We start from the raw sequence: 115,343 nt of genomic DNA, 5'->3' as shown, positions 1-115,343 counted from the left end.
GCTATTTCAGCCTGTCTTCTCATTTGTGATAATATGATATCTTCAGAAGAAGGTTCAATTCCTCCAGTATCTATTAATGTATAATACTTATTTAACCATTCTCCTTCAGCATAAATCCTATCTCTAGTAACTCCCGGTTTATCTTCAACAATTGCTATTCTACTTCCAGCTAACCTATTAAATAATGTGGATTTACCAACATTAGGTCTTCCTACTATTGCTACTATTGGTCTACTCATTTCTTCACCTCTCCATATTTACAAATAATTCAACAAAATTTTTCCCTCTATTATCACTTAAATAAACTTTAGTATTTAAAGCATCTTCCACATCCTTAATTGTAATATCATCTAAAAATACATCTTCTCCACTTCGTAACATTGACTTAGTTATTAATAGACCATTACCTATGTTTTTATCTTTTAATTGTTCTATTAAATCAGTACCTGTTATTAAACCTGTCACAGTTATACTTTCTCCAAAATATTTATTCTTTATTTCAATAACTTCAATATTTAAATTTGAAATCTTGTCTATAACTTGTTTTGAAAGACTTTTCATGAAATCATATGCTAAGACACCTGTTGCAATTGTATATTTTTTAGGTATTAAATATTCTAATTCTACTTTTTCTAATTCATTGGTGACTTCTTCCTTTAGTCTTCTCATCAATCCAATACCATTTTCTATTTGTGGAAAGCCCTCATATTCATCATACTCAGGTATTTCTCTACCATCTAATATATAAAATTCATCAGAAGCAAATACAAATCTACTCCCTACTTCTTTTAAAAATTCTTTTTGTTTTTTTTCAATATAATCCAAAAACTCACGAGAAGATTCTTTATCAAAAGTCCCTAAGTCAAATAATCCTTCTCTAAATTTAGTTAATCCAACAGGTACTATAGCAACACTAGATATATTAGGATAAAAATCAAATAAATCATTTATAGTTCTATCTAAACGTTCACCATCATTTATTCCAGGACATAATACTATTTGACAATTCATATCAATATTAGCTTCATTTAATTTTCTCAATCTATCATATATATTACCAGCATTTTTATTATTCAACATTTTTACTCTTAACTCTGGATCAGTAGTATGTACTGATATATTAATCGGACTAATTCTATATTTTACTATTCTATCGATTTCTTCATCACTCATGTTAGTCAATGTTATAAAATTGCCTTGTAAGAATGATAATCTAGAATCATCGTCTTTAAAATACAGTGTCTTCCTCATACCTTTTGGTAGCTGATCTATAAAACAAAATATACACTTATTTCTACAGCTTTTTGCCCTATCTATTAGTGGATTAGTAAATTCTATACCAATATCCTCATCATAATCTTTTTCAATTTCAAGTTCCCATATTTCTTCGTTTTGCTTTAGAATTTCAACAACAATATAATCATCAGAAATATTGAATTTATAGTCTATAATATCTTTTATTTCGTTTCCATTTATAGATAATATTATATCACCTGTTTCAATTCCCATCTCCTCAGCAATACTATCTTTTTTAACGTTCTCTATAACATTTTGTGTATTAAATTCTCTTAATTCCATATTTTATTTTCCTCTTTAATAATTAGATTATATTCATTAGTCTACCATAAACCCTCAAGTTATATTATCATTTAATCATACTAAAATCAAGTTTGTATTGACCATAACTATTGATGTAAATACTATTTTATAATGTTTTTATAATTTTAACAATAAATTTATATCAAACACTATAATTATTTCCTTATTTCTTTAATAGAACGCAAAAAAACATAAAGCTAACTAGCTTCATGTTTTTTCGCGAATATATATCACTAAGCTGGATTTATGCCTGCCTCATCAAAAGTAATCATTTCTTTATTCATATATGTAGCTGCTTCAATTATTCCAAAGGCTAGTGCTGCTCCGCTTCCTTCTCCTAATCGCATATCCATATCTATAACATAGGTTTAAAATCTAAAAGCTCTGATGCAAGTTTAGCACCCTTTTCATTGGATTTATGTGAAGGTATTAAGTAACCTTTTACATTAGGCTCTAAAATACATGCAATTATAAAAAACCCTGAAATTTCAATTTTAATCAATTATAATTACTCTAACGTAAATATATCAACATACACTACTGTACATAAAATTAATACAACCATATTCGGTCATCTTCATAAAAACGAAATTCTGCAAAACCATTATCTCTAGCAGTATAATAATTTATTCTTTTATTTAAAGTAAGTACTATTTTAGTGCTTTTTTCTTCTTCAATTATTTTAATATCTTTTATACAGTAATTTAGTTTCATTAGCTTTTTAATGTTATCTATATCTGATATCTTTGTACTATTTATTTTTATTATAAAATTTTTATTGTCATCATAACTAGTCGTTATAGTAGGTAAATGATCCCAATAAGCATCATTATCAGGTACAAACCCTAATTGTAATCCATCTAATGTGACCCTAAATTCTGTTAAATCATAGTTAACTAAACTTTCCCCAAACCCAATAGACTTTTTTAAAGGGAAAAATGTTTGTCTATTTATACTTTCAAATTCAAATTCACCATCACTATTAATTATTTTTTTACAATGAGTTTGATATGGCGGTGATTTGTAAACACATTCAGTACTTTTTCCTGTCATATTGAATATAATATAATTTTTATTAACAAATTTACATGAATCAACATAACCCAATCCAGTTTGTAATTCATATTTTTCTCCAGTTTTTAAATCGCACAGGACAAAAAGACTATGTGCTAGTTTTTGTTTGATTTCAACTAAAACTATATGATTGTTATATGATTTGTAAATTAATACTTTATCAATTTGTTCACCAAAACAATCTCTGTATTCTTTTTCAACTTGTTTTAATAAATCTTCTTTACTTATTTTAAAATCATCATTATTCTGCATTACTTCTTGATTGTTATTATTCTGGCATCCTGATAATAAGCAGATAATAACTATAGTAAAAATAATTGTTGTAGCTATTTTCTGTAACATAATGTTCTCTCCTTAATTTGATACATTAATTAACAATATGTAACTAGACAAATAAAAACATTAGTTTCTTGTATTATAATGTATTTTTTTAAATTTTAACATTATTAATTAAAACAGTCAATTCCATATGTAATATATAATATTTATATGTAAAGCAATAATTAAAAACCTGATTATTCATATAACTTTGAATAATCAGGCTTAATTATTTCTACTAAATTTATATTGAATTTTAGTTAATATCTCCATCATAAGTCTATAAATACTTAACCAATACCACTAAAACTAGTTCATCACAAATAAAACTCTAAGCTGGATTTATGCCTGCCTCATCAAAAGTAATCATTTCTTTATTCATATATGTAGTTGCTTCTATTATTCCAAAGGCTAGTGCTGCTCCGCTTCCTTCTCCTAATCGCATATCCATATCTAACATAGGTTTGAAATCTAAAAGCTCTGATGCAAGCTTCGCACCCTTTTCATTAGATTTATGAGAAGGTATTAAGTAACCTTTTACATTAGGCTCTAAAGTACATGCAATTATAGCTGCTGCTGTTGAAATAAATCCATCTACAACTACTGGTATACTATTAGCCGCTCCTGCTAGCATTACACCTGCCATGCCACCTATTTCAAAACCGCCAACTTTTGCTAATACATCTATTGCATCCTTAGGATCTGGCTTGTTAACCTCTATAGCAGTTTTTATTACTTCCATTTTATTAGCCAACTTTTCTTTCGGTAAATTTGCTCCAACTCCTGTAACTTCTTCAGGACTATATCCTCCTATAACACATAATATTGCAGTACTAGGTGTGGTATTACCTATTCCCATTTCGCCTGTGCCAAGAATGTTCTTTCCCTTATTAATTTCATTAATAGCCATTTCTATACCTATTTCTAAAGATTTTATTGCTTCATCTCTGCTCATGGCAGGTCCTTTTTTTAAATTACTAGTTCCCTTTCTAATTTTCCTATTAATAACCTTTGGATTATCCATATCCTGTTTAATTCCAATATCAACAACTACTAATTCAGCCTCAGCATATTTACCCAACGCTCCTACTCCCGTTAAACCTTTGGTAAAATTATTTGTTTGCATAACTGTTACACATTGGTCACAGGAAGCTATTCCTTCTTCACAAACTCCATGATCTGCTGACATAATTATAATAGATTTATTGTCAACCTTAGGATGTAATTGACCTGTTATACCAGATAATTGTATTGCAATGTCTTCTAGTTTTCCCATACTTCCTTTTGGCTTTATTAAGTTATCTACTCTTATTCTTGCTTCTTCCATAGCTTTATTATCTAATGGTTTGATTTTTTTTAATGTTTCTTCTAATATTTTCATGATAATTCCTCCTTTTTTCATGTAGGTTTTTTAGGAGAAAAAAAGTTCATGACTCATTTGAACACATCAAATAAACCATGAACTTTGCCATTATTCACAAATATAAAGTTACTATAGGCAGGTCTCCTGACTCGGTTTCACAGCTCTGTAAATCTTCCCAGAATATCCAGTGATATATTTTACATTGCTCCGCCTTACAGTGGTGGGACCGTTGAAGATTTTCACTTCATTCCCTATTCTCCTTATTATTAAGGCACCTACATAACTAATCCCAGATTATTCAAAGTTATGCGAATAATCAGGGATAATTTTTATTTTTATTAATTTTAAGTATACAACAATTATGTCCGCACTGCAACTAATATATAGAATTTCTATTACATATATCTAATACTTGCTTTTCTATTAGTTTAATATCTTTTTTATCCATTAATGTGTCATCTATGATTTGAGCAACTTCTACCATGTCATCTTCTTTAAGTCCTCTAGTAGTGACAGCTGGAGTACCTATTCTAAGACCACTTGTTACAAAAGGACTTTGTGGATCAAAAGGTATAGTATTTTTGTTTGTTGTAACTTTTACAGCTTCTAATTTCTTCTCAGCTTCTTTACCTGTTAAGTTTTTATTTCTTAAGTCTATTAATATTAGATGATTGTCAGTTCCATTAGTAACTAATTTATATCCTCTGTTAATTAATTCTTTACCTAGAACTTCAGCATTTTTTACAACTTGCTTTTGATACTCTACAAAATCAGGTTGTAAAGCTTCTTTGAAGCTTATTGCTTTTGCTGCTATAACATGCATTAACGGTCCACCTTGAATACCAGGGAATATTGCTTTGTTAATTTGTTTTGCATATTTCTCTTTACATAATATTGCTCCACCTCTAGGACCTCTTAATGTTTTGTGAGTTGTAGTTGTAACAAAATCAGCATATGGAACTGGACTTGGATGTAATCCAGCAGCTACTAAACCTGCTATATGAGCCATATCTACCATTAGATATGCTCCTACTTCATCAGCTATCTCTTTAAATTTTTTGAAATCTATTATTCTTGGATACGCACTAGTACCAGCAACTATAAGCTTTGGTCTTTCTTTCTTTGCTAAATCTCTTATTTGATCATAATTTAATCTCTCTGTCTCTTTATCTACTCCATAAGCAACAAAATCAAAAAACGCACCCGACATATTTACAGGACTACCATGTGTTAAATGCCCACCATGACTAAGATTCATACCTAAGACTTTATCTCCAGGCTTTAAGATTGAAAAATATACTCCGAAATTTGCATTTGAACCCGAATGAGGTTGAACATTAGCATGTTCTGCCCCAAATAACTCTTTTAATCTATTAATTGCAATAGTTTCAACTTTATCAACAAATTCACAACCGCCATAATACCTTTTATTTGGATAACCTTCTGCATACTTATTAGTAAAATGACTACCCATAACTTCCATAACAGTTTCTGATACAAGATTTTCAGACGCAATTAATTCCAAACCATTTTTTTGACGATTTATCTCGTCAGTTAAAGCATTCATAATATCTGGGTCATAATTAGCTACTCTCTTAAAATTCATAAGCAGTTCCTCCTTAACATTTGTTTTGTTCTTATTTTTAGTAGTATTCATCCAATATAAATTATAACATTTTATGATTCATTATTATTGAAATTATGCCTTTTGTTAACAAAGTTTAACATATTTAATAATATTCCTAAGTTGTTTTGTATTCAAAGTCCCTGAAGTACGATATATCTCACATCCATTATTGAAAAAAATAACTGTTGGTACAGTAATAATTTCAAAATTCTTTACTAAATCTTTATTTTTAATAAAATCGACTTTATATAAGTCAAAATCTTTCTGTTCATCTACTATCTTTGATAATTCAACAATTGTTTCTAAACTAGGTTTATAATTAGAAGAAAAAAAACATATTACAGCAATTTTGTCTGATTTAAATATGATATCATCAAGTCTTTTTATATCTAAATCATTTACCAAAAACACACCCCCCTAAATTTTTTGCCTTCTATGTCTTCCTACCTATTACTAGCTAATATGTCCAATAATTTCAATCATCTTAAATTCTATTTTATCAGCCGCTTTTTTATCAATATATTTTAATATAAAATAAGAAAGTCCTAAGAATAACAACCCTATTAACATACTATAAGATTCATAATTACTATATCCCGATTTTTTCAAAAAATATGCGCTAACAGCTATTGCCGAGAGCATCAAAATCATTGGTATTAAATATACTATAAAAGCATATTTAAGTATTTTTTTGCTTTCTGTTTTTATTTCTACGTAATCCCCTTGTTTTGCATTAAGAATATTTTTTATTTTCACTCTTATTGCTGGAACATCACAAGAACCTCCACAATCAGCACAATTATGACCACATGCTGATACTCTCCTAACATCTATAATAGCAAAATCATCATTTACATCAAAAACATGGCCTATTTGCTTCATCTTTTACTCACCTAACCTTTTCAATAAATCTATTTATTCTCTATTTTAGCTAAATCTTTTACTACTTCAGATGCAATAATTAGTCCTGCACAAGATGGTACAAAAGAGATACTTGCCGGAACTGGTCTTGAATTATCTTGTGGTATATATTCATCTCGTTTAATAGGTACTTCTTTTGAATACACTACCTTCAAAGATTCTATATTTCTTTTTCTTAATTCTCTTCTCATAACTCTTGCTAATGGACAAATTGACGTATCATAAATATCTCCAACTTCAAGCATTGTTGGATTTATCTTATTCCCTGTTCCCATACTACTTATAATAGGTATATTCATCTTTTTACATAATTCTATTAAATGAATCTTAGATGATACCATATCTATAGCATCAACTACATAATCAAGCTCATTATTCATAATTTTATCAGAACTATCTTTGTTAAATACCTCTGCATATGATTTAACTTGTATATCTGGATTTATATCTTTTATTCTATCTCTAATAACATCAACCTTTAACTTATTTACTGTACTATTTAACGCAATAATTTGTCTATTTATATTTGATATACTAACCGTATCAAAATCTACTAATACAAGTTTACCTATACCACATCTAGCTAATGCTTCTGTCACAAAACCTCCAACACCGCCTATACCAAAAACGGCAACTGTAGAGTTTTTAAGTCTTTCTAATGCCTCTTTACCTATTAACATCTCAGTTCTAATAAAACTTTCTTCCATATTCTCCACCTCGTATAAATACATGACTACTTTTAACATTGAATAATAAGCTAATACATCTATATGAAAAATTTTAGCCTAATAATATAATATACAAAACAAATAAAAATTACAAATATTATATAATTTAATAACAAACAGTTTTATTTTCCCCAACTCATAGATGCAATAGTTTTAAAATTTGATAAGTAATTATAGTATTAAAATCTAATAAATAAAAAGGACAAAACTTATTATATTAAATCGCTAGATCTAGCCTTAGTTTCTGCTAGATCTAGCATAGCTTCATTTTATTCCTTAGAATCTTTTAATTTTATATCTATAGATAATTCTTCTAATTGTTTCTTAGTAACATTAGCTGGTGCTTCTGTCATTAAGCATGTAGCATTTTGAGTTTTTGGAAAAGCTATTACATCTCTTAAATTAGTCATTCCTGTTAATAACATTAAAAATCTTCCCAATCCATATGCTATTCCACCATGTGGTGGTACTCCATATTTAAATGCTTCTAATAAGAATCCAAACTTACTCCAAGCTTCTTCTTCACTAAATCCTAAAGCTTTAAACATTTTTGATTGAAGCTTAGAATTATTAATTCTAATACTTCCTCCGCCAATTTCATCTCCATTGATTACTATATCATATGCTTTTGCTCTCACTTTATGCGGTTCTGTTTCTAACATATCAATATCTTCATCCATTGGATGAGTAAATGGGTGATGTTTAGCTACATATCTGTCTTCTTCTTCACTGTATTCAAGTAGTGGAAACTCTGTTATCCACAACAATTCAAATACATCATTAGGTATATTATCTAGTTTTTTAGCAACTTCTATTCTTAAATGTCCCAATGAATCATAAACTACACTATCTTTGTCACCTACTATGAAAATAATATCACCATTTTTCGCTTCTGTTCTCTCTAATATAGCTTTAATTTCTTCTTCACTTAAAAATTTTGCTATAGGTGAATTTACAGTATCTTCTTCAACCTTTATCCACGCTAAACCTTTAGCTCCATAAGTTTTAGCAAACTTTTCTAATTTAGATATACCTTTTTTACTAAATGCATTTGCACCTTCTTCAACTTTTATAGCTCTTACGCTTCCACCGTCTGCTATAACACTTGCAAATGCTTTAAAGCCTGAATTAGCTAATATATCAGATAAATTCTTCAATTCATAACCAAATCTTAAATCAGGCTTATCACTGCCATATCTATCCATAGCTTCTTTGTATGTCATTCTTCTAATAGGTAATTTTATATCAATACCTTTTATCTCTTTAAATATTTTTTGTATCAATCTTTCATTGATTTCTATTACATCATCAACATCAACAAAAGACATTTCAATATCAACTTGAGTAAACTCAGGCTGTCTATTAGCTCTTAAATCCTCGTCTCTGAAGCACTTTACAATTTGATAATATCTATCCATACCTGATACCATCAATAGCTGTTTCATTAACTGAGGTGATTGTGGTAATGCATAAAATCTACCTGGATTAACTCTACTAGGTACAAGATAATCTCTTGCTCCTTCTGGTGTAGGTTTTGTAAGCATTGGAGTCTCTATCTCATTAAAATTATTTTCATCTAGAAAATCTCTAAATACTTTCATGGTCTTATGTCTAGTCTTTAAATTCTTTTGCATAAATGGTTTTCTAAGATCTAAATATCTATATTTTAGTCTCATGACATCTGATACATCATCATTATCTTTAATATAGATTGGCGGTGTCTCTGCTTCATCTAAAATCTTCAACTCTGATACAAAAACCTCTATATCTCCAGTAGGCATTTCTTTATTAACAGATTCTCTTTTTTTAACAATACCTTTAATTGCTAAAACATACTCACTTCTAATAACTTCAGCTTTTTTAAAAGCTTCATCAGAAACATCAGTATCGAAAACTATTTGAACTAGTCCAGTAGTATCTCTAAGGTCAACAAAAACTAAACCTCCTAAGTTTCTTCTTTTTTGAACCCATCCCATTAGTGTCACTTCTTGATTTACGTTTTCTTCTCTCAAAACTCCGCACATATGAGTTCTTCTCATGTTACCCATGCTTTCTCCCATAATTAAACCTCCTACAATCTTTTATTAATATTTAAAAGGATGACTTTTTATTGCTATTGTTTAGGATATACTATCTTATAATTTTATAATTTCCTATGTATAAAAAAATAATCTCGTCCGCTGTTATTATAAATAACAGGGACGAGAATTGTATTCCCGTGGTGCCACCCTAATTGGATCATGTTTCCCACTCAAACTATTAACGCTAGTAAACGTATAATCCTACTACAAGATTAATATCACTTTGTTCAGATTATCTACTCCTAGGTGTCCTAAATCAAATTTTACACTGGATTCCACCAACACCAGCTCTCTATAGTAAAATACTTTGACTTATCTCCTATTCATAGTATTTGCATGTACAATTAATGTAATTATAGCTTATATATTTATGTATTGTCAAGGGTTTCAACTCACATATCACCATATTCATTGATGTAATCATCTTTCTACCAAGTTCATTCCATAGTACCTGCTAAAGGTTATTCCATTTCACCAACATATATAATTTTATTTTTATCTAAATAGTAGTCTAAAATAAACTTTCTCAATTCCATTGGATACATTATTACTGACTTTATATTTTCAACATCAATCCATTCATATCCTAATTGGTTGTCATCCTTGTTTTTTGCATGTAAGATATCAATACTACTAGTTAATTGACATTCAAATATTAAATCTACCTGATGAAATCCTGGTGTGTGAATTGAAGATTCATGATAATCCGCAATATATTCACAGACAAATATAATATCTTTCACTTCAACTTTAACTCCTAGCTCCTCGAAACATTCACGTTGTAATGCATTACTAAGCTCTTCACTGGAATTCTGTCCACCACCTGGAAGTGTATAATATATATCTCCTTCCCCTTTCCTATGTTTTATAGCTAATATCATATTATTCTTAATTATAAGTGCTCTAGCTGCATTTCTTATCCCATGTTCATACATACTAAGCTCCCTCCCAATACTTCATTTATTAATTGAAAGTTCTATATCAAAAACTTATTTCTATTGAAGCTTAAACCATTTCAATCATTTCCATAACTTCAATTTGATTTATTATACCATATAATCCATTATTTATAATTCTTTTTATTTGATTTCATTGATATGACACTTAAATCAAAAAATTTTCTAGCTAAATAATTTCAAGCTATAACAATATTAATTTTGAAACATCAACTCAAACAAGACCCCAAACTATACTACTATAATAACTATTACAATCACCAAATCTACTAGGCAAATATCTGAGGTTTCTTTGTAGGTGAATTCAACAGGTAGTTTTATCATTGCTTTTACATCATAAATAAAACTGCCTGTTGTCTGAACCAAGCAAAGATTCTCAGATACTTGCCCCTCTCCACTAGGTAGTGAACCTACAATATGTATTGTCACAGCACTCACAACGCTTTACCCTAAAGAAAGCATAACCGTATAACCTAATAGAAGCTACATAACATCTGCCGCAAACGACCTTGAAGCCTGTGTTTCAACCTTGATTTAATCAAGAAACACAGACTTCACCGAGTTAGGCAGATGTTTTGTAATGCTTCAATCCAGAAAATTTCAAGCGAGATTTCTTCAAAGCACTACTATAACAAAAGCTTTAAAGTATTCAAAAACTTCGAAGCTCCAACCCTAACAAGACCCCAAACACTACAATAACTATTACAACCAAAAAACTAACTAGGCAAGTATCTGAGGTTTCTTTGTAGGTGAATTCAACAGGCAGTTTTATCATCGCTTTTACACATAAATAAAACTGCCTGTTGTCTGAACCAAGCAAAGATTCTCAGATATTTGGCCTCTCCACTAGGTAATGAACCTCCAATATGTATTACATCCTCACTCTCAACGCCTTGCCCTAAGAAATTAAACCATAAATCCTTTAGAAGCTACATGACATTTTTTGACCACGACATTGATGCCTATATTTTTTCATCTTTTTACAATCAGAAAAATATAGGCATCTCCGAGTAAAAAAAATGTCTTGTATGGCTTCAATACAAAAAGTTTAAGCTAAATATCTTCGAAGCATTACTATAACAAAATCTTCAAAGCTTAACTATAACAAAACCCCAAATACCTGCTAGAACAACTATTGCAACCAATAAATCAACTAGACAAGTATCTGGGGTTTCTAATTTTATATCAAAATATTCGTGAGAGCCTTCCTTTTTCTCTCAACCATTTCATCAGTTCTCTTTAAATATTCATAGACATCTTTTACATTAGGAACTCTTTCTATTCTATTATTGTTATGATTAACTATTTTAGACACTCCACCAGCACCCAATGCTATAATTGACTGCCTTTCTTCCATAATCATTATATTATATATACATTCCTTTTCAGGTTTACAATAACCAACATTCTCAAAGTTTCCTAGCATTTGTTTTTGTCTATACATGTAATATGGTTTCATATTCATTTCATAAGTCCATTTTTGAGTAATCTCTATCATTTTTTCTATAGTTTTACCATCAGCTAATGGGTATCTATCTAAATAACCCCTTAGCTTTGAAGCTCTTTTGATTGCCAGTGTATGTATAGTCAAATTATCTGGCATTAGTTTACTAACTTCACTCATGGTCTTTTCAACTTGCTTTACACCCTCACCAGGAAGCCCAACAATCAAATCCATATTTATATTATCAAATCCATACTCTCTAGCATTATTAAAAGCTCTAATAATCTCCGCACCAGTATGTTTTCTGCCAATAATAGATAATGTTTCATCACACATTGTCTGAGGATTAATACTAATCCTATCTATGTTGTTGTTTTTTAACATTTTTAGCATTTCATTAGTTATAGTATCTGGTCTACCAGCTTCAACGGTAAACTCTTCTTTGTTTTTTCCAAAATATTTCTTTAGAGTACATATAATTTTATCTAATTGTTTTACGGATAAAGATGTAGGAGTACCTCCACCTAAATATATAGTATCAATCTTTTTTCCCGCTAATATTTCAGAAGTCTTCTCTATTTCATAAATAAGGTTTTCAACATACTTATCCGTATAATTCCTAAATTTATCAATACTATTAGAAGGAAATGAACAATAAACACATCTTGTAGGACAAAATGGAATACTAGTATAAATGCTGTATTTTTCATTTCTATCTTTTGTTAAATATTTTCTTTCTTGTTTACATACATCTAGCAATAAATTTGATTTTTTATTTGAAATCATATAAATATCATCTAAAACATCATAAATTTCTTTATCAGTTAGCTGTCTGTCCATTAAACTATGTACTATCTTTGTTGGTCTAATTCCTGTCAATATTCCCCATGGAGAAATTTGTCCTTCAAAATCTACAATTGCTTTTAGTATAGATTTTTTCACAGCAATTTTTGATTTCTTTTTTATATTGTCTATGTGTGTAAATGTATTCGATAAGTTTGATATTTTATTTTCAGTGATTAAACAACTATCTTTAAAAATTTTCGTAAATACAGCAGGATTAAATTCCTGCTGTATGATACTTTCTATATATAAATCTTCATTAATTACTTTATCTACGAATTGTATATCATTTGTCTTATATAACGATCTAAGTAATTCAAATACTTCATATTTAAAATCATGCCCAATTAATTTAATATATATCATATTAAAGCACTCCTATTATCTTAAAAATGGATTAGTATTTTTTTCAATTTTTATTGTACTAGAAGGACCATGACCCGGCAAAACTTTTATATTGTCATCTAAATCAACTAACTTACCTTTTATTGATGCCATTAACTGATTTGTAGACCCACCGAATAAGTCACTTCTTCCAACAGAACCAGCGAACAACGTATCTCCTGTAAATAATTTATCATCAACTAGAATGCAAATTCCTCCAGGTGTATGACCAGGAGTGTGAATTATTTTGCATTTAAATTTACCAACATTTATTATATCATTATCTTCTAATAAAGTATCTGGTTTAATCTCAACATTTTTCATTGACATTTGAGCAGATAGATTTTTAGAAGCATCTAAAAGAAGCTCTTCATCTTGCTTATGAACTAATATTGATGCATTAGTTTGTTCTTTTAATTGCTTTAATCCACCAATATGGTCTCCATGGGCATGTGTAAGAATAATATACTTACAAGTCAACCCATAATTATTTAACATAACTAAAATACTATCTGCATCTCCACCCGGATCAATTACAATGGCTTCTTTAGTTTTCTCACAACCTACAATGTAACAATTCACAGCATAAATTCCTACTGGAATTCTCTCAGCTATCATTTCTAACCTCCTTATTTACTAAGGAATAATCTAAAAATAAATTCCCTAATCTAGCAAGTTATTTTTTTCATATCCCTAAAACGTCTTTTTACTATCTATCAATATTGTAACTGGACCATCATTAGTTAAACTAACCATCATGTGAGCTCCAAATTTACCCTTTTGTACTTTTAAGCCAAATTCTTTACATTGTGATACAAAATCTTCATACATCTTTTCAGCCTTTTGCGGTTCTGCTGCTTCCATAAAATTTGGTCTTCTTCCTTTGCGACAATTCCCTAATAATGTAAATTGTGATACTACTAACATTTCTCCTTTAGTATCTATTAATGATTTATTCATTTTGCCATTCTCATCTTCAAATATCCTTAAATTCACTATCTTATCTACTAAGTATTTAGTATCTTTATCTTCGTCACCATCTTGAACTCCTAATAATATCATTAAGCCATTTTCTACTTCTCCTACAGCTAAATCATCAACTGTTACTTTTGCACAACTTACTCTTTGGACTACAGCTCTCATTTCTAAACCTCCTATGTTACAACTCTATATACGTCTATGACACCTTGCATACTTTTAATCTTTTTCATTAAATTATTTAATTGCTCTACATTCTTTATTTCTAATACCATATTAATCATCACTAATTTATCTTTGCTGGTACGTGCATTTAATGATGATACGAATAAGTTTATATCCGTAATTAATTGAGTTATTTGAGACAAAAGCCCTGGTCTATCAATAGCTTTAATTTGTATTTCTGCTTGATAAGAAACTTTCTTATCCGTAGCCCATTCTACATCAATAAACCTTGTTTCCTTGCTTAAATCATTAATATTGGGACAATCTTGTCTGTGAACAGACACTCCTCTTCCACGAGTTATATATCCAATAATTTTATCTCCAGGTACAGGATTACAACACTTTGCAAATCTGACCTTAACATTATCTATACCTTTTATTACTATTCCCTGAGTAGGTTCAGGTTTCTTTTTATATTTATTATTTTTTAGTGGTTCATCTTCTTTTTTGTTTTTATAATATTCATTATGATATTCTTTAAGTTTACTCATTATCTGCTTAATAGTAATACTCCCATATCCTAATTCAGCATATAAATCATTGATTTCGTTTAAGCTAAGTTTTTTAGCTATCTTTTTAAGCCAATCATCTTTTAAGATTTCGGTAAGCTTGTAGCCTTGTCTTTTAACTTCTTTTTCTAAACTATCCTTACCATCATTTATATTTTGATCTCTACCTTCTTTTTTAAACCACTGTTTTATTCGACTTTTAGCTTGACTACTCTTAACAATTTTCAGCCAATCTCTACTAGGACCATTACTATTTGCAGATGTTAATATGGATACGATATTTCCTGTTTTTAACTTATAGTCTATTGGCACTATACGTCCATCAACCTTAGCACCAACACATTTGTTACCTACAGCTGTATGCACTCTATAAGCAAAATCTATTGGTGTTGAACCAGCTGGTAAGTTTATAACATCACCTTTTGGAGTAAACACAAAAACTTCATTAGTGAATAAATCAATTTTTAGAGATTCCATATACTCAACTGGATCATTCATCTCTTTTTGCCATTCCAACATTTGTCTTAACCAAGCTAATTTCTTATCAAAATCATCGCTCTTAGTTTTTCCTTCTTTATACTTCCAATGTGCAGCAATACCAAATTCAGCAGTTCTATGCATATCCATTGTTCTTATCTGAATCTCAAATATCTCACCTTTTGGTCCAATTACAGTAGTATGAAGTGACTGGTACATATTAGGCTTTGGCATAGCTATATAATCTTTAAATCTTCTAGGAAGAGGTTTCCAAAGAGTATGGACAATTCCCAATACACCATAACATTCTTTTACTGAATCAACTACAACTCTTACGGCTGTTAAATCAAAAATCTCTTCAAAAGTTTTATTTTGATAAACCATTTTTTTATATATACTATAAAAATGCTTTGGTCTTCCACTTATTTCATGTTCAATATTAGTTTCATTCAGAGCATTTTCTAACTTATTCATAACATATTGAATATACTCTTCTCTTTCTTTCCTTTTTTTCGAAACTTTTTCCACTAGCTCATAATAACCTTGTGGATCTATGAATCTTAATGATAAATCCTCAAGCTCCCATTTAATCTTGAATATACCAAGTCTATTAGCTATAGGAGCATATATCTCTAATGTTTCCAATGCTATTTCTTTTTTCTTTTCCTCAGACTTGTACTCCAGAGTTCTCATATTGTGTAATCTATCAGCAAGTTTAATAATTATTACTCTTATATCTTTAGACATAGCTATAACCATTTTTCTCATGTTTTCAGCTATTCTTTCTTCCTTTGTCCTGTATTTTATTTTTTTAAGCTTAGTTAAACCGTCTACCAATAAAGCAATCTCATCACCAAAAACTTCTACTATTTTCTCATAAGTTACATCAGTATCTTCTATTACATCATGCAATAAACCCGCTACTATTGTATCAATGTCCATATTTATATTTGCAAGTATAATAGCAACTTCACATGGATGAATAAAGAAACGTTCGCCAGAATTCCTAAACTGACCCTCATGAGCAATTTCAGCAAATCGATAAGCTTTTATAACCTTTTCAATATCTCCCTGAGGGTTATATTGTTCAATTTTTGATATTAATTTTTCTAAAATCATATACTCACCATCTTCTAATGAAAAATAATGTAAAAATCTAAATATATCCATATAATAACTAAAAATAAAAGTATTGTTTGTTAAAAATATCATAGTGTAAGTTATAAAAACAAAATTAGCTAGTTTATTCAAATAATACAATATAGTATATCATATTTTTTGTAGTCTACAAGCAAAATTGTCAATATTAAAAAGTTTAGAAATATTTTGAACTTTATTAATTGATTATAACCAATACTTTGATTACTAAAAATAATATTTGATTTTTAAGAAATTATAATTAAATATTATATTATAAAATATAAAAATGCACAACATGTGCATTTTTTATATATGATGTTATCTTACTGAAGAAATGCTGTATAAGCTCAGTATTTCTGTTAATATTTAATAACTGATTTTACATCATAATTTTCTAAAACTTTTCTTCCATTTAAAAATTCTAATTCTATAAGATATACTATGCCTACAACTTCTCCGCCTAATTTATTTATCATTTGAATTATCGAATGTGTTGTTCCTCCAGTAGCCAATAAATCATCTACTATAACAACCTTCTGTCCAGGCTGTATCGCATCCTTGTGCATTTCCAAAATATCAAAACCATATTCAAGCTCATATTCAAAACTTATAGTTTCATATGGTAATTTGTTGGGCTTTCTAACCGGAACAAAACCCTTATTTAATTTATATGATAATGGAGCCCCAACTAAAAATCCTCTGGCTTCTGGGCCAATTATTAAATCAAATTCTTTATCTTCCAATAAATCAGCCATTTTATTTATAGCCTCTCTAAATGCATCCTTATCATTTAATAATGGAGTTATATCTTTAAAAACAACTCCTTCTCTTGGATAATCCTTTATATCTCTTATTTTTTGCTCTAAATTCATATTATATTTATCCTCCTTATGGTTAATAGATTTACAAAAAAAATAATTACTTTTGTTTTAGTTATTACTTAAAGAATCTTTCAAATCCATATATATTCTATACAAATCATTATTTAAAATGTCTATTCCTCTTTTTCCTGTTATAATCTCTGCTATAAAGTTATCATTTATTTTATCTAACATAACTAAATCACAGTCTTTAAAAATATATAGACTTAATTCTAACTTAAATCTATTGATTTTCATATTAAATAACTTTCTGATATCATTAATAACATGATTAATATTATATTCAGTTTTTTTCTTGTATCCAAGAAAATATTTATATATTGTTCTCATTTCATCAATAGTTGGTATAATATTATTAAGTAAAATATTAAAGTCAAACATTTTCTCTTTTGATTTAATAGCAATAACCTCTTTATTATCGATTGCTTTATAAATATTGTTGTATATTATGTCATATAAATCATCATAAATTATTATCCTTGAGTATTTCTCTAAATTAAAATCTTCGAAAACTGAATTTATCATTACAATATTTTGTTTTGTACAATCATGTAAACTACCATATTCTATACTTGTTCTCTTGAAAAAATCTCTACCTTGATACACTAATTCTTTTATTAGGAATCTAGCATAGTAATAATTATTAACAATTACAGCTGTCGGCACATCATCATTTAATAATTCTATTACTTTTTTATCATCCGTATAAGTATTAGGCAAATTTAAGTTTTTTTCTTTATTATATTGAATTTTACTATTAAGTACTAAATTTAATGTATTTAAATAATTATTATTTAGCTCTTCTAAAACATCATGCTTCAACACTATTTTTTTTAAAACAAGTTGAGGTTTTATAATATCATTATATTTATTAATTTCCATAGAATAAATAATATCTACTTTTTCAGTTTTACTCAACTCATCTTTTAAATTACCTTTATTAAAATAAATTGCATCGACATTATTTTCACCTATATTAAAAGTAATTTTCAAATGTTTATTTTCTTTACCTATTGCTTTCAAATATATTATTTTAGCATCTTTACTCATAAAAACAGGACTAGCATTTCCCATGCCGAAAGGTTCTAATAGACTAAGTTGTTCAATAACATCAATATTTATATCTGAAGATGTCAATTTCATATCGACTCTTATTTCAGGTTTTAAATCTTCACTATCTAATACATCCTTCGCAATATCATTAATAGTTGTTCTGAAACTGTCAATATTTTCTTTTCTTATTGATAATCCTGCTGCTTGTTCATGCCCTCCAAATTTTTCAAATAGAGCTTTACACTTATTCAAATTTGAAAACATATCAAAGTTTTTTATGCTTCTAGCTGAACCTCTACCCTCATCACCATCAATAGATATTAAAATAGATGGTCTGTAATACTTCTCAGTAATTCTTGAACTAACAATACCAATTACTCCATGATTCCAGTTTTCTGAAGCTATAACTAACATTCTTTCCTTTTCTAAATCAATGTTTTCTTCTACTATCTTTTCAGCTTGACAAAAAATATCAGCTTCAATCTTCTGTCTCTTTAAATTTTCTTCATTTAACATTTTAGCTATTTGTTTTGCTCTAATATCATCATTACAAGTCAATAATTCAACGCCATATTTTGCTGAATCAAGCCTTCCACAAGCATTGACCCTAGGTGCAAGCATAAAACCAACATGACCGCTAGTTATTTTTTTATCAGCTAACCCACATACCTCTATTAATGCTTTAAGCCCTTTATTTTCAGTATTTCTAAGCATTTCTAAGCCATGCCTTACTATGATTCTATTTTCCCCTCTTAAAGCCACTATATCAGCTACAGTTCCAAAAGCTACAATAGGAAGATATTTTTCATATTCTATTTCTACATTTTTAGCTTTAGATAAAGCTTGTACCAGTTTAAAAGCAACTCCTACTCCTGCAAGTAATTTAAATGGATACTTACAATCGTCTCGCTTTGGATTAATAACTGCAAATGCATCTGGTAATTGTGACTGACATTCGTGATGGTCAGTTATAATTATGTCCATACCTAAACTATTACAATATTCAACTGGCTGTATTGATGTTATTCCACAATCAACACTAACAATTAAATCTGCTTTAGCTTTATAAATGTTTTCAATAGCATTTATATTTATACCATATCCTTCAGTAAACCTGTTTGGAATATAGTAATTAACATTAGCACCGCATTCTTCTAAAAATAGCTTTAATAATGACGTACTTGTAACACCGTCAACATCATAATCTCCATAAATCCATATATTTTCTTTTTTATCAATTGCATTTATTATTCTATCAACAGTCTTATCCATATCTTTCAATAAATATGGATCGTGCATATTTTCTAGCTTAGGATTTAAAAAACTTCTACATTCTTCTATATCAGTCAAACCTCTATTAACTAATACTGTTGAAACAAGTTTTGTTATACCGAGTTTTCTACTAATATCATCTACAACATTTTTATCATATTTCATATTTTTGATATAAAATTTATTCATATTTTCACCTACAAAAATTACTAAATTCCATAATAATTATAACGCATATTAAACATGTATTCAATTAGATTTTAGTTCTTTACATATTATTCAGTATTTTATTTAGTTTATCCAGATAGTCAGATATGAAAATATTTTGTTGTAACATAAAAAGTTCCCTAAAATAAGAGAACTTTTTATGTGGCTAATTTTTATTATCATCATCTTTTTTTTGTAAAATATCAACGATTTCCATATTTTGTTTCATAGAATCATCTGATATATTTCTTTCTTCTTGTTCGGTTATTTCTGGTTCATTCTTAAATTCTAATTGCTTTTTTAACTCTTCTATTTGTTTTTCGTGTTCTTGTTTAATAACACTAAAATCACTTATTTCTTTTTTTAATCCTCTTATTTTCATTGTCATCTTAAACTGTCGAATAAAACCAAAAATTGCTACTATAATAGCTCCAAAACATGCTGATATTAGTATTATTAAAGCTTGAGACATATTAACCTTTGTAAATAAAATATTTACATCAACGCTTGCTGAATTTTGTAATGCAAAAACTGCAATAAATATAGCAAAAATTAATGAAAAAATAAAACCAATCTGCATACAACCACCTCAATTTTAGTCTTCTACCCTGATTATTCCATATAACTTTGAATAATATGCTGTAAGTTTCTGAATTATAAGATTTCAGTGAATTCGAAGGCATACCGAGTTGGTATATCAAGAATTTAATGGATATTTTATAAACAGAAGGATACAGTATAGTATTTAATTTTCTATGAATAATCTGGGTTTAATAAATAATTCTATTTTTTTTGCATCTTCCCTTCTTTTTAATAAAAAAGGAGTGTTCAAAATGAATGAAAGCAATTTCGTCATTTTGAGACACTCTCTTAAGTTTACTAATTATTTTCGTGAAATTAAAAACTAAGCTCTTTTAGTTCTTTTTTTACCACCATTTTTAAATAAATACCAAACTGGACTTGCAATAAATATTGAAGAATAAGTACCTACAACAACTCCAATGATTAATGGTAATGCAAAATCTTTAACAGCTTCAACTCCAAAGATATATAAAGAAGCTATAGCTAATAAGGTAGTAAATGAAGTATTAATAGATCTAATAATTGTTTGAGATATACTTGTATTAATTATGTCTTCATAGCTTTCTTTCTTCATAATTCTCATATTTTCTCTGATTCTATCAAATACTACTATTGTATCATTTATAGAGTAACCTACTATTGTAAGTATAGCAGCTACAAACGAACTATTTACAGGAACTTTAAATACAGCATAGAAAGCTAAAGCTATACAAACATCATGTATTAAAGCTATAACAGCGGATACACCATATAAAAATTCAAATCTTACAGTAATATATAACAACATACCAACAGTAGCTGCAAATATAGATAAAATAGCTTTTCTTTTAATTTCATCTCCAATAGCTGGACCTATCTTTCTAGCTTGTAATAAGTCATCTTCAGTTAACTCATATTTTTCTTGAAACTTACCGAATACTTCTTGTCTCTTTTTATTATCCAAGTCGACTATAGTCTTTATTATTACTTGACTTTTGTTTTCTCCTGCATGGATAATTTCAGCTTTAGCATCAAATTCATCTGTTATCTCTCTTATTTCACTTACTTCTATTGTTTTTCCCATTTCTATTTGTAAAAGTGTTCCTCCAGTAAAATCTATAGCATAATTAAATCCACTTGTTATAAGCACAACTAATCCTATTATAATTAATAAGCATGATATTGCAAAAAACAAGTTTCTTTTCTTAATTATATTCACTATTCTCCCTCCTATGCTCCATATAACTTGTTATTTTTAGTAATATTTAAACTAATAATTAACTTAAGCAGATATTTTGTAACAAAGACAGCAGTTATCAGCGAAGCAATTATACCTATTACTAATGTTACTGCAAAACCTTTTATTGGACCAGTTCCAAAATAGAATAAAACAATACCTGCAATTAAAGTTGTAATATTAGCATCCATAACAGTTTTTATTGCCCTTTTAAAACCTGCATCCACTGCAGAACGAATTGTCTTGCCCGCTCTTAATTCTTCTTTAATTCTTTCAAATATTACTACATTTGCATCAACAGCCATACCAATTGATAATATTAAACCTGCTATACCAGGTAAAGTCAATGATGCTTTCATTAGTATCATTGAACCTAATACTAATAATATAAATATAGTTAAGGCAATATCAGCTATGAAGCCTGGGATTCTGTACATGATAATCATGAATAAGAATATTCCTATTAGACCAATTCCTGCAGCATAAACACTTTTATCTAACGATTCTAAACCTAAAGTAGGTCCAATAACTGATGATTCCATTTCTTTCATTTCTAATGGTAATGCACCTGCTCTTATTAATGTTGCTAAATTTGATGCTTCGTCCACTGTGAATTTACCAGTTATTTGAGCTTTACCATCTGATATTATCAAACCTCGTTGTAATACTGGAACAGAAATTGGTTTTCCGTCAAGTATAATAGGAATAACTCTCTCCTCATCAGTAGATTTGGTACTTAGTATCTTAGTTAGCTCAGCAAATTTTTTAGCACCATCTTTATCAAATTGTAAATCTACAGCTGGTTTTTTATATTGGTCAAATCCCATTTTAGATTTACGAACATTTTCACCTGTTAAAACCACATTGCCTTGTGGGTCTGTAAATTCTAACTTAGCAGTCTTGCCTATCATATCTAAAGCATCTTGTGTATTTTTTATACCAGGAAGCTCTATTCTAATTCTCTTATCACCTTCTATAACAATAACTGGTTGTGTAACTCCAAGTCCATCAACCCTTTCACTAATTATAGACTTAGCTTCAATCATTTTTTCCTTAAGATCTTCACCAGTTAAATCTGTTTGAGCTTCTAAAACTACGAATACTCCACCCTCTAAATCCAGTCCTAACTTTATATCATCCTTTACTGGAACTAATTCAAATTTGCCAAGATTTAAGCCATAAAAGGAACTATATGTTAACATCCCAACTACAGCTATAATTAAAAGAAATATTACTGCATTTCTTTTGTTCATTTTTTCCTCCTCCTTAATGATTAATAATTCTTAGTAAAAATTACTTTAATATTATTTCTTATGCTTTTGAGCATAAATTACATAATCTTTTGCTGATTCTTTTAACTTACATATTTCATCTTCAGTTAATTCTCTTATAACTCTAGCTGGAGAACCCAAAACTAAAGAACCAGATGGTATTTTTTTACCAGGTGTAACAACACTACCAGCTCCAATTAGTACATTATCTTCTATTTCTGAGCCATCAAGTATTATTGATCCCATACCTACTAAAACATTATTTCCAATTTTACAAGAATGAAGTATAGCTTTATGACCTACTGTGACACAATCTCCAACAACAGTAGGAATTGTATCATTTACATGTATTACACTTCCATCCTGAATATTAGTGTTATTACCTATTTTTATTGCATTTACATCTCCTCTTAATACACAATTATACCATATACTTGTATTTTCTCCTAATTCAACATTTCCTATTACTGCTGCACTATCTGCAATAAAACATGAATTATGATATTGAGGAATTTCTCCATCATATTCAATGAGCATATAACTATTCCTCCTGCAATAAATTAGCATTCACTGATATTGCACATTCAATTCTTTTTCTTTCCATTTCACAACCAACTTTATAAGGCTTGCTTATATCACCATTAGAATAATAAGCATTTGCATGGCAACCACCACTGCAATAGTATCTTGCCCAGCACTGGCTACAATCTTCTTTACTTAAAACATTTACTTTTTTAAAGCTATCTCTTATGTCAGTATTTATTATACCATCATAAACATTTCCCATTCTAAATTTAGTATCTCCAACAAATTGATGACATGGATATAAATCTCCTTCCGGTGTAACAGCCATATATTCAGAGCCAGCACCACATCCAGATAATCTTTTATATATACATGGACCTTGATTTAAATCAATATTAAAATGGAAAAACGAAAAATTATCAGCTTTCTTTTTAATATCTAAATAAAATTTAGATAATTTTTCATATTCTTTTAAAATAGTCTCTAAATGTTCATCTCTTATTGCATAATCATTTTTTAAATCTGTAACTACAGGTTCAATAGAAGTTTTCTTAAAGCCTAAATCATAAAAATGTTTTGCATCCTCACTAAAATCAAGATTTTTAGAAGTAAAGGTACCTCTAACAAAATAATCCTTATCGCCTCTCATTTTAACCATCTCTGCTATATTAGAGATAATTGAATCATAACTTCCTTTATTATTTATTGTTACTCTCATATAATCATTAACTTCTTTTCTACCATCTAAGCTAAGAACTACATTACTCATGTGTTCATTAATGAACTCCATTTTAGGCTTGTCTAATAAAACAGCATTAGTAGTAATAGTAAATCTAAAATTCTTATCATGATCTTTTTCTAGTTCTCTACCGTAATAAACAAGTTCCTTTACTACATCAAAGTTCATTAAAGGCTCACCGCCAAAAAAATCAACTTCTAAATTTCTTCTAGAACCTGAATTTTGCACAAGATAGTCTAGTGCCTTTTTTCCTACTTCTAAAGGCATTAATAATCTTTCTTCTTCATTATAATCTCCTTGTGAAGCAAAACAATACTTACATCTCAAATTACAATCATGTGCTACATGTAAACATAAAGCCTTTACCAAGTTGTTTTTATTATAGTCTAAATCTTCAGGATAATTACTTTCAGAATACAAAATACCCTTGTCTACTAAATATTCAACTTCTGCAATTCCTTCTTCTATAGACTGTCTATTATATTTATTCTCCAATTTAGCTATAATATCCTTTTTATCATACTCTTCAAATAAATCTAATATGTCCCATATTAAATCATCAATTATATGAACAGCACCACTATTAATATCTAATACTATTTTCTTACCATTTTGTTCAAATTTGTGTATCTTTAACATAAGCTTCCTCCTGTATTATAATTCCATTTATCATTTTACAGCAAATTTCATCTATAATCAATACGTAATATTTTTTATAATTTAATACTATACATGTGTATAATTTTAAATTAATTTTACCATGTCCTAATTGAATAGACTACCTAACAGCAGCCACAGCTACGAAAAAAGCAGTGGCTTACCACTACTTTTTACTAGTTCTTATTCTCACAGCTTTGATTTCCAACAGTACAAGATGTTTTACAAGCTGATTGACATGATGTTTGGCATTCTCCACATCCACCATTTTTTGCTGTAGTGTTTAAGTTTTTAGTACTTAAAGTCTTTATATGTTTCATTGAAAAAATCCTCCTCAAACTTTATTTTACTTAAAAATTATAACACAACATATATTCATTATAAAGAGCTATTTTAGATTAATTCCAATAATCCCACTAATTACACCAACAATTAATCCAATAAGGCTTTTAATTAATATGTAACTATCCATAGCAAAAGTCTTGTTATAAAAGCTACTAAAAATAATAATTATAACCATATATAAAATTCCTACTATACCACCATTTAACCAGCCTTTGTTAGTCACCTTCATTGACATACTAATAGAACCTACTAATATCGAAATAATCATAATAACTGTATTAATAGTAGGTATCGTTTCCTCTGATAAACTACTATAAGTTAAAATTAATGCATAAACAATAAAAAAAACAACAGTAATTAAAAAAGATAAAACTAAACTTTTAGTAATCTTCATAATATAACTGTCAGAATTTGATTTTCTCATACATTCACCTCCTACAACCCTTACTCAATATTTATGCATTAATCATTCATTTATTACTAAGTATAAAAAATCTTAATTATTAATTTTTTAACCATACTTCTATTAATCTATTTAATAAACAGTGTTTATGTGTTGTTGATTCTCCATTTGTTGTGCTTTAAATCAGACTGTTTATCTTAATTTATATAAAAAAACGCTGATTTCAAACTATTTTAAGTTGCTAAAATCCTATATTATGCAAAAATACGTCAGACTGAACATTAACAATCTGACGTATTTTTCTCATTCTCTTTTTCAAGGTTTTCTTGTACAGTGTTCATTAAGTCTTCTAGGTAATTTTCCATTGTTTCCTTAGCTTCTTTATGGTCTTCTATTTTTCTATAATTTGGTATTTCTGTATTTATCTTTTTTTAATTCTGGAGCTGATTATTCTACTTCTTTTATTATCTTTTTTGATAGGTGTTTCATTATTCTTTCTGGAACTTTTTTTATTGTATTTGCCTCAGTATGTGTACTATCAATACTTACTGATTTTTCTTTTATTATCCCTTTATTTATGCATTGTATAATTATTTCTTTCATTATGTCATCTATTGATATATCTTTTAATCTTTGTCTCCTGAATTTTGAAAGTAAACTTGCCTCCAGTAATTCTTCTTCTGGATTTATCCCTAAAAACCACATGTATGCTATATTTACGTTTGCTTCTTCTATTACTTGTCTATCTGAAAAATTATGTAAGTATTGCAATATTAATAATTTTATTATCATTTAAGGTTATTTAGCTGTTCTTCCATAATATACACAATAGTTATCCTTAAACAAATCATTGATAAAACTAAAGTCAATCGGCACTATTTACTGCTTCCTCGGTTTTTTTCATAGATTCTTCCATTTTTTTATAAAATAAGGGAAGCTGTTTATGTAAAAGAGTTTTGACGGAATAGCACACAGGCCTGAAAAAATCACCGTCTCCATCTAACTTCAAAGGACAGCCTCCTCCGCAAAGAAGAGAATATATACAATCCCTGCATTCAGGAATTTTTTCTATATTACGGTTACGTATTGAGTTTTCCTTGAACTCAATTAAGGGATGATACTTTCCTATAGTAAAACGATCCTCACCAACACACCCTAAGCATGGATAAATATCGCCATAGGGGTCAAACACCATGCCATCTACGTGGGCGTAGCAATAGGAGTACAAAGGATTTATGTCTCTTCCATACACTAAGTGATCTAGTATTGAATTTTTTTTAGTTATAAAATTGTTTATTCTTTCCCTATCCACGGACGAGTACTTTATATCCGAATGATATATTTCAGTCATTATATCAGATCGTTCATCATAAGAGTCTCCAAGCAGTGTAGTCAATTCAAACGATAAATTGTCCTTATATCCTGAAAATCTGTCAAGAAGCTTTTCTCTTAAATTAATTCCTTCCTCGCAATTGCTTTTGTCAAGGTTCATTCTGATTCGAATATTTATCCCGCTTTCTAAACACTTCTCTACACCATCCATAATTTTTTTGAACGTAGGCTTTCCGTTAGCTAAGACCCTCCTGCTATTGTGAGATTCTTCATCGCCATCTAAAGTGACTAGAACTTGAGAAATATTTACAGACAAAATTAAATCAAGGAATTCTGTCAGATAATACCCATTGGTGAAAATTTGATATGTTTTGTCGGAGGCTTTATTAAAAAGATGTTCCAAAGCGGATCTGTTCTTTGGAAGTAACGGCTCTCCTCCAAAAATACATATATCCTGCACGCCCTCACCCGCAAGCTTTAAAGCGGCATCAATTTGTTCAGGAGTTATGACCTCTTTTTTAAGATTAGCATCACCCTCAAAGCAATAAGGGCATCTGAAGTTGCAGTCATAAGTCATAACAAAGGTGATAGTTCTTTGTTCTTTTTGCCTTTTAACGTGCTCATTGCGCAATACCTTTAAAATTTCATTCTTTTTGGCTATTTCCTCTTCAGTATTATTTACCAGATATCCCCTAGATTGGAGATTGCTCAATAACTCAGCCTCCAAATCATTCTCCGTTATAATCTCTTCACAAGCCTGCCACTTGGACAAAGTTTCGTAAATAGGGGCATCAATTTCGTCCATAGTGCCTGTTAAAGAATTTATCAACAGTTTTTTGTTATCGTGTATGTCTACAAATATCATATGTTTAATTAATTTCATCACTTTCCCTCCCTAAAGCTGATTTTTGTGTTAATGAAGTCCCACGCTTGCCGATAATGTCCAAAGTATATATACCAAATATCAATCATCTCCACCAAGATTATGGCGCACACATAATTTCACAACAAATACATTGCCGCGAACCATAATAATCAAAATGTTTGACAGGATGTTATCTGTGATAAAAAACCCTTCTATCACTGAACACTTTAGATTATTGTGATAGAAGGGTTATGTAGCTTAGCTTTTTTCGAATCAAATATTCAGTAAGAGAGTAATCTAAACCACTTTATTAAGTTTAGTATTCACAACACCACTGATTACCAATTCCTATCATTTGGTTTCCCTCACGCTTAACTATTTTTTGTAATTTCCAACTAGCTTTAACAACTGGCTTCATTTTCATTATATTTTCACCTCCCTGATATGACATTATGTTACATTTATTTTTTATTATACCATGGTATATATATGAATTATACTAAATTATTTATTAAAAGTCAATGTATTTTACATATTTACTAAATGTCTCCTGGTGTTCGAGGAAATTTTGGACTGTATTACATTAATCAGGTACTCGCCGCCCATAAGATCGGTATAACAGCCCTCAAGATTCCAGGTCAGGGTCTGATAGTCGAGTAAATATGAAGAATTTCTCCCTCTTTCTCCTCTACGAACCGTACTTGATAGTTTACCATCATACGGCTCAAGCATTTGATGAGGAGGAAAAGATGAGTAATTACAATAGATTATTAACAATTTAGAGACTAAAACTCGAAAAAATACGTAGTTATTTACCTAATTATCTTGATTTAATATGCAAAGAGGAGGTATCATTAGTAGATTTACTTGAATTAACAGAAAGAAAAGTATTTAAAAACGAGAGAGCTTGAATAACAAATAGGATATTTACCAGTAGATAAACAAGGTGCCAATCTATTCTTTCATAATAGCTAAAAAATATGAAAAGAAATCTACAATTATTACTACAAATCAACCTTTTAGTAAATGGTGACAAATATTCAGTGATTCAATAATAGCTAACGCTATATTGGATAGACTACATCACCATTTTCATATAATAAAGATTTCAGGACATTCTTATAGAATAAAAGATAAATTATCTAAAGAAGACAGTAAAATAAACACAGATTTATTGTCATAAAACTACATTTTGAAATTAATATTTTCTGCATTTGAGTATTGGCATTTACACTTAATTTTGTTTTTACATTTTGTATGTTTTACTTTTTTATGTGTCTTACATTAATCTTTCAATTTGTAACTCCTACTCACTTTGTTCCTAGGAGTAAGCAACTCACTCCAAATCAAAGATTTGGGTTCCCTGCTTAACGCAGAAATTCACCATTATATTATCATTCCAATAAAAAACACTCTAGCTATGTATATACATACAATAACTTAGAGTGTTCAATATACTTACTTTTGTTCGTTTAATCCATTATCAACAACGCTTCCAATGCTCCATTTAGAAACATTGAATTTAACTTTGTCTGCACCTACTTCAATAGCAATTACATCATCCTTAATCTTTGTAACTTTTCCATGAATACCACCTATAGTGATAATATTATCACCAACTTTAATAGCTTCTCTCATTTCTTTAATTTTCTTTTCTCTTTTTTTCTGAGGTCTTATTAAAAGAAAATAGAAAACCACTAAAAGAAGAATAGGTAATATTAATCCTCCCATATTTGCTGGCAAAGATAACCCCTCCTTTCATCATACTTTATATTTATTCAACAAAATAATTGAAAATCCTTTATTATTTTAAATAACCATATTTTTTATAAAATGATTCTTTATATTCTAACAATCTGTCTTCTTTAATAGCAGTCCTAATGTTTTCCATAAGCTTTAATAAAAAGTATAAATTGTGATATGTAGTCAATCTTGAGCCTAGAATTTCTTCACATTTAAACAAATGTCTAATGTATGCTCTACTATAATTTCTACATACATAACAATCGCATTCTGGATCTAAAGGAGAAAAATCTTTTTTATACATAGCATTTTTTATAACTACTTTTCCATGACTAGTCAATGCAGTACCATTTCTTGCTATTCTGGTTGGTAAAACACAATCAGCCATATCTATACCCCTTATAACTGCTTCAAACAAGTAATCTGGACTCCCAACTCCCATTAGATATCTTGGTTTATGCTTAGGCATTAACGGTACAGTGAAATCTAATATTCTATACATAATATCTGCTGGTTCTCCAACACTTAAACCACCAACAGCATAACCTGGAAAATCTAAGTCAATTATTTCCTTTGCACTCTGTTCTCTCAAATCTTCGTACATACCACCCTGTATAATACCAAAAATACCTTGAGTATCTTGCTTTTGGTGAGCTTCTTTGCACCTTTTAGCCCATCTAGTTGTCCTTTCAAGAGACTTCTTTACATAATCTCTATCTGCTGGATATGGTGGACATTCATCAAAAGCCATAGCTATATCAGAACCTAAAGAATTTTGTATCTCGATAGATATTTCAGGACTTATAAAATGCTTTGACCCATCAATATGCGATCTAAATTCTACACCTTCTTCAGTAATTTTTCTCAAATCTCCTAAAGAAAAAACCTGAAATCCACCACTATCTGTAAGTATAGGTTTCTTCCAATTCATAAATTTATGAAGCCCTCCAGCTTCTTCTACTAGCTTATGACCTGGTCTTAAATATAAATGATAAGTATTACCAAGTATTATTTGTGCTCCTATTTTTTCAAGCTCTTCAGGTGTCATAGTTTTTACTGTAGCTTTAGTCCCTACTGGCATAAAAATAGGTGTCTCAATAACTCCATGCGGAGTATGTAATTTACCAAGTCTAGCTTTAGTTTGACTACATTCTTTAATCAATTCATATTTTATAGGCATTTATGTTTCCTCCTACTGTCTGTATTTTTTACTTCTAGCCATTATATGCATATCTTAACTCATTTATTGGATTAACATAGCATCTCCAAAACTAAAAAATCTATATTTTTCACTTACTGCAACTTTATAAGCATTTAATACATTTTCTCTAGATGAAAAAGCACTAATTAACATAATTAATGTTGATTCAGGCAGATGAAAATTTGTTATAAGTGAGTCAATCACCTTAAATTTATAACCAGGATAAATAAATATATCTGTCCATCCACTTTTTGCCTCTACTAAACCTTCGTCATTACATATAGATTCTAAAGTTCTTGTAGATGTAGTTCCAACAGCAATAATTTTTTTGCCTTCTGCTTTAGTTTTATTTATCAAATCAGCTGTTTTTTTGTCAACTTCATAATATTCATTGTGCATTTTATGATCACTTAAATCATCCACTTTTACTGGTCTAAAAGTTCCCAAACCAACATGAAGTGTAACATAAGCTATATTTATACCCTTTTCTTTAATTTCATTTATAAGTTCCTGAGTAAAATGTAAGCCTGCTGTTGGTGCAGCAGCAGAACCTTCTTTTTTGGAATAAACTGTTTGGTATCTTTCTTTATCTTCTAATTTTTCTTTTATGTATGGTGGCAAAGGCATTTCACCCAAAGCGTCTAATATCTCTTCAAATATACCATCATATATAAACTCTATTATTCTTATTCCTCCATCTTTAATGTCTAATACAACAGCTTCTAACACCCCATTGCCAAAGACAATTGTATCTCCTACCTTAGCCTTTTTACCGGGTTTTACTAATGTTTCCCATTTATCTCCTTCTATTCTTGTTAACAATAAAAATTCAACCACTCCACCAGTATTTTTTCTTTTACCAAATATTCTTGCAGGTATTACCCTTGTATTATTTAAAACTAAGCAATCTCCTTCGTTTAAATATTCTATGATATTCTCAAAATGTCTATGTTTTATATCTCCATTTTCTTTGTCCAATACCATTAATTTCGACTTTTCTCTTTGTTTCAAAGGAACTTGTGCAATCAGTTCTTGTGGTAAATTATAATAAAAGTCTGTCCTTTTCAATGTCATCATCCTTTACTCGTGTTCTATAGTTATATCTGTATAATAATGCGATAATATCTCTTTATAAGAATAACCTTGTTCAGCCATAGTTTTAGAGCCCCATTGACTCATTCCTAAGCCATGACCCCATCCTCTGCCTAAAATTGTATATTCGTTAGCATCATTTGGTATTGCTTTAATTTGCTCTCCATCCATAACATAATATTTTTTGTTATTTTTTTTAGATTTACTTTTTTTATCTTCACTTAAAATACTCATATTATTAATTCTTGATTTCTCAATTTCATTAGTATCTGGATTAAATACACAAACATCTGCATCACTGTATATATCAAACCAATTACTTTTAAGTCTTCTAGTTCCAAATACTAATCTTGCTTTTCCTTTATTAAAAACTATACTATCTTTTGTTCCTTGTATCAAAAGCTGTAATACTCTTCCATATTCTGATGTCTCTAAAATTTCAATATTCTCTACTGAACCAATATCATATTCGTTCTCTTTTAATATCTGATCTATTTCTTCTTTTTTTAATATCAACTCCCAAGAATCATTTGGAGAACCTAATGAAAAATAGTCTTCTATACCTCTTAAGTATCCTACATAATTTTCCCAGATATTTTCACTATTCTCTGTGTGCCCTCCACTTGTAGAGTGATAATATGTTGGAACAATTTTGCCTTTATATTTTACAACAATATTTTTTGTTTCATCAACAGCTTTATTTATTATTGTTTTTTCTAAGCCATATCCTTCATATGCCTGATTATTTTGAGTATCATCTAAGTCATATCCCGAATATGTATTTTTGCCCATATAAATTATTGCATAATTTCTAGCTGCAACCGCTTGGGCTTTAATACTCTCAATAGGCCATGTACTTGAAATTTCTTTTGCTACTACTCCATATAAATATTCATTTAACTTTATATAGTTAATTGGAATCAGTTCGCCATCATTATAAGTAAATGTAATGTATCCTCTATATTTTTTATCATCAACATTGACTAAAGGAATATCACTTTTTTCTTTGCTATAAATAAATAAATTTTGATCTAAATTAAAAGCAAGTAGTATTTCTTCTTGATCAATAAACAATACTCTAAATTTGTCATTGTTAATAACATTTAAACTCTTATTAAGATACTTCAATTTTGATTTATATTTATTAGCCTCATTAACACTTCTAAATTGTCCACACCATACTTTAAATTCTCCATCATATGCAGGATATAAATTTACACCATTTTTTTTATTCTTCTTTATGTAATTTTGTGCCTCTTCATATGATTTGAATTCTTTTTTTATCTCTAAATGAATTGGACCACAGTCAGCATTTTCAGTATTTTCAGTTATTCTTATATGTTTCCCATCATTATAATTATAATATTCATCAAATTGTATATAAAAATCATTATTGCTAAAATTATCTATTACAGCAGCAAAAGAATCTTCATCATTTAAATAACAAATTTCAAATAAATCTTTACCTTTTAAGCTTATATAATTATTTACATTTGAAGCCCTTTTTAGTCCAACTCTAATATAATGATCTTCTTCGTTTTTACAATATCCATAGTTGTTATTGTAAATTAGAAATACAAATAACCAAACCATACAAGCAAAAATAAATCTTTTTTTCAAATCAACCTCTCCTTATGTAAGTTATCCCTAATTATTTATTTAACTGTGAATAATCAGGTTAATTATCTATGAACAATCTGTGGTTAACTATCTTTTATATTGAAATGCTTATATCCCTTCTGTGTTATAACTCTTCCTCTTGGAGTTCTACTGATAAATCCAATTTGCAATAAATATGGTTCATAAACATCTTCTATTGTGTTTTTTTCTTCTCCTATAGATGCTGCAAGAGTATCTAACCCTACAGGTCCTCCTCCAAAGTTGTTTATTATAGTTATTATGAGTTTTCTATCTATATTATCTAAACCAAGTGAATCAATTTCAAGCATCTTTAAAGCACTATCAGCCACTTTTTCGTCTATAAAGCCATTTTCTACAACCTGAGCATAGTCTCTTACTCTTTTCAAAATTCTATTAGCGATCCTCGGCGTACCTCTAGATCTTCTTGCTATTTCATAAGCACCTGTTTCATTTATATTAATTCCAAGAATGTTTGCTGACCTTACTACTATTTTTTGCAAATCTTTTACATCATAATAATTAAGCTTGCATATAACTCCAAATCTATCTCTTAAAGGTGATGTTAATAGACCTGCTCTAGTTGTAGCTCCAATTAAAGTAAATCTACTTAAATCTAATCTGATAGATCTTGCACTTGGCCCTTTACCAATAACTATATCTAACACATAGTCCTCCATAGCAGGATACAAAATCTCTTCCACGCTTCTATTAAGTCTATGGATCTCATCAATAAACAATACATCATTGTCTCCTAGATTCGTTAATATAGCAGCTAAATCACCTGGTCTTTCAATAGCTGGACCTGACGTTATTCTCAAATTAACTCCCATTTCATTAGAAATAATGTTAGCTAGTGTTGTTTTACCAAGACCCGGTGGTCCATATAATAAAACATGGTCTAAGGGTTCTTTTCTAGCCTTTGCTGCTTTTATAAAAATGTTCAACATTTCTTTAACTTTATCTTGTCCAGTATAATCACTCAAATATTTGGGTCTTAAAGTAGTTTCGATATCATAATCTTCAGCTTTGAATCCACTGGTTATTATTCTGTCTTCATTTTCCATACATTTACCCCTTTATCTTTTAGCTAATTCTTTTAAAGCTAATTTTATTAAGTCTTCTGTTTTATCAGATTTACAATCTATTTTCTTTAGTGCTGAACTAATCTCCATCTTTGAATAACCTAAGGCCTGCAAAGCAAATAGTGCTTCATCAACATTATTGTCTATAGTAGTTGACTCGTTGTTACTTATAAGTATATTATCATCAATTTTATCTTTTAATTCAAGTATTATTCTTTTTGCAGTCTTACTGCCAACTCCAGAAGCTTTAGATAAAGGCTTAGCATCATCCATTAAAATAGCTCTTTTAAGCTCCTCAGGTGAAAGCTCTGACAATAATGATAGTCCTACTTTAGGTCCAACCTTTGACACAGACAAAAGTAATTTATATAAATTCAGTTCATTTAGTGTATTAAACCCATATAAACTCATTTCATCATCTCTTACATGTAAATGAGTATATATTTTGGTTTCAGCGCCTAAAGAAAGCCTATCCAATGTATTCTTTGAAGACATTATAAGATAACCTATACCATTATTATTTAAAACTATGTACTTTTCACCGATTTCATCAACTATTCCCATAATATATCTATACATAAAAAACTCCTCACTATCTCATTTTGAACATATCTTTAAAATTTGAAGAATGAATATGACTTATTGCAACCGCAAGTGCATCTGCAGCATCATCAGGTTTTGGTATTTCTTTTAAATTCAACAGTATTTTAACCATATTTTGTACTTGTTTTTTGGTTGCTCTACCGTAACCAACTACTCCTTGTTTAATCTGCAAAGGTGTATACTCATATATATCTATTCCATTATTTACTGCTCCCAATACCAAAACACCTCTTGCTTGTCCTACAGTTATAGCTGTTTTTACGTTCTTATTAAAAAAAAGTTCTTCTATTGCAACAGCATCCGGTTTAAATCTTTCTATTAACACTATTAAACTATCATATACGCTCTTTAATCTATCAGGAAAACTCATACCAGCTGGTGTTGTCAAAACTCCAAAATCCAAAACTTTAAATTTACTATTTTCATATTTAATTACACCATATCCTACGATTGCTATACCAGGGTCAATACCTAAAACAATCAATTTACAAACTCTCCTTTTATATAACTCAGATAATTCATAAAATAACTATAAACTATGAACAATCAGAGTTATATTAATGTTTATACAAACATATATTCGATATATTCAGCTATAATCCTTTAATTTTAAAAATAATATTAATCTACGTCAACAAAAGAAGTGCTTTGATAAGCTTTGCTTTGTTTATAAATCAAAATGAATATAATTTCCTATAGATTAGAAAAAGATCTTCGTTTTTGCCAAGAAGATCTTCTTATTGCATTTGGCTTATTATAGGAATAATAAATCGACTTAAAAAGGATAGAATTTTGTTCTCTACTTAACTAGAGAAATTTTCTAGAACTTCAACCATTTCTTCTTTACTATCTACGGTTATTCCTTCCTTGAGTTTTCTTTGATCTATTTCATTTAAGAGTTTTACTGAATGATTAACAATCTTAAATAATACTTTCTTTCCGTCTTTTCCAATTTTATAAACAGCTATTTTATCATTTTCTACACCTATGATGTAATGATTAGGGCAAAGGTGATGTTTTTTTATGCTCATTACAATTTTATTACTTGAAAAACTAATTAACTCCCATTGAGGACAATTTATAGTTATATACCTCATAAACTTTTCTTCATTCATACCAATTATGTCGCCAGTTGGTTTTTTAACTTCAGTAATTGTATGATTACACTTAGTATAGTAATATACATATTCTAGTAAAGTACTTGGTGTAATTTTTTCTTCATGTTTAATAACTTTTTCATCTTCAACCTTCTGCACATCAATACCATTTTTTTCATGAGCAATGTTATTATTATCATCACTTATGTCTTTACCTTTGTTATAACCATATACAAAACCAACTAATATAAACAACATATACAAAACAACTACACTCATTTTCTTATAGTTTTTCATAAATATCCCTCCACATGCTTCTAGAAAGATATTTTTCCCAAATTCTATAATATTATTCAATTCATAGTTGTTTTAACCATTTTTATATGTATCTTTTTAATACTCTATCATTTACACCAAACCAATATGCTTCTTTGTATATATTTTTTAGATTTTTCATAATCATAGAATATAGATTTTTATATATTATATTTATATCTTCTTCTTTTAAATTGTATTTTTCTTCTACTATATCATAAGATTCTAAACATAGCTTTAACTGTTCATTAACATGATTATTAAGATTATAAAGTTTTTTCTTGATGACTTTATTTACAAAAATGTGCATCATTTCGACTAATTTAGAATCCTTCTTTGCATTATAATCTATTTCTCTCTTAATTTGTTTTTTAATTTGTTTTATATTATAATTTTGACTAACATGAAATAAATATTTTGACGAATATAGCTCGTCCATTGTTCTAGTATTTAAAGCCTTTTTTTCCAAAACATTTACCCATTTTATATCATTATAACCTTTTTTATATCCTTCTATGTAGAAGCATAACTCAATTCTATTAACATCTTCATGAATAATAAAGCTAATATAATTAGCAATATTTTTAACATTTTCAATATTTTTATTTTTTAGGAATCTCATTATCTGTGTCCTAATCTTTTTCATACCTAAATATTTAGGATATATATTACTCATGTTTTCTTCTAAATCGTAAAGAGATAATAAAATAAATATTGAATTTATATCAGAATTATACAAAAACTTTTCAGTTAGCCCTTGATATAAATCTATTTTTTCATCAATTAAAGGTAACACAGAAATCTCTCCTTCAAAATAATTTCATCTTAAATGTACAAAATATGTATATTTTCTACATGAATTTTCAAAACAATTATTTTAAAATAATGCCTCTTTATATCATTCTATGTAAAAATATATATTCCTGCTTTTCATTAATATGTAAATGAATTTATTTATAAACAAATTTATCTATTATTAATACTTATGCTATTATTTATTATTATATACCATTTACATATGAGTCTTTAATCCCAAAAATCAAAGAACATGCATTTCATATTATAACAAAATGCATGCTCAAGTATCAATACTATTTTACAATTTTATAATTTATTTTTTAACTTCAATTAATTTTTTTGAAGGATCCTTACCAAATACCAAAACTATTGCAATAATTCCTACAATACCAAGTAGAAGTGTTATCCAAACTGGTACGTTAAATAAACCAACTAATAAATATCCCAAAATAGCTAAAGCAGCTCCTACTAAAGAATATGGTGCCTGAGTTTTAACATGGTCTAGATGGTCAGATGCTGAAGCCATTGAGGACATAATTGTAGTATCTGATATAGGAGAACAGTGATCTCCAAATATAGAACCAGATAAAACAGCACTTAACGTTGCTATAACTAGTGGCGAACTAGCTGGATCTCCAGTAATAAATGCATTCGCTAATGGTACAGCTAAAGGAACAACTATTGCCATAGTACCCCATGATGTACCTGTTGAAAAAGCAACCAAACATGAAATAATAAATACTACTATAGGTATAACTCCACCATGTAATAAACCTTTTGTAGCATCTACCAAATAATCAGCTGTTCCAACATCACTTGTTACTGACCCTAACGACCAAGCTAAAACAAGTATAATACCTGTTATAACTAACGATTTAGCACCATCTACCCAAGAATCAAATACTTGGCCAAGTGATAATATTTTTTGAGAAACAGCCAATATACCAGCTACTATACTACCAACAACAGCGCCCCATATTAAAACAACACTAGCGTCTGCATTTCCGAAACATGTTCTTATTCCTTCCCATGTAAAAGGATCTGTTCCTGCTTCACTAAATGTATAACCGTTATACCACAAGCCAATAAAAGAAACCAAAACCAAAGTTATTATTGGTAATATAGCATTCCTAGCTTTAAGTTTAGTACCTTCTTTTATTTCCATTTTAGTTATTTCATCACTTGCCATTGGTTTAGCATTATCTGCTAAAAGCTTACCTTCTAACACTGATCTTCTTTCAGCTTTAAGCATAGGTCCAAAATCTTTACCAGTTCCACCAATAGTAAATACTAAAGCTAAAGCAAAAATATTATAGAATGTGTATGGTATAGTTCTTAAAAATATACCATATATATTAGCCTCTACGCCTAAATCTATAAATACGTCTTTTATTATACCTATTTCATAACCTACCCAAGTTGAAATCAATGCCATACCAACAACAGGAGCTGCTGTGGAGTCTACTATATAGGCTAATTTTTCTCTAGATACTTTTAACTTATCAGTTAATGGTCTCATTGTTGGACCAACTATCAAAGTATTAGCATAATCATCAAAAAATACTAATACTCCGAGTAAAGAAGTAATTACTTGAGCACTTCTACGAGTCTTGGCTTTTTTAGATAATGATTCAGCAACAGCTTTCATACCACCCATTTTGCCAATTATACCAACCATACCACCAATAGTTAAAGTAAATATAATAATTGCGGCATTCCAAGCGTCTGCTAAAGAACCAACCATATAATGATCTAATGCTCTTAAAAATCCCAAACCAGGATTCCCATTATTCATCATTATAGCTCCAGCAAAAATACCTAAAAATAAAGATAATATAACTTGTTTTGTTAAAAATGCTAATACGATTGCTAGTACAGGTGGGATTATAGATAAGATGCCAAAATAAGGCTTAGTAGCTTCTTCACTATCAGCCAAAGCTGGCAAAGCTAAACATAAAACTAAAGCTACTACAATAAACATGCTTATAACTCTTAACTTTTTCAAACAAATACCCCCTTTTTAGTAGTTACATTCAATGCACTAATAATTCAATACATTAAATGAATCAAGTCTTATGACAAAGACTTTTTTAATCTATGATAAGAAATTACATTACTATAATTCCATATAGATTACAAAATTTTAATAAATAACGAGTAATTGTTTCATTATTGTAATATTCAATAAATATTTTGAAATTCCTTTATTTTTTGTTTATTTATTACATGCATTATTTGACGCATTATGTATTTATTGTTATTTATCTTTCTATTAACTTAACAAGTTGTTTATATTTAAAATAAATTTGTATCACTTAAATTTCTTTTCTTATTTTTATATTATTATTTTTAACTAATAAATATTAATAATGATTATATATTTATTGAATTGAAAACATATTTTATGGATTAAACCATTATATTACTTAATAATTTTTTTATATTTTGAAAAAATAATATTAATCGAATAGTATTTAAAAATGTACTTTAGGGAGTGAAAAAATGAGTGTAAATGAAAAGTTTTATAAAAAAGTGCCAATGACAACAGAAGGAAACAAACTAGCTGCTTGGGCAGATATAGAAAAAACTGAACCAGAATCAAGAGTTCCTATCCCTAGTGAGCTATGTGTAGAAGAAGCAAAACATTGGGTAGATAATGTTCAGAAGTAAAATCCTTATTGAATTTAATTGCCTAGATAGCTAGTATTAATTAATTATGAATAAGCAATTTTATTAATATTGTTTTCTAAAAAAAGTAGACACAGAATATATCCTGTATCTACTTTTACTTTTTTCTTAATTTCTTTATTTATTATTGTGCAGGAATCAAAAGTTTTTGACCGGTAAATATCAAGTTTGGATTTTCTAACTTATTATATTCCGCTATTTTTTGCCATGTGAATCCAAATTTTTTAGCAATTCTCCATAACACATCACCTTTTACTACTTCATAAGTAGTAATATCAACTTCAATAGTATTTGTCTCTTCATAAACCTGAACCCTACCATCAACTTTTGCATCTTCTGTACCATATTTTTGTATATGCTCTATTAATATTTCATCAAGACCTGGATACTCGCCTAAAGTTTGGCCATCAGCTAGCATTTCATATCCATCTCCACCTGCTGCCAAAAAGTCATTAGTAGCTAATTTATAAGTTTTGTTTGGGTCTATTAGCTCATTACCAACTTTAACTTCAACTAATCTATCCCCAGCTTGCTTAGATGGATCAAACTTAAATGTCATACCTGCTACATGAGGAAATGCTCCTTTTGTTTCAGGATATGAATCTATTCCATGCTCTATTGCAGCCACAATATCTGCTCCTGTTACATTCTTAGCAACAACATAATTTCCAAATGGTAAAACAGTAATAACATCACCCTTTGTAATATCACCTATTTCTATAGATGCTCTAATACCACCACCATTTGTAAAAGCAATGTCTGCATCAGTTACTTTTAACATAGCTGAAGTTATAAGATTACCTAGATTAGTTTCTTTTGTCCTAACATCTGCTCTTTCTCCATCCAAATGAATTTCTGTCTTACCCACTACAGCAGAAGTTATTTCACCATTTTTTTGTTTAATATCAGAAACAACGGAAATTACATCTTCTTCTTCATCTAAATCAGCAGCTTCTTCTTTAGTTAATAATGAAGCATTTATAGAACTTATTTTGCCATCTTCATATGTCAAATTTACTATTCCCAAGTTTTTATCATACTCACCAGCTTGCACTATAAGAGTATCATTAACTTTTTTGCCTTCTGGTAAAGTTGTATGACTATGACCATCAACCATAATGTCTATTCCTTTTACTGCCTCAGCTACTTTTTCGCTTGTAATAGAACTACTTTCATCTAATCCAAGGTGTGCTAACGCTATAATAATATCTGTCTTATCATTTAACTCTGCAACCATTTCACCAGCAGCTACTATAGGGTCATTAAATTTTAGCCCTTTAACGTTATTTGGATGAGTCATAAATACAGTATCAGGAGTAGCTAAACCAAAAATACCTACTTTCAATCCACCAATTTCTTTAATAATATATGGTTTTAAGAATTCAGTCCCGTCATCCTTGACAACGTTTGCAGCAAGAATTGGAAAATTAGTCATACCTTCTAATTCTAATAATCTTTCCTGCCCATAGTTATAATCATGGTTACCAGTAACCATTGCATCATAACCTATAGTATTCATTATTTTTACTATACTTTCCCCTTTTACTAATGTTGCAATAGTTTGACCATGAAAAGTATCTCCTGCATCTAAAACTAAGACATTTTCATTAGTTTCTCTTATTTGCTTAATTTTAGTTGCAATCTTAGCAAAACCCATACCTGCATATTTATCTGCTTCAACTCTAGCATGTGTATCATTAGTATGAACTATAGTTAATGCTATGCTGTCAGTAGCTGTTACTTTAACCTTCTTTTCATTAGCAAATGCAATACTAGAAAATAATGCCGTAAAAATTAGCATAAAAACAAGTATAAAACTAAGCTTCTTAAATTTACCCATAAACTATTCCTCCTTTTGAATTTATATCCTGTACATAATTATATATACTTCATTATTTTGGATATACCTTCTATTTTGAAGAAATATTTATATGATATTTACATTTTGTAATAAATTGATGTTATTATAACATAAACTAAGTGACTATTTCTTTTTGCTACGTTTCTATTAACACTTATACTTCAATTTCACTAATCTTGATATTATTGCTGTGCTTTTAATTCCCTGTTATAGAAATAAAAAACGATTAAAGCAGGAATATGAAACTTAATGTAGAATATCACAACATTAGGAAAAGAAAGAGGGACAGTCATACCTAAAAAAAACACAAGGAGGACATGACAATGAAGAAATATTTGAAAGGGGTACTTACAGGAATAGTAATAACTTTATTATTAGGAAGCTCTTTAGGCTTTGCACAAGGCGTAAAGCAAACAATTGAAGTTTTATTTAATTCAATCAATTTAGAAGTTAATAAACAAAAAATTACATGTGACAATATTTTATATAATGGAACTACATATGTACCAATAAGAAAAGTTGCAGAAATTTTAGGCAAAAAAGTTGAATGGAATGGAGAAACTAATACTGCCAGCATTAACGATATACAATTGAATAATCTAGATAACAAAAACGATAATATGAGTAAAATAGATAATATTGAGAATTATTATGCTATAAATGAGAAAAACTTCAACAAAATTTTCCTTGTAAATCTAATTAATAAAGACTTAGGTAAGTTAAAAGATTATGTTGACGTACTTGGTGAAAATTGTGAAGAATACGTAAATAAATCTACACATAATAATAATTTAGAATATATCGTTTTGAAAGGTAATGAGTTTTATAATAGTGGAAGATTTCATAAAATAGATGGTTTAACAAGGGGTACTTTTGTTTATGACATAGAAGGTGTTGATTATAAACCATTATATGAATATTTTAAGAAGATTATAAAAAAAATATATGGAACACCAAATGTAAAAGATGAAAAACAAGTTTTCTCCGAAAACAAATACTTGTATGTAACTTTTTGGAATAATATAACTTTACAATATTCTAAATTTGATAATTCTACTAGCGAGATTAGATTATTCATTTTACCTTCTGATGAAAACATTGAAAATGAAGAGAGTAAAGAGAATGAAGAAGTATCAAATAAAAGCAATTTAATAAATGTAACATTAAAAAGAAAAATTAAAGGTAGTAAAGATTTAAAAGAATACTTAGAAGAATATTACTCTAAATTATATACTCCTACTGGAAAATGGATTTTTACATTTGATATTAGTGAAAATGATTCAGAACTTTTTCCGTATGATTATTTAATTCGAATAGATTGGTATAATTCAGATGATGTACTTCCTTATGATTTAGAATACTCTATAAAAATTAGTGAAGACGATAAGGAAAAAACAAAAGAATTACTAACGCAGTTCCAAAAAGAAATTGCAAGTGTTTCTATGCAAGCACTACCAAACAAAAAATTAATAGGAGAATTTTATTCAGATTTTTATAAATATCCTAACATTAAAGTAGGTTATAATAGCATAAATTTTTTAAAGTGGTACAACTATAATAATACTCATTCTAATTATAATAGTGCTGAAATAACAAAATTTCATTGGGAAAATAATGATATTAATTATGATTTTTTAAGAGAATCAGATGATTCAATATCAATTGAAGAAAACAATAATGAACAAGAAAAAAATATTCATAAAAGCGATTGGGAAAAATCTCCTTCTGAGACAACAGGACATGACTGGATAGATTTAACTGTCAAACAAAAAGAACAACTAATTGAAGATGCTATAGATGAATTGCAAAATAAAGGATATACTATAAAAAAAGACATAGATTGGTTTTATAATGAAGTTGAAAATTTATATAATGAAGACAAATCCAGGAGAACACTAAACGTCACAGCTATCGTATCAATTAAAAGTTTAGTTTATAAAGATTAATTATATTAATTACAAATTATCTAACTTTTATATTTACACTATAGAAAACTTTTTATTTAAGATTATAGGCTTTAGCAATTCTAAAAGTCTTCAAAGCCTATAATCTTTACTATAATAGTGCAAAAACGCTAAAATAATTTAACATTTGAATAAAATAAAAAAACATTTATGATAAATCTTTGTTATAATTGAATTCCCACAAACAATTAAATCAAGGAGTTATGCATAAATATTTCAGAAGTCAATTATATCAAAAAAATTATCATTAGACAATTTTTAAAACAACTAAACAGCTCTGAAAAGTAAAATTTATTAAACTACTCTGTTTTAATCAAATCTTGCTCTTGTGGATAATTTTTTACAATTTCAAAAAAGTTATCCACACCCTATAGGTAGATTTCTCCCTATATAATTTTCTATGATTTTTTTGCAGTTTTTTTATATTTCTACTTTTCATACATCACATCCTTTGATATACTTTATATATCAAGAAATGCTAATTTGTGTGCGTTTCTCGATATATAATATATCTTCCGTTTTTAAGAGAATGCCTCTAAGCAGTCTAACAAATCAGAAGATATATTTTTTAATGTCCTTTTTAATATTTTCAATATTTTACATCCTACCGTATACAGTTGTAATATAATATCTGCTATTTGAATTAACAAGTAGTGATTTTTCATCGCATTATAATTCAAGCTATTTGCATGGGTTATTTCATATCTATGATTCTTTTGAATATTAAATCCTTCATTCTCTATCCCTTTACTGTTTTCTAAATCAGCAACTTTTGTTTCTAAATTGCCTATTTTATCTGCATTGGTTTTTACTGCCATTGAACTAGCAGATGTATTAGAATCATTTAAATCTACAGCATCAGATATAGGTCTATTGACTTCAGCACCTTCTTGTATACCGCTAAGTTTACCACATGCATCTTCAATTCCCTGCTCTATCCTATTTAAATCCTTCTCTGTGACAATATCATCTCTCTGCCAGTTTGTTTTGCTATTGTATTCCATTATTCTCCCACCTTTCTTTATTTTTTTAGATGGTCTAAAATTAATGAAATTACATAAATGTCTTGTATAACTTCAACACAAAAAACCTTGAGCCATATTTCCCTCGAAGGCTTACCCTAACTACTAAAAAATGTTTAAACTCTTATTTTAAAAATAGAACTTTATTATTTTGCATAAAAAATAGACCTCCCTTATTATTCAATAAATAAAGAAAATCTATTAGTGTTTAAACTTATAACAATTTTAGTTTTTTACAATAACCTTCAAACTCAATTTTACGAACATAAATCCTCTATTCTAAGTTTGTCCGCTACCATTGCTATAAATGTTGAAATTTCAACGTCTATTCCATATCCCAGTTATGATAAACCTCTTGTACATCATCATTATCCTCTAGCATATCAATAAGCTTATTCATTGCTTTTATATCTGATTCTGAATCTAATGTACTTGTATTTTGTGGTAACATTGCTAACTCTGCTGTTGAGAATGTGTACCCTTCTTTTTCTAAAGCTTCTTTAACTGTTTTAAAATCTTCTGGCATGCATGTAATTTCAAAACAATTTTCATCTGCTTCAAAATCTTCTGCACCTGCTTCTAATGCACTCATCATTACTGTTTCTTCGTCTAACCCTTCTTCTTTGTCAATTATCAGAAGTCCTTTTCTGTCAAACATAAAAGAAACGCAGCCTGTTGCTCCTAAGTTTCCACTGTTTTTGCTGAAAGAATGTCTTACATCTGATGCTGTTCTATTTTTATTGTCAGTTAAACATTTTACCAGAACAGCAATACCTGCTGGTCCATATCCTTCATATACAATTTCTTCGTAGTTTTGACCATCTGTATCTCCCAAACCTTTTTTTATCGCTCTTTCTATATTGTCATTAGGCATATTATCAGCTTTTGCTTTTTCTATAGCACTTTTTAAACTAAAATTATATTCAGGGTCAGCTCCACCCTCTCTAACAGCAACAGAAATCATACGTCCAAGCTTTGTGAATATTTTACCTTTCATTGCATCTTGTCTACCTTTTCTATGCTTTATATTTGCCCACTTTGAATGTCCTGACATAAATTATCTCCTCCTAAATTACTTGTAAACATTAATTATCAAAATATTTAAAATACTACTTCTTATCATATAAGATGATTGATGTAATATATTTTACCATAATAATAGATAAATTGAAACTCCTACTCATATAATTATTCCTAGGAGTAAGCGGAGTTGTGCCTTATTTTATTGCTATAATATGAAATTTCTACTCATTTTCATTCCACAAGAAATCGTAGATTTTGGTTCTGTATTTAAATGTAACTCCTACTCACTTCGTTCCTAGGAGTAAGTGATTCACTCCAAATCATAGATTTGGGTTCTCTACTCATGAGTAAATCATAGATTTTAGTTCCTGCTTTCTTAATCTTTACCTTACATAATTTTACTATATTCTGTTTTAAATATCTATTATTTTTATTTGTCTTATTTTAATCTTTCAATCTGTAACTCCTACTCACTTCGTTCCTAGGAGTAAGCGGAGTTGTACCTCCTATTCCTTATAATTCATAGGAGTAAGCGACTCACATAAAATCGTAGATTTTAGTTCCCTGCTCAAAATCATAGATTTGGGTTCTCTGCTTTCTTAATCTTTGTCTTACATAATTTTTATATATTCTATTTTAAATATCTAGTATTTTTATTTGTCTTATGTTAATCTTCAATCTGTAACTCCTACTCACTTCGTTCCTAGGAGTAAGCGGAGTTGTACCTCCTATTCATTATAATTCATAGGAGTAAGCGACTCACATAAAATCGTAGATTTTAGTTCCCTGCTCAAAATCATAGATTTGGGTTCTCTGCTTTCTTAATCTTTGTCTTACATAATTTTTATATATTCTATTTTAAATATCTAGTATTTTTATTTGTCTTATGTTAATCTTCAATCTGTAACTCCTACTCACCTCGTTCCTAGGAGTAAGCGGAGTTGTACCTCCTATTCAATATAATTCATAGGAGTAAGCGACTCACATAAAATCGTAGATTTTAGTTCCCTGCTCAAAATCATAGATTTGGGTTCTCTGCTTAAAGGCGAATGAATTATTTATCATTCGCCTTAATAATTAAATTTGTTTGTTTTTAGCTAATATTCTTCTTCTCCAAGCGTGTAACCCTAATGATATACCTATTACTCCATATACAACAAATACTCTAAAATATTCCCCTATCTGTGCATCTCCAAAAACATTTTTACCCGCTTGTGGAGACACTATAAATAAAATATGGAATAAAGCAGTTCCAAGTAATGCTTGCCCTATAGTAGCTTTTGATACCGATGCACCACCTATTAACAAAGCTGCTATTGAAAACATTCCTATCTGTTCGTGGCTGCCATAAGTATTTAGCGTCCCAATATTTTGCAAGAAAATTATCTGACCAAAAGCAGCTAATAACGTTGAAATAGTTATTGCTAATATCCTTGTCTTATTTACATTAATACCTGAAACCTTAGCAATATGCATGTCTTGCCCAACAGTTCTAAAATCCTGACCAATCTTTGTTTTTACTATTAGTAAATTAAAAATACATAAGCATATAATTATTATAAATGTAAATACTGGCATTTTCACCTTACTAAGTGCACTGCCTTGTATAATGCTGTATATACTAACAGAGCTAATACTAAAACATAATATCATGGATATTATTAATTTATTTAACCTAATTCTTTTATCATAATTATCTTTCCTTATGAATACAAAGAGTGCAAACGTGGCTCCAACTATAGCTACAATAACATAATTTATTATACTGCCATTTGCAAAAACACCTATCAATATAGGTATTATAATGCTACTAATCGTAAATACTTTGCTTTCAAATAAAATATATATTAGGTAAATAGCATATATCCAAAGTACAATTACTAACTCTACTATTAATATTCCCTTTGTTATGAAAAGTATCAACATTACAATAGGAATTATAAGGCTTATCAATGACATCTTCAGCATACTTTTTTTATCTTTTGAGTAATATTTTTTAACACTATATAATATCCCAATAAATGCTAATATTATCAATGCGTTAAATAAAGGATATTTCAATATCCCATCTAAGGCATATTTTATACCCGTAGGCTTAACTCCACCTGATAAGTCTACTGAATTTCTTATTCCTATACCTCCATCTAACACCATCATAGGATTCTTCATAGGTATTACTGTTCCTATCATATATAAAAATATTAACTGATATATACCATTAGCAAAAAATCCAACAATCATACTAGCTATCATTTCTTGTCCTCTAGTCTTATTTAATAGTCTACCTGTAAGATTTCCTGCTATTAAAGCTATAGGTGTTGCAATAACAACGCATAACATTAATCCTTGAATACCCGTTACTCCCCAGTGAGTAACAGCTATTATTGCCATTTGTCCTGCCATAGCCCCTACAACAATACTAAAATTTAACCCCATGCCAGCCAATACAGGAATTATCAAAGCTAATACTAAAAATGCATTTCTTCCAATTCTAACAATTAATTCATTCAATATAAATGCACTCGGTAATTTAGAAAGCTTTATACCTATATAGCCAATTATAATAAATATAATTGTAACCATATTATCAGTCAATATTTTTTTTACTTTTTTCCCAAATTCTTTATTCTTTTTAGCCATATTATTCCCCCCCGTCAACCTTAGTTAACGCATATAATATGATGCCATTTTGAACTATCATCCTTGCTATTTCTGATAATTGTCCTTGTTTAACAATTGAGTTTGCAACAGGCAACGCTATTGTCAATAAACCTTGAAATAGAAATGTACCAACTAATACATGAGAAACCTTAGCTTTGCTTGCTGATGCACCTCCAATTAATACAGCAGCTACCGCTGGAAACGCCATCATAAGTGGAGCTTGATATAATTGAATAAAACCATAGCTTTGAGCATAAACTATAATCCCTATAGCGCCTAAAACTGTTGATAAAATTGTACCTATTATTCTATTTTTATCAATGTTTATACCTGAAGCTCTAGCAAACTTTGGATTATCGCCTGAAGCTTTAATAGCTATACCAAGCTTACTTCTAAAGAACAGCCATACTACAAAACACATTATTAAAAAGAACAAAATTAACCCTGTTGGAATTTTAAGTCCAAATAATGGAAAATCCCACAAATCATTTAGTATCTTTGCAAACCTGTCTTTTAATGAAATTGTAACTCTCAATCCTTTACCTATCGGCCAAACCATCTCGTCACTGTTTAATGGTATAATAAGCCAAACTATACACATCAATGATACTATTGAAAAACCTGTGTAAGTAGCCACCATCATCTCTGAACCTTTAACAGCATTTTGAAGACGCCCATACATCCAACCAACAATAATCGCTATAGGAATAGCTATTATTATAGCTCCAAAGAAACCGCTAAACCCTGTTAAATCAAGTTCGATACTCAAAACAGCCCCAAGTAAACCGCATACGATTCCTAATGGAAGTCCAAAATTAGGACCCGTTCCACATAAAATTGCTGGCACCATAGCTAATACCATAATTCCATTCATACCCACTCTAACTAACACATCAGTAAATAATCTGTCAGCTGGAAGCTCCATAATAATAGACAAAATACATAACATTAAAAAAAACAACGTTATAATAATCCTCGGTAGACCTATGTTTCTAGATAATTTTTTTACTTTCATCATTTAAGCCTCCCTCCTATGTATCTTGTTATATTCTCCAGCCATCATTAAACCAAAATCTTCGTCAGAATCACTAGGTTTTAATATCCCTTCTACCTTACCCTCATAAATAATGGCAATTCTATCACATATAGCTCTAAGCTCAGCTAATTCACTAGACGTCATTAATATTGTCATTTTTAATTCTTCATTTAGTTTAACTAACAAATCAAGCACTAATTTTTTTGCTCCTATATCTATTCCCCTAGTTGGCTCTGATACTAATAATATGTTTGGTTTTAAAGTCAATGCTCTCGCTAAGCATATTTTTTGTTGATTACCTCCACTAAGTCTCCTAACTATCTGCTTAGGTCCTGTACATCTTATATCTAAATCCTTTATCATTTTTAAAGCATGTCTTCTTATTTTTGCTGTATTTTTTTGTGTGATAAACCCTAGTTTTTTTATAAAATCATTTTTAATTTGAATAGCAGTCATAGCAATATTCATTTCTATAGAATTATCCATAAGTAATCCTACACCTCTTCTATCCTCTGAAACAAAAGCTATGGAATTTTTAAGAACCTCTTTGGTATTATTAAGTTTCAGATGTTTTCCACTAAATAATATTTCTCCTTCAGATTCATATAAACCCATAATACCATTGGCTATACCTACTTTACCTTGTCCAGCTAATCCACCTATTCCTAATATCTCGCCCTTTCTTATATCTATATCAACACCCTTTACTTTTTCTCCAGGCATTTTGACCTTAAAATTCTTTAATGACATTGTTATTTCATTACCTATTACTCTATTTTTATTTTTTTTAGATGCCTCAATCTTTCTTCCAACCATTAACTGTGCTAATTCTTTAATATTTGTATTTTTAGTTTCCAAAGTTTTAACCAACTCACCATCTCTTAATACAGTTATATTATCAGTTATTCTTATAACTTCATCTAATCTATGTGTTATAAATAATATAGCTATACCTGTATCTGCAATCTTTTTCATTGAATTTAGCAAATTATTAGCTTCACTTTCAGTTAAAACAGCTGTTGGCTCATCAAATATCAAAAGCTTAATATTTTTTTTATCTATTTCCCTTGCTATCTCTACAAATTGCATATAACCTACTGGAAGTCCCGCTATTGTAACCCACTCATCTATTCCTAAACCTAAAGTATCTAGAGCTTTTCTAGCATCCTTATTCATGCTGTGTATATCAAGAGTGTCTAATTTCCTACTAGTAAACTTGCTAATAATATTTTTTTTTGTAATTTCTCTATTAAGTTTAATATTCTCTGTTATATTGAATCCTGGTATTAACATAAATTCTTGATGTACCATACCTATTCCTAATTTCATAGCTTCATCTGGTGATTTTATATCTGTTTTTTCATCATTTATCAAGATTTCACCTTTAAATCCCCCTGTTGAATGAATAACTGGCATACCAAACAATACGTTCATCAGAGTCGATTTACCAGCACCGTTTTCTCCCAAAAGACCATGTATTTCACCAGGTTTCACTGCCAAATCTATTCCATTTAAAACTCTATTACCAAAGTATTCTTTGACAATCCCATTCATTTGCAATGTATATTTAGCACTCAAATATAATTACACCCCCTAAATTAAAAGGTATTATTTTTTGTATATGATAATTGTAAGGCTGCCATAAAGGCAACCTCACTTACCTCTAAAAATCTATAAAATCAGATAATATCATTAAGTAATTTTCGTAAGTTTTACCAGTCTCATCATCATGATATGGTGTTATTTGCATATCAGCATCTGCATATTCCTTAAAGTGTTCTTTTATTTTGTCTATATCAAGTTTTCCATCTGTATTTCCTTTGATATAATCAACAGCATATTCTGCTCCTGCTTCAATAAACATCATAGCCATAGGTACTGGCCAAGTTGACATTCTACCTTTATTACCACCATTTTCAACTTTCTTTGATATCTCATCAATTATATAATCAACACTGCCTTTTTTATCTTCTGGTATTTCTATTCCCAACGCACCTGGATAACCATGATATGGGGATGGGCAGCATTGTTGAGCAAATATAGCTTTTTCATTAAGAACGGATCTGATAAGAGGTTCCATCATAGCACAATTTGTAGAAAAGAAATTTGTGTCTTTACCATATTTAGCAACTTTTCTAGGAACATCTTCTAATATAAACTGCTGTGTACCTGATATTCCTGCATCTCCAGTTGGATCAGGAGCTGTAGCTTCTACAAATTTTATGCCTAACTTTTCACATTCTTCTCTAAACATATCTCTTCTTTTAGATAATAGTGCATAAGACATGTGTCGTGGGAATGAATAATGTACAAAAACTTTTGCTCCCATTTTTTGTGCTTGTTTAGGTACAGCAGGTCCCATTCCTAACTCATCTATTTGGAATATTACATCTGCCTTAGAAGATATCATTTTTGGATCCTCAGCTACACTACCAACAATAAATAAAATATCATCTCTAATTTCTTTTACTTTATCAATTGCAGCGCAAGTACCCGGAATTGCCTGACATATAATTATAACCTTCAAATCTTGGTCAGATGCCATAGTCATAACATTTTGTATAACAGTCTCTTGTTCTTTCATAAACTGATCAGGAAATGTTTGTAACAGCACTCTATCCTTACCATATTTTTCTTGAACCCTTTGAGCAGCTCTATATTCCTCTTCATTTTGAGAAACAGTACCAGTCATAATACCTATTTTCCACTTACCATCATTGTCATTACTAACTTCTTTTCCATTACAAGCAGCTAAACTAAAAATCATTATAAATACTAATAAAGTAACTAACAGTCGTTTTAACATATACTTCCCCCTCTTTATAAAATAACGATAACAAATAATTAAAAAGTATATATACCCCCTTTCATCAGTAAAAATTAACTATAGGCTTGTTCTAAAATCAAGCATTTCTTATTTCATTAAGTGTTATTTACTGTTTAGAAAATAAAATAATCTATTCTTTATTAAGTTATATATTAAAAGGGATATAAATATGACTGTTTTTTTATATTTCTAAAAGTTTTGCTTTATATATTTGTCATGCAAATCATAAATAGATATATAATAATAAAATTATTTGATTATGCAAAAGGTAAATTTTATCAATATATTCTTAGTTAGCATATTTTATAAATAGCAATAGAATGTTTGGCAAGATAAGTATTAAATATCATAGATTGGTTTAATAATTGTTGAGAGTACAAAGAATCATGAAAAATTGGTTTATAATTTTGTAATACCTTAATTAAGCAAAGATGGGTAACTCATAATAAATTTTGAGTTACCCATCTTAATATAATTGTGAATTAATCACAATTTATTTTTTAAATTTTATATAATATGTTTGTTCATTTAGTTTTTGTTCAATAACTTTAAACCCTATTTTTTTACCAAGTTCAATATACAAATCAATATTTTGCTCTCTTCCTTTCCATTGTACACCATAACCTGTTTCTATAATTTTATCTTCCAAATGTATTTTTAGTGGTACAGCATAAATGTCCTTATCAGTATTAGTAAAAGCAGGTATATTTAAATCCCAGAATAAAAACTCACCATCTAATTTCAAAACTCTATATATTTCTTTAAATACTTTTTCAATATCTTCATTAGATATGTACATCATTGTAAAAAATGATGTAACTGTATTAAATTGATTATCCAAAAACTTAAGATCTTTCGCATTCATTATAATTCTCAATGCTCCAGTTGTTGGAGCTTCTTCTAATTCACTTTCCAAAGGATCTATTGCAACTACCTGTTCTCCATATAATTGACCAATGACACCTTCGCCGCCGCCACCAATATCTAATATATAACCTTCACGTCTTACTTTGCTTATGTTAATTTTTTGCTCATTAATAAAATGTACCCTTGATTTATCAATATCATCACTCATAATAATACCTCCTCTAGAATGGAACTTATCAATCCACATTCTATTTATCTTTACTTAATCCAGATTATTATAGATAGTTAAAACTCACTACATATTATTCAAAGCAATATTAATAATTTGGGCTTAAGTATTTTTTCAATATATTATTAATCTCGGGTCATTGTTTTATAATTGTATACATAATTATCAATAATATACCGTTTTATATATAATATAACATATATGTTGTATATAGTTCAAAAACTCTTTAATAACTTGACAATTAAAAATAAAAAAACATCTATACAATATCTCACAACAAAGTTAAAGAAGACATTCATAGATGTTTAGTGACTTAATTTTCATAATTCAAATTTAAAGATTTTCATTCTTTAAATATCTAGCAGCAAATTTTCTCTTATGCTCACTTTTTTTATTCATTTTTTCAATCTTATTTTTAATATCCTCAGGAGCTTCTCCTGTTAATATATAGTTATCTAATATTTTGTATGAAAATCCCATTTCATCTTCATCTGTTTGGTTTTCCCAAAGACCTGCTGTTGGTGCTTTATCTATAATTTCTTTTGGTAATTTTAGATATCTAGCAAGCTCTCTTACTTCGTGTTTTACTAAATCACATATTGGTAATATGTCTACTCCACTATCTCCATACTTTGTAAAATATCCTACTGTTATTTCGCTTTTGTTTCCTGTACCAGCTACTAAATAACCATTTTTCTGAGCATAATAATACAGCGTAGTCATTCTCAATCTTGGCTTAATATTTGCTACTGCCAATCTATTGCTCCCATCATTATCCAATTGCTCTATTAATGCATCAAATGATTTACTTAAATCAACTTTTTCATGTTTAATGTTCAAATTCTCTATCAAAAGCCTTCCATGTTCTTCGTCGATACTGTTGCTGTGACAAGGCATCAATATACCTAATGTGTCATTCGGAAATGCTTTCTTAGCTAATCCCGCTACAACAGCTGAATCTATACCTCCACTTATACCTAAAACTACTCCCTTGCATCCGGCTTCTTCTACTCTTTCCTTTATCCATTTTGTTAAGCTTTCACATAATTTTTCAATATTGTTCATTTTATAATCCTCCAATCACTGTATGATTTTCACATATTATACTTGTATAACTCAATATTCATAAGGAATAATAAGTACATAACTACTGCTACCTAGCAAATCTAATATTCTAATCTTGGAGAAGATATGTATGAAAAAACACTTTTGTAATTACAAATTATATGCTGTAGGTCTTTTTACAGGTTTAGTAAATGGCTTAATTGGTTCTGGTGGTGGAACTATAATTGTCCCCTTTCTAAAATATCTTATAGATATAGAACCACATAAAGCTCATGCTACAGCTATTGCAATAATCTTCCCATTATCTATTATTAGTACTTTTATATACTTTAAAAATGGCTTTATTGATTTAAAAACGGGTCTTCTAGTTGCCCTTGGCAGCATTGTAGGTGGATATATAGGTGCTAAGTTGCTAAACAAAATACCCAAAAAATTACTCAGAAAAACTTTTGGTGGATTTATGATCATAGTATCTGTAAGGATGTTGATAAAATGCTTTTGTTCTTCTTAGGTTTATTTACCGGTATTATAAGTGGTATGGGTATTGGTGGCGGAACACTTTTAATACCTGGATTAATAATATTAACTTCATTGAATCAAAAACAAGCTCAAGGTATAAATTTATTTATATATATCCCTACAGCTATCATAGCTTTAATAACACACTTTTACAATAAAAATCTTGAATTAAGACCAGTTCTACCAATAGTTATAGCTGGTATTGTTGGTTCAATTTTAGGTTCTAGATTAGCAGTTAATTTTGATCCTAAAATCCTTAGAATAATATTTGCAGTTTTTCTACTTATTATGGGTATTTATGAATTTCTAAAAAAAGATACAAATTAAATCATTTTACCATCTTTAACGGAAACATATTGCTCATCTATTTCACTAATATCTACTTGTGCATTTGTCACGTCAATAACATTATTCTTTAACCTGTCTACATCATTTATATCACATAGCACAAAGATATTGACTGCATCATCATATGTAATATCTTCAATATAGTAATTTAATCTTAGTAATTCATTTTTTACTTTGCCGAGTAATGAATAATTTATACGAAACAATATTTTTTTATATAAAACTTTTTCTACTATAACAGCACTCTCAATGCCTATTTTTGCACCCTTTGTATATGCTCTTATAAGCCCGCCTGCACCTAGTTTTATCCCACCAAAGTATCTTGTTACTACAACAACAGTATTTCTTAAATTTTCTTTTTTTATAACTTCTAAAACTGGAATACCCGCTGTTCCACTAGGTTCTCCGTCATCACTGAACCTTTGAATATTGCTATTTTCACCTATAACATATCCATACACATTATGTGTAGCATCTTTATGTTTTGTCTTTATTTCTTCAATAAAATCTATAGCTTCCTGTTCTGTATTAGCAGGTTTAGCATACCCTATAAATCTTGATTTGTTAATTATAATTTCATCATATCCATAATCGTTAATAGTGTAAAATCTATTTTTCATAAAAAATCACCTCTTATCTCTCCCTATGAAACTATTAATAGTATAACATTCTTTGTTATATAATAAAACTCCTACTAATAATATTCCTAGGAGTAAGCGACTCACATAAAATCATAGATTTAAGTTTCCTGTTTTTAAGCTTTGCCTAACATAATTTTTATATATTCTATTTTAATATCTAGTATTTTTATTTGTCTTTATTAATCTTTCAATCTGTAACTATATTCACTTTGTTCCTTAAAAAGAAGTATTTAATAAATAAATATCTTGTAAAGCTTCAAAACAAAAACATTGAGCCACACTTTCCTCAAAAGTTTACCCTAGTAGCACTTTCTTATAACATAAAAAACACAATATTTAAAAAGACATAAATTTAATCAATTTAAATATTGTGCTTATATTCTCTATTATATATTAAGCAGTTATTTGCTCAGTTTTTAAATCCTTGTACTTTTTATATGATAGGTTTACTAAAGCTCTGTCTTGGCTATATGTTATTAGCTTTAATGCATCTTCTATATAAAAGAAACCCCCATCCATAAAACCTTCACTCTCGTTAATTATAAATAGGGGGTCATTAACTTCCATAATATACCATAATATTTCATTGCATACTGGTTTTTTTCTTGTCATAGAAAAAAATTCGTAACTAGTTTCTCCAGCAGTAGACACTATCCTTGGTGTTAAATTAGCCTCAAATTTAACACGTTCAATAGCAGTTTCAGTCGCCAAAGAACCATTACGAATCCTTCCTTTTGGTAATATCCATTCTCTTTTTTCGTTTTTTAAAATGAAAACCTTTTCACCGTAAAAAACAACTCCACCTGCACAATTTCTAAAAAGCATATTAACCGCCTCCTAACCTTTTATTTTATTATACCTCAAAATACTAATATTTTCTATACCAAAAAAGCATCTTTATATTATTATGTTAAATTTTATTAAGATTATTAGGTTATTTTATACTTATTTTAAATTATTTGTACTTGCTGTCGCTTTGTTTAAAATTTCGACTGCTGTCTTTTTAACATATTCCTTTTCATTTTTATTTCTTAAAATATTCCTTATTAATTCATGAGATTTATCATCTGCTATTTTAGCCAATGCTTTTATTGCATATTGTCTTACTTGAGGATTATCATCATTCAAAGCATTTTCTAGCCAATTTTTTGTAGATTTTTCTTCTATTTTACCTAAGGCTGAACAAGCTAATCTTCTGTGGTTAACTCTTTTACTTTTTAACTCCATATTTAAAAAAGGTAAAAAGCTAACATCTTTTAATTCACCTATCAGCCATATTAAAATCATTCTATCTTCGTCACTTTTATATTTAGTATAATTTGTATAAATTTCTTCTTTCAATCTATTTTTTTGTTCGTTATCTAAAGAACGTAGTATCTCTAATCTATCTTTCTTAACCATACTTAAAAGTTTTAGTAGTAAACTATTATTTTTATTTTGTGTATTAGAATAAATTAATTTAGCTTTAATTATATCTTTTTGTACTTTATCCTCACTCATTCTACGTATTATTGCTATTTGTTTAATAGATTTTCCCTCTTGGTATAATAAATAAGTCACTTCCTCTTGCGATAAATTATTTATATTATCTAAATTTAGTCTAATCCTGTTCATTATGTATTATACCACCTTTATTATTCTTCCTTTATATATTTCTTAAATCTATTATAATCCTTTTCATCTAACTCAACCAAGAACTCTGTTCCAGCTTCTACATATGATGTACTAATAATTTTGGTATTATTGAATAAATATGAACTAATATCTCCTTTATCAAATGGAATAACTAGTTTTACTTTATAATAATTCCCATAGAGCTTTTTCTTTATTAATTCTTGTAACAAATCCATATTAGTACCTTTGACAGCAGATATATAAACATAGTCTTCAGTATATAGAGTTTTTACACAGTTATCATATTTATCTAACTTATTGTATACGGTTAAAATAGGCTTATCGGTAGCTCCCATTTGCTTTAAAATTTTTAATGTTGTTTCTTTTTGAAGTTCATAATCCTTACTTGTTACATCCATTACATGAACAATCAAATCTGCATACAACACTTCTTCTAAAGTACCTTTAAATGCTTCTACTAACTGTGTTGGTAATTTGCTAACAAAACCAACTGTATCAATTAATAAATAGTTTTGGCCACTTGGAAGCTGACATTTTCTTAAAGTAGTATCTAGTGTAGCAAATAACATATCATGAGCAAAAACTTTTTTTTCATCATTATATTCATCATGTGATTTTATAAGCTCATTAAATATTGTTGATTTACCTGCATTAGTATAACCTACTAGTGCTACTAAAGGTATTTGTGATTTTATCCTCTGATTTCTTTTCATTTTTCTAACACCTTCAATAGCCTTTAATTGATTTTTAATCTCTGTTATCCTTGATAATATATGTCTTCTATCAATTTCCAATTTCTTTTCTCCTGGACCTCGAGTACCAATACCTGCACCTGTTCTTGAAAGTGCTTTACCTAGTCCAATTAACCTTGGAAGTGTATATTTAAGCTGAGCCAGCTCAACTTGAAGCTTTCCTTCCTTAGTAGTAGCACGTTTTGCAAATATATCAAGTATTAAATTTGTCCTATCTATAATTTTTCTTTGTATTATATTTTCAAGATTCTTTATTTGAGCTCCAGAAAGCTGATTATCAAATACTACTGTGTCTATATCTAGTTCTTCACAATAAAGTGCTATTTCTTCAGCCTTACCCTTTCCTATGTAAAACGCTGCATCTATTCTATTTCTTTTTTGCATTATACTCTCTATTACTTCTCCTTCAGCAGCATATACAAGTTCTTTTAATTCTTCCATAGTAATATTTATATCTATTTCATCTCTAGAATTTAAATCTACTCCAACAATTAACACCTTTTCTCTTTGTATTTCATTAAAATTGTAATCCATTTAAACACCTCATCTTTATCACCATTATTGTTGCCATGAATATTTTTTATCAATAATCCTAGTTATATGTATTATATCAAAATAATAGCTACTTTTAAATATTTTTTAAGGTCCTGGTATAACATTTAAAAAGTCATCTTTGGGAACACTAATAAAACTTTGGGGAACATCTCCAATAATAATAGTTTCAGCTATTGGTACCGTAGAAGTAATCTTAGCTGTATCTGCTCCTAATGGAATTACTATTCTTACTTGAGCTTGTATTGTCAAATACACCCTATGAATTGTTTGATTTATACCTGATTCTTCAAATTTTGTTGCAAAGTCAACTTTTACAGAACCTAATGGCATAATATCAACATTAATCTTTGGACCGTACTGTGATAATATCTGACTTTTTAAAGCATTTCCTATAGGAATTTTTATACTGCTTGCTGATACATCTTTCATTTTTTTCTGTACTTCTAATGCTACTTCAGATGCAATTGAATTCATAAGTATTGTATTTGCTTGCATTGTAGCTACTTTACCATTTTTATCGTAAGAAATATATATCAAGTCTTTATATTTAATATCTCCCTTTATCTTATTTTTAACAGCATCATTTATTGCTTGAGTTGCAATCATTCTTGCTCTTACTTCACTCATTGCAAGTACAATAGGTTTTATGCTTCTATCTACTAAATAAAATCCATAGATTATAACAACTAATATACCTACTATTATAAAGAATGTCTTATTCTTATTATAATTGATTTTTCTTTTTTTAAAACCATTATTTAAACCCAAAAAATACACCCCCATAATAATATATGCATATTATCAGGGGATGTTTCTTATATACTTATTAATATATAATGAATTTCCTTGGAAATTTACATGTCAATTATTAAATGGCTCTAGTTGCAATTTTTAACCACTGTTTTTCTTCTTCATTTAAAATTGGTGATAATTTATCATAAACTGTTTTATGATACTCATTTAGCCAATTTTTTTCACTATCACTTAATAATGATACTTCAACTGCATCTAAATCTATTGGACAAAGAGAAATTGTTTCAAATTTCATAAATGTTCCATATTCATTTTCCATGTCCTTAACTGCCAACAATGTGTTTTCAATTCTTATTCCATACTTACCTTCTTTGTATACACCTGGCTCATTTGTAGTAACCATACCTGCTTCTATAGGTACATTAATCATTCTCGGGCTAATATTCTGAGGTCCTTCATGTACACCCAAGAAAAATCCTACTCCATGTCCTGTACCACATTTATAGTCAATTCCTTGTTCCCATAATGGTCTTCTTGCTAAAATATCAAGATTAGCTCCTGTACAACCATATAAAAACTTAGCTTGTGCCAAATTAATATGTCCTTTTAATGTATATGTGAAGTCTCTTTTTTGCTCATCAGTTAATGCGCCTAAAGCAAATGTTCTTGTTATATCTGTTGTTCCATCATAGTATTGTCCACCTGAATCTACTAATAAAAATCCTTCGGCCTTTAGCTCAGAATTTTTGTCCTCTGAAGCCTTATAATGCATCATAGCACCATTTTCTTGATAAGCAGCTATTGTATCAAAGCTAGTAGTAACAAATGTATCTATTTGTGCTCTAAAGCTTTCAAGCTTTTGGTCTACAGATATTTCTGTCATTTTCTCTTTTCCTACATTTTGCTTTAGCCATTTCATAAATCTAACCATTTGAGCGCCATCATTTACTTGGCATTTTTTCAAGTTTTCTATTTCCACACTATTTTTAATAGCTTTCATTTTAGTAGTAAAATTTATTCCTTTAATTTTTTTGACATTTTTATGAATTGCAGAATATAACCAATAGCTAGTTTTGTTTGGATCAAAACAAATAGTTGCATCCTCAGGTAAACTTTTTATGTAATCAGCAACTTCTTCATAACCTTTTATTACTATTTCATCAGCTTTAAGTTTGCTTTTTATATCAGAATCGACCTTTTTATTATCAATAAATAAGAATGCTTCATTTAAAGAGATTAAAGCATATGATATCACATAAGGATTACAATGAATATCATTTCCTCTTATATTAAATAACCAAGCTATATCATCTAAGCTAGAGATAATATTGTAGTTAGCACCTATTGTCTTCATTTTTTCTCTAAGTTCAGATATTTTTTCTATTCTTGATTTACCACAATATTTAACATCATGATCATAAGCAACAGACATAGGCATTGATGGTCTATCATTCCATATCTGATCTATTAAATCACCGTCTTTTATATTAATATTTTTTGCTTTAAATTTATCTTTCATTGTATTTACAACTGCTAAAGGAAATATTTTAGCATCAATTCCTACATTACTGTTTTTAGGTAAGACATCTGCTATCCATTCATAAAATGTAGGTACTCCAGGTTCTCTCATCTTGAATAATTTTACTCCTGAGCCTTTTAATTCATTTTCCGCTTGTATAAAATATCTTCCATCTGTCCAAAGTCCACATTCATCCAATGTAATAACAGCTGTTCCTGCTGAACCAGTAAAACCTGTTATCCATTCTCTGCATTTCCAATGGTCCGCAACGTATTCACTTTGATGAGCATCGTAACTAGGAACTATAAAAGCATCTATATTCCTGCTTTTCATTAAGTCCTTTAATTTAGCTATTCTTTCGCTTACATTCATATCATAACCTCCTTAGATTCTCTTTATCTAATATTATAATATCTTTACATATTATTACAACCTTATTTAGTACATATTACATTAATTTCACTATTTCATATCCTTTCCAGAATAATTGCTCGCAAAAATCTCTTTCAAATCTCAATGTGTCAGATGGTTCAAATGAAAAATCTGGTTTTATTACAATTATCTTATCTTCAGTATACTCTTTCAATAGATATTCTGGAATTTTATAATTATTTTTAAAAACTATAATATATAGTTTTTCTACATGATTATTTAAAAATGGTTTCAAAAAAGTATTACACATCAAACCCCCATCTAGATTAAATCCATCATAACCACCTTTTTTTACATCTAAAAAGAATTCTTCAAATAATTCTCTAGAATCAAAATTTTTATATAAATCATCTTGACTTCTTACGTCTCCTTTTGGAGCTGGTAACAATGAGCTGTATTTAATAGTTTCAATAGCTTTAGTTACATCAAGTTTAGTTATATCTTCATATCTTTCTATTAAATTATAATTTGACACCTCTACATAATTAATAAAAACAGATTTAATATTCTTATTTGTTTTTTCAAACTTTGGTAAATTACCGATTATGTAAGAATTATCAATAGTTTTTTCATACGTTACACTATTCTTGAAATTGCTTTCGTCAGTATTTAGCCACAAATTTTTCATTTTATCAAACTTATTTGCATAAATAAAATAAGAGTTAATTGCACCAATTGAAGTCCCTGAAACTATATTTATATTTACGCCCACTTCATTTAGTGCATAAATAGCACCAGCTTGAAAAGCTCCTTTAGCTCCTCCACCTTGTAAACATAATCCTATCATTAAAAATCACTCCTATTACCTATTGCCTATTACCTACAATCTATATACTATACCAAAATATTTGCCAAAACAATTAATTTTTCAAAATTACTCAACTATTTCTATCGAACAATTATATTATTAGTAATAATTGTTAATTATATAATAATATAAATACTTTATCATTACCCTCTTGTGTTACAATTAGCTTACAAAACGCTAATAAATTTAACAAAGTTATTTATCTATGATATAATTACATAGGTTCTTTGTTACAACCTTCATCGTAAAAAGGAGGTATTATTATGTCAGAGTTAAAAAGAAAGCCTGAGAAACAAAAAAAGAAGAAAAAATTAAGTGCTTTGAGACTTATATTAATAATAATTGTATTACTTATATTTATCTCAATTGGTACTGCTTTTGGTGTTATATTTGCAATAGTGAAAAGTGTTCCACCTATTGACCCATCAAAGGTTACTGCTTATCTCAATGAGAATTCAATTATCTTAGATCAAAATGGCGAATTAATTGAAAAAGTGGATGCAAAAGAATTTAGAACTATAGTTGAGCTTGATGAAATATCAGATTATATGAAAAATGCTATTATCGCTATAGAAGATGAAAGGTTTTATACACATTACGGAATAGATCCAAAAGGTATGGTTAGAGCATTTGTTCATGATTTAAAGGAAATGTCTTTTGAACAAGGTGCTAGTACAATTACTCAACAATTAGCTAGAAATATTTATTTAACTAAAGAAAAAAAAGTTACCAGAAAAATTAAAGAAATGTATATAGCCATACAACTTGACAGAGAACTTACAAAAGAACAAATATTGAAGTCTTATTTAAACACAGTATTTTTTGGTCAAAGAGCTTATGGAGTACAAGCAGCTGCACAAGCATATTTTTCCAAAGATGCTAAAGACTTAACTTTAGCTGAAAGCGCAATGATAGCAGGTGCTCCTAAATCTTCAACATTTTACTCATTATATTTCACTGTTGATCCAAATAAGTATGACAAAGATAAGCATCTAGTTGTAGGAACTGAAGATCCACATCAAGTACAATATATAGATGTAGCAGGAAAATTATATGTTCCTGTTTTTAACCCTAAAGCAGTTGAAAGGCAAAGAATAATTTTAAAGAAGATGCTTGATTTAGAAATGATTAATCAAACAGAATATGATGAAGCTATTAAAGTAGATATGCGCCAAGCTATCCATCCTGATCCAAAGAGGAATGAAAACATTGAAACATCTTATTTAAATGACTACCTTAAAGATTGTGTTATTAATGACTTAATGGATAAGTTTGGCTATACTAGAGAGGAAGCTAGAGAGGAATTATTTACCGGTGGATTGAAAGTCTATTCTACTATGGACATTAAAATCCAAAGCAAGATGGAAGATATATATAATAATTTTGGTGAAATACTTACTAAAAATTCTGGTAATATTGTAGGAGCTAAGCTTGTTAAAAGAACTTTGGATAGTCACAAAAATATTATTGATTCTTTTAAAAATATCGCATATTATACCAAGGATAATTTACTAGATCAAGATTATAACTTAATAATAGAAAAAGGAACTTACGAAATTTTAAGCGATGGAAATATAGCTATAAAAAATAAAAAGTTAAATTATAGAAATGCTGATATAACTGACTATTACACAATAGATGAAGATAAGAACCTTTTAACTCATTCAGTTTGGTCTCTTGATCCAAAAACATGCTATACTTCTGATAGAGACAATAAACGATTATTAATTAACAAAAGTTTCCTTGATACTCAACCAAACTTTTATAGTATTGATAATAATGGTAATATGCTTATTAATTCTAAATATTTTTATAAAGATAAAAAAGGTATTGTTCAACCACAGTCCGCTTTTGTTTTAATGGATTATAACGGACATATTAAGGCACTTGTAGGCGGAAGAAATATTAAGGGAAGCAGAGTATTAAATAGAGCTACTTCAGCAAGACAACCCGGTTCAGCATTAAAACCAGTTTCAGTATATTTGCCAGCTTTAGATAATGGCTTCACTGCTGCTTCAATAGTTGATGATGTACCTCACTACGATAATAAAGGTAATTTATGGCCAAGAAACTGGTACGGTAGAAGAAACTCATATGAAATAAACAACTTAACAGATGATTATAGAGGTTTAGTAACTTTAAGAGAATCAGTGGAACAATCAATAAATGTGGCATCAGTTAAATTTTTAGAAAAATTAGGTTTAGAAACATCAATAGAATATTTGACTAGAATGGGTATCATTGATAGTGAAAACCCTAGTAATGATTCTTTTACTACAAAAGAAGAAGCTATAGCTAAGGGTAGCAGTAATTTTGATGAAAACTATTCTGCTTTAGCATTAGGTGGGATGACTAAAGGAATATCTCCACTTAAAATGACAGCTGCTTATGGAGCAATTGCTAATAAAGGTATATATACTGAACCTATTGCTTATACAAAAGTCTTAGATAGAGATGGAAATATTATTTTGGAAAATAAATCAAAGCAAAACACAGTAGCATCTTCACAAGTTGCATACCTTATGACTGATATTTTGAAGAGTACAGTTACAGAAGGTATCGCTAAGAATGCACGATTATATAGTTATAATGCTAAAATACCAGCTGCAGGTAAAACTGGTACTACTCAAAATAAAGTCGATGCTTGGTTTGTAGGATTTACTCCTTATTATATAGCTGGAACATGGATTGGTAATGACAACCAAAGTATAAAGCTTGACAATGGAAGTAAATACGCTGCTGTTTTATGGAGCAATGTTATGAAAGAAATTCATAAAGATCTCGCTCCAAAAGATTTTACTCAAGAACAGGGTTTTGTTACTAAAATTATTGATACTGAATCAGGAAAACTAGCTACTGAATTAAGTAAAAGAGATCCACGTGGCAGTACAGCAGTCTCAGAAATATTTATAAAAGGTACTGAGCCTATTGAATATGACGATGTCCATGTAGAAGTTCCAATAGATATTTCAACAGGTAAGCTTGCTAATGAATATTGTCCACCTGAATTGATTGAAAATAAAGTATTTATTCAGAGACCAGAAACTTATATTCCAGAAGAAAATTTAAATTATCTTCCTAGGGATTATCAATACCAAGTGCCGACTGAGTATTGTGACGTTCACGCAGAACCTGATTCTTTATGGGATAGATTATTTGATAATAATGATAGTACAAATGAAAATACACAACCAAATATTAACCAAAATCAAGATACTAATACTACTGACAATACTGAATATAACAATAATGATAATGAAAATACTTCAACAAATAATAATAATAAAGATGTAGATGACATGTTTAATGTAATAGATAGTTTATTAGAAGATGATTAAAGAGATGTCAAAAATATCTTGAATAAAAGAGCTGTCTTATTAAGACAGCTCTTTTAATTAAAACATTAAAAATAGTAGAAATATTTATAATTATATACATTAATGCTTGTATTTAATTATCTCTTCTAAGGCCTTTGTTATTATTGGAGCTCCTATAATGCAATCATCTTTCCTATTCATTTTTCCTATATCCCCTATTCCAACAATTACAGGAAAATTATAAGAATTTAGTACATCTACAGTGTCTCCATAAATTTTATTATCTTCTGTTTGGTGACCTTCCTTATCTACTGCTTTATTTATTATCTTGCCATCACAAGTCACTGAAAAATCGACTTTTACACCACTTACCATTTCAGTGTTTGAAGCTACAGCCACAACCCCCAATACATTTATTTCGGGGTGAGTCATTATTTGTGAAATTGCTAATTCTCCTTTCCCATAACCAGGATGACCTAAATCATCAACCATAATAACTACTGGATCATACATAGCTTTAAGAACATAATTAACTATCTCATCACCACTTAATTCAGTTGGATTACCAGCTGATCTAGAAATGCATCTACCTCCAATGTTTTTAGCAGCTAATTCAACAGCATGTTTTGCTCTTTTATCCCCATCTGTTACAATAATAACATTTCTCTTATCATTCATACTAGATACTCCTTATCACTTTTTGGTCTTGGGATTAAATATTACAGCCATTAAATAACCAAATACAACAGCAGCTGCAACACCACCTGCTGTTGCTTGAGCTCCTCCAGTAAAAACACCTATAAGACCCTTCTTATCTACTGCTTCCATAACTCCATTACCTAAAGTGTATCCAAATCCTAATAAAGGCACTGTAGCACCTGATTCACCAAACTTTACAATAGGTTCATAGATTCCTAACGCTGTTAGTATAACACCACACGAAACAAAGGTCACTAAGACATGAGCGGGAGTAAGCTTTGTACAATCCATTAACAATTGTCCTATAACACAAATTATCCCCCCAACTAAAAAGACTCTGAAATATTCCATTGTCATCTCTCCTAACATTGTGATATTTTAAATCACTTGTTACTATACTAAATTGTGTTTTTCTAGTTACTGATAACTATTCTCTATTCATGTTTTTTAAGTATTACTAATTGTTACAGCATGAGCTATACCTGGAATAGATTCACCTTGTTGTATACTAGTTGTTGAATGCAAAGCACCAGTAGATACTAATAAAACTCTATTTAAACTGCCTTCTTTGAGTTTGCTATATATGTATCCACAAAAAACAACAGCTGAACAACCACATCCACTACCCCCTGCATGTGTATCTTGCTTTTCATTATCGAATATTTTAACTCCACAGTCTTGATATATATTTTTTATATCATACCCTTCTTGTTGTACTAAATCTAAAACTATTGATTTACCTATAATACCCAAATCACCTGTTATAATTAAATCATAATCATTAACAGAAAACTTAGTATCTTCAAAATGTTGAATAATTGTATCAGCTGCTGCTGGTGCCATAGCTGCTCCCATATTATTAACGTCTTTAATTCCAGGGTCAATTATTTTGCCTGTTGTAACATGTGTTATATATGGCGGCTTATCTTGAACAGACAATAATGCAGCACCAGAACCAGTAACAGTCCATTGTGTTGTTAATGCTCTCTGATTTCCAAATTCTAAAGGATACCTGAATTGTCTCTCAGCAGAACTAAAATGACTTGATGTTACACATAATACTTTTTGAGCAAACCCACCGTCTACTGTCATTGCACCAAGGCTTAATGATTCAGCCATTGTTGAACAAGCTCCATATAGTCCAAAAAAAGGTATAGCAGTTGCTCTTGCAGCATAATTTGAAGACATAAGTTGATTAAGTAAATCTCCAGCAAATAGATAATTGACATCAGCTGTAGATACTTCCCCCTTATTTAATGCTATCTTTATTGCTTCTGATTGAAGCTTAGACTCACTTCTCTCCCAGCTTTTTTCGTTAAACAAATCATCATCTAATATTACATCAAAAAAACTACACAATGGTCCAGCACCTTCTTTAGGTCCAACAATAGAACCTGTTGAAACTATAGAAGGTGGTTTATGAAGTTTAATTGTTTGTTTTCCCATTCTTTTATTAAGCAATCTAAAACCCTCCCTGCTAATTTATTTACCTAAAATTAAATATATTAAACCGACAATTACTGAGGTTCCATATCCATATACTAATACAGGTCCAGCTATTACAAACATCTTTGCACAAACACCAAATATATATCCCTCTTTTTTAAATTCCATAGCTGGTGAAACTATTGAATTTGCAAAGCCTGTAATTGGAACTATTGAACCAGCTCCTGCTCTTTTGCCTATCTTATCATACACCCCTAAACCAGTTAACAATGCACCAATAAATACTAGAATTATAGACACTCCTGTTGCAGCATCTTTTTTATCTAATCCATAATTTTTTAGTAAATTCAAAATTATTTGTCCAATAGTACAAATAGTACCACCAACAAAAAATGCCCACAAGCAATTTTTAAGATAATTCATTTTTGGTGCTTTATCATTTGCGTATTTATTATAGTCAATAGGGTTAATATTTCTCAATTTATTCACTCCTCTATACGTAATACTATTTAACATCAATTAAAACTACCCAATAAACAATTGAACCTGTAACCTTACCAAAAGCTAATGCAAAAAGAGTAACATAAAGATATTTTTTTAGCTTTATTTTTCTTTCCATGACTGGCATTACATCTAAAGTTTCAGCTAAAGCAGAAGCTAATAAACCAATAAATGCTCCAAAAATAAAGCTTATCGGTATCATAAAATATTTATTGAGTCCAAAATCTAAATAAATAGCTCTTGCAAACACTACAAATCCTATTGAAATACCTATAATTTTTTCATATAAACTAACATATTTCTTTGACTTTGTTATTTGTGCAAGTCGCGGAACAATATCTAATAGTGTTATAAACGAAGCAACCCCTGCCCCCTCAATTATTCCTACACTTAAAGCCAGCAAAATCATTAAAATTGTCATTTATTTTCTACCTGCTTTTTTATTATTCTTTATATAATCAATTGTATATTTATTGATATCATTTTCGTAACTATGTATCTCTAATTCTAATGGACTAGGCTCATTTTTGTTTTTCTTACTCCAAATATGATTGAAAAAGACAAATACACCAGAGCAAAGTCCTAATGAATATGGAATATGCATTATAAGTGGCTTTTCTACATATTTTCCTGTTATTAAAAAATATATTGATTTAAAAGATGAATCCATATTAGCATCTTCATGAAAATTAATAATCGCTAATGAAGCTCCTAAACATAATATTATACATACAAATAACACCTTTAAAAAAAAGAGTAGTTTATTTTCCTTTTCTGTGTCGTTATATTTTATTAAGATTTCTGTATTACCTATTATATTTATATTTAAATTTAAATTATTTATTTTTTCATTTATTTTATTTATTATGTCTATAGCAAAAATTAAACTATCATTTTTTTGTTTATATGAACTAATCATCACGATATGATTTAATTTTTCTAGTATAAGTTTGTCTTCACAATAAATTTTTGCTAAATCATTAAGTTTTATTCTCTGTTCTGCATATATATTTATTGATTGTTCTAGCTGCAAATATACTTGAATTTCATGATTTATTATAATATATCACCCCAAACATCATTTGATACATTATCAACCAATTTAGCTTTTTTAGGAGCTTCTATAGTATTATCTTCCTTAAAATGATAGAATAAAGTGATTGCAGTAGTTATACAAATAACTATCAGAGATACTATTATTATTTTTATATGTTTTTTCATATATATCAGCTCCATTTCAAAAATGATAATAATAGAAACAATTATATTTATATTATTTACTATGTTTTTTTTTTAATGCAAAAAAAAAAGGTATATAATCTATACCTTTTTTAGCATTTTTTTCATATTTTCCAACACTTTTTTTTCAATCCTCGAAACTTGTACTTGAGAGATTCCTAACATACTTGCAATCTCAGTTTGAGTTTTATCATTGAAATATCTCATAATAATAATTTGACGCTCTCTAGGTTTTAGCTTTCCAATTACTTCTTTTATAGTTATTTTATCTACAATATCCAAGCCTAAATTAGTATCTCCATCAATTCTGTCAATTAAATGAATAGGACTTCCATTATTTTGATGAATAACATCATACAAATATTCTGGAGTATGACATGACTCAATAGCCATAACTATATCTTCTTTATCTATTTTGATTTCTTTTGATATTTCCTCAATAGTTGCATCTCTTCCCAATACTTTAGAAAGTTTTTCCTTCGCTATATTCACCTTAGCTGCTGTTTGTTTTAATGACCTACTGACTTTTACCATACCATCGTCCCTTAAAAATCTCTTGATTTCACCTATTATCATAGGTACTGCATATGTTGAAAATCTCACATTATAACTAATATCAAACTTTTTTATAGCCTTTATTAACCCTATAGAACCAATCTGCATTAAATCTTCTGCTTCATACCCTCTATTTAAAAATCTTTTCACAACGCTTCTTACTAACCCCATATTATTCTTCACTAGCCATTCTTGAGCTTCAGAACTTCCGTTCTGTGCTTGTATGATATAATTAATTGTCTCTTCATGATTAAAATCACTATCTGTTTTTTTTGTAATAGAACTCATATAATTATTCCTCATTTGGGAGACTATTAAATGTTTTAGTCATTATAATTTCCGTGCCACGTCCCACCTCCGAATGAACTTTTATAGAATCCATAAATTCTTCCATAACGGTAAATCCCATACCAGATCTTTCAAGTTCAGGCTTAGAAGTATAAAGGGGTTGCATTGCTTCTTCAATATTATTTATTCCTTTACCTTTATCAGCAATAGTAATTTCAATTTTAGTACTTATAATTGAACATTCTATTATTATTATGCCTTGAGTATTCTCATATCCATGTATTATACAATTAGTAACAGCTTCAGAAACTGCAGTTTTAATGTCAGATAGTTCTTCTATAGTCGGATCTAACTGAGCTGCAAATGCAGCAACTACTACCCTAGCAAATGCTTCATTTTGTGATAAACTTGGTATTTCTAATTTCATATTATTTTTAATCATTTTTCATCACTCCTCATTATTTTGACATGCATCATCTAGGGTATCATAAAACTTCGCTATTTTTTGTATTCCTGACATAATCATCATTTTTTTTAGTCTTGCATCAACATTTGTTATTTTAACAGTTCCTTTCCTATCTTTTACTAACTTATATCTTCCAATTATCAATCCTATTCCAGAACTATCCATAAATTTCAAATCGTTAAAATCCATTACAATATTTTTTAAACTTCTTGCCATAAAAAAATCATCTATTTTTTGTCTTACTTCTTCAGATGTATGATGATCAAGTTCTCCATTAAGTTTAACAATCAAATTATTATTTATTGTTTTTAATTTTAATTCCATTGTATCCCTCCTTTTTAAACTTAGGTCCTTTTTTTCAACTTCTTCATCTTTAAGTGTTTTTCCTTCAATGAATTTTGTCTTATTTTGTTATATTTAGAAATTTTAATATGATACACATTTAATTTTAAATTTTTCTCATATAATTATATAAAATAAATAATACTATGTTATAATAGTGAATAACTAATATCTTTAATTAAAACCAAATTATTCATTGTAAATTAAATACTATTCATTGGGGTTTCTTAGGAGGTATATATGATTAATTTTTTTAGTTGGACTTTAGTAGCATGTTTATCTGCAATATTAATAATAAGCCTAATGCCTTTAATAGGTATTTATTCTTTAGTAGAATATCTCAAATTTGTTTTATATGTACTTATCATTTCATCAATTGGATTACTCATAAGCTTAATAATAGACAGAAAAAATAAAAAAAAGGAGGAAGATAAAGATGATTATAGTAAATACTAATTTCATAGCAGGAAAAAACATAACTCAAACCTTAGGGCTTGTTAAAGGTAGTACAATTCGCGCGAAGCATATAGGTAAAGATATCGTATCTGGTTTTAGACATTTAGTTGGTGGTGAGTTAAGTGAATATGCCCAGATGTTAGATGAATCAAGGCAGATAGCAACTTCAAAAATGATTGAAGAAGCAAATGCTCTTGGAGCTGATGCAATAATAAACTTAAGATATTCAACATCTGCTGTTATGCAGGGTGCAGCAGAGATACTAGTTTATGGTACAGCAGTAAAATTAGACTAATATCATTTTTTTATTGACATATATAATTATTAATTGTATACTTACTATATTAAAGTGTAAAAGCAATGAAGAGAAGAGTAGATTTAGAATGTTAGTTTTAGCGAGTCGACGTTGGTGAAAGTTCGATACTAAACCTAAATTGAAAAACATCTCAGAGCTGCTAACCGAAATCTGATATAGATCAGAGAGTAGACTTAGCCGGGACCAATCCGTTACAAATTGGACAATATCGATTTATTCTGTATTGGTTGAGTGGTTTTATACAACAAGGGTGGTACCGCGTGAGTCAAGTCTTTCGTCCCTATATATTAGGAATGAAAGGCTTTTTTATTTTACCTAAAAATCAACCTCGAAAAAGAATAGTAGATTTTAGTTCATAACTTTATAAACATAGGAGGTTTTACAATGGATAAAAGTTTAATATTACCAAAAGATTATAAACAGACATTAGACTTAAGAGAAACAGAAGTTGCAATTAAAAAATTAAAAGATCACTTTCAAGCAGAACTTAGTAAAAAATTGAATTTAACAAGAGTGTCTGCACCATTATTTGTAAGACAGTCTACTGGGTTAAATGATGCATTAAATGGAACAGAACAAGCAGTATCTTTTAATGTTAAGGGTTGTAATGACATTAAAGCTGAAATTGTACATTCTTTAGCTAAATGGAAGCGTATGGCTTTATACAGATATAATTTTACAACTGAAGAAGGCTTATATACAGATATGAATGCTATAAGAGCTGAAGAAGATTTGGATAATATACATTCTATATACGTTGACCAATGGGACTGGGAAAAAGTAATAAAAAAAGAAGATAGAACTACTGATAAACTTAAAAGTATTGTTAATACCATATATGATGTTTTTAAGGATGTAGAAAAATATATCTCTGGCTTATATCCTCAACTAGGCTGTATTCTTCCAGAAGAAATATTCTTTATTTCAACACAGGAATTGGAAGACATGTATCCTGATTTAACTCCCAAACAAAGAGAAAATGCTATAGCTAAAGAAAAAGGTGCAGTTTTTATTATGCAAATAGGTGGTAAATTGAAATCTGGAAAGAAACATGATGGTAGATCACCTGATTATGATGATTGGGATTTAAATGGAGATATTATCTTTTGGTTTCCTGTATTAGAAATTGGTTTAGAGCTTTCTTCTATGGGTATACGTGTTGATAAAGATGCACTAAGCAAACAGTTAATAGCTGAACATTGTGAAGAAAGGCTAAAGTTTAAGTTCCACCATATGATAATGAATGAAGAACTTCCTTTCACTGTTGGTGGAGGTATAGGACAGTCACGAATATGTATGTTCTTTTTAAGAAAAGCTCATATTGGCGAAGTACAAGCTTCTATATGGCCTAAAGAAATGATTGAAGATTGCTTAAAAAATAATATTGTTTTACTATAATTATAGACATCATTTTGAAACAGTCTCTTTAGGGGTGTTTCAAAATGATGTTTCTTTTAATTTCACTTTCATATATACAGGATTATGGTCTGAAAATTTAAATTCATGATTTATTCCTTTTACTTCTACAATATCAATATTTGGAGATACTAAATATCCGTCAATTATTTTAACTCTAGTTAGCTTTTTACTATATGGTGCACTTAATTTTCTGTTAGTTGGTATTTTGTAGTCCACTGCCCATTTCCAATCAGTTGGCTTCCACTCATAGGGTATAAATTCATCAGTTTTTAATACATGTGCTCTAGGTTTTTTGTCAAATATAAAATTCCAATCTCCACCAACTATAATATAATTCCCTTGTTTATATCTTTCAAGCATATATTTTTTTATAAATCCTATTTGTTGCTTCCTTAATTTCCCATTACTATCAAATGCTGAATTGTGTATGTTAATTAAAACTAATTTTTTATCAGTATGTTTGATATTACACTCAGTAACTAAAATACACCTATCTGGCATCACTGTTCTTACTGGCCATATATAATTCCCTGGTAAAGTATATCTATATGCACAATCAATATTGTATTTGCTTAAAGTTGCAAGTCCTGATGTAACCTTTCCTAGCGTATTAAAAAAAGGATATGGAATATATTTAACAACATAATTTGATGCAAAAACACTATTGCTCTTTTTAAAAACATCCATCAAAAATTTATATTCATCAATATAACATGATCTCTTTGAAAGAATATCAACCTCTTGTAGTAAATAAAAATCTATACGTTTTGCTTTCATCAGATTGACTATCCCGTCTAAGTTCTTTTTAACATATTCTTTACTATTAGCCACAGACATTTTACCTCCAGCAGTAAAATAATCCACTTCACTTCCTAATGCACCAAAGCCTATATTCCATATTAATAAATTTATTACTGTCTTATCAAGTTCTTTATTAATACTTTGATCTTTTATTATTTTTGATTTTTCTACAATATTAGGCTTATAATCATAATATGAAAAATAGGTTATCAATAATATGAAAATTAGTATAATTATTATAGCTATCCTAACTATATTATTACGCATATTAATTAATCCCCCTTGGATTTATTTCAATATAGTTAATTGCAAAACTCTACACTATGCATAAATTCAATGTTTACATGCTATGAAGTAATTCAGTTTCTCCCATAAAACAGTTGTAACAAAAACCAATATAGTTACTAGGGAACCATCTCATGTTTCTTTGAAAGCGTGACTTCAAGAGTTCGTTTCTCCATCGCTCTAACTTAAATCATAAGAAATGGGCTCTTGTCGGAACCGTCAAAGATTATGAGATGGGTCCCCTCACCAAAAACTTATGAGCTAAAACATTAAAGTTATCCACATTTTTTAAATTTGTATTTTGCAACTACCTATTTATTTCAATATCCTATTTACATATTATTAAACCATATTTTGATTTATGAGTTACTTGTATAAAAGTTGTTGATTTAGTTTGATAATTAATTCATAAAAATAAAGCCTACCAAATGTAAGCTTCACTATCTACAACACTTTATATTAATTAATATCTCAGTAATAAAAAAGAAATGGCTTAATACAAATCATCTTTATATATATCTGAAAATTCTATTTGCATTTTTTCAATATATCTATTAGTCCTATCATCATCTCTATTAATACCTTTATTTTTAATAATACTAACAGGTAATTCAAATGTAAAACAGCTACCCTCTCCAAACACACTATCTACTTTTATATTCCCTCCTTGCATTTCAATTAAAGATTTTACTAATGATAATCCTATTCCACTTCCCTCATGATTTCTAGTAAACGTTTTATCAACTTGTCTAAATCTTTTAAATATCTTATTTATTTTATCATTAGGTATACCTATCCCTGTATCTTTAACAGAAACAATAATTTTATCATTTTTATTATACAAATTAACACTAATATCTCCACCTAAATCAGTAAATTTAATTGCATTAGATAATAAGTTTAACATTACACGTTCTATTATATTAGGATCACAAGCTATTACTCTTTCTTCTATATCAGTATCAAATATCAAACTAATATTTTTGCTTTTTACATAATCAGCCACCGATAAAACTATGTCTTCAATAGTATTAACTATATCAATATTCTGTAATTCTGCCTCATAATACCCACTATCCATTTTTGTAATATCTATTAAATTATTAACCAGCTTTAATAGTCTAAAACAATTCTGTTTTACTATTTGGATTGGCTTTATCAATTTTTCGTTTTCTTTATTTATAACATCTATTAATTGTATACTGCTAAATATTAAATTAAGTGGTGTTCTAAGCTCATGTGATATATTTGCAAAAAACTCAGTTTTAAGCTTATCATATTCAATAGCTTCCTTTCTAAGCTTTTCTTCAAATTCAATTCTTTTCTTTAAACTTTCAGCTTTTTTCAGCTCAGTTACATCTCTAAAAAAAACTAAAACTGTCTTTTCATTATTCATGTCAAACTTTAATATATTAGATTCAACATGTATTTCCTCACCATCTAATCTAATCAACTTATGCTCTAACATATAACTGATAATATGCTCATTAGATAAATATTCCTTTAAATTACTAGAAATAAATCCTTCGTCATCTATATCAAAAAACTTTCTCATATCATACTGAGCCAATTGATCCATACTCTTTGCTCCTAATAACTTCAAGCCTGATTTATTTGAATACAATATTTTTTTTCTGTCATATATTAATACACCATCAGGTAATAGATTTACTATTTTTCTATTCAATTCTTCGCTATTTTTCAAAGCTTCATCTGATATTTTTTGTTTTTGAATACTTTCTAACAAAATCATAATTATTATAGTCAATACTATTATTATAAATATAAAAAAACAAAATACAGATGTCTTGTGTATTGTATAAAATCTAGGTTCATCGTTAATTATAACACTGCCTTGTGGAAGAATATATGTACTAATTTCATATTTTTCCAACATTGTATAATCAAAAACTTTATCCATTTTACTATATATAATGTTTGGAATATCCTCACCTATAGATACTTTATCAATAATATCACAAACTGATTTTGCCTCATCCTCAAAAGAGGATCTTTCTCCCCCCACTACTCCATTACCTATAAATCTTGGAAATATAGAGTAAGTTGGAATATCTATAAATTGATTTAGCATATCTAAGCCTTTACTCAATCTATTATATTCTTTTTCATTTTTCTTTATTGCGCCACAATATAATAAAACACAATTTTCATTTAATGATTCTATAGTCTTTTTTATTGTATTAATATTAGTATTGTTTAATATTACAAATTTCTTATTAGTATTGTTTGTATGTATTTTCTTCATGAATTCTTTATATATTAAACTGTTCATATTGTCATCTACTATTATAACAATAGTATCTTTATATGGATGCAATCTATTTATAATTCCTAATAAACTATTTATAGTATATTTACTTATAACATATGTTGTTTTATCACTTGTAAACTGATTAGATGTATCACTGAAATCATTCTTTAGTGCTATACAATGCGCATCTTTAAAAAATTCTTTTTCATATTTATTAAAAAAATCAAAAGACTCATTATCATTAGTTACTACGAATTTTATATCATGATTCTTATATATTTCTTGAAATATTTTGCAATATTTTTCCTTATCTATTTTTTTTAAGCTCATATTTTCAATAAGTATGTTGTATTTATCATTACATAAATCCGACTGCATATAATTAATGATATTATTCATCTTATAATCGCAATTTGTACTACATGAATTTATTATTAAAATATTCTTCTTTTCATCTATAGCAAAAACAAAACTCTTACTAACAAATAGTATATTAAAGACAACAAATATAAAAAACAATTTTTTAATCAAATTCACAGTAATTTTAAGCATATTCTATTATACCTCCTATTGAATAATCATATCTTTTTATACTTGTCATTATAAATCATCTCATTTTATCCATGATTTTATAGTTCGTAATTTCCTAAGTATTATAAAATGATAAAAAATGTGAATAATATAATATATAAGTCAAATGTAGAAGGAGGAAAATAATATGGAAATACAACGATTAAGAGAAATAATCGATTCTCCAAAAAACATAGAAGTAACCTATAACAATAAACCAGTCTGGATAAAAAGATTAGACAATAAAAATAATACAGCTAATGTAAATTATTTAGATACTAATGATGCATTTAATGTATCTGTAACAAAATTAAAAGAAAACTAATAATATTTTTAACTTCCAACCCAAATTATTTTTATAATTTGGGTTAAAATAAAACAGCTCATTGTTATTTATTAGCTGTTTATATTTTACTATTATTATTCACATTAGCTTTATAATCTTTTCCAAACATAATATTCTACAATTATTTTCATCATTATACTTATTGTATCAAATTTCGATATATTTTCAATAAGATTTTTTTCTTCTCAGGATTATTATCCCACTATAGATAATATCAAAATACTTGACAAACCTATGCTTAAAAAATTAACTAAATCATTATTAAACATCTCAAATCCCCTGATTAGCGTAGTTTTTTTCCCATTAAATATTTTCTTTTCTGTTTCTTTATCTTCTTCTTCACTATAATATACACCCTGTACAGTAGCTCCTAAAAATGAGTCTATAAGCCCACCAAAAAATCCACCTAAAGAAATTAAAATAAATATTTTAAGAATACTTAAATTACCAATATCAACATTCATATAAATTATTAAAAATATAGAAACTAAAGCTATAAAAACAGACCCTATAAAGCTAGAGAAAGTTCCTAATAAACTGATTGCTCCTGATGTTCCTTTATTTACTCTCTTGAATGTCCTTAAAGAAAATGGTTTGGTTTTATTGAGTACTCCAAGCTCTGTAGCCCATGTATCAGCATTTGATGCTGCAAAAGCAATACATATACATATTAGATGTATAATATTATGTGAAAAATGATAAATAATTGAATATATTAACCCAACTCCACCATTGGCAAAAACTTGTAAAATATCTCTATTTCCTGTCTTATCAAATAATTTAGCACATTCTTGTTTTCTATTTTTCTTAAAATGACTTAACAAGCTAGATGATATAAAGAAAGACAGCATTATCACTATTCCTAATACTCCTGAAGTCATAAAAATAATAGTTCCTAATATTATTGCCCCAATACATCCACTTAATTTGAGTGATTTTTTATAATATGCAGGAAATGCTACGCTTGAACTTATTAAAAAACCTAAAGAAAGACTTGTAAATAACTCTATATGCACACTTTGAATATTTAATAAATAATATACAATTAATGAAGAAGAAATTGGTACTGTTAAATTGTCTAAGCCCCAAGGAGTAATTGCTTCAATAATTGTTGCTAAAAATGCGACAATAATCGCTATATGTATTATATCTATCCCTTTATAATTAAATAATATTAAGGCTGATACTATAAAAGATAAAATAAAAACTGTAAAAGAACCTTCAATACTCTTTTCATTTCCAAATATAAAATACTTAATATTTCCAAATTTCTTTCCAACAATAGCTGCAAATCCATCTCCATAACCCATTACTAAAATACCAATAGCACCTATATATCTATAATCGCTACCAAGCAAACCGTTTTTCCAAAACAAAGCAATTAAAATTACCAAAGATATTGGAAAATAAACAGTTCCCAAATCAGCTTTGTTTCCATTTCTTTCCATGCTTTTAATTAACTGTTTCTTATATGATACATAATTTAAAATTACAAAAATTATAGGAGGTATAATTGCATAATATATACTTTCTATAGAATACATTGCAACTACCCACCAGTGAGCTACTCCAATATGCACAAATTTTCTTGTTGATTCATTACTCCATTTACATGTTTTCTTTAAAACCTCTGAAACTATTAATATTACAAAAACAAATGTAATAGATAATACTACACCTAGAAGATCATTCAACTTAAAACACCTCATTTAAATTTTGTTATAACATTGGAAGCAATTACGTAGTAATTGCAACACACCGTTTCAACAAGGCACAAGATAATACAAACCGCCTATTAAATCTAATCGGTACTCGTCACCTTAGAGATGAGGAACATCTTTCGCCTTGTTATAACAACAGAAGCAATTACGTAGTAATTGCAACACACCGTTTCAACAAGGCACAAGATATGCACACACCGCCTGTTAAAAATCTAATCCCCGTCCTATATAGTTAGAGATATCTTGTGTCTTGTATATTTACCTACTTATTATATTTTATATAATGATTCGTTAAAATTCAACAAATCTTTTATAATAAGCTTGCGTAATATAACTAAATTATTACAAATATAATTGATCTATTAGCTAATATTTTGTTCTTTATTCAATATTTTTTTATTTAATCTATATTCTTGCCAACTACTTAAATAAACAGATACTATTATAAAAATTCCACCTATTATTTGATTTTTATAAATAGCTTCTTTTAAGATTATATAACTTGAAACACAGGTTACAACAGGCATTATATTCAAATATAAAGATGTTGTAAAAACACCTAAGTGTTTCATTGAATAAACATAAACTACAAAACCTATAGCTGAACAAAATATACTAAGATATAAAATATTCAATACAATGTTCATGTTAATCTGTGACCAAAGATTTTTTTCAAAAAGTGCAAATGGAAAAAACAGAATTGTTCCAAATAACGATTGGTAATACACTATAAAGGTTTGAGAATATTTATCAAACACTGGTTTGGTTGTTATACAATAAACAACCCATGAAAATATAGCACCAAACATCATAAGATATCCTTTACCGCTTTTACTGACAAATAAATCTTTAAAACTTATATCAACTAATAAATATACTCCAATTAAAGAAACAATAACACTAATTCCATGTACTAAAGTAATTCTTGTTTTAAAAAATATAGTATCAAATATTAAAGTAAAAATTGGTATCAATGCAATGATTAATGACGCTGATGAAGCAGGCAGGAGTTTAACACCATTATTTTCAAAATAAAAGTATAAAGTAACTCCTATAAATCCAGCTGCCATCATGTATTTAACATCTTTTTTTTCTAACTTTTCATTCGGACATTTTATTTTTACAATTAATGCTAATAATATGGATGCTATAAAAAATCTAATAAATCCTAATGTCATTGGTTGGACAACTACTACAGAAACTTTAATACATAAAAAAGAAACTCCCCACATTAATACTACAGATATTATACCCAATGTAGCCAATGCCTTATTATTTTTCATTTTACACTCTCCTAATTATAATGTTAAAACTACATTTTTTAGTATCTTTCCTATACTATCATTTATAACTAAATTGGCTTTACTATCATATGGAGTAACTTGTTTGTTTATTAATACTAATTTGTTACCCTTATAATAGTTTATTAACCCCGCTGCTGGGTATACAACTAATGATGTTCCTGCAACAATAAGCATATCAGCTTCTGATATATAATTAACAGCTTTACTTAATATTTCATTTTTTAGAGCTTCTTCATATAAAGTAACATCTGGTTTAATTATAGAACCGCATTTTTTACAAGTAGGTATAACTTCTTTGCTGTTCAAAATTGAGTTCAAATCATAGAATTCTTTACACTTAGTACAATAATTTCTATGTATTGATCCATGAAGTTCTAACACCTCTTTATTCCCAGCTAATTGATGTAACCCATCAATATTCTGCGTTATTACAGCTTTAAGCTTACCTAACTTTTCTAAATCAACAAGAGCTTTATGTCCATCATTAGGCATAGCATTTTTATAAATCATGCTTTCTTTATAAAATCTATAAAATTCTTCTGTATTTCTTTTAAAAAAAGTATGGCTTAACATGGTTTCAGGTGAATACTTATATTTCTGTTTAGCTTGATATAACCCTTCTTCGCTTCTAAAATCCGGAATATTACTCTCTGTAGATGTACCTGCTCCTCCAAAAAATACAATATTATCACTTTCTCTAATCATTTCTACAAGAGCCTGTATACTCATAAAATCACTTCCCAATCTAAATATTTACACATTCTAAAATATACTATACATCCTTAACATAATATTTTCAAGACATTTATGTATTTATATTCATATAAAGTTAAAAATAATAGAATCACAGACTATTATAAGTTGTACGAAAAATCAGGGATAATAATTAAAATATATTAAGGAGAATATTATGAATCAAAATATTGTAAACTTTAAAAAAATAAGGATGGATATCTTCAACAAACTAGTGAATGCTCATTGGAAAAATGAATTAGATTGCAATTTTCTTGATCAATTGTTTAATGAAATCAAGAGTAAATATAATCTTGATAGTAGTTATGATAATTATATAAAAGATTATATAAGATTAAATATGGGATTAGATCCAAGCGGTAAAAATGAATTTGCTAATGAAATAACTGATGTAACTAACCTAAATACAGTAAAAAAGCCTATAGTAAATAAAATATCAGGATTATGTGATAAATGCGAAAAAAAAGATGATTGTAATTTATGTAAATATGAGTCGCATATATATAGGAGAAGTCCCGGTCCTATCATTGATCATAATAAATGTGTTAGCTGTGGAAAATGTATAGATGACTGTGCTTATGGCGCAATACTAGATAAAATTGAGTTCATACCATTAGTAAACATGCTAAAAGATAAATCCCATCGTATTTTTGCAGCAGTAGCACCCTCTATAGCAGGACAATTTGGAGATAATATTTCACTAGGCAAACTTAGAACTGCATTTAAGCTTATGGGGTTTGAAGACATGGTTGAAGTAGCACTTTTTGCAGATATTTTAACTATCAAAGAAGCATTAGAATTCAACAATCTAGTAAAATCAAAGGAGGATTTTTACCTAACAAGTTGTTGCTGTCCTATATGGACCAGTTTAACTGAGAAGCAGTATCCAAAGCTTTATGAACACATGTCACTTTCTATATCTCCTATGGTTGCTTCTGGAAGAATCCTTAAATATTTATATAAAGATAATAATACTAAAGTAGTATTTATAGGACCTTGTGTTGCTAAAAAATCTGAAGCAAAGGATCCACGTGTTGAAGGTGCAATTGATTTTGTTTTAACATATCGTGAATTAAAAGAAGTTTTTGAAACATTAAATATAAACTTAGTAGATCTACCATCAGATGATAAAGATCAAGCTTCATATGGAGGTAGAGTTTACGCTAGAGTTGGTGGTGTAAGCTTTTCAGTAAAAACAGTAGTAAACAGAATAGCACCAAGAAGGCTAATAAAATTTAAACCTAAAAAGGTTAACGGTGTCAAGCAATGTAAGGAGCTTTTAGACGAGTTAAGTAAAAATCCCATAGTTGATTATAACTTTATCGAAGGTATGGGTTGTATAGGTGGTTGTGTAGGTGGTCCTAGAACAAATATTGATAAAGACAAAGCTACAGATATAGTCAATGAAAGTGGTGAAGATTCTTTAATTATGACTCCATTTGATAACATGAATGTTATGAAAATTTTAGATGCTTTAGGTGTGAGTGACATGGAGGATATCCTAGAAAATAAAAACGTAGCTAAAATATTAACAAAAGAATAATTTCCGATTAATAAAATATGCAATAACTTGTAGTTTTCAATACAATTTATTTAATTCTGTAATTCTATACATATATTTTAACAATCGGTTATGTTTTAATATAGTTAAGGGAGTGTAATATACACTCCCTTAACATACTATTTTCCTAAACATTTTTTTAAGAAATTTTTTTTACAGTTTCTAAATTTAGATATATCGTACTTATAAGCAACCAATCCTATTAATAAAAGTACAATACCAATTCCCACACAAAATCCTTCTACAATGGCTGGCAATAATCCGAATCTTATTGAAATTAAGTATATAACACTAAAAAGCAAACCAAAAGCCTGATAACTGTTAAATTTTTTCAATGTAATTACCTCCTACATCAATCAAAAATTAGTGTTCAAAAAAATATACACAATTAAATAAATATAGTTTTCTTTCTTTAAAGCCTTGCATTTATTGCATAGCTTTGATTTCTAACTCATTTTCCAAAACAGTTATTTCTAAAGTATCTCCATGTTCTACACTGCCGCTAATTATTTCTCTTGCAATTAATGTTTCAATTTTACTTTGTACAAATCTCTTTAATGGTCTTGCTCCATAAGCTGGTTCATATGCACTATCAAGTATAAATTCTTTAGCCTCTAAATCAAGTTCTATCTTTAGCTGTTTATCTTCTAGTCTTTTTTGTACATCACCTATTATTATATCAAGTATTTTAAATAATTCTTTTTTACTTAATGGTTTATATAAAACTATCTCATCAACTCTATTTAGAAACTCAGGTTTAAAATGCGCTCTTAAATTTTTCATTACATTATCTCTAGCTGCAAAATCTATTTCGCTTTCTTTATTAATACCATTTAACAAGAATTGTGATCCAATATTTGAAGTCATAATAATAATTGTGTTTTTAAAATCAACTAACCTACCTTGAGAATCAGTTATTCTTCCATCATCTAATACTTGCAGTAAAATATTAAAAACATCATTATGAGCTTTTTCAACTTCATCAAATAGTATTACTGAATAAGGCTTTCTTCTTACCGCTTCAGTTAATTGTCCTCCTTCTTCATAACCTATATATCCCGGAGGTGCCCCAACAAGCCTAGCTACTGAATGTTTTTCCATGTATTCACTCATATCAATTCTAATTAAATTATCTTCTGTATCAAATAATTCCTCAGCGATAGTTTTAGCTAGTTCTGTTTTACCTACACCAGTTGGACCAAGAAATATAAACGAACCTATAGGTCTTCTTGGATCTTTTATTCCTGCTCTTGATCTTATTATAGCATCACAAACCTTTTGCACAGCCTCATCTTGACCAATAACTCTCTGATGTAATATATTCTCAAGATTTAAAAGCTTATTTCTTTCACTTTCCATTAATTTTGATAATGGAATACCAGTCCACCTGGATATAATCTTTGATATCTCTTCTTCAGTAACAACTTCTCTAAGAAGTGCCTGCCCAGTTTTCAATTTGTCAAGCTCTTTTTCTTCATCTTCAAGTTTCTTTTGTAATTCAGGAAGCTTTCCATATTTGAGTTCAGCAGCTTTATTCAAATCATATTCTCTTTCTGCTTTATTTATTTCATTGTTTAAGTTTTCAATCTCTTGTCTTACATTATGAACTCTACTAATAGCATTTTTTTCATTTTCCCATTTCATTTTCATAGAAGAGAAATCATGTTTATACTCAGCCAAGTCTTTTTGAAGTTTTGAAAGCCTATCTCTACTAAATTTGTCATCTTCTTTTTTAAGTGCAGCTTCCTCAATCTCCATTCTCATAATATCCCTAGCTATACAATCTAACTCAGAAGGCATTGATTCGAGCTCTGTCTTAATCATAGCACAAGCTTCATCTACTAAATCTATTGCCTTGTCAGGTAAAAATCTATCTGTAATGTATCTATGTGATAATAAAGCTGATGATACTAAAGCAGTATCAGTTATTTTAACACCATGAAAATTTTCATATCTTTCTTTTAGACCTCTAAGAATTGAAATAGTATCTTCAACAGTTGGTTCATCTACCAAAACTGGCTGAAACCTTCTTTCCAGTGCTGGGTCTTTTTCAATATATTTTCTGTACTCATCTAATGTTGTAGCTCCAATACAATGAAGCTCTCCTCTAGCAAGCATTGGCTTTAATATATTACCTGCATCCATAGCTCCTTCAGTTTTACCGGCACCAACTATTAAATGCAACTCATCTATGAACATAATTATTTTCCCGTTGCTGCTTTTTATTTCATTAAGCACAGCTTTTAATCTTTCTTCAAACTCTCCTCTAAATTTAGCACCAGCAACAAGCGAACCCATATCTAATGAAAATATTTTTTTGTTCTTTAGACTCGTTGGAACATCGCCTTTTACTATCCTATGAGCTAATCCTTCAGCAATAGCAGTCTTACCAACACCAGGTTCTCCTATTAACACAGGATTATTTTTGGTCTTGCGAGATAAAATCCTTATCACATGCCTTATCTCAGAATCTCTACCTATTACAGGATCAAGTTCATTTTTCTTAGCTCTTTCTACTAAATCCTGTCCATATTTTTGGAGAGCTTCATAAGAATCTTCGGGATTATCACTTGTAACTCTCTGATTACCTCTCACTTGAAGTAAATTATTAAATATTGTCTGTCTGTTTACATTTATCTTTGTAAAAACGTTATTTAACTCACCTTTACAGTTATCTACTACTGCCATAAATATATGTTCAACCGATACATACTCATCCTTCATGTTTTGAGCTTCTTCTCTCGCCTTTAATAACATATTAGCGGTATCATTATTTATATATGTCTTATTTAACTGTTGAGTCTGATTATATATTTGAGGTTTTCTATTAACTATATTATCAATTTTTTTTATCAGAGTATCAGGACTAATTCCCATTCTCGTCAATAATCTAGGAACCAAACCATCATCTTGCTTGATTAAAGAAAGAGTCAAATGCTCCGGATATATTTCCGGATTCCCATATGTGCTTGCTATAGTTTCTGCATTTTGTATAGCTTCGATAGATTTTTGAGTAAAATCCTTTAAATTCATAAGAAAATCTCCTTTCATTATTTTTGTATTAACACATCTATATTACTACTTATTTATATTAAATAATATACTACTATAACTTGCAGTTTTCAATACAATTAATACCAATAATTTTTTAGTATTGTATTACCTGTAAACAATCAGTTTTTTCTTAGATTTTGTTTATTACTTTTTTTTAAAAAATTTATTATATTAAACCTATGAACTTAACTCAATCCATTCATTCATTAACTCATTTAGTTCATTTTTTAAAGTTTCTATTTCCTTATAAATTTGTTCTAGTTTTTCATAATCACTTGCATATGATTTCATTTCTTTCTCTTTAAAAATAATTTTATTTTCATGTTCTTGTATTAAACTTTCCATCTTTTCTAATTTTCTAAGTTTAATTTTCCTCTTACTATCTTCGTTCGATCTTTCTTTAACAGTAGTTTTTTTCTTTTTCGTTTCTTTAATTTCTTTAACTGCACTTTTTTTCTCGTTATAATAGTTATAATTACCTAGATATTCTTTTAATTTATAATTATTTACTTCAGCTATTTTATTAGCTATCTTATTTATAAAATATCTATCATGCGATATGAAAATAATAGTTCCTTCAAATGAACTTAGACCATTTTCAAGCATTTCTCTTGATTCAATATCTAAGTGGTTTGTAGGTTCATCAAGAATTAACGTATTTACATCCTGCTCAAGCATAATGCATAGTTTTAATCTGACTTTTTCGCCACCTGATAGAGTGGATATTTTTTTGAAAACATCATCCTTGTAAAACATAAATTTAGCTAATAAATTTCTTGCATTAAATTCGTTTAACTTCAACATCTCTCTGATATAATCAAGTATAGTTTTACTAGAATCTTCAAAAGTAATTTCCTGCTCTAAAAATCCAAATTTCACACCTGAACCTAATTTAACTAGCCCATTTTTAGGTGTTTCTTCACCTAATATTAATTTTAACAAAGTAGATTTACCACAGCCATTTTTACCAATTATACCTATACGTTCTTTAGCTTTCACTATTAAGCCAGCTTGCTTAAATATTATTTTGTCACCATAGCTCATATCAATGTCTTCGACTCTAACTATATCATTACTACTCTTTTGATTCAAAGAAAAATTGATATTTAATTTTTTATGATTTTGAGGTTTATCTATTTTATCCATTTTTTCTATTCTCTTTTCCATGTTAAAAGCTTTTTTAAACATGGCTTCATTATCTGCTCTAGTGCCCCAATCTCTAAATCTTTTAACAGCCTCCTGCATTTCACCAATCTTCTTTTGCTGTCTATTATATGCTTCTAATTGTAACTTACGTTGTTTTTCTTTTTCATCTATAAAACTAGAATAATTACCTTTATATACTTTAGCTTTACCATTTTCAATGTCAATAATCTTATTCACAGTCTTATCAAGGAAATATCTATCATGTGAAATAATCAAAACACAACCGTTATAATCTTTTAAATACTCTTCCAGCCATTCAATAGAATTTACATCTAAATGATTTGTAGGCTCATCAAGAAGTAATATATCTGGATTTTCTAGAAGTATTTTAGCAAGAATTACAGTCGTTTTTTCTCCACCGCTTAGCTCTATAAACTTTCTTTGCTTGTATTCTTCATCAATGTTAAATCCGATACAAACTTTGCTTAATTTCTCACTTATTTCATAACCTCCTAAATGTTCAAAGGTTACTTGTAGGTCACTATATTTTTTCATAATCGTTTCTAGTGCTTTATCTTGAACTACACTCATATCCTTTTCCAGCTTTTCCATTTCACACTTTATTTTTAGTACTTCCTCAAAAGCTATATTTAAAACATCTATAACTTTATAATCATCAGGATAATCTGGTATTTGGTCTAGGTAACCAACTTTTTTTCCTTTACTAATAGATAAGTTACCGTCATTATAATTCTCAATACCATATATTACTTTCAATATAGTTGTTTTACCCGTCCCATTCCTACCAACCATTCCAACCCTGTCGCCTGAATATAACTCAAAACTTATATTTTCCAATACTTTTACTGCTCCATAATATTTTGATATTCCTTGTAAACTTAACTCAATCATTACTAACACACCTCCATAATAAATGAAACTCCTGCAAAATCATAATTTGGTTTCTTTGCTCAATTAAATCTCCTACTCAGTTCCTTCTTGCTTTAAATCATAGCTTTAACTGCCTGCAAACAAAAAAAGCCAGATGAAATCTTCTTCACCTGACTTTTGGTCAATTATACCGCATATATAAACAATAGACTCCTACTCAGTACCTTCCTAGGAGCAAGCAACTCAACCAAATTAAGATTTGAGTTTTTAGCTTAAAAAAATCCGGACAGTAAATCCGGATTATCATTCAATAAAAAATTTTATCGGTAAAGATGATTTACTCATAATTTAATATATTCAATTTTGGACGTACTACTCCCTTGTAACTAACATCAGTAAATGCGATAGTAAAGTTTGTAGTTTTCATATCCAAACATATATTAATTAAATTCTGAGTATTCACCATTACACCTCCTTAATAATACTATATCCATTTTAACATAAATAATTATATTTGCCAAATTATTTTTTCTACTCAATCCTTAATCACTCTTATAAAAAGTCAATATTCTCTTTAAGTCAAGCGACGTTTATATTTAAACTATTTTAAATCAAAAAATAGCTCTGTCTTTTCTCCTGCTTCTTTAAAACCATATTTTTTATACATTTCCTTTGCAGTATCTTCACTATCAATTATAAGATAAACAATCTCAATATTTTGCTCACAAATTACCTTGAACTCAACAGGATAGTTCCGTACTAAACTTTATCCACATCATACTCCTTGATTGTAATTACCTGTTATCTCAATTGTATTTCCATCAGGGTCATCCACAAAAAAATAGTAATATGGTGAGGCAATATTCAAGTATAGAATTTCTGTTACTTCACCTATGTTTAGTTTTTTAATTCGCTCATATTCTGCATTAAGGTCATCTACATAAAAATTTAATACAAAATTGTTACCATATTGAATTTTTCTGTTTTTATAATATGTAAGATATTCATTGCTGTAATGTGTTTCTAAATTTTCTCCCTGTTTAATTAGCTCTTTATCATATTCTGGATTATATAAAGCAATACAGCTTCCAAAATCAAATTGTGCCCATCTATTATAATTCTGAGAAGATACTTTCATTTGTAATAAAGCTTCATAAAATGCAATTGACTTTTCAAAATCCTTTACTATTAGATAAGTAGAACCTAATTTTAACATATACTAATCCTCCATCAAACGTAATTTTATTTCTTTGTGTGATTATTTTTGAAATTTATTATATGCATGCTATTCCTTAACTCCAAATCTCTATTTTAAAATTTATTGTAATATAAATAAAAAATTAAATGATTATTTTTTGCTAACTCATTTAATCATCTTGTTAATGTCTTTGTACAGACTTATTTGTCATTTCAGCTCTAAAGCCTCTTTTGTAATACCCTTAGAGTTTTATACGCTATTACTTACATAACTTTAGAAGAATACATAATTAATCCTTAAAATAAACTTTTAGTACTAATGCCCAATCCATCATTTCAGCTGTTTTTTCAATACTTTCTTCCTGACTATAAACCTCATCATCACTTGCCATTAATCCCCATACACTTATTTCAGTATCATCTGTTGTAACAATTTCATCAGTTAACTCACATGGTGAGTAACCATAATCAGAATCAAATCTTTTTAGATACATTACAGAACTACTATACCCGTTTTCATTTCCCATAGCTGTAGTCATAATCATATCTTCCGATCGCTCTAATTCATTATTTATTAATTCTTTTAGAGATAAACTAATTTCACCGTCAAACTCTCCATCAATTCTCATTGAAAATATACAATTAGTCTCAGCTACTTTTCCATTTTCCCAAATTTGATATTTACAGCCAATGAAGTCCTTGTCTCCATTATATTTTATTTTAGCACATCCTGTGATTAATCCCATATGCGGCTGTAATTTCCTCGCTTCACCTTCAAAAAGCTTACTGCTTGAAACCTTAACAGTATTCTCATCTGTTATTTCTGCTTTAGAACAACCTGTGAAAATTAGTATCATGATTAATATTATACTCATAATTTTAAATTTGTTAGGCATTGCACACCCCCTATAAGATATATTGATGCTCATACTATCTGCTGTGGGATAAAATATTAATTCTGTATACCAGTGGTGTCAATAATGTAAACCAGACCTTTTCCATAAAATTATATTCTGTTTCATTTCATTATATTATCTAAATACACCATACTACGATTGATAATATGATTTTCACCTCTTTCTATCTCAGCTAGTAACTTATTTGCTTCATCATAGGCTAAGCAATAATCTTCTTCAGTGATAATCCTGTTTTCAAGCGAATCCTTCAATTCATCTTCATCCAACAATAGTGTTTCTTTTGATGGTAAATGAACAATATCTAAATATAAATCATCAAAATAAACTCTACCATCTTCAATTCCATTTCTTTTAATTATATCAAAATACCACTGTATTATTTTATTGTTATTATCTATCATAGTTGTTACGGCATAATGTTTGTTTATTGGCATATGTTGCATCCATTTATATCCATCATTAACTAATATTAATTCCTTTCGATTTATATTAACGACTAGTGGTTCTCGTGCTTTATCAATATATAAAAGCGATAAATAACCTTTAAAATATTTATCATCTATAAATTTTTCTATATATCTTCTTTGTATTACCCTTTTCCAGTCTAAACGATCTAAATATTTTCTTTTCATATTTTTCTCCATTATGTCGTAAACACCCCGTTACAATTCATTTTTAAAACAAGTAATTTCTTTTATAAGTAAATTTCGTATAATTTTTGCACTTATTCCTTTAAATATATCAATTCTTTAAAGTTAGTCATGTTAGCTTTAATTTACTCTTACATTTATGAACTTTGGTCGTAAATCTTTCTTTACTATATTTACCATCATTTATCCAATGTTGATAAATCTTTATTATGTGCAGTAACAACTGTGGTATAATCTATAATTAGACAATTTGAAATATACACTTTTATCTCTCAAATAAATATTCTTCGTGTACTTCAATTTCATCAAGTGAATTTACTTTGTAACCCATACACAAAAAATCAGATTGATAATCTAATGCTTTTCTAAATCTTAACTGTTGTTTTGATCTTACTATCTTTAAAGCTTCCTCCTTAGATACCCATTTTACTTCACTACTTTCATCACTAGTTCTCAGGTCACCTGATACATATTTACAAATAAAATCAATAGTAACAATTGTAGGTACTTCTTTAACTCCATTGTATCCCTTTTTCTTTTTTGTATTTGAATATATTCCGACAATGTTTATTATTTCTACATTAACACCTGTTTCTTCTTTTATTTCTCTGATTAACCCTTGTGGTACAGTTTCACCTGGTTCTACAATCCCACCTGGATACTCCCACCCTTTTCGAGGATTTTTTATAAGTAAAATTTCATTTTTATCATTTATTATTACTCCACCTGCAGCAACTATATGTGTTGGTAAAACCATGGAATCCCCTCCAATATTTATTTCATCATGTCTTACTATTAAATAAAAACTTCGAAGCACAACCTAAATAAGAGAGTACCTATATAAATCCCCATTTTCTATTTGGAAAATCAAAATACCAGTCCATTTGTCTTATTGTAGGAAACCCTAGAATCATATCCATTTTAATATTTGCCTTACTGTTTATATTTGACAAATTAATTGCAGCTACTTTATGTGATGTGAATTCGTAACCATTAATTGAATAATTCTTCATAATATATATATCTGTTTCACGTGACTCGCCAGTAGAATCCGTACCAATATCCTTACCAATTCTTTCGAATAAGCTCGGATTCCTCTTGACAAATTCTTCATCAACAACCGTAATACTTGCTCCTGTATCCCATAGGCATTTTGATTTTATTTCTTTGAAGCCAATATCAATATATGGATGATATTTATTACCTACTTCTAAATCAAAAAGGTTCTCAGGCATGATAGAATCATCCTCTTCAATTATCAATAACTCTTGAGTACTATAAGAAAAAACAATAACATGTTTTTTCAAAACATCTATACCTAATACATTCTTTATATTATCATTCAGATTATTTATAATATCTATCTTAATGCCATTTTCTATTATTGGTCCCAAACAAAGTTTATCTATATTGACTTCTCTACAGTTTAATGTACCAATCACACCACTAAATTTTTTTCCTTTACTATATTCTAAACTTTCAAGATATTCATCAGTAACCAGTGTAGATTTTGCAGCACCTGTATCTAATAGAAAATTATATTCTTTATCATTTATTTGACCTTTAATATAAACTTCAACATCATCATGTGAAATATCATTTTCTTCAAAAAAAAGCCTAATCCTTTGCATAAAATCACTCCTTATACTATAACGATTACGGTATGTTAGTTAACTAACATAAATCCAATCAAATACTGCATATTGCTAGCGTGTTATGTAAAATCTAAGAACGAGTATTATCATTCAATTTCTCTAAAATCTTATCTAGTCCCTCAATATATTCTTCAACTTCCTTCGGAAGTTCCATCTGTGTAAAAGGGTTACTACCTCGCTTATATGTAGATGCACTTCTAATCTCACCATATTCTTTACTCAACTCAATTACATCTTTTAGTGATTTAATCTCGTATTCAGTTATATCTCCATTCAATTTTATATTTTCTTGTATCTTAGTTAAAATTTGCGATAAACTATATATACTTTCTCCAAAGTTATCATTAAGTCTGGAATGATGCATAAGATTATTATCTATATAGATAACTTTTTGGTTAGTTCTTTCAAAAATATCAAGAATATCATCCTTCGCAATATTTTTCAACTCTCCATCTTCAAAAATTTGAGTGTTTAAATCATCAATTATGGCAAATAATAATCTCCATTCATTAGAGTAATTCATTTTAATAAACTCGTCTGCCATACGATTGCGATCTCTATAACCAGATCCTACTACTAACGTAATAACGCTTAAAATTATAATTATACTAATATATATTTTTCTTTTCATATTCCATAATCCTCCAAACTAATTTTTAGATTCATAACTCATACATTCAATAATAATAGTTCATGAACACTATTATTATTAGGATACAAACTTTAGTCAGTGAAATCTTCCTGCAATGAACCCCCCTACTACAACATTTTATCCAATATTCTTTGTATCTTTCTACAATTATTTTTTTGAAATGTGCATATATTTGTAATTTTATATTTGTATACCTAAAAATTCTTGTATTACATTTTTGAAATTAACATCTATTTCTCTTGAGAATAATAACAAGTATATGTACATTTAGCGACCTCGTAACCGTGTTGTAATATCAAATTGAAATTAGATGTTGAAGGCTTACTTAAGGTCGTAGAATAATCACGCACTTTAATCGCATCAGCAGTACACATACATTGTGTAACTAATTTTTCTCTTAAGTCTCCATGTATTCCACTGGCTTCAGTTATTGCTTCAGCACTATTTCCAATTTTGAAGTACATACCTTTTTGTGTACGCTTTATATAATCCATCACATTTCTATTACGCAACGCTCCAATCTGATCCATCGAAATATCAAGTAATCTTTTAAGATTCTTACTAGAAAGACCATCTTTCCTTTTTTTATAACCACTTGACCCTGAAGCATTACTTACAATAAGATAATCCACTCCTTCGCTTAAGCACCCGCCATTATCCATTTTGTAAACTGATTCTAATCCTAAATTATCATAAACTCCGCCATCCCATAGATGAATAATTTTATCTTTTGGAGGAGTCCAATCTTTTTTTGCATAACTAGACTTTATCCACGGATATTTATCTATTCGTAATTTATAAGGACCAATTAAAATTGGAAAACCAGCAGATGAAGCTACTGCAACAGCTAAAGGAAGCTTTGGGTTCTCAACATAACCTATTTGATAATCTCCCATTCTATCTTGTGAAAAGCGAAAACGTTTACCTGTTTCAAATGTTGTGCAATTAATATACCATGACGGATTCTTATCCAAGTCAGCAATCGTTCCTGATATACCCCAGTATTTTTCAATTACTTTTGCGATTAAATTAACTTTTTTATTCCACCACCACGGTGAGATAATCAATCTCATTAATGCAAGCTTCTCAATATCCTTTTCAAGAATAACTTTTTGAATTTTAGGTAGCACTTCATTTAAATATTCTTTACTATTAGGCCATTTAAAATCATTGTGTGAATATATCAAACCTATACATAAACTTGCTCCAGAAACTGACGAAAGACGTACAATATCTTCTAGCATATTCTTTTCTGCCATCCACTTTAGTACACCTAAATGGAAAATAGTTGCTCTAATTCCTCCACCAGAAAGTGCCATTCCAATCTTTCTTTGACCATCACCCATATTTATCCTCCTATTTATAAAATCTAAAGAACCTATATAATTCCCATAAATATTTTCTTTCTCTTATTGTTAATAAAATCCACACTATATGTTTCTAATAATAATAGTTGCGAATCAATTTGTGCCAATTTACCACATCTCTGCCATGATGCGGTACAAAGATTATATCTGGAAAAGTAAGTGTTATTTTATCTTGAATTTTTTCTAGTGCAATAGGAACAGATTACCGCACCTATATTTATGTAGTATATAAATTATAGGACAACCTCGCATTTGGTGTGGGATAAGATATTAACTTGCGTTGGATAGTGCTCTTTTTTCTTATTTATATGAGATTAAATCAGTTTCATTTATTTTGCTTGCATCAAATCTAAAGTGACCACTTATTTTTTGTCTTGATCTTGTCATAGCATCTTCTTCCCTTACCGGCTGTCCACCATTATGTATGATATATGGGACACCATTTTTATTGCGTCTATTTGATACTATTGCAATATGCTTATCACCATACGTTACAATATCTCCCGGTTGCCATTGTTCTATTTTTGAAGTATCAAGTGTCAATGAAAGTGCATATCGCTCAAAAAACACTCTCAAATTTGGTACTCGTCTAAAATCTATATTGGAATCTGGTTTACCATTAACCCTTGGATATAAATTAATATTATTCTTTATATCTTTATCCACCATATCCTTTAGATTATATCCTGCATTCTTAAAAGCTCGCCATATTACATCAGTGCAAACTCCAATATCATCAGGAGGATATCCCCCATTCTGATAAGAACCATCATATTTAGGTTTGTTCTTTGCATCTTTTCGTGCGCCAATCATTATATCTGTATAATCATCTATACCATTATTGTTAAAATCTACGGAACTGGTTACAGTTTTTATTCCAAATTTTTCAGCAAAGTAATAACTCTTGGGAATTAGATTCCAGTAATCTGCAATATAAATAATTACTACTACACAAAACAAGATAAATACTATGCACAACAATTTTAATATTTTCTTTATGTTCAAAGTAATACTCTCCTTCATCAATTATAAATACTCTTAATTTAATAATATGCAAATAACAATCAAAAACAACATAGTTCATCCCTATAAAGTCCTCACATAGACGTATATATAACTTATTATCATTTTACTACAAACTACTATAGTACTATTTCTAGGAATCCAGTTATCTGATTTTGGTCATATTCTTTCAATATCCCCTTACTTGGATCATAATATTTTCCATCATAGAAAAGTATTAAATGACCTTTTGTATTTATAATACAACATTTAGGAAGTTCCTGATCTTTTTTTAATTTATAAACCATTTTATTCGAGTGAACAATTCCATAGTAATCTAATGTTTCTATTACTTTGCTCAAAGATGCTTGCCATTTTTTTGCCTTCATTATCGTAATTACTTCTTCTAATTCTACTCCTGCCAGCATTGCAACACAAGCTTGTCCACACAATCCGTGTTGTGGCTGAATAATTTCAATATTATCTATTTTTCTTATGGGTTTTTCTAAGCTGTATGGACTATTATTATTGATACGTGTTAAAGATTCAATCGCTTCAAAAGATATATCAAATTCTTCTTCTAAATTTAAATCTTTCAATATAACCTTTGTTATAGGTATATAATAGTTTCCATTTCCTTTGGGCACTAATTTACATTCAAAAGTTAAATCCTCTATTGATACTTTTACAGGTATAAGTCCTTTTTGTCCTAATACTTCCCATACATTAAAAGGAATACTTATAAATGTTCTTGCTCTTTCTTTTAATAATTTTCCCCTAAACTTGTATTCCATTATAATCACTCCCATTACATCATTCAGTCGTAGCCTATTAATTCATACTCGACTACCCTCAAAAATATAATTACAAATATATTGTTATAACATAACTATATTGTATAAAAACTAACTACTCACGATATCCATATTCTTGCTTTATATAATACCTTTGAATCATATTAAGAGTAAAATCATATAGTTTCTTTCTATAATTTCCTTCTAGAAGTTTGGTGTTTTTTTCGTTCAAATAAAAATAATATAAATCTTCTATTATTTCTAAGTCTCCCATATCTGAAAAATGCTCTTTGCAAAATTGAATGACATCATTTTTTCTTATGCTTAATAATCCTTTTTCAATACATATACACCTAATAGTTTCCCAAGCATTTTTTATTTGAGTTATAGTACCATTGTTCACATCGTAATCGGAAATCCTATCACCTAAATCAATAACAGATTTTTGTATTCTTTTCATACGGATAGGAATAAAATATTGAGGTTCAATTTTGGTATAGAGACATATTATGTCTTGTCCATATATTACTTCATGGTATTTAATGCTATCAAAAGCGTATAACCACAGCTTTGGATATCCTTTTGGAATATTATCAATACTCCATTCATTTAATAATCTATGTCCACAGTCTTTTACAGTTTTAATATCTTGCCATTGAACGTCATAAAATAGTGGTTTTCTTTGCTGTTCTCTTTTGGGTAATTTACTTTGAATATTTTTTACTACATCTTCTATATGCCTCTTAGTTTGCAAATCTACATTTTTATGTACCGTTGTAATTGTAATATCAATATCACTGGAATCTTCAATGAAATCACCTCTTATAATACTTCCATCAATAATTACACTAACAATTTCATTCTGTATTGATGAACTTATTTTTTGTAACTCACATTGTAATTGTTGTATATTTTCTAGAACTTTATTTAGTATCATCTTATCATTTATTCTCCTAATTAATCTGTTATTTCCATTTATCATAAAAAAACATATCATTTCTACTTTCGTTACTTTTTGGACTTGGAATTTCATCTGCATAACCAATTGGTACAAGAAGCTGACAGGTAATATGCTCTGGCAATCCTAATATTTTATTTATTTTTTCTATATCCATAAAATCAACTAAACAACCACGTAAATTATGCGAAACAGCAGTGAGAATCATATGCTGAGCTGCTATGTAAACAGGTGTACTTTGCATTAAAGTTTTACAGGCTTTACGATTTTTATGTTCTCTTAGTAAATTAACAATATCCTCACTATATCTAAGTTTATTCCCAATAACACCATAGTCATCTTCCTTTTGATCTCCAATATCCCAACTAATATCACAACAACAAACAAAAATAACCGGTGCTTTTGCTACCCACTCAGCCCATAATGCTGCACCCGCAATTTCATTTTTTACTTTAGTATCTTTTATGACTCCAAAATAATAATTACAGGTATCTGTTTCGGGAGCAAGTTTTGCACTTTCCAAAATATCATTAATAATACTATTGCTTATTTCTAAGTCTTTAAATTTCCTTACTGACCTTCTTTTTCTCATTACCTCTAATAATTCCATGATATCCCCCTTCTTTAAATTAATATATTGCTAGCCTATTTTACAAAAACTCAGCACTTTACGCTAAAAATATTGTTATGCGACGGATATTTTCACACCCTAATTCATTTCATTCAATGTATATTTTCAAGAAACTTTGTTGTAAAATTTTTCTTTGTAATATCTTCGATAATAATATCATTAATTGAAGGCACAAGGTTTATATCCTTCAACTCTTTAACCGTCACCCACTTGCAACCTGTGCTCACTGATGAACCTGTAGGATCGTAATCAATTTCTGTCGGAGCTACCACGCCTTTAGATTCATCTATTTCACATCTAAATACGTGACTCAAACTACCCCGTGAACCATATCTATACTCATCTCTTATAGGATTGTACTCATATATGTATAGCATCTCTTTAACATGAACACTCAATCCACTTTCCTCGAGTACTTCCCTAGCTACGGTAGCTCTTAAAGTTTCATCAACTTCAACACCACCCCCAGGAAGATTGTAATATTCTCCATTATTAAATTTATTTAATAACACTTTATCATCTTTAATAACTATAGCTCTTGCACTCAATCTATAATTGCTCATCTTATACTCCTTATTCTTGTTAATCAATAAATATTAGTTTTCAACATAAAAATATCTAATGGTTAGTGTACTATCATTAATTACTTTCCTAAATAAATTTTCCCAATATCAGAAATGGTTTTCTTTATGAAATATCCTTTTCATAGAATATTTTTAATGAATGTACTAGTGTATTACAATTATTGAAAAAAATGTTTATTTTACAATTTATTGTGCAGTTATTGTAAAAATAATATCTCCAAACTCTTCTTTCCATTCTTTATATAATATTTCTGTATTTATAAATAATTTGATACTGCCTTTACTTCTAAAATATTTTATAACATCATATGTAACTTCAATCGCTTCGCAAAAATTCTTTCCAACAGTCTCAAACATAACATCTTTATCTGCAATACCTTTATTAACTACTGTAGCTAATATTTCAATTTCATTTATAATTTTAAATACTCCCAACTTACCAAGTTTAATTACTTCATCTTCGCTTATATTATTATCATCATAATCGTCTTCAATAAATGCATAAGCATTAGAAATGTTTTGTGTATTTTTCCCATTTCCAACTAATTCAGACTCATATTTTTTTAATACTGGAAGCACTTCTTCAGAAAACCTAGTTATATATTCAATAGATTTTTCTACAGATAACCTATATTGAGTCTTTTCACTTTCTTCCTTCATTATTCTTAGCTGCTTATACCCAATAAAAACTGTTAGACCAATTCCAATTCCTGTAATCATATATATTATATTAAGTACCTCTTTTAATATCTCGTACCAAACCAATTTGGATACCTCCAATCAATTTATCCATATTTTTAATTTCATAAATCTTATTACCTTAAAGAACCCCCTCTAGTAAACATATTCATTTCCTTTACTTCATTAAAATACCCTATAATTTTATAATCTGGGCTCATATTATCTATCAAATCGTTATTTCTATATATCTCAATTGGAGCAAATGCATTTAGTATAATCTCTTGATTTGGATATATATTTAATTTATTTGAAACCGCTTCTATTTTAAAACTGTTATCTTTATATCCATTTTTTGTTTTTATAGGTAAACTCACAAATAGTATATTATGTTTTACTAAATATGAGCTATTATTCTGTAATTTTACAGTATAGTTAGTTCCTTCTGGCATTTCATTAATTTCTACTAATTTTACATTAATTTTCTCAATTTCTTGTAGTAACTGCTCTGTATTTTTTGATAATTCTTTTTTGTATCTTATGGTATTATTTGAACATCCTATCATATTGGTTAAGAAAAATAAACTAACAATTAATAAATATAATTTCAATCTTTTTTTTATCATTTTACCTCCTATATAACAAATAATATCTATTATCATCTCTACTTTTTCCCCGACCTAAGAATATGTGTAGTAGCAGCTACAACAACACCAAAACGTATTAATGTTATTACTATCTGTCCCTTGGTGTGGTAATATAAAATTATCGTAGTAGAACCTTATCTGATTCCAAATTGCCAATAATATTAATTTTACTAGGCTTTAAAATCAATAGAATTATTAAGCATCCTAGTATAACTGTTAGAATCCCTTTCATCGATTTATTAAGCACAAAACCACTTCCCTTCTTAACTTATATCTTAATTCATTGTAATAATCCTGTTTAGTGTAATAATCAGTATAGAGAACACCAAATCTTAACCCATATTTAATCTAATACGCTTTCCTTAGATTTCATATCTCCAATAATATTAACTTTTGTTGGTTTAAGAGCAAGTATTGCTAAACAAATACCTATCGAAACCAATAAATACTTCGTAAATCTATCAAACATAAAACCATCTCCTTTGCCATTTATCATATATATCGTAACGTAACATTATGATATACCTAAAAGTTTTAACCCAATTATTAATATTCTTTTATTCAATCTATTATGCCACTTCCTTAATATATACTAATAATTTTTAATAGCACTAAACTCTACTTTATTCTATTTTTAGTTATTGCCTAGTAGTCTAATGTCGCTTACGACACAGAATTTATCTTCATGGTTGTGATTGTACTTGGTGAAGGGATTGATACATAATATAAGAATGATGTATATCACTTTGTATACAGATTATTCTCATAAGCTTTTGCCATTGTTATTAAATCTCATTATTTAACCATTTTTCTAATTCAGAAATTATATCTGCATATCGTCTAATAGCTTTTATTGTTCCTGTTACCTGAGCAGTCCCCATCTGCTGTTCTTTTTCATCAGTACACTCAATGCATAAAGATCGTTTTAAACTATATTCCAACCAACCTAACTTACCTAAAAAACCATTTGCTAAGACCATTCTCCAATTTGCTTGTATTGTTCCATATCTTTTTTTATATCCATTTATAAAAGCAAAAAACCTTTCTTTATCAATGTTTCCTATTTCATTTTCAGACCAGTAAATAGCTGTTTCAATTAATTCTTGCATAGGATTTGTATAATTAGCTGACTCCCAATCAATAATAATAGGATTGTCTTGAGTCCACAAAACATTTTTAGAATCTAAATCCCTATGACTAATAACCATATCTGATGCAAGCTGTTTTGCTGATTTCTTTGCCTGCACATCCCAATCGTAAAGCTTATCAATGGTTTCAATTAACAGGTTAACCCATACTGCATTATTTGCTTGTCCTATTTTTAAATAGTAATTCCAATCTGTTAGCTGTACATTATCTGACCATTCATTAATTATTCCTAACTCTGAAAAATTCGTCATATGTATATCCGCAAGAATACCACCTATTTTTTCACAATGAATGATATTAATTTCATTAGGTTTTAGACTTTTACCATCTACCCAATCGAACACAAGGTAGAATTGCTGGTCTATTTCTTGCAGAAAAGTGCCATTAAATTTAATGGCTGGAAGAGCGGGTATATTTATTAATGCAGTATTTGCAATTCGTTCTGAATTAATAATGTGCTGCATCGCAACAGGTCTAAGCATTATTTGAGGGTTTAATGCTTTAATTGCATATTTCCCTTGTGTGGTTTCAATAGCATACATTCTATGTAAAAGCCCACCCACTATAGCTTCAGGTACACCGATTATCTCCCCAAGTTGTAAGACATTACATAATTTTTCAAATTGCAAATTGTACTGAATATTATTCATCTTATTGTACTCCTCTTTACGTTTTATGTGAATTATATAAATAATCCTTATCACCTTTATATATAAAATAGCTATATAAACTTTTTTCACTAAGTTTACGCTAAATATGTTCCTCTCATTAAACACAATCTTTTACACAAATCTAATAAAGATGCTTTTTTATATCAATATGCTATTTTAAATTATATCCAGAACTCATAATATAATCTAAATATTTCTGAATAGCTTTCTCTTTATCACCTTCTGGTGCAATTATATATAGTTTTTCGTTATATAAACTGATAAAACATTCCTTACCTTTATTAAACAATATAATATCTCCTATAATTTCATCATTTGCATTAGCATTATCATAGTGAACAATTTTTCCAATCCACAACTCATCTTTTTTATTCATTAATAGTATATTTTCAATGATTCTAATACCATCATAACTAATTTCAATTCTATTATTATTATTATTACTATCATTGAGATATGCTTTAATTATAACCTCAACTTGCTTAATATAAAAATTGCTAGTTTTATTATCAACATCTTGATAAAAACCATAGCCTTTTAATTCTAAATCTAATTTATCGTTATTTGAGTAAATCATTAATAAAATCATTACAATTAACAATAAACATACTATATAACTTATCTTCGTTCTTTTCATTTTACCAATCCCCCAAATAATAGCAACATTATTAATAAAATTGGTATCATGTAATATTTTATAAATCACGGGTCATAGTAGTGCACAAGGTATAAAGAAAAACAAATTCAAGCCATTGGTATACACCGTTATTTAATTGTTTATTATCTATTTTAAAATTTTTTCTTTTCCCAATATAATAGAATTATTATAGCTATAATAAATAGAATTAATATTTCATAATGATAAAGAATACCTTAAAAATTAAATTTTCAAATAGTATTAATGTCATACTATCTGCGCCAAAAACATGCTCTGATAATAAACTTATTTAATGTTTTCGCTAAGTAGTTAGAATTAGTATTTAAGTTAAAGTATATATTTGATTTGACTACAAAAAATAGCTAATGAAATGATATTAATGAAACTTAATCTAGTATATGATTAAAATATTATATGACAGCCTTCTTCAATATTATACTCTTATTTACCATAATAGTAAATGGTTAACTGAACCATCTTCTTTTTTTGTAACAAGAATGACTTACGAAATACTATACTTTTTATCATAAACTAACTAAAGTCAAGTATTATAAAAAAAGTTCTAATTAATTGAGTATGTATAACAAAAAAACCTTTAAAACATAAGAAAAGATAAATAATTTTGTGAAAATTTAGTTCATTTTGTTTTATTATTTTTTGCTTTATGATTTTTTTCATATTCCATACACATTTAGTTACAAAAAAATCCAGCCTTCAGCTGGATTTTTTATCTTACTATGGCGCTACATCAAATGGATTTGCATATACTCTTGGGAATTCTTTCTTTTGAGTATATGTTATAATACCTTCATTAGCTATATCTAATGTTCCATTTGAATTAATAGGTATTATTTCTCCAGTTATTTCATATAACATACTATCTTTAGTCACATGAATTCTATTGCCTTCATATCCATTATCCGTAAACCATGATGGTAATACATATTTATTTGTTTCACTTATACTTTCAACATCCGTTGTATTGACACTTGATGAATCTATATATTGAGTACTTCGCTTATACCCTGAACTCAACGACAACCAATTTTTGAATTTGGCTACCAATGACAAGGACTTACTTTTATTTTTTACTGTTGTCCTTTCAGTAGTTGAACTTACTGCAATTTCTTTTGATATTGATATTGTCTGCTCTAAACCTGGAAGTACCGGTTCTCCAACTTGCTCTCCTGGCAACGAAATTGAATGATATACATTTGTAAGCGGACTTTCTTGTATTACTAGTTTGTAATATTGATTATTATCATATATTATTTCTTCCATACCACTTGGAACTAAATGAACAGGTTTGTTTAAGTTAAATTCATTTGGTCCATCTATTGTCCAAGGCATAACAACACCTTCTACTACTGGCCAATAGAATTTATACTCAACTATAGTATTACAATCAGGATTGTATGGTTTGTAATATCCTTCATCTACCATTAAATTCCATAAATTTCTGCCACAATGTCCTGTGCGTCCATTTGCTAAAACAACATGTACTATATCATTATCTTCCTCTGGATATTCTTCAAGGAAAGGAAGAAACATATCGCAGCCATTTAGGATTTTGTTACAGCATGCACATCTATATACACCATCATAGGGTTGTTTTGTTTTATAAGTATTAATAACAGAAGTATATCCAAAGTTTTTGTCACTTGTCGCACCATCAACAATTATTTCTGCTACTATATCATAAACATAATAGTTTGTAAAAGTGTAGAAATCTGCTGAGTTACATCCTTCAAATTGAGGTAAGTTTGGAACTTTATAAGTTTTAGTATATTCACTTTCTGTCTTGTTTATTTTAGTATTTGTGTTACTAGTTGAATAAGTTTTATCAAATGAGAAATCTGCTGAAAAACTAAAAGATGTGAATGATTTCAACACTTTTTGTATAGTACTTGCCATTTTATCATTGCTTGTTATACCTAATCCAAATGAAAATGAACTATTTTTCTTTTTAACACTGGATGTACCCACTGTTTTTTGATGGATGTTACTTTGTGTTGTTGTACTGGTTTGTCCATTAGCTATAGATTTTATTCTCTGTAGCCCTGTATATGGCAAACTATTTGTCTCTTCTTCATTTAATGTTGCACTAATTATTTTTAATTTATTTTTCACACCATCTACATAAAATGTTTCATATGTCCCAGGTAAAGATATACTAGGAGTAGCATTATAACTGCTTTTTTCTACAAATCCATTATTCTCTTTGTCTAGAACGTAATATACTGGTTTATCATTACTGATTGCAACAGAACTATTATTAAATGGAGCTATCACCAACAATATACATAATATAAACAAAACAATTTTCTGAACGTTTTTCATAATATCCCCCTTTTTTTACACGACAATAAAACCATAAAAGTTTTATAGTCATAATATACAAAAGAGGCCTCTTCAGTTACATTTTACCATATAAATCTACTTTTTTCAATATATTAGTAAAATAATCACTAGTAGTAAAAATTGGTATGTTTTTTATGTAATTACTACTGTTCGCTATTTATTATGTCTTTTACCATATTTTACTTATATTTTCCATAATAAATATTTAAGTGGCATTCTTCCTTTTTTACATAAAAAATATACAGTTAACTAACTGCATATTTCAGTAGTACCATATTTCTTTTTATTTGTTGAAATCACTCATACTTTAATAGCTTGCTTTAAAATACCAGATTTTTGTATTCTATAAATAACAAAATATTGAACCCTTATATTGTTCAGACTGATGTACCAAAAAACATCATGAATAATTTTGCCACTTTAAATCATAATCATTTGGGAGCTTCTTTTCAATAAGGTCTAAAACTTTACGTTTTTAGTTAATCATTAGTCTCTTGGTAAATTACTATTATTTTTAATTTCTTTGACTTCTTCGTCCAGCTCATTCATTTTTTTCTTTATTTCTTTTATCTGACCAAGACTAGACATTCCATAAATGAAGCCCATTGACCCTAAACTCATACCGATTATCCCAAAAACAAAACTCATAGATTCCACTATTTTATCCTCCTTAAAATGTTTATTTTATTATAGTTCTTACGATTTTGAAATACATGTTGAATACGGAAATAACCGATTAGTTAAAGTTTTCATTTAAGAATTTCAAGATTGCCAAAGAAAATTCAGTATCTTCTATTGGATTTTCAAAATATTCAGTATAGCAAATAAAGTGTTCATCGCCTTCTCTTTCAAATATTTGAATGTTATCTTGTTCTTTAGCCTTAACAATTAATCGTTCAAAACTTGCATAAGGAACTTGTGAATCCTCTGTAGAATGTGCTAATAGGGCTGGTCTTCCATTGAGCTTTTGTATCTCTTCTAAAGGATTAATGTCTAACTTATTAAATCCATACGTAAATCCCATATATATACTTACAAATGGTTTTTCAATTGTAACCATGAATGAAGGAATTCCCATATTAACCATATTATCACAAAATGCATCTTGCCATGATGAATATGCAGAACAACTAATTAACCCATCAATTTCTGGTATTTCTCCTATTGAGTTAATTGCTGTTGAACCTCCCATAGAAGTTCCCCAAACAACTATTGGTACATCTTTATAATTTTTATTACCTTTAATATACTTAACACCTGCTTTTACATCAAGATATTCATCCATTCCCAAACATACTTTATCTCCATCGCTATCACCGTGAGCTCTCATTTCAATTAATAGTGAAGCATAATTATTATCCTTCAACATTTTTGAATATCCCCAAAAAGCTGTAACTGATGGATTTTGAATACCAGACAGCAGTATAACAATTGCTTTTGGCTTTTCAGTATTAACTTCCCATGCAGCAATAGAAAGGCCGTCCTCTGTTGTTAGATTTATAGATTCTGATTTTAAACCATATTCATTTGAAGAATAAACCTCTACATCCATGTGAGAATTAACCATGTCACTCATTACCAAAGCTGGAATTGCAGAAAATATACCAATAAGAATACATAGTAAAATCGAAATCACGGCAATTATTATCTTCTTCTTTTTTGATATCTTATTCTTTTTCAATATCCAACCCCCTTAATAATAAAATATTTTATTAGACTAGTGTTCAATATCGTATAAAGTTTCTGGTTAGCAACGCCTTCGAGCTTTACAAGGAGTCGCTCATGGCTATGAGCCTGAGAACGCCTACTATGAAGACAGGTTCAGTAACCCTATCTTAATATTTTTTTAATCATATCAATAGACTTAATTATTTTTACGTCTTTATCTACCACTTCAAGAATAATTTTTCCATCAAAACCACATAACACATTATTAAAAATGTAATCAAAATCCAATTCACCGTCACCAATTGGTAAGTGCTCATGAGTCACATCAAAATGTTTATCAGCAATATGTAACATTTTTGGTTTCTTAATAGCTACTATCTTATTAAGATGATCATAATTATCAATATGTGCAATATCCAGCAATAATTCTACGCCTATATTTTTTGAATATAGGGTATTTATTTCATCTGCATCATAATTAATAGGGTCTAATCTACTATTGTTCTCTACAAATAGCGTAATACCTTCTTCCTTAAATAAACGATTTGCTTCTGAAACTTTTTCACTCAGCTTAATAATTGTAGTTTTTGTTATTTTCTCACTCTTACATACAGGGTGAATTATTACTTCATCATGAGTTAAGTTCTTCAAAATTTTTATTATCTTCGGAACATGTTCTTCAAATTCATTTATATCTAACAAAGCATGTATAATAACAGGAAATTTGCTATTTAGAATAACTTCTTCCTTTGGTTCTGGAACTTTATCTAATACTATCTCTCCGTTAGCATACCATATTTGCATGAAATCGAACCCATTTTCCTTTGAAAATTCAACTTCATCTTCATAGTTATTAAACCATCTAATACTTCTTCCATACTGTATCATTTTAATCTCCCTTTTTTCTCACTATCTATCCATTAAAAAAAGCCATTATTAAGATTTCTATAATCTTATGGACTTCTTCTTATTAAACTATACACAAGGATAAAATTCTTCTATCTTTTTTCCCACATGGTGGCTGTAGCAAATGGTCGCATTCCAATACTATAATAGAACTGTTGTGAAGACCCTACCAAAACCTTCTTTGCGCCTAGTTTTCCCACACGTTTTATCCCCTCTAAAACCGCAGCTTTCCCGAGTCCCATTTTTCGATAATCAGGATCAGTTGCTACTGGTTCTATAACTGCAAAGCCAGCTACCGGATCATACCACATACCACAATACGCAACAAAATTTCCGTTTGGTCCAATAACCGCTATTTTAAGACTTAAATCAACATTAGGGCGAATTATTTCAGTTTCTTTCATCTGTTCTTCTTCTTTTGTAAAATGGAATTCACCTTCTCCATTTAATTCATGATTAAACCCTTTCCACAACACACGACCATATTGATATAAGTCAAAGGTTTCTTGCATACTTGTAACATGAAATCCTTCAGGCAATTTATATGTTGTAGAAGTTTTATCCAAATAAAATATTGCGTCACTTTCTTTCTTATCCGTAGCTACAAAACCCAACTCAGCAGCAATATCCTGAAAATCATAGTCATTATCTGAAATTATCACTCCAAACTGCTGACCCTTCGAAAGATTATCTGTTGCATATAGCAACATCTCTTTTTTCAAATATCCATATTCGGGTAAGGCTAGACAAAAAGCTTGGCCTAATTGACAATCAAAAGTTGCTATCCCTACAATATCTTCATTTTCCTCCCAAATACCGATTTTGCTTACCGCTGACTTATCCAGATACCCATGAGTTACCATCCAATCCCATCTTGTATATGTAAATTCTGCATACCCCAATTTAATAAAAAAATCTCTTACCATATGATAGTCTTTTGTAATACCAGGTTGTTTTGTATAATTTCTAAACTCAACTGACATACTATACCTCCCATTAATTACTAAAATATCTATATCTCACATACTACAGATAATATTGCCTAACATTTCTTCAAATTAATAAATACTATATACATCATATATCCGATTATCGCGCCTAATACATTTTAATACAATATCATCTACATCAAAATTTCCCAAGATTTGTTACTAGCTAAAACATCCTAATTTTGTATAATTGCTTTCATCATTTCTAATACCTATTTATCATATATACCTACTAACTAAAAACACTATTAATATGGTCACTGCATAATTCAACACTGCTTCAATTTTTCCACCAGTAGTCATAGTTATTATAAACCTTATATTTTTTTTACATGGAAAAAATAATTCAATTCCACGCTTTGTAAACATATCTGATATTAAATGTGAAACATATCCTATGACCAACCCATTGTAAAACCATAGATTATGATCTCTGAGTGAAAGAACTGCAACTGAAATAATTCCTAAAGCTAATAAGCTATGTGTAAAACCTCTATGATGTGCAAAACCTAGCAATGCTATATACAGTGCTCCAAAATACAAATATTTTAATTTATACGAATACCCTGCGCTTACAAGTATTGCTCCTATTAGAACATAACAAAGCTTCTTGAATAACTTATTCTTCACAGGTAGTAAATTGCTAATCTTACTTTTATCATGATCTAAATCTGGTATTAAAGCGCCTACAGCCGCTCCTATAGTCATCATAGCTGTTGTATCGATTCCTGGTTGTTTTCTCGCTATTAGTAATGCTACTGCTGCTCCTATTCCCATGTGTGTCTTACCTTGCATTACATGCCTCCAATTATGTCATGATTTATTTAATTTTACCTAATTTATCTAATGGCCAAAATCTAAATATAGCTTTTCCTTCTATGCTTTTTATATCTACAAATCCAAATTCTCTACTATCTGAACTTCTTTGTCTATTATCTCCCATTGCAAAAACTTTACCTTCTGGTACAACAGCAGGTAACTTAAAACGTCCCTCAAATGTACTACCCTTAACATAAGGTTCATTTAATTCTACACCATTAATATAAACTTTATTATTTTTTATCATTACCTCATCACCTGCTACAGCAATGACTCTTTTTACATATCTGTTTCTTCTAACCTTCTTTGTAAATTTCATAGTTAAGTCTTCTATAACATTACTAATTCTATCTTTGAAACCATTTCTTACTTCACCTTGTAAAAAAACTATTATATCTCCAGCTTTTGGTTCAGAAAAATGATATTTAATTTTATCTAAATACAATCTATCATTTTGTATCAATGTATTTTCCATAGACCATTGTTTAACTTGTGTTATTCCATATACTTCACTATTCAATAACACAACTATTATTACTACTCCTAATAAATATGCTATCCATTCAATTATTTCTCTTAAAATACTCTTGCTTTTATTCATTTTTCCCCTCCTGTTATATGTATTATTGCACGTTTATAGCAGCAAAATTAACTGATATACCAATAATACCACTGTATCTATATTTTGTAAACAACTACACTGATTTCAGTATGAACAATATGTATATAATTTATAATTACTTGCCTTGCTCATATAAGTTTTAAAGTACAAAACCTTCGTTCTAAATTAAATATATAAAAAGATTATGCCTCTCCAGATTTTATAACATTTAAAAATTTCCTCTGCTTATAAAAAATCACACAAATCATTTTTATAATAAAATACCTGAAAAAATATATTATATATTATTCAATTTTATATAGATAATTTGGGTTGAATGTGTTATTATATTTTTGGTCTAAGGAGGTGGGTAATTTTATGTATACGATAATAGGTGGAATATTGACTAGTCTAGGCATTATACTTTGGCTAATAAATATGTTTGATTCTTTTAAATTACATAATAACACATCAATTGATGTTTCTAATAGCCTACACATTTAAGATATTATTAAATCTATACTGAAATCATAAAAAGACGATACAAAAACAACCGTCTTTTTATTATATCCCTAATTTAACATACCATGTCATTGGTATGAATTTAGATAAAACATTGGTAAATTTAAAGATACTGCTAATCATTTCTGTACCTAATATTATTGACATCAAAAATAACATCTGACATGCTAACATATAACTCTTCTTAGTAGTAAACAATCTTGAAATAATTATCATAACTATCCATGTACAACATATATATACTATAGTTGATACCAATGCTACAATGAATAGTTTGATGTTTTGATAATGCCCAAGTATTAAATATGTTATTGTATACGGAATCATTATATTAATATATGAAGCAATCATATATGCACTATAGTATTTTAATTTGCCTATTCCCGCAAAACTAAGTCTACTAATAACCCCTCTACTATTATCATCTACAATACCTTTACAGCGATTTATAATCATAAATAAAATTGTAATTCCCCAAATAATAGTAAAAATGTGTTTGCTATTATCACATGTATTCTCTATATTTACATTTTTAACAGAATGAATTTTGACATCAAGTATATTATTCTCCCTAGAATTATAAAATAAATCTCTTAATTCGTCCATATTATAATCAGGTGTTATTTTTTTTATTCTATCTTCAATATCTTTTAACATCCAACTACGCACCACTATTAAGCTTACCCTATCATTTACCCACTTTATAGCAGTTGAATCCACTTCCTTATTAGCAACTAATATATTACTGAACTCTCCATTTTCTAGCTTGTTCTGGAAGCCTTTTTTTATCTCATATACAACATCATACTTACCCCTACTCAAAAGTCTCATACTTTTATCTATATCATCTTCAACTATTAAATTCACCTGTTTGTTGTTTTTTATATTATTAATTAGATCTTTTGACATGTCCGTATTATCATAGTCAATAATAGCAATATCAAATAATGTCTTGCTATCATGCCATTCTTTAAAAACACTACAAATAGCTAAAATTGCTACAGAAATAAGTATGAGCGCCATTATATTAGATTTACTAATCAACTGGCTCTTAAATTTATATTTTAATATTCTTATCATTTTACACACTCTCTCTTTCTGTGAGCTAAATACAGCAAGAACATGAATAATACCAAATAGATAATAAATACTATAGTCTTTAATATAGTAAATCGTGAATTTAATATAGCATTATGTCCTATTGTAATAAAATTCACTTTACTCATATATTTAAATACGCTATTCATAGAAGTAAGTGGTATTATAATCCCACTAGCATAAATCATACATGTCCAAAATGTAAACATTGTAATATTCCTAAATATATTGTTATCTGCAAATACATGGAAAACCATAACTATTAGATTGATAATCAAATTAATCCCAACAACATAAAGTGCAGTCTTAAAAACATCTACATAAGAAAATGTTCTTAGTATTATAGTAAATAGAATTTCAAAAGACATTAGTATAATACTTACAAATAACGTACCTACTAAAACCTTGGCAGCATAAATATCCCACCATTTATAACCACTAAAAAATATCCTTGTAATTCTACCTTTGTTAAAATCATCTATAATATCAGCCTGATATAATATTGTAAGAATAATAGCTATAAGAATTAATGCAGATGTAAAATAATAGTTTATTAAAGAACCACTATATTTATCCAAATCTACAGAATCTTCAAATACGCTACCTCTTATTAGAAAAGTGCTCATATAATTTAAGGCAATATTATTTAATTCATCTAATCGCTCATCAAAATTATGTCCATTTGCTTTCATTACGTTCCAATAAACCATTGCTCCATGTTGCCCTTCGTTTAAAACCTCAACTAAACTATTTATATACTCTACAAGGAACTTTACAGTTATATTTGTTTCATCATTTATATATAAGTCAAATGATGTATTTTGTCCATTATTTAATATATCAGTAGTCCCTTTCTTAACATTTATAATAGCTACTACTTCATTCGCTTTTAGAAGCTCTAACCCTTCTTCTAAAGTAACATCTTCAAATTCTATAATATCTTTGAGCTTATTGTTCGTTATATTACCTATCAAAGTACTTACTTCAATTGAGTTATCTTCTATTGCTAAGGCAACCTTTGAATCTAGTTTGAAATTTTTATTATTGTATAAAAATTCAAACATGTTAACAAAAATGATAAGCACCAAGGCTAATAAAACAACATTTGAAATGTGGTTAAAAATGCGTTTTATCTCCATTTTTATTAACATGTACAATTTTTTGTATTCATATCTTAGATTTAACTTCATCATTAAAATCTCCAAAATATTCTTGTCTTCCATTTTTAATAATCAACAGTTTATTACATGTGTTTTCTAAGAACTCTATTAAATGACTTGTAATAACTACAATTTTACCACTACCACTTAACTCATTGATTATACTTTCTATATCTCTTCTAACCGTATAATCAACACCTACAACAGGTTCATCCATCAATATAAATTTAGGATTAGTTATTAAAGCAATACCAATATTTACTCTTCTTTTTGTTCCACCAGATAATTTAGATACTTTAGTATTTAAGTTATCTACCAAACTTAATTTTTCAGCTATATACATTGCTTGATCAATATTTTCTTTATTTGAAGAACTTGAAGCTGAAAACAAAAGAAAATTATCTTTTATAGTTAGTTCTTCATACAGTGCAACTTCTTGAGGTACATATCCTATGTTTCTCTTTAAATTATCTGTGCATAATTTATCATCTATAAAATAAGACACCTTACCTGATGAAGGTTTTAATACTGTAGATATTATAGATATCAATGTGGATTTGCCGGTCCCATTAGGACCGACAATACCCAAAACATCTCCATCTGTTAATTTAAAGCTTATATCCTGCAAAATATCTTTATTTCGTATTTTCTTAGATATATTTTCAACACTTATCAAATCTACATTCCCATTCCTTGTAACATAAATGGTAACATAAGTTTCATTTGAGCAAAATACATATCTACAGAATTAATAATTGTATCACTTTCTTCTTTAGGTAATATCTTAGATTCTTCTTTTATATCTTTAACTATTTCTTCTATAGCTTCTCCACCTAAAATCTCTCCAAGGTTTTTAATTACTTCATTAGTTAACTCTTGAGTTAAACTTTCGTTATTTTCTAGATCCATAATATTTATTTTGTTATTAGCATCATCTTTTATATCAACTTTTACATCTTCACCAAATGCATTTATTGTGAAAATTTCTTTTACTTTTACCATTTCAATCTGCATATCAAGTTCCACTTGTCTCATCATGTTGTCATTGTCAATAGAAACTATTATATCGCTTGACATTTTTTCTAGTTCTTCATTATTCTTAGGTAGCATAGAAATTTCTTTAAGCTCTTTTAATAATTCTTCTAGTGCTTTATCCCATTCAGTATCTATACTATTTTCAATTTCTTTCATACCTTCTTTGAATTCATTTTCAGTTATATCAAATTTTTCATAATCTTTATTTTCTAATACAAGTTTTTCTAAATCATTTATTCTTGCTTTTACAAGTGCTTTAACTGCTTTATCATCTTTAGCAACCTCAATTAATTTTGCATAAACATCATAGATATCTAAAATTTCAACATTTACTTTATATTTAGTAACCTTAACATTTTTCTCTTTTCCATATACATCTACAGTTATAGTATCATTATCTAATTTTTCAACTTTTCCTTGTAAATAATTATAGATAACATCACTATAAGTTTTAGAATTCTTAGCTACTTCATTATATAAGTCATCTTTTTTACTTAATACATCTAAGTACTCTTTTAGATTAATATCTTTTATAGGAAAATCTATTCCCTCATCTTGTAGCACTTGTTGTAAATCAAATGATAATGTTTTCTCAGTTAACTTTGGCATCACAAAACCAATTTCCCAAGGTTTTGCATAAAATGTTCCATCTAGTATAGCTTTCTTATTATAGTATAAACCTATACCAGCATCCATTTTAAATAAATCCTCGCTATCATTAGATATTACATTAACCTTATACATTAAAGCAAGCTTATCTAACAATGTATTAGCATACTTTGCCATTGCTGCTGAATCACTTGTATACTGCTCAAAAATATTCTGCTCAACAGCTATTTTTTCATCAAGCTGTACCTTTACAGCAACATCTGCATTAATATTACTTTGTGTATTCGCATTCCATGCACCTGCCATTATATGTTTAACAGGATCTTTTATAACATCTTTGTTCATCATAGAGTAACCAACAACACCAGCTACTATTACGACTACTGCAAGAATACCAATTAGAACTTTTTTATTCATTTCTTTGCCCCCTTTTAATTTTGTCGATATGACTATGATATGTTGCTACAACATCATACAGTTATAACTTTATTTTGTCAAGTAACAACATCAAATAAAAATTATTCAAAATATTCATACGTTCAAACATATTTTTTGTTTTATCAATATAACATCCTAAAATTATATCTATGCGTATAAACAATAATTTGTGTTTCAATTTGTAAAGATTTTTAATTGAGTCTATAGTCCTAAATTTACAATCGTTTAATTCATATTTTCTCATAAAATATTTCATTGTCTGTAATGTTATATAATCTTTATTCATTTTTTCTAGCTATATAACCTTAACCCAGATTATTCATAGAAAATTAAATACTCTACTGCATCCTTCTGATTAGAAGATACTCATTAAATTCTCGACATACC

The 115,343-nt window shown here is 28.6% G+C and carries 113 protein-coding genes, 1 riboswitch and 2 other annotated features (1 of these 116 running past the window's edge); of the genes, 12 read left to right on the top strand and 101 right to left on the bottom strand.

All coding sequences use genetic code 11. From position 1 onward, the window contains the following. From der to AYC61_RS12355, 28 genes are all read right to left on the bottom strand, one after another. Nucleotides 1-239: the start of a ribosome biogenesis GTPase Der gene (gene der / locus AYC61_RS12480; RefSeq protein ID WP_066502821.1), read on the bottom strand. It extends 1,081 nt beyond the left edge of the window; only the first 239 of its 1,320 coding nucleotides appear in the window; the start codon lies at nt 237-239; its stop codon lies off the left edge, out of view. 4 nt (nt 240-243) lie between these two features. Beyond that, on the bottom strand, nt 244-1,578 hold the full coding sequence (locus tag AYC61_RS12475; RefSeq protein ID WP_066502820.1) for a DUF512 domain-containing protein: 1,335 nt from the start codon (nt 1,576-1,578) through the stop codon (nt 244-246). 254 nt (nt 1,579-1,832) lie between these two features. Further along, nucleotides 1,833-1,952 carry a nicotinate-nucleotide--dimethylbenzimidazole phosphoribosyltransferase gene (locus tag AYC61_RS22070; protein ID WP_275935246.1) on the bottom strand — a complete coding sequence of 40 codons (120 nt, stop codon included), beginning with the start codon at nt 1,950-1,952 and terminating at the stop codon, nt 1,833-1,835. 2 nt (nt 1,953-1,954) lie between these two features. Next, a complete protein-coding gene (locus tag AYC61_RS22065; RefSeq protein WP_275935245.1) occupies nt 1,955-2,101 on the bottom strand; it encodes a nicotinate-nucleotide--dimethylbenzimidazole phosphoribosyltransferase in 147 nt (48 codons plus the stop codon). A gap of 50 nt (nt 2,102-2,151) precedes the next feature. After that, the gene (locus tag AYC61_RS12470; protein WP_066502818.1) at nt 2,152-3,015 is read right to left on the bottom strand and encodes a hypothetical protein; all 864 of its coding nucleotides are present in this window, start codon (nt 3,013-3,015) and stop codon (nt 2,152-2,154) included. A 307-nt stretch (nt 3,016-3,322) separates the two neighbouring features. Next, a complete protein-coding gene (gene cobT, locus AYC61_RS12465; protein ID WP_066502816.1) occupies nt 3,323-4,372 on the bottom strand; it encodes a nicotinate-nucleotide--dimethylbenzimidazole phosphoribosyltransferase in 1,050 nt (349 codons plus the stop codon). A gap of 99 nt (nt 4,373-4,471) precedes the next feature. Further along, nucleotides 4,472-4,647, bottom strand: a riboswitch (cobalamin riboswitch). 83 nt (nt 4,648-4,730) lie between these two features. Then, nucleotides 4,731-5,960: a serine hydroxymethyltransferase gene (locus tag AYC61_RS12460; protein ID WP_066502814.1), complete on the bottom strand. Its 1,230-nt coding sequence runs from the start codon at nt 5,958-5,960 to the stop codon at nt 4,731-4,733. Between the two features lie 105 nt (nt 5,961-6,065). Beyond that, on the bottom strand, nt 6,066-6,386 hold the full coding sequence (locus AYC61_RS12455) for a thioredoxin family protein (RefSeq protein WP_066502805.1): 321 nt from the start codon (nt 6,384-6,386) through the stop codon (nt 6,066-6,068). A 48-nt stretch (nt 6,387-6,434) separates the two neighbouring features. After that, nucleotides 6,435-6,863 carry a SoxR reducing system RseC family protein gene (locus AYC61_RS12450; protein ID WP_066502801.1) on the bottom strand — a complete coding sequence of 143 codons (429 nt, stop codon included), beginning with the start codon at nt 6,861-6,863 and terminating at the stop codon, nt 6,435-6,437. Between the two features lie 29 nt (nt 6,864-6,892). Beyond that, entirely contained in the window at nt 6,893-7,609 is a 717-nt protein-coding gene (locus tag AYC61_RS12445; protein ID WP_066502799.1) for a tRNA threonylcarbamoyladenosine dehydratase, read from the bottom strand. A 290-nt stretch (nt 7,610-7,899) separates the two neighbouring features. After that, nucleotides 7,900-9,690 carry an aspartate--tRNA ligase gene (aspS, locus tag AYC61_RS12440; protein WP_066502796.1) on the bottom strand — a complete coding sequence of 597 codons (1,791 nt, stop codon included), beginning with the start codon at nt 9,688-9,690 and terminating at the stop codon, nt 7,900-7,902. A 134-nt stretch (nt 9,691-9,824) separates the two neighbouring features. Beyond that, nucleotides 9,825-10,047: a binding site (T-box leader), on the bottom strand. A gap of 125 nt (nt 10,048-10,172) precedes the next feature. Beyond that, nucleotides 10,173-10,646, bottom strand: a complete 474-nt coding sequence (locus AYC61_RS12435) for an NUDIX domain-containing protein (protein WP_066502793.1) — start codon at nt 10,644-10,646, stop codon at nt 10,173-10,175. 252 nt (nt 10,647-10,898) lie between these two features. After that, nucleotides 10,899-11,105, bottom strand: a complete 207-nt coding sequence (locus AYC61_RS12430; RefSeq protein WP_066502791.1) for a hypothetical protein — start codon at nt 11,103-11,105, stop codon at nt 10,899-10,901. Nucleotides 11,106-11,847: 742 nt separating this feature from the next. Continuing rightward, a complete protein-coding gene (hemZ, locus tag AYC61_RS12425; RefSeq protein WP_066502788.1) occupies nt 11,848-13,320 on the bottom strand; it encodes a coproporphyrinogen dehydrogenase HemZ in 1,473 nt (490 codons plus the stop codon). Nucleotides 13,321-13,335: 15 nt separating this feature from the next. Further along, the gene (locus tag AYC61_RS12420; RefSeq protein ID WP_066502785.1) at nt 13,336-13,956 is read right to left on the bottom strand and encodes an MBL fold metallo-hydrolase; all 621 of its coding nucleotides are present in this window, start codon (nt 13,954-13,956) and stop codon (nt 13,336-13,338) included. A gap of 75 nt (nt 13,957-14,031) precedes the next feature. Further along, nucleotides 14,032-14,481 (bottom strand): D-aminoacyl-tRNA deacylase, encoded by a 450-nt coding sequence (gene dtd / locus AYC61_RS12415; RefSeq protein ID WP_066502781.1) that lies wholly within the window; start codon nt 14,479-14,481, stop codon nt 14,032-14,034. An 11-nt stretch (nt 14,482-14,492) separates the two neighbouring features. Continuing rightward, nucleotides 14,493-16,643 carry a RelA/SpoT family protein gene (locus tag AYC61_RS12410; protein WP_066503129.1) on the bottom strand — a complete coding sequence of 717 codons (2,151 nt, stop codon included), beginning with the start codon at nt 16,641-16,643 and terminating at the stop codon, nt 14,493-14,495. A gap of 383 nt (nt 16,644-17,026) precedes the next feature. Continuing rightward, entirely contained in the window at nt 17,027-17,539 is a 513-nt protein-coding gene (locus AYC61_RS12405; protein ID WP_066502774.1) for an adenine phosphoribosyltransferase, read from the bottom strand. A 57-nt stretch (nt 17,540-17,596) separates the two neighbouring features. After that, complete coding sequence (gene recJ, locus AYC61_RS12400; RefSeq protein WP_066502771.1) at nt 17,597-20,062, bottom strand: single-stranded-DNA-specific exonuclease RecJ; 2,466 nt, start codon at nt 20,060-20,062, stop codon at nt 17,597-17,599. Nucleotides 20,063-20,246: 184 nt separating this feature from the next. Next, nucleotides 20,247-20,660, bottom strand: coding sequence for a LapA family protein (locus AYC61_RS12395; RefSeq protein ID WP_066502768.1), 414 nt, complete (start codon nt 20,658-20,660; stop codon nt 20,247-20,249). Between the two features lie 324 nt (nt 20,661-20,984). Next, complete coding sequence (gene secF / locus AYC61_RS21310) at nt 20,985-21,860, bottom strand: protein translocase subunit SecF (protein WP_066502766.1); 876 nt, start codon at nt 21,858-21,860, stop codon at nt 20,985-20,987. An 11-nt stretch (nt 21,861-21,871) separates the two neighbouring features. Continuing rightward, nucleotides 21,872-23,131, bottom strand: a complete 1,260-nt coding sequence (gene secD / locus AYC61_RS21305; RefSeq protein ID WP_066502764.1) for a protein translocase subunit SecD — start codon at nt 23,129-23,131, stop codon at nt 21,872-21,874. A gap of 51 nt (nt 23,132-23,182) precedes the next feature. Continuing rightward, nucleotides 23,183-23,686 carry a gamma carbonic anhydrase family protein gene (locus AYC61_RS12380; protein ID WP_066502757.1) on the bottom strand — a complete coding sequence of 168 codons (504 nt, stop codon included), beginning with the start codon at nt 23,684-23,686 and terminating at the stop codon, nt 23,183-23,185. Nucleotides 23,687-23,690: 4 nt separating this feature from the next. Continuing rightward, entirely contained in the window at nt 23,691-25,052 is a 1,362-nt protein-coding gene (gene scfB, locus AYC61_RS12375) for a thioether cross-link-forming SCIFF peptide maturase (RefSeq protein ID WP_066502755.1), read from the bottom strand. Between the two features lie 194 nt (nt 25,053-25,246). Continuing rightward, nucleotides 25,247-25,390 carry a six-cysteine ranthipeptide SCIFF gene (gene scfA, locus AYC61_RS12370; protein ID WP_066502752.1) on the bottom strand — a complete coding sequence of 48 codons (144 nt, stop codon included), beginning with the start codon at nt 25,388-25,390 and terminating at the stop codon, nt 25,247-25,249. Nucleotides 25,391-25,458: 68 nt separating this feature from the next. Beyond that, on the bottom strand, nt 25,459-25,839 hold the full coding sequence (locus AYC61_RS12365) for a TIGR04086 family membrane protein (RefSeq protein WP_066502749.1): 381 nt from the start codon (nt 25,837-25,839) through the stop codon (nt 25,459-25,461). Nucleotides 25,840-26,265: 426 nt separating this feature from the next. Beyond that, on the bottom strand, nt 26,266-26,610 hold the full coding sequence (locus tag AYC61_RS12360) for an IS1182 family transposase (protein WP_066502747.1): 345 nt from the start codon (nt 26,608-26,610) through the stop codon (nt 26,266-26,268). Nucleotides 26,611-26,683: 73 nt separating this feature from the next. Continuing rightward, entirely contained in the window at nt 26,684-28,033 is a 1,350-nt protein-coding gene (locus tag AYC61_RS12355; RefSeq protein ID WP_066502745.1) for a radical SAM/SPASM domain-containing protein, read from the bottom strand. A gap of 1,051 nt (nt 28,034-29,084) precedes the next feature. Between AYC61_RS12355 and AYC61_RS22195 the strand changes: the two genes are divergently transcribed. After that, on the top strand, nt 29,085-29,198 hold the full coding sequence (locus AYC61_RS22195) for a hypothetical protein (RefSeq protein ID WP_338026051.1): 114 nt from the start codon (nt 29,085-29,087) through the stop codon (nt 29,196-29,198). 275 nt (nt 29,199-29,473) lie between these two features. Here AYC61_RS22195 and yajC read toward each other — a convergent pair whose 3' ends face one another. From yajC to AYC61_RS12305, 10 genes are all read right to left on the bottom strand, one after another. Further along, complete coding sequence (gene yajC, locus AYC61_RS12350; protein WP_242866789.1) at nt 29,474-29,758, bottom strand: preprotein translocase subunit YajC; 285 nt, start codon at nt 29,756-29,758, stop codon at nt 29,474-29,476. 61 nt (nt 29,759-29,819) lie between these two features. Then, entirely contained in the window at nt 29,820-30,938 is a 1,119-nt protein-coding gene (tgt, locus tag AYC61_RS12345) for a tRNA guanosine(34) transglycosylase Tgt (protein WP_066502742.1), read from the bottom strand. 63 nt (nt 30,939-31,001) lie between these two features. After that, nucleotides 31,002-32,033 (bottom strand): tRNA preQ1(34) S-adenosylmethionine ribosyltransferase-isomerase QueA, encoded by a 1,032-nt coding sequence (gene queA / locus AYC61_RS12340; RefSeq protein WP_242866795.1) that lies wholly within the window; start codon nt 32,031-32,033, stop codon nt 31,002-31,004. A 6-nt stretch (nt 32,034-32,039) separates the two neighbouring features. Then, nucleotides 32,040-33,671: a SpoIID/LytB domain-containing protein gene (locus AYC61_RS12335; protein ID WP_066502735.1), complete on the bottom strand. Its 1,632-nt coding sequence runs from the start codon at nt 33,669-33,671 to the stop codon at nt 32,040-32,042. Between the two features lie 83 nt (nt 33,672-33,754). Further along, nucleotides 33,755-34,756 (bottom strand): Holliday junction branch migration DNA helicase RuvB, encoded by a 1,002-nt coding sequence (gene ruvB, locus AYC61_RS12330; protein ID WP_066502733.1) that lies wholly within the window; start codon nt 34,754-34,756, stop codon nt 33,755-33,757. 12 nt (nt 34,757-34,768) lie between these two features. Then, the gene (gene ruvA, locus AYC61_RS12325; RefSeq protein ID WP_066502728.1) at nt 34,769-35,353 is read right to left on the bottom strand and encodes a Holliday junction branch migration protein RuvA; all 585 of its coding nucleotides are present in this window, start codon (nt 35,351-35,353) and stop codon (nt 34,769-34,771) included. Between the two features lie 13 nt (nt 35,354-35,366). Further along, entirely contained in the window at nt 35,367-35,861 is a 495-nt protein-coding gene (ruvC, locus tag AYC61_RS12320) for a crossover junction endodeoxyribonuclease RuvC (protein ID WP_066502718.1), read from the bottom strand. Nucleotides 35,862-36,180: 319 nt separating this feature from the next. Then, on the bottom strand, nt 36,181-36,771 hold the full coding sequence (locus AYC61_RS12315) for a BofC C-terminal domain-containing protein (protein ID WP_066502715.1): 591 nt from the start codon (nt 36,769-36,771) through the stop codon (nt 36,181-36,183). An 82-nt stretch (nt 36,772-36,853) separates the two neighbouring features. After that, entirely contained in the window at nt 36,854-37,585 is a 732-nt protein-coding gene (locus tag AYC61_RS12310; RefSeq protein WP_066502712.1) for a hypothetical protein, read from the bottom strand. A gap of 315 nt (nt 37,586-37,900) precedes the next feature. Next, a complete protein-coding gene (locus AYC61_RS12305; protein ID WP_242866788.1) occupies nt 37,901-39,592 on the bottom strand; it encodes a Na+/H+ antiporter NhaC family protein in 1,692 nt (563 codons plus the stop codon). 497 nt (nt 39,593-40,089) lie between these two features. Here AYC61_RS12305 and AYC61_RS20730 point away from each other — a divergent pair, with 497 nt between their 5' ends. Further along, nucleotides 40,090-40,257 carry a CDIF630_02480 family spore surface protein gene (locus AYC61_RS20730; protein ID WP_082759945.1) on the top strand — a complete coding sequence of 56 codons (168 nt, stop codon included), beginning with the start codon at nt 40,090-40,092 and terminating at the stop codon, nt 40,255-40,257. A gap of 142 nt (nt 40,258-40,399) precedes the next feature. Here AYC61_RS20730 and AYC61_RS12300 read toward each other — a convergent pair whose 3' ends face one another. Continuing rightward, complete coding sequence (locus tag AYC61_RS12300; RefSeq protein WP_066502703.1) at nt 40,400-42,115, bottom strand: 5'-nucleotidase C-terminal domain-containing protein; 1,716 nt, start codon at nt 42,113-42,115, stop codon at nt 40,400-40,402. Between the two features lie 344 nt (nt 42,116-42,459). On the opposite strand from AYC61_RS12300, the gene AYC61_RS12295 reads away from it, so the two are divergent. Next, a complete protein-coding gene (locus AYC61_RS12295) occupies nt 42,460-44,082 on the top strand; it encodes a stalk domain-containing protein (RefSeq protein ID WP_066502700.1) in 1,623 nt (540 codons plus the stop codon). A 539-nt stretch (nt 44,083-44,621) separates the two neighbouring features. Here the strand turns inward: AYC61_RS12295 and AYC61_RS21295 are convergent. From AYC61_RS21295 to nadE, 8 genes are all read right to left on the bottom strand, one after another. Next, a complete protein-coding gene (locus AYC61_RS21295) occupies nt 44,622-45,104 on the bottom strand; it encodes a hypothetical protein (protein WP_066502697.1) in 483 nt (160 codons plus the stop codon). A gap of 343 nt (nt 45,105-45,447) precedes the next feature. Further along, nucleotides 45,448-46,176 (bottom strand): YebC/PmpR family DNA-binding transcriptional regulator, encoded by a 729-nt coding sequence (locus AYC61_RS12285; RefSeq protein ID WP_066502694.1) that lies wholly within the window; start codon nt 46,174-46,176, stop codon nt 45,448-45,450. A gap of 1,046 nt (nt 46,177-47,222) precedes the next feature. Then, on the bottom strand, nt 47,223-48,785 hold the full coding sequence (locus tag AYC61_RS12280; protein WP_066502692.1) for an ABC transporter permease subunit: 1,563 nt from the start codon (nt 48,783-48,785) through the stop codon (nt 47,223-47,225). A 1-nt stretch (nt 48,786) separates the two neighbouring features. After that, nucleotides 48,787-49,824 (bottom strand): ABC transporter permease subunit, encoded by a 1,038-nt coding sequence (locus AYC61_RS12275; protein WP_066502689.1) that lies wholly within the window; start codon nt 49,822-49,824, stop codon nt 48,787-48,789. After that, nucleotides 49,825-51,420: a sugar ABC transporter ATP-binding protein gene (locus AYC61_RS12270; protein WP_202906833.1), complete on the bottom strand. Its 1,596-nt coding sequence runs from the start codon at nt 51,418-51,420 to the stop codon at nt 49,825-49,827. 85 nt (nt 51,421-51,505) lie between these two features. Then, nucleotides 51,506-52,648, bottom strand: a complete 1,143-nt coding sequence (locus AYC61_RS12265; protein WP_066502687.1) for a DUF3798 domain-containing protein — start codon at nt 52,646-52,648, stop codon at nt 51,506-51,508. 514 nt (nt 52,649-53,162) lie between these two features. Next, nucleotides 53,163-53,744, bottom strand: coding sequence for a class I SAM-dependent methyltransferase (locus tag AYC61_RS12260; RefSeq protein WP_066502685.1), 582 nt, complete (start codon nt 53,742-53,744; stop codon nt 53,163-53,165). A 354-nt stretch (nt 53,745-54,098) separates the two neighbouring features. Beyond that, on the bottom strand, nt 54,099-54,830 hold the full coding sequence (nadE, locus tag AYC61_RS12255; protein WP_066502683.1) for an NAD(+) synthase: 732 nt from the start codon (nt 54,828-54,830) through the stop codon (nt 54,099-54,101). Between the two features lie 130 nt (nt 54,831-54,960). On the opposite strand from nadE, the gene AYC61_RS12250 reads away from it, so the two are divergent. Both AYC61_RS12250 and AYC61_RS12245 read left to right on the top strand, forming a co-directional pair. Next, the gene (locus AYC61_RS12250; RefSeq protein ID WP_066502676.1) at nt 54,961-55,341 is read left to right on the top strand and encodes a sulfite exporter TauE/SafE family protein; all 381 of its coding nucleotides are present in this window, start codon (nt 54,961-54,963) and stop codon (nt 55,339-55,341) included. After that, nucleotides 55,323-55,676, top strand: coding sequence for a sulfite exporter TauE/SafE family protein (locus tag AYC61_RS12245; protein ID WP_066502674.1), 354 nt, complete (start codon nt 55,323-55,325; stop codon nt 55,674-55,676). Before AYC61_RS12250 ends, AYC61_RS12245 begins: the two co-directional genes overlap by 19 nt. Here AYC61_RS12245 and AYC61_RS12240 read toward each other — a convergent pair. From AYC61_RS12240 to AYC61_RS12210, 7 genes are all read right to left on the bottom strand, one after another. Continuing rightward, nucleotides 55,673-56,317: a YigZ family protein gene (locus AYC61_RS12240; RefSeq protein WP_066502672.1), complete on the bottom strand. Its 645-nt coding sequence runs from the start codon at nt 56,315-56,317 to the stop codon at nt 55,673-55,675. The genes AYC61_RS12245 and AYC61_RS12240 overlap by 4 nt on opposite strands. 414 nt (nt 56,318-56,731) lie before the next feature. Next, nucleotides 56,732-57,163 (bottom strand): NUDIX domain-containing protein, encoded by a 432-nt coding sequence (locus tag AYC61_RS12235; RefSeq protein ID WP_066502670.1) that lies wholly within the window; start codon nt 57,161-57,163, stop codon nt 56,732-56,734. 120 nt (nt 57,164-57,283) lie between these two features. Then, entirely contained in the window at nt 57,284-57,952 is a 669-nt protein-coding gene (locus AYC61_RS12230; protein WP_066502666.1) for a HEAT repeat domain-containing protein, read from the bottom strand. A gap of 20 nt (nt 57,953-57,972) precedes the next feature. Continuing rightward, on the bottom strand, nt 57,973-59,259 hold the full coding sequence (gene hflX, locus AYC61_RS12225) for a GTPase HflX (RefSeq protein ID WP_066502664.1): 1,287 nt from the start codon (nt 59,257-59,259) through the stop codon (nt 57,973-57,975). Between the two features lie 105 nt (nt 59,260-59,364). Next, nucleotides 59,365-60,048 (bottom strand): sporulation protein YunB, encoded by a 684-nt coding sequence (gene yunB, locus AYC61_RS12220; protein WP_242866787.1) that lies wholly within the window; start codon nt 60,046-60,048, stop codon nt 59,365-59,367. 100 nt (nt 60,049-60,148) lie between these two features. Next, entirely contained in the window at nt 60,149-61,924 is a 1,776-nt protein-coding gene (locus AYC61_RS12215) for an aminopeptidase P family protein (protein WP_066502653.1), read from the bottom strand. A gap of 76 nt (nt 61,925-62,000) precedes the next feature. After that, on the bottom strand, nt 62,001-62,771 hold the full coding sequence (locus tag AYC61_RS12210) for a patatin-like phospholipase family protein (RefSeq protein WP_066502650.1): 771 nt from the start codon (nt 62,769-62,771) through the stop codon (nt 62,001-62,003). 284 nt (nt 62,772-63,055) lie between these two features. Here AYC61_RS12210 and AYC61_RS12205 point away from each other — a divergent pair, with 284 nt between their 5' ends. Next, nucleotides 63,056-66,130 (top strand): penicillin-binding protein 1A, encoded by a 3,075-nt coding sequence (locus AYC61_RS12205; protein ID WP_066502647.1) that lies wholly within the window; start codon nt 63,056-63,058, stop codon nt 66,128-66,130. A gap of 99 nt (nt 66,131-66,229) precedes the next feature. Here AYC61_RS12205 and spoVAEA read toward each other — a convergent pair whose 3' ends face one another. The 10 genes from spoVAEA to spoIIAA all read right to left on the bottom strand — a co-directional run bounded on the left by spoVAEA (nt 66,230) and on the right by spoIIAA (nt 71,627). Beyond that, entirely contained in the window at nt 66,230-66,787 is a 558-nt protein-coding gene (spoVAEA, locus tag AYC61_RS12200; RefSeq protein ID WP_066502644.1) for a stage V sporulation protein SpoVABEA, read from the bottom strand. Between the two features lie 15 nt (nt 66,788-66,802). Continuing rightward, on the bottom strand, nt 66,803-67,159 hold the full coding sequence (gene spoVAE, locus AYC61_RS12195; protein WP_066502642.1) for a stage V sporulation protein AE: 357 nt from the start codon (nt 67,157-67,159) through the stop codon (nt 66,803-66,805). A gap of 96 nt (nt 67,160-67,255) precedes the next feature. Continuing rightward, the gene (gene spoVAD, locus AYC61_RS12190) at nt 67,256-68,254 is read right to left on the bottom strand and encodes a stage V sporulation protein AD (protein ID WP_066503119.1); all 999 of its coding nucleotides are present in this window, start codon (nt 68,252-68,254) and stop codon (nt 67,256-67,258) included. A 36-nt stretch (nt 68,255-68,290) separates the two neighbouring features. Further along, nucleotides 68,291-68,770: a stage V sporulation protein AC gene (gene spoVAC / locus AYC61_RS12185; protein WP_082759942.1), complete on the bottom strand. Its 480-nt coding sequence runs from the start codon at nt 68,768-68,770 to the stop codon at nt 68,291-68,293. Next, entirely contained in the window at nt 68,760-69,176 is a 417-nt protein-coding gene (locus AYC61_RS12180; protein ID WP_066502638.1) for a stage V sporulation protein AB, read from the bottom strand. Before AYC61_RS12180 ends, spoVAC begins: the two co-directional genes overlap by 11 nt. Further along, nucleotides 69,177-69,788, bottom strand: a complete 612-nt coding sequence (locus tag AYC61_RS12175; protein WP_066502628.1) for a stage V sporulation protein AA — start codon at nt 69,786-69,788, stop codon at nt 69,177-69,179. A 23-nt stretch (nt 69,789-69,811) separates the two neighbouring features. Then, nucleotides 69,812-69,976, bottom strand: coding sequence for a hypothetical protein (locus AYC61_RS21290; RefSeq protein WP_156456451.1), 165 nt, complete (start codon nt 69,974-69,976; stop codon nt 69,812-69,814). Between the two features lie 99 nt (nt 69,977-70,075). Further along, nucleotides 70,076-70,837, bottom strand: coding sequence for an RNA polymerase sporulation sigma factor SigF (sigF, locus tag AYC61_RS12170; RefSeq protein ID WP_066502626.1), 762 nt, complete (start codon nt 70,835-70,837; stop codon nt 70,076-70,078). 4 nt (nt 70,838-70,841) lie between these two features. Then, the gene (gene spoIIAB, locus AYC61_RS12165) at nt 70,842-71,279 is read right to left on the bottom strand and encodes an anti-sigma F factor (RefSeq protein WP_066502624.1); all 438 of its coding nucleotides are present in this window, start codon (nt 71,277-71,279) and stop codon (nt 70,842-70,844) included. A 6-nt stretch (nt 71,280-71,285) separates the two neighbouring features. Continuing rightward, entirely contained in the window at nt 71,286-71,627 is a 342-nt protein-coding gene (gene spoIIAA / locus AYC61_RS12160; RefSeq protein WP_066502621.1) for an anti-sigma F factor antagonist, read from the bottom strand. 258 nt (nt 71,628-71,885) lie between these two features. On the opposite strand from spoIIAA, the gene AYC61_RS12155 reads away from it, so the two are divergent. The 3 genes from AYC61_RS12155 to asnA all read left to right on the top strand — a co-directional run bounded on the left by AYC61_RS12155 (nt 71,886) and on the right by asnA (nt 73,815). Continuing rightward, the gene (locus tag AYC61_RS12155) at nt 71,886-72,101 is read left to right on the top strand and encodes a hypothetical protein (RefSeq protein ID WP_066502618.1); all 216 of its coding nucleotides are present in this window, start codon (nt 71,886-71,888) and stop codon (nt 72,099-72,101) included. Next, nucleotides 72,082-72,396: a YbjQ family protein gene (locus tag AYC61_RS12150; RefSeq protein WP_066502615.1), complete on the top strand. Its 315-nt coding sequence runs from the start codon at nt 72,082-72,084 to the stop codon at nt 72,394-72,396. The genes AYC61_RS12155 and AYC61_RS12150 overlap by 20 nt, the downstream gene beginning before the upstream one ends. 56 nt (nt 72,397-72,452) lie before the next feature. Beyond that, nucleotides 72,453-72,702: a binding site (T-box leader), on the top strand. A 99-nt stretch (nt 72,703-72,801) separates the two neighbouring features. Next, entirely contained in the window at nt 72,802-73,815 is a 1,014-nt protein-coding gene (gene asnA, locus AYC61_RS12145; RefSeq protein ID WP_066502611.1) for an aspartate--ammonia ligase, read from the top strand. A 39-nt stretch (nt 73,816-73,854) separates the two neighbouring features. On the opposite strand, the gene AYC61_RS12140 is transcribed toward asnA, so the two are convergent. Beyond that, complete coding sequence (locus AYC61_RS12140; RefSeq protein WP_066502608.1) at nt 73,855-74,904, bottom strand: endonuclease/exonuclease/phosphatase family protein; 1,050 nt, start codon at nt 74,902-74,904, stop codon at nt 73,855-73,857. A gap of 511 nt (nt 74,905-75,415) precedes the next feature. Next, the gene (locus tag AYC61_RS12135; RefSeq protein ID WP_066502605.1) at nt 75,416-77,746 is read right to left on the bottom strand and encodes a sensor histidine kinase; all 2,331 of its coding nucleotides are present in this window, start codon (nt 77,744-77,746) and stop codon (nt 75,416-75,418) included. A gap of 166 nt (nt 77,747-77,912) precedes the next feature. On the opposite strand from AYC61_RS12135, the gene AYC61_RS20720 reads away from it, so the two are divergent. Then, nucleotides 77,913-78,089 (top strand): H-type small acid-soluble spore protein, encoded by a 177-nt coding sequence (locus tag AYC61_RS20720; protein ID WP_082759939.1) that lies wholly within the window; start codon nt 77,913-77,915, stop codon nt 78,087-78,089. 215 nt (nt 78,090-78,304) lie between these two features. Here the strand turns inward: AYC61_RS20720 and AYC61_RS12130 are convergent, their stop codons facing one another. The 3 genes from AYC61_RS12130 to AYC61_RS12120 form a co-directional block, all read right to left on the bottom strand. Then, complete coding sequence (locus AYC61_RS12130) at nt 78,305-79,804, bottom strand: DUF92 domain-containing protein (protein ID WP_066502602.1); 1,500 nt, start codon at nt 79,802-79,804, stop codon at nt 78,305-78,307. A gap of 389 nt (nt 79,805-80,193) precedes the next feature. Next, entirely contained in the window at nt 80,194-81,114 is a 921-nt protein-coding gene (locus tag AYC61_RS12125) for a DMT family transporter (protein ID WP_066502599.1), read from the bottom strand. Nucleotides 81,115-81,129: 15 nt separating this feature from the next. After that, on the bottom strand, nt 81,130-81,864 hold the full coding sequence (locus AYC61_RS12120; RefSeq protein ID WP_066502588.1) for an NAD-dependent protein deacylase: 735 nt from the start codon (nt 81,862-81,864) through the stop codon (nt 81,130-81,132). 181 nt (nt 81,865-82,045) lie between these two features. Between AYC61_RS12120 and AYC61_RS12115 the strand changes: the two genes are divergently transcribed. Further along, complete coding sequence (locus tag AYC61_RS12115; protein WP_066502585.1) at nt 82,046-83,431, top strand: [Fe-Fe] hydrogenase large subunit C-terminal domain-containing protein; 1,386 nt, start codon at nt 82,046-82,048, stop codon at nt 83,429-83,431. A gap of 137 nt (nt 83,432-83,568) precedes the next feature. Here AYC61_RS12115 and AYC61_RS12110 read toward each other — a convergent pair whose 3' ends face one another. From AYC61_RS12110 to lepB, 28 genes are all read right to left on the bottom strand, one after another. Beyond that, nucleotides 83,569-83,784 carry a hypothetical protein gene (locus tag AYC61_RS12110; protein ID WP_156456450.1) on the bottom strand — a complete coding sequence of 72 codons (216 nt, stop codon included), beginning with the start codon at nt 83,782-83,784 and terminating at the stop codon, nt 83,569-83,571. Nucleotides 83,785-83,875: 91 nt separating this feature from the next. Then, nucleotides 83,876-86,482: an ATP-dependent chaperone ClpB gene (gene clpB, locus AYC61_RS12105; protein ID WP_066502583.1), complete on the bottom strand. Its 2,607-nt coding sequence runs from the start codon at nt 86,480-86,482 to the stop codon at nt 83,876-83,878. Nucleotides 86,483-86,680: 198 nt separating this feature from the next. Further along, nucleotides 86,681-88,561: a ribosomal protection-like ABC-F family protein gene (gene abc-f, locus AYC61_RS12100; RefSeq protein ID WP_066502579.1), complete on the bottom strand. Its 1,881-nt coding sequence runs from the start codon at nt 88,559-88,561 to the stop codon at nt 86,681-86,683. A 316-nt stretch (nt 88,562-88,877) separates the two neighbouring features. Next, the gene (locus AYC61_RS22060; RefSeq protein ID WP_275935244.1) at nt 88,878-89,003 is read right to left on the bottom strand and encodes a hypothetical protein; all 126 of its coding nucleotides are present in this window, start codon (nt 89,001-89,003) and stop codon (nt 88,878-88,880) included. Nucleotides 89,004-89,315: 312 nt separating this feature from the next. Further along, on the bottom strand, nt 89,316-89,756 hold the full coding sequence (locus AYC61_RS12095) for a VOC family protein (RefSeq protein ID WP_066502575.1): 441 nt from the start codon (nt 89,754-89,756) through the stop codon (nt 89,316-89,318). Nucleotides 89,757-90,027: 271 nt separating this feature from the next. Then, nucleotides 90,028-90,633 carry a hypothetical protein gene (locus tag AYC61_RS12090; protein ID WP_066502573.1) on the bottom strand — a complete coding sequence of 202 codons (606 nt, stop codon included), beginning with the start codon at nt 90,631-90,633 and terminating at the stop codon, nt 90,028-90,030. A 122-nt stretch (nt 90,634-90,755) separates the two neighbouring features. After that, nucleotides 90,756-91,286, bottom strand: coding sequence for a ribonuclease FAU-1 family protein (locus tag AYC61_RS12085; protein WP_162265463.1), 531 nt, complete (start codon nt 91,284-91,286; stop codon nt 90,756-90,758). A 283-nt stretch (nt 91,287-91,569) separates the two neighbouring features. Then, nucleotides 91,570-92,061, bottom strand: a complete 492-nt coding sequence (locus tag AYC61_RS12080; protein WP_082759937.1) for an NUDIX hydrolase — start codon at nt 92,059-92,061, stop codon at nt 91,570-91,572. Between the two features lie 79 nt (nt 92,062-92,140). Then, nucleotides 92,141-92,935 carry an aspartyl protease family protein gene (locus AYC61_RS12075; RefSeq protein ID WP_066502568.1) on the bottom strand — a complete coding sequence of 265 codons (795 nt, stop codon included), beginning with the start codon at nt 92,933-92,935 and terminating at the stop codon, nt 92,141-92,143. Nucleotides 92,936-93,029: 94 nt separating this feature from the next. Further along, nucleotides 93,030-93,590 carry a hypothetical protein gene (locus AYC61_RS12070; RefSeq protein WP_066502565.1) on the bottom strand — a complete coding sequence of 187 codons (561 nt, stop codon included), beginning with the start codon at nt 93,588-93,590 and terminating at the stop codon, nt 93,030-93,032. 251 nt (nt 93,591-93,841) lie between these two features. Beyond that, the gene (locus AYC61_RS12065; protein ID WP_066502561.1) at nt 93,842-94,957 is read right to left on the bottom strand and encodes a patatin-like phospholipase family protein; all 1,116 of its coding nucleotides are present in this window, start codon (nt 94,955-94,957) and stop codon (nt 93,842-93,844) included. Between the two features lie 321 nt (nt 94,958-95,278). Then, nucleotides 95,279-95,983: a DUF1287 domain-containing protein gene (locus AYC61_RS12060; protein WP_066502554.1), complete on the bottom strand. Its 705-nt coding sequence runs from the start codon at nt 95,981-95,983 to the stop codon at nt 95,279-95,281. A 137-nt stretch (nt 95,984-96,120) separates the two neighbouring features. Beyond that, the gene (locus tag AYC61_RS12055) at nt 96,121-96,774 is read right to left on the bottom strand and encodes a DUF1905 domain-containing protein (protein ID WP_066502549.1); all 654 of its coding nucleotides are present in this window, start codon (nt 96,772-96,774) and stop codon (nt 96,121-96,123) included. A gap of 115 nt (nt 96,775-96,889) precedes the next feature. Continuing rightward, nucleotides 96,890-97,756, bottom strand: coding sequence for a nucleotidyltransferase domain-containing protein (locus AYC61_RS12050; RefSeq protein ID WP_156456449.1), 867 nt, complete (start codon nt 97,754-97,756; stop codon nt 96,890-96,892). Further along, the gene (locus AYC61_RS12045; RefSeq protein WP_066502532.1) at nt 97,740-98,342 is read right to left on the bottom strand and encodes a nitroreductase family protein; all 603 of its coding nucleotides are present in this window, start codon (nt 98,340-98,342) and stop codon (nt 97,740-97,742) included. The genes AYC61_RS12050 and AYC61_RS12045 overlap by 17 nt, the downstream gene beginning before the upstream one ends. Before the next feature lie 113 nt (nt 98,343-98,455). Continuing rightward, the gene (locus AYC61_RS12040) at nt 98,456-98,926 is read right to left on the bottom strand and encodes an NUDIX domain-containing protein (RefSeq protein ID WP_066502529.1); all 471 of its coding nucleotides are present in this window, start codon (nt 98,924-98,926) and stop codon (nt 98,456-98,458) included. Between the two features lie 207 nt (nt 98,927-99,133). Beyond that, a complete protein-coding gene (locus AYC61_RS12035) occupies nt 99,134-99,712 on the bottom strand; it encodes a DUF4760 domain-containing protein (protein WP_066502527.1) in 579 nt (192 codons plus the stop codon). A 50-nt stretch (nt 99,713-99,762) separates the two neighbouring features. Then, the gene (locus AYC61_RS12030) at nt 99,763-100,251 is read right to left on the bottom strand and encodes a hypothetical protein (protein ID WP_066502516.1); all 489 of its coding nucleotides are present in this window, start codon (nt 100,249-100,251) and stop codon (nt 99,763-99,765) included. Between the two features lie 364 nt (nt 100,252-100,615). After that, nucleotides 100,616-100,741, bottom strand: coding sequence for a hypothetical protein (locus AYC61_RS22055; RefSeq protein WP_275935243.1), 126 nt, complete (start codon nt 100,739-100,741; stop codon nt 100,616-100,618). Between the two features lie 316 nt (nt 100,742-101,057). Beyond that, entirely contained in the window at nt 101,058-102,071 is a 1,014-nt protein-coding gene (locus tag AYC61_RS12025) for a phosphotransferase (protein WP_066502514.1), read from the bottom strand. Between the two features lie 172 nt (nt 102,072-102,243). Then, on the bottom strand, nt 102,244-102,729 hold the full coding sequence (locus tag AYC61_RS12020; protein WP_066502511.1) for a hypothetical protein: 486 nt from the start codon (nt 102,727-102,729) through the stop codon (nt 102,244-102,246). 756 nt (nt 102,730-103,485) lie between these two features. After that, nucleotides 103,486-105,090 (bottom strand): hypothetical protein, encoded by a 1,605-nt coding sequence (locus AYC61_RS12015; RefSeq protein ID WP_066502505.1) that lies wholly within the window; start codon nt 105,088-105,090, stop codon nt 103,486-103,488. Between the two features lie 507 nt (nt 105,091-105,597). Further along, nucleotides 105,598-105,768 carry a hypothetical protein gene (locus AYC61_RS21695; protein ID WP_202906832.1) on the bottom strand — a complete coding sequence of 57 codons (171 nt, stop codon included), beginning with the start codon at nt 105,766-105,768 and terminating at the stop codon, nt 105,598-105,600. Between the two features lie 79 nt (nt 105,769-105,847). Next, nucleotides 105,848-106,792 (bottom strand): alpha/beta hydrolase, encoded by a 945-nt coding sequence (locus AYC61_RS12010; RefSeq protein WP_066502501.1) that lies wholly within the window; start codon nt 106,790-106,792, stop codon nt 105,848-105,850. Nucleotides 106,793-106,941: 149 nt separating this feature from the next. Then, nucleotides 106,942-107,667, bottom strand: a complete 726-nt coding sequence (locus AYC61_RS12005) for a sugar phosphate isomerase/epimerase family protein (protein WP_066502500.1) — start codon at nt 107,665-107,667, stop codon at nt 106,942-106,944. Between the two features lie 110 nt (nt 107,668-107,777). Beyond that, nucleotides 107,778-108,668 carry a GNAT family N-acetyltransferase gene (locus AYC61_RS12000; RefSeq protein ID WP_066502499.1) on the bottom strand — a complete coding sequence of 297 codons (891 nt, stop codon included), beginning with the start codon at nt 108,666-108,668 and terminating at the stop codon, nt 107,778-107,780. Between the two features lie 225 nt (nt 108,669-108,893). Then, nucleotides 108,894-109,469: a metal-dependent hydrolase gene (locus AYC61_RS11995; protein WP_066502496.1), complete on the bottom strand. Its 576-nt coding sequence runs from the start codon at nt 109,467-109,469 to the stop codon at nt 108,894-108,896. 25 nt (nt 109,470-109,494) lie between these two features. After that, nucleotides 109,495-110,094, bottom strand: a complete 600-nt coding sequence (lepB, locus tag AYC61_RS11990; RefSeq protein ID WP_066502495.1) for a signal peptidase I — start codon at nt 110,092-110,094, stop codon at nt 109,495-109,497. Nucleotides 110,095-110,472: 378 nt separating this feature from the next. Between lepB and AYC61_RS22050 the strand changes: the two genes are divergently transcribed. Continuing rightward, complete coding sequence (locus tag AYC61_RS22050; protein ID WP_275935242.1) at nt 110,473-110,598, top strand: hypothetical protein; 126 nt, start codon at nt 110,473-110,475, stop codon at nt 110,596-110,598. A gap of 60 nt (nt 110,599-110,658) precedes the next feature. On the opposite strand, the gene AYC61_RS11985 is transcribed toward AYC61_RS22050, so the two are convergent. Genes AYC61_RS11985 through AYC61_RS11970 form a run of 4 tightly spaced genes read right to left on the bottom strand, consistent with a single transcriptional unit; the run spans nt 110,659 to nt 114,935 of the window. Then, nucleotides 110,659-111,696, bottom strand: a complete 1,038-nt coding sequence (locus AYC61_RS11985) for an ABC transporter permease (RefSeq protein ID WP_066502494.1) — start codon at nt 111,694-111,696, stop codon at nt 110,659-110,661. Beyond that, complete coding sequence (locus AYC61_RS11980) at nt 111,693-112,853, bottom strand: ABC transporter permease (RefSeq protein ID WP_275935248.1); 1,161 nt, start codon at nt 112,851-112,853, stop codon at nt 111,693-111,695. Before AYC61_RS11980 ends, AYC61_RS11985 begins: the two co-directional genes overlap by 4 nt. Nucleotides 112,854-112,881: 28 nt before the next feature. After that, a complete protein-coding gene (locus AYC61_RS11975) occupies nt 112,882-113,550 on the bottom strand; it encodes an ABC transporter ATP-binding protein (RefSeq protein WP_066502491.1) in 669 nt (222 codons plus the stop codon). A 2-nt stretch (nt 113,551-113,552) separates the two neighbouring features. Further along, nucleotides 113,553-114,935, bottom strand: a complete 1,383-nt coding sequence (locus AYC61_RS11970) for a hypothetical protein (RefSeq protein ID WP_066502488.1) — start codon at nt 114,933-114,935, stop codon at nt 113,553-113,555. Nucleotides 114,936-115,343: the final 408 nt, after the last annotated feature.

This window comes from Abyssisolibacter fermentans, from assembly GCF_001559865.1.
Classification (GTDB): Bacteria; Bacillota; Clostridia; order Tissierellales; family MCWD3; genus Abyssisolibacter; species Abyssisolibacter fermentans.
The sequence above is the reverse complement of the archived record's forward strand: the minus strand, read 5'-3'. Positions and strand labels throughout refer to the sequence as shown.

Bases quoted from the DNA above. Each gene is read 5' to 3' on its own strand.
- AYC61_RS12475 (WP_066502820.1), bottom strand. From the start codon at position 1,578: ATGGAATTAAGAGAATTTAATACACAAAATGTTATAGAGAACGTTAAA.
- AYC61_RS22070 (WP_275935246.1), bottom strand. From the start codon at position 1,952: ATGGATATGCGATTAGGAGAAGGAAGCGGAGCAGCACTAGCCTTTGGA.
- AYC61_RS12470 (WP_066502818.1), bottom strand. From the start codon at position 3,015: ATGTTACAGAAAATAGCTACAACAATTATTTTTACTATAGTTATTATC.
- cobT (WP_066502816.1), bottom strand. From the start codon at position 4,372: ATGAAAATATTAGAAGAAACATTAAAAAAAATCAAACCATTAGATAAT.
- AYC61_RS12460 (WP_066502814.1), bottom strand. From the start codon at position 5,960: ATGAATTTTAAGAGAGTAGCTAATTATGACCCAGATATTATGAATGCT.
- AYC61_RS12450 (WP_066502801.1), bottom strand. From the start codon at position 6,863: ATGAAGCAAATAGGCCATGTTTTTGATGTAAATGATGATTTTGCTATT.
- AYC61_RS12445 (WP_066502799.1), bottom strand. From the start codon at position 7,609: ATGGAAGAAAGTTTTATTAGAACTGAGATGTTAATAGGTAAAGAGGCA.
- aspS (WP_066502796.1), bottom strand. From the start codon at position 9,690: ATGGGAGAAAGCATGGGTAACATGAGAAGAACTCATATGTGCGGAGTT.
- AYC61_RS12435 (WP_066502793.1), bottom strand. From the start codon at position 10,646: ATGTATGAACATGGGATAAGAAATGCAGCTAGAGCACTTATAATTAAG.
- hemZ (WP_066502788.1), bottom strand. From the start codon at position 13,320: ATGATATATATTAAATTAATTGGGCATGATTTTAAATATGAAGTATTT.
- AYC61_RS12420 (WP_066502785.1), bottom strand. From the start codon at position 13,956: ATGATAGCTGAGAGAATTCCAGTAGGAATTTATGCTGTGAATTGTTAC.
- dtd (WP_066502781.1), bottom strand. From the start codon at position 14,481: ATGAGAGCTGTAGTCCAAAGAGTAAGTTGTGCAAAAGTAACAGTTGAT.
- AYC61_RS12405 (WP_066502774.1), bottom strand. From the start codon at position 17,539: ATGAATTTAGAGCAAAAAATAAGAGATATAAAGGATTATCCAAGAGAA.
- recJ (WP_066502771.1), bottom strand. From the start codon at position 20,062: ATGAATAAATTTTATATCAAAAATATGAAATATGATAAAAATGTTGTA.
- AYC61_RS12395 (WP_066502768.1), bottom strand. From the start codon at position 20,660: ATGCAGATTGGTTTTATTTTTTCATTAATTTTTGCTATATTTATTGCA.
- secD (WP_066502764.1), bottom strand. From the start codon at position 23,131: ATGAACAAAAGAAATGCAGTAATATTTCTTTTAATTATAGCTGTAGTT.
- AYC61_RS12380 (WP_066502757.1), bottom strand. From the start codon at position 23,686: ATGCTCATTGAATATGATGGAGAAATTCCTCAATATCATAATTCATGT.
- scfB (WP_066502755.1), bottom strand. From the start codon at position 25,052: ATGTTAAAGATACACAAATTTGAACAAAATGGTAAGAAAATAGTATTA.
- scfA (WP_066502752.1), bottom strand. From the start codon at position 25,390: ATGAAACATATAAAGACTTTAAGTACTAAAAACTTAAACACTACAGCA.
- AYC61_RS12365 (WP_066502749.1), bottom strand. From the start codon at position 25,839: ATGAGAAAATCAAATTCTGACAGTTATATTATGAAGATTACTAAAAGT.
- AYC61_RS12360 (WP_066502747.1), bottom strand. From the start codon at position 26,610: ATGATAATAAAATTATTAATATTGCAATACTTACATAATTTTTCAGAT.
- AYC61_RS12355 (WP_066502745.1), bottom strand. From the start codon at position 28,033: ATGAAATTAATTAAACATATGATATTTGTAGACATACACGATAACAAA.
- tgt (WP_066502742.1), bottom strand. From the start codon at position 30,938: ATGCCTATAAAATATGAATTGATTAAAGAATGTAGTCAAACTAAAGCT.
- queA (WP_242866795.1), bottom strand. From the start codon at position 32,033: ATGACATTGAAAAGGACAGACTTTTATTATAATTTACCACAAGAACTG.
- ruvB (WP_066502733.1), bottom strand. From the start codon at position 34,756: ATGGAAAATGAAGACAGAATAATAACCAGTGGATTCAAAGCTGAAGAT.
- ruvA (WP_066502728.1), bottom strand. From the start codon at position 35,353: ATGTATAGATATATTATGGGAATAGTTGATGAAATCGGTGAAAAGTAC.
- AYC61_RS12315 (WP_066502715.1), bottom strand. From the start codon at position 36,771: ATGAAAAACTATAAGAAAATGAGTGTAGTTGTTTTGTATATGTTGTTT.
- AYC61_RS20730 (WP_082759945.1), top strand. From the start codon at position 40,090: ATGAGTGTAAATGAAAAGTTTTATAAAAAAGTGCCAATGACAACAGAA.
- AYC61_RS12300 (WP_066502703.1), bottom strand. From the start codon at position 42,115: ATGGGTAAATTTAAGAAGCTTAGTTTTATACTTGTTTTTATGCTAATT.
- AYC61_RS12295 (WP_066502700.1), top strand. From the start codon at position 42,460: ATGAAGAAATATTTGAAAGGGGTACTTACAGGAATAGTAATAACTTTA.
- AYC61_RS21295 (WP_066502697.1), bottom strand. From the start codon at position 45,104: ATGGAATACAATAGCAAAACAAACTGGCAGAGAGATGATATTGTCACA.
- AYC61_RS12285 (WP_066502694.1), bottom strand. From the start codon at position 46,176: ATGTCAGGACATTCAAAGTGGGCAAATATAAAGCATAGAAAAGGTAGA.
- AYC61_RS12280 (WP_066502692.1), bottom strand. From the start codon at position 48,785: ATGGCTAAAAAGAATAAAGAATTTGGGAAAAAAGTAAAAAAAATATTG.
- AYC61_RS12275 (WP_066502689.1), bottom strand. From the start codon at position 49,824: ATGATGAAAGTAAAAAAATTATCTAGAAACATAGGTCTACCGAGGATT.
- AYC61_RS12265 (WP_066502687.1), bottom strand. From the start codon at position 52,648: ATGTTAAAACGACTGTTAGTTACTTTATTAGTATTTATAATGATTTTT.
- AYC61_RS12260 (WP_066502685.1), bottom strand. From the start codon at position 53,744: ATGAGTGATGATATTGATAAATCAAGGGTACATTTTATTAATGAGCAA.
- nadE (WP_066502683.1), bottom strand. From the start codon at position 54,830: ATGAACAATATTGAAAAATTATGTGAAAGCTTAACAAAATGGATAAAG.
- AYC61_RS12250 (WP_066502676.1), top strand. From the start codon at position 54,961: ATGAAAAAACACTTTTGTAATTACAAATTATATGCTGTAGGTCTTTTT.
- AYC61_RS12245 (WP_066502674.1), top strand. From the start codon at position 55,323: ATGCTTTTGTTCTTCTTAGGTTTATTTACCGGTATTATAAGTGGTATG.
- AYC61_RS12240 (WP_066502672.1), bottom strand. From the start codon at position 56,317: ATGAAAAATAGATTTTACACTATTAACGATTATGGATATGATGAAATT.
- AYC61_RS12235 (WP_066502670.1), bottom strand. From the start codon at position 57,163: ATGCTTTTTAGAAATTGTGCAGGTGGAGTTGTTTTTTACGGTGAAAAG.
- AYC61_RS12230 (WP_066502666.1), bottom strand. From the start codon at position 57,952: ATGAACAGGATTAGACTAAATTTAGATAATATAAATAATTTATCGCAA.
- hflX (WP_066502664.1), bottom strand. From the start codon at position 59,259: ATGGATTACAATTTTAATGAAATACAAAGAGAAAAGGTGTTAATTGTT.
- AYC61_RS12215 (WP_066502653.1), bottom strand. From the start codon at position 61,924: ATGAATGTAAGCGAAAGAATAGCTAAATTAAAGGACTTAATGAAAAGC.
- AYC61_RS12210 (WP_066502650.1), bottom strand. From the start codon at position 62,771: ATGATAGGATTATGTTTACAAGGTGGAGGAGCTAAAGGAGCTTTTCAA.
- AYC61_RS12205 (WP_066502647.1), top strand. From the start codon at position 63,056: ATGTCAGAGTTAAAAAGAAAGCCTGAGAAACAAAAAAAGAAGAAAAAA.
- spoVAEA (WP_066502644.1), bottom strand. From the start codon at position 66,787: ATGAATGATAAGAGAAATGTTATTATTGTAACAGATGGGGATAAAAGA.
- spoVAE (WP_066502642.1), bottom strand. From the start codon at position 67,159: ATGGAATATTTCAGAGTCTTTTTAGTTGGGGGGATAATTTGTGTTATA.
- spoVAD (WP_066503119.1), bottom strand. From the start codon at position 68,254: ATGGGAAAACAAACAATTAAACTTCATAAACCACCTTCTATAGTTTCA.
- spoVAC (WP_082759942.1), bottom strand. From the start codon at position 68,770: ATGTTAAATAGTATTACGTATAGAGGAGTGAATAAATTGAGAAATATT.
- AYC61_RS12180 (WP_066502638.1), bottom strand. From the start codon at position 69,176: ATGACAATTTTAATGATTTTGCTGGCTTTAAGTGTAGGAATAATTGAG.
- AYC61_RS21290 (WP_156456451.1), bottom strand. From the start codon at position 69,976: ATGAAAAAACATATAAAAATAATAATAGTATCTCTGATAGTTATTTGT.
- sigF (WP_066502626.1), bottom strand. From the start codon at position 70,837: ATGAGTTCTATTACAAAAAAAACAGATAGTGATTTTAATCATGAAGAG.
- spoIIAB (WP_066502624.1), bottom strand. From the start codon at position 71,279: ATGATTAAAAATAATATGAAATTAGAAATACCAAGTTTATCACAAAAT.
- spoIIAA (WP_066502621.1), bottom strand. From the start codon at position 71,627: ATGGAATTAAAATTAAAAACAATAAATAATAATTTGATTGTTAAACTT.
- AYC61_RS12155 (WP_066502618.1), top strand. From the start codon at position 71,886: ATGATTAATTTTTTTAGTTGGACTTTAGTAGCATGTTTATCTGCAATA.
- AYC61_RS12150 (WP_066502615.1), top strand. From the start codon at position 72,082: ATGATTATAGTAAATACTAATTTCATAGCAGGAAAAAACATAACTCAA.
- asnA (WP_066502611.1), top strand. From the start codon at position 72,802: ATGGATAAAAGTTTAATATTACCAAAAGATTATAAACAGACATTAGAC.
- AYC61_RS12140 (WP_066502608.1), bottom strand. From the start codon at position 74,904: ATGCGTAATAATATAGTTAGGATAGCTATAATAATTATACTAATTTTC.
- AYC61_RS12135 (WP_066502605.1), bottom strand. From the start codon at position 77,746: ATGCTTAAAATTACTGTGAATTTGATTAAAAAATTGTTTTTTATATTT.
- AYC61_RS20720 (WP_082759939.1), top strand. From the start codon at position 77,913: ATGGAAATACAACGATTAAGAGAAATAATCGATTCTCCAAAAAACATA.
- AYC61_RS12125 (WP_066502599.1), bottom strand. From the start codon at position 81,114: ATGAAAAATAATAAGGCATTGGCTACATTGGGTATAATATCTGTAGTA.
- AYC61_RS12120 (WP_066502588.1), bottom strand. From the start codon at position 81,864: ATGAGTATACAGGCTCTTGTAGAAATGATTAGAGAAAGTGATAATATT.
- AYC61_RS12115 (WP_066502585.1), top strand. From the start codon at position 82,046: ATGAATCAAAATATTGTAAACTTTAAAAAAATAAGGATGGATATCTTC.
- clpB (WP_066502583.1), bottom strand. From the start codon at position 86,482: ATGAATTTAAAGGATTTTACTCAAAAATCTATCGAAGCTATACAAAAT.
- abc-f (WP_066502579.1), bottom strand. From the start codon at position 88,561: ATGATTGAGTTAAGTTTACAAGGAATATCAAAATATTATGGAGCAGTA.
- AYC61_RS12095 (WP_066502575.1), bottom strand. From the start codon at position 89,756: ATGTTAAAATTAGGTTCTACTTATCTAATAGTAAAGGATTTTGAAAAG.
- AYC61_RS12090 (WP_066502573.1), bottom strand. From the start codon at position 90,633: ATGCCTAACAAATTTAAAATTATGAGTATAATATTAATCATGATACTA.
- AYC61_RS12085 (WP_162265463.1), bottom strand. From the start codon at position 91,286: ATGAAAAGAAAATATTTAGATCGTTTAGACTGGAAAAGGGTAATACAA.
- AYC61_RS12080 (WP_082759937.1), bottom strand. From the start codon at position 92,061: ATGGTTTTACCAACACATATAGTTGCTGCAGGTGGAGTAATAATAAAT.
- AYC61_RS12075 (WP_066502568.1), bottom strand. From the start codon at position 92,935: ATGCAAAGGATTAGGCTTTTTTTTGAAGAAAATGATATTTCACATGAT.
- AYC61_RS12070 (WP_066502565.1), bottom strand. From the start codon at position 93,590: ATGAAAAGAAAAATATATATTAGTATAATTATAATTTTAAGCGTTATT.
- AYC61_RS12065 (WP_066502561.1), bottom strand. From the start codon at position 94,957: ATGGGTGATGGTCAAAGAAAGATTGGAATGGCACTTTCTGGTGGAGGA.
- AYC61_RS12055 (WP_066502549.1), bottom strand. From the start codon at position 96,774: ATGGAATACAAGTTTAGGGGAAAATTATTAAAAGAAAGAGCAAGAACA.
- AYC61_RS12050 (WP_156456449.1), bottom strand. From the start codon at position 97,756: ATGATAAATGGAAATAACAGATTAATTAGGAGAATAAATGATAAGATG.
- AYC61_RS12045 (WP_066502532.1), bottom strand. From the start codon at position 98,342: ATGGAATTATTAGAGGTAATGAGAAAAAGAAGGTCAGTAAGGAAATTT.
- AYC61_RS12040 (WP_066502529.1), bottom strand. From the start codon at position 98,926: ATGAGCAATTATAGATTGAGTGCAAGAGCTATAGTTATTAAAGATGAT.
- AYC61_RS12030 (WP_066502516.1), bottom strand. From the start codon at position 100,251: ATGATAAAAAAAAGATTGAAATTATATTTATTAATTGTTAGTTTATTT.
- AYC61_RS22055 (WP_275935243.1), bottom strand. From the start codon at position 100,741: ATGTTTGATAGATTTACGAAGTATTTATTGGTTTCGATAGGTATTTGT.
- AYC61_RS12025 (WP_066502514.1), bottom strand. From the start codon at position 102,071: ATGAATAATATTCAGTACAATTTGCAATTTGAAAAATTATGTAATGTC.
- AYC61_RS12020 (WP_066502511.1), bottom strand. From the start codon at position 102,729: ATGAAAAGAACGAAGATAAGTTATATAGTATGTTTATTGTTAATTGTA.
- AYC61_RS12015 (WP_066502505.1), bottom strand. From the start codon at position 105,090: ATGAAAAACGTTCAGAAAATTGTTTTGTTTATATTATGTATATTGTTG.
- AYC61_RS12005 (WP_066502500.1), bottom strand. From the start codon at position 107,667: ATGATACAGTATGGAAGAAGTATTAGATGGTTTAATAACTATGAAGAT.
- AYC61_RS12000 (WP_066502499.1), bottom strand. From the start codon at position 108,668: ATGTCAGTTGAGTTTAGAAATTATACAAAACAACCTGGTATTACAAAA.
- AYC61_RS11995 (WP_066502496.1), bottom strand. From the start codon at position 109,469: ATGCAAGGTAAGACACACATGGGAATAGGAGCAGCAGTAGCATTACTA.
- lepB (WP_066502495.1), bottom strand. From the start codon at position 110,094: ATGAATAAAAGCAAGAGTATTTTAAGAGAAATAATTGAATGGATAGCA.
- AYC61_RS22050 (WP_275935242.1), top strand. From the start codon at position 110,473: ATGTATACGATAATAGGTGGAATATTGACTAGTCTAGGCATTATACTT.
- AYC61_RS11985 (WP_066502494.1), bottom strand. From the start codon at position 111,696: ATGATAAGAATATTAAAATATAAATTTAAGAGCCAGTTGATTAGTAAA.
- AYC61_RS11980 (WP_275935248.1), bottom strand. From the start codon at position 112,853: ATGGAGATAAAACGCATTTTTAACCACATTTCAAATGTTGTTTTATTA.
- AYC61_RS11970 (WP_066502488.1), bottom strand. From the start codon at position 114,935: ATGAATAAAAAAGTTCTAATTGGTATTCTTGCAGTAGTCGTAATAGTA.